A 115343-nucleotide genomic window follows, 5' to 3' on the forward strand; every position below is an offset into this window, starting at 1 on the left:
CAGGCGATGGCCGAGTGCCTGCCCTATTACGTCGACCTCTACGGCCAGATGGAGAACGCGTCGAAGGAACCGGCAGTCAGCATCACCGCGGCGCCGCCCGAGGGCTGAGTTCAGCGGTACAGGTGCACCGGCTGATGCGTGGCCTGCTCGATCCGTGAGGACGCGCGCTGCAGCAAGTCCGCGCCGAGCGCGATCAGCCCTCTCGCCGCAGCGATCTCCTCACCCACCAGCGGCTGTACGGAATCCGCGGGGTTGCGGTAGGCGTCGCCCAACGCAGTGACCGTTTCACCGTCATCACGGGTGGCCCGCACCGTCGCGTGGGTGTGCGTCTCGTCCTCGGCGAACTCGACGTCGATGTGCCAGATGTTGTCCATGACCTTGTCGTACATTGCCATCACCCTCCACTACCAGGGTCCTCCCTAGGCGGGTGCTTCGCACGCAATTCGCGCACGGTGCGGCACGCGATTCGGCATGGTGGTGGCGATGGTCGAATCACGCTTCACCACCAACGGCGACGTGCGCCTTCACTACCTCGACTCCGGCGGGGAGGGTCGCGGCGCGCCGGTCGTCTTCGTTCCGGGCATGACCGACCTCGCCGCCGACTACGCCGACATCCTCACGCTGTTCGGCCGGCGGACCCTCGTCGTCGAGCTGCGGGGACACGGGCGTAGCGCCGCACCGAAAAGTGGTTACGACTCAAGCACACTCGGCAGTGATGTCGGCGCGGTGATCGACACGGTCACCGACGGACCGGTGCACCTGGTGACGTTCTCGCGCGGCACGGCATATGCGTTGACGTGGGCGCTGGCGCATCGCGACCGGGTGCGGTCGATCTCGATCGGCGACTACATCCCCGAGGAGATCACGCTGCCAGAGCACATCTTCGTCCGACTGTTGGACGGACGCTGGCGGGGCACTCCCGTGCGCGAGCGTCTCGACCGCAGCGCCGGCGTCGCCACGTTCCGCTCCGCGCGTTCACAGTCCTTCTGGGAACCGCTGGCGCAGTGGCAGCCGCCGCTGCTGGTGGTACGAAGTCCCACCAGCCCGTTGATCGACGACGCCGCGTGGGACCGCTATCGACGTCTGTTTCCCGCGGCGCGGCTGCATGTCTTCCCCGACTCCCCGCACGACATCTTCCGGCCCGACCGAGGCCGCTTTCCAGCACTGGTGCGTGCGCACGTGGACGCGGTCGACGAAACCGTCAGGGCAACGTCGCCAGCTCAGTGACTTCGCCTGTGCCGCTGTTGATCAGCGCCGCATGATCCACCCGCGCGCGCAGCGGCAGGACGTCCATTACCGTCGCCGCCACGGTCGGCAGCTGCGACAGCGTCGCGCGCGGTGCAAGCGAACAGTGCGGCAGCCAGCTCCCCGGACGATAGTGCTTGTGCAGATCTGCGCCGGTCGCCGCGATGGCCTCGACCACCCGCTGCTGGCGGGTGACCAGGTCCGCGCTGACGCCTGCCACGAGCCACACCCGGCCCCGCCGGAACACGCCTATCCCGTCGAAGTGCAAATCGACCGGTTCTCCATTGTCGAGCCCTGCGAGGGCAGCGCCGACGGCCGCGTCGTCCCACCGGCGCAGCACCGCATAGCTCACATGAGGCAAGTGCTTGCCGTGGGTGTGCGAACGCAGGCTCGGCACGCCGATGTCTTCCAGCCGGTCCCACAACGCGCGGACCGCACGCTCGGAGCGCCGATCGAAAAGCAGGCAGACCGCCAGCGCCATGGCTCAGCGTACGGCGGCTACGGCGTCACGATGTTGAACCAGAACGGGAAGGTGTCCAGCAGGCCGATGAACTCGTTGAACGAGTTCTGGTTTCCGTCGATTGTCACCTGGTTATCCGACCTCGCCTGATCCAGTGTGGTCTTGCCGAGCTGGATGTCGTCCAGCGTGGCCTTGCTCAGCGAGACCCTGGCGTTGGCGTTAGGCACCGGCGTCGCCGCGTAGTTGAGCACACCGTTCTCCACGGTGAGCCCGTACTCCTTCCTCAGATCGGTGAAGTTGATGTTGAGCGTGATGACCTTGCCGGCGGCCTTCGGCCCGTTCAGTCGAACGCCCATGTAGTCGAACAGCATCTCGGGCGGCATCGCTTTGATGGTGTCCGGGCTCACCGTGTCGGTGCCGCCGGCCGTCGGCACGCCGTTGCGAAGCTCATATGCCCCTTGCAGGTACACCGACCGCCACGGCCCCGACTCTGCTTGGTAGCCCATCTGCTCGTAGCTGTCGGCGAGCAAGTTCTTGCCGTTGACGCTGTCAGGGTTTGCGAAGACCACGTGCTTGAGCACCATCGCCGTCCAGCGGTAGTTGCCGTTGTCGAAATCGGACTTGGCCTTCTGCAGAACCGCGTCCTCGCCGCCCATGTACTCGACGTACTTCTTGGCCGCCTCCGCCGGAGGCAGATCGTCGAGATCGGACGGGTTGCCGTCGTACCACCCCATGTAGCGCTGGTACACGGCGCGCGAGTTGTGCTTGAGCGTGCCGTAATAGCCGCGGTCGGGCCAGAAATTGTTGAGCTCCGGCGGAAGCTGAATTTCCTCGGCGATCTCCGATCCGACGAGGCCGTGGTTCATCATCCGGACCGACTGATCGTGCATGTACTTGTACATGTCACGCTGTCGCTTCCAGTAATCAATGATCTTGGCGTTCCCCCACATCGGCCAATGATGACTCTGGAACTTGACCTCGGTCTGCGGTCCATACAAGCGGATCGTCTCGTCGAGGAAACTCGCCCACTTCAACGCGTCGCGGACCTGCGCACCGCGCAGCGTCAGCAGGTTGTGCATGGTGTTGGTCGTGTTCTCCGCCATCCACATGGCTTTGAACTGAGGGAAGAACGTGTTCATCTCGGTCGGCGCTTCGGTGCCCGGAGTCATCTGGAACACCATGTCGACGCCGTCCACGGTCATCTGCGTGCCAGTGGTGCTGATGATGTCGGTCGGGATGATCAACGTCGGCAGGCCGGTCGAAACGGTCATGCCCAAGCCGCCGTTGACGCCGCCCTGCGGGTTGCGTGGCAGCAACGCGCCGTACATGTAGACCGCGCGGCGACCCATGGCGTTGCCGGCGATGACGTTCTCACTGACCGAGTCTTCGACGAACGCCTGTGGCGCAATGATCTTGACCCTGCCCGAGTCGACGTCCTGTTGGGACACCACGCCTCTGACACCGCCGTAGTGGTCGACGTGGGAGTGGCTGTGCACCACCGCGAGGACGGGCCTGGGCCCGAGTTCCTGGTTCGCCAGATCCAGAGCCGCCTTAGCCGTCTCGGGCGAGATCAGCGTGTCCATCACGATCCAACCCGTATCGCCTTGGATCAAGGTCAAATTCGATAAGTCGTAGCCGCGCACCTGGTAGATACGGTCGGCCACCTTGAACAATCCGTATTCCATACACAGTTGCGCATTGCGCCAGAGGCTGGGATTGACGGTGTCGGGTGCAGGCTTGTCGGCACCGATGTAGGTCTTGTACTCCTCCAGGTCCCATACGACGTCGCCGTTGGCGTTCTTGATCGTCAGGGTGTCCGGCCGGGCGAGCAGGTCGCGCTTCGCATCGTCGAAGTCGCTGCGGTCGTTGAACGGCAGCGAGTCGCGCACCTTCTGGTTCGCTGCCTTGGTGGCGTCGGTGGCGCCCTTGGGTTTGTTGTCGGTCGTGAGTTCGCCGTTCCCCGATGGTCCGGACTCTCCAGAATCGTTGCTACAGGCCGACAGCACGCTCGTCGCGGCGACTGTGCCGAGACCGGCGATTCCCAGGCGACTCAGTGCCGTGCGGCGGGAAAGCGTTGCGCCCGGAACAGCGGCGCGGGTATTGGCTTTGTGCGACGTGTCTTCACTCGGATCCATGCGAACGAATTATTGCCGTGTGTGAGCGACGCGATGCGCAGAACGCTGAGTCCTGATCAACTTCACATGGGGCCTCGTCTGACGAATAAGTGAAAGTTTCCCCAAGCCAGCGCATGCCACGACGCTGCGGCATAACGTCGACTTCAGGAAATTGACGTTCAAAAAGGCGAGGAGCCGACATGCCGAACGGCAAACCCAACATCTTGGTCATCTGGGGAGACGACATCGGCATCAGCAACCTGAGTTGTTACAGCGACGGCCTCATGGGCTACCGCACTCCGAACATCGATCGCCTCGCGGACGAAGGCATGCGCTTCACCGACTCCTACGGCGAGCAAAGCTGCACAGCCGGGCGGGCCGCCTTCATCAGTGGGCAAAGCGTATATCGAACTGGAATGAGCAAGGTTGGCATCCCCGGCGCGGACATCGGTTGGGCCGCTGAGGATCCGACCATCGCCGAATTGCTCAAGCCACTCGGCTACGCCACCGGCCAGTTCGGCAAAAACCACTTCGGCGACCTCAACAAGTACCTACCGACCGTGCACGGGTTCGACGAGTTCTTCGGAAACCTGTATCACCTCAACGCCGAGGAGGAGCCGGAGAGCTTCGACTATCCGCACGAGGATCGGTACCCCCGGCTCTACAAGCTGGCCAAGCCGCGCGGGGTGCTCAAGTGCACGTCCACCGAGGAGGTGTCGACCGAGCCCGACGACCCGACGTACGGACCGGTCGGCAAGCAGACGATCGAAGACACGGGGCCGCTGACCACCGAACGCATGAAGACCATCGACGACGACGTGGCCGATGCGACTGTCGACTACATCAGACGCCAGAACGCGGCAGGCAATCCGTTCTTCGTCTGGTGCAACTTCACCCACATGCACCTCTACACCCACACCAAGCCGGAAAGCGCCGGCCAGGCCGGTCTGTGGCAGTCGCGCTATCACGACACGATGATCGATCATGACCGCAACGTCGGCACGGTGCTCGATGTGCTCGACGAACTCGGCATCGCCGAGGACACCATCGTCATCTACTCCACCGACAACGGCCCGCACCGCAACACCTGGCCCGACGCCGGCACCACCCCGTTCCGCAGCGAGAAGGACACCAACTGGGAAGGCGCCTTCCGGGTGCCCGAGCTGGTTCGCTGGCCGGGCAAGATCCCCGCCGGCGTGGTCTCCAACGAGATCATCCAACACCACGACTGGCTGCCCACCCTGCTGGCCGCCGCAGGGGAACCCGACATCACCGAAAAGCTGAAGAAGGGCCACAAGGCGGGGAACAAGGACTTCAAAGTTCATATCGATGGCTACAACCTGCTGCCCTACCTGACGGGCGAGGTTGAGGAGAGCCCGCGTCGTGGGTTCTTCTACTTCTCCGACGACGGTGATCTGGTCGCCATGCGCTTCGAGAACTGGAAGATCGTCTTCGCTGAACAGCGCTGCCAGGGCACGTTGCGGATCTGGGCAGAGCCGTTCACGCCGCTGCGCGTGCCCAAGTTGTTCAACCTGCGCACCGACCCGTTCGAATATGCCGACGTCACGTCCAACACCTATTACGAATGGCTGTTGCGCCACGACTATTTCGTCTTCTACGCGACCGCGATGGCGACCAAGTTCCTCGAGACGTTCAAGGAGTTCAAACCGCGACACGCGCCTGCCAGTTTCAGCGTCGATCAAGCCGTGGAAAAGCTCCACGCGTTTCTGGCAAAGGACTGACACCTGATCACCTGCAGCAGAACACAATAAAGAGGAGTGAATATGCCCGACGCAAAGCCGAACATTCTCGTGATCTGGGGCGATGACATCGGTATCTCGAATTTGAGCTGCTACAGCATGGGTTTGATGGGCTACCAGACGCCCAACATCGACCGCATCGCCAGAGAGGGCATGATCTTCACGGATTCGTATGGCGAACAGAGTTGCACTGCAGGACGTTCGTCGTTCATCACCGGGCAGAGCGTGTACCGAACCGGGCTGTCCAAGGTCGGCATGCCCGGCGTGGACATGGGCATGTCGCCGGAGGACCCGACCATCGCGTCACTGCTCAAGCCGCTCGGTTACGCCACCGGCCAATTCGGCAAGAACCACCTCGGCGACCTGAACAAGTACCTTCCCACCGCGCACGGTTTCGACGAATTCTTCGGCAACCTGTATCACCTCAACGCTGAAGAGGAACCCGAACACCCCGACTATCCGACCGAGGAGGAAGCCCCGGTACTGCGGGCAAAGATGCTGCCGCGCGGCGTCATCCACTCCTGGGCCACCGACGAGGACTCCGGCGAGGTCGACGAACGGTTCGGGCCCGTCGGCAAGCAGCGCATCGAGGACACCGGGCCGCTGACCAAGAAGCGGATGGAGACCATCGACGACGAAACCACCGAAGCCTGCATCGACTTCATCAAGCGCCAGAAGGAGTCTGACACACCGTTCTTCGTGTGGATGAACACCACCCACATGCACTTCCGGACCCACACCAAGCCGGAAAGTATCGGACAGGCGGGCCGCTGGCAGTCGCCCTACCACGACACCATGGTCGACCATGACCGCAACGTGGGCCAGCTGCTCGACGCCCTCGACGAACTGGGCCTCACCGAGGACACCATCGTCATCTACTCGACGGATAACGGTCCTCATGCCAACACGTGGCCCGACGGCGCCACCACTCCGTTCCGCAGTGAGAAGAACTCCAACTGGGAGGGCGCCTTCCGGATTCCGGAGATCGTCCGGTGGCCCGGCAGGATTGCCGCCGGCGCAATCTCCAACGAGATCATCCAGCACCACGACTGGTTGCCGACATTCCTGGCCGCCGCCGGCGAGCCCGACATCGTCGAGAAGCTCAAGAAGGGTTATGACGCCGGTGGCACGAAGTACAAGGTGCACATCGACGGCTACAACCTGCTGCCATATCTGACCGGCGAGGTCGACAAGAGCCCCCGCCGCGGCCTGATCTACTTCTCCGACGATTGCGATGTGCTGGGCATCCGGTTCGACAACTGGAAAGTCATCTTCATGGAGCAACGCTGCCAGGGCACGCTTCAGATCTGGTTCGAACCCTTCACGGTGTTGCGGGCGCCGAAGATGTACAACCTGCGCACCGACCCCTACGAACGCGCCGACATCACGTCCAATACCTACTGGGACTGGTGGTTCGACCGCGACTACATCGCGTTGATGGCGAATGTTGTTGTCACGCAGTTCCTGGAGACGTTCAAGGAGTTCCCGCCGCGGCGTGAGCCGGCCTCGTTCACCGTCACCAATGCGGTCGAGAAACTGCACCATTTCCTCGAGTCGGTCGGCGGCTGAGGTTGGGCATCCTGGATAGCTGGTGCGACGGCACAGGGTCCTCGGCGAAGGCGGCGATCGTCGACTTCGTGGGCCGCGCAGCCAACGACATAGCGCCAGAGGAACGGGTCGCGGTGTTCGACAACGACGGCACGCTGTGGTGCGAGAAACCGGCCTACATCCAGCTCGACTTCCTGGTGCGCCGGATGGCCGATCAGGCCGCCGCCGATCCGGCGCTGGCCGAGAACCAACCCTACAAGGCGGCCGCCGCCGGCGATCTCGAATGGTTCGGGGATGCGGTCACCAAGCATTACAACGGTGACGACTCCGAGCTGAAAGTTCTTGCCGGCGGGATACTCTCGGCCTTCGCCGGGCTGACGGTCGAGGAACACGCGGAACGGGTGAAGACGTTCTTCGGCACCGCAGAACACCCGACGCTGAAGCGGCCGTACACCGCGTGCGGCTATACCCCGATGATCGAATTGCTGCGCTATCTGGAGGACAACGGGTTCACCAACTACATCGCATCGGGTGGCGGTCGCGACTTCATGCGCCCGGTCACCACGCAGATGTACGGAATACCGCCGGAACGCGTCATCGGCAGTTCGGTCGGACTGGACTTCGCCGATGGCGACCTGCGCACCACGAATCGTCCGGAGTTCCTCGACGACGGGCCGGTCAAGCCGGTACGCATCTGGGGCCGAACCGGGAGACGACCGATCTTCGCCGCAGGCAATTCGAACGGTGACATCGAGATGCTGGAGTTCACCCGGGGGCTACGGCTGTTGGTGCTGCACGACGATGCCGAGCGCGAATTCGACTACACCGCAGGCGCCGAGAAGGCGCTGGAGCAAGCGTCGAGGGAAGGGTGGTCGGTGGTGAGCATGCGCAACGACTGGGCGACCGTCTTCAGTGGCTGACCAATCCCCGTCGAAACTGCGCACAGATCGCGTTTTCGGGCGAATCGACGATCTCTGCGCAGTTTCGGCGGAGCATAGGAGCATGAGCGACGACCTTGTCTGGATTCCGGCGCAGACCGCGGTCCTGGGGTCGGACGTTCACTACCCCGAGGAGGCACCAGCCCGGCAGGTCACCATCGAGAGCTTCTGGATGCAGACGCACCAGGTGACCAACGCACAGTTCGCCGAGTTCGTCGACGCCACAGGCTATCTCACTGTCGCCGAGCGGCCCGTCGATCCCGTCGACTTTCCCGACGCGCCCGCCGAGAACCTGCAACCCGGCTCGATGGTGTTTCACCGGACCCAGGGCCCGGTGGATCTGCGGCACCTGAATCTGTGGTGGACGTGGACACCCGGCGCCTCGTGGCGTCATCCCGTCGGTCCGCTGTCGTCGATCGACAAACGCGCCGAGCACCCCGTCGTCCATATCGCCTACGAAGACGCCGACGCCTATGCGGCATGGGCGGGCATGGCGCTGCCCACCGAAGCCGAATGGGAGACCGCCGCCCGCGGTGGCCTTGCCGGCGCCGAGTTCACCTGGGGGGACGACCCCGAACAACCGGGCGAGCGCCTGGCGAATTATTGGCACGGCGAGTTCCCATGGCGACCCGAGAAGGGCTACGGCCGTACCACTCCCGTGGGGACCTTCCCGCCCAACGGCTACGGCCTGTACGACATGGCGGGAAACGTCTGGGAATGGACGACGGACTGGTACGCCGACACCCGGCTCGATGACTCGTGTTGCGAGGCGGCCAGTTACGACCCGCAACAGCCGCAGTTCCAGGTGCCGCGACGAGTCGTCAAGGGCGGGTCGTTTCTGTGCGCCGACTCGTACTGCCGGCGCTACCGACCGGCCGCGCGCCGGCCTCAACCCATCGACACCGGCATGAGCCACATCGGTTTTCGCTGCGTGAAACGCTAACCGCGGCCGTCACCCTCGCCCGAGATCCACTGTTCGCCCCGCCGCGCCGCCTCCTCGACGGGCCCGAACACCCGGTCGGTCGCGGGCACGATGCCGTCGTCGCCCAAGACGTCGCCCAGGCCGCCCGCCTCCAGTACCTTCTTGGTGGCAGGGCTGGCACCGGCGACGATCAGACGTCCACCGTTGTCGCGGAGGTCTTGCGCCCAACGCCGCAGCGATTTGATCACCTTCGTCGAGGGGACATCCGGCAAAGTCCTCATGGCGAGCACGACGACGGCCCGATGCGAATCCGCCACCTGAGGCCACTCCTCGTCGATGCGAGGCACCTCGGCGAACAGGCCCACACCCGAGTACTGCAACACCGTCACCGCGTCGCTTTCGACCTTCTCCGGTACGGGCGCAATCAGCCAGCCGCCGTCGTCGGCACGGACAAGTGCCTCCAGACCCGCTGCCTGCGAAGCCTTTACGCAGTAGAGCACCAGCGAAGTGACCGCGCCGATCAGGATCGCGGTGTGCAGTGGCAATTGGGTGGTCGCCAGAAAGGTCACCACCATGGCCACCGCCGACAGCGGTGCGGTGCGCAGCACCAGCCTGATGTCCGCCCACCGGCCGGCGACGAGTTCCGCGCCGATGACCAGGATCAGCCCCCCGATCACCGGCATCGGGATGAGTTCGGCCAACGAACCCGCGACGACCACCAGAGCGGCCAGCCACACACCGGCGAAGACGCCCGCCCACCGCGTCTGCGCACCCGCCGAAACCGCCACCCCGGTCCGCGACAGCGACCCGCCTGTCGGCAGGGCGCCGAAGAACCCGCCGGCGAGGTTCGCCGCGCCCTGCGCGACGAAATCGCCGTTAGTGCTGGGACGCGAGCGGTCCGGATTCGGTACCGCCGCCGAAATACCGGCCGCCTGCGCCAGGCCGACCAGTGCCACCGCCAGCCCACCGGCAAGCAGTTCCGGCATCGCCGCGAAGTTCGGCATCAGGAAGGGCGGCAGCGCATTCGGGATGGAGGCGATGTCCCCCACGGTCTCGACTTCGACGTCGATCACCGCGACCACGGCGGTCACCACGACGAGCGCGATCAAGGTGGCGAAGGCTTCCAGCGGTTTGATGAAGTGAAAAACCGCCCACACCGCGACGGTCCCGAGCGCGACGAGGCACGGGGCAAGCTGCCAGGATCCAACGTGGGCGAACGCGTCGACAAACTTGCCGAGCGTGTTGTGGCTGTCGGGCCGATACCCGGTGGAGTCGTGGATGACCCCGGCGATGATCTGTAGCGCTATGCCGGTGGTGAAGCCCGTCATCACCGCGTTGGAGACGAAGTTCATCATCGCCCCGAACCGAAGCAGGCCGAACAGCAGCATGATCGCACCGGCGACGATCACCAGCGCAGCGATGTTCGACGGGTTCGTGGGGTCGAGTCCCGCTGCGCTCAAGACACTTTGCGACGTCAACGCCAGCGCACTGGTCAGCGTCGTGACCATCAATACGGTGCGGGCGAACAGCGACCCGACGATCGTCGACACCACACCGGAGTAGAGGCCGGCGACCGGGTTGAACCCGCCGATGCTGGCGTAGGCCATACCCTCGGGGATGGAGAACAGGCCCGTTACAAGTCCGGCGATCACATCGCGGAAGCGCGGTCGTCCCAGCGACGCCGCGGTTCGCCGCAGAGATGGGGCCACGGGTCAACCTTGGCATTGCTCAGCGGCGCGCGACCCGTTTCGGCGACATCGACGGCCACCACCTGCGCGCGGGCCGTGTGCCGAAGCGCTACGTTGTAACGCGTTCTACTTCGCCGTCGAAGGGCCAACCGTATGAGCAACGGGCAAACCGCCAGGAAAGCACTGGTGATCGGCGCGGCATCGGGGATCGGCTGGGCGACGGCCAAGGCGCTGGCGGCCGAGGGCGACGTGGTCACGCTCGCCGACCGCAACCTCGACGGCGCGCGGGCGCGGGCCGCCGAACTCGGCGATCCGCACACCGCAGCGCACGTCGACGTCACCGACGAAGCCTCGGTACAGGCGTTGTTCGACGCGACCGGTCCCCTCGAAATCGTGGTCAACTGTGCGGGTTTCGGCAGCCTCGGGCTGATCACCGATCTGGCGGTCACCGAATTCCGGTCGGTGGTCGACGTCTGCCTGAACGGCGCGTTCATCGTCGCGAAATACGCGGGTCAGAAGTTGCGGGAAGGCGGATCGCTCGTCTCGATCAGCTCGCTGAATGGGCGACAACCGGCGGTGGGCATGAGCGCGTACTGCTCGGCCAAGGCAGGCCTGTCGATGCTCACCCAGGTGGCCGCACTCGAGATGGGCCCTCGGGGTATCCGGGTCAACGCCGTGTCGCCCGGCTTCGTCGAGACGCCGCTCACGGAGGGCTCCTCGCTCATTCCGGGCCTCGTCGAGGACTACGTCGACAACACCGCGCTCGGCCGCGCGGGGCAACCGGAGGAGATCGCCGACGCGGTCGTGTTCCTGTGCAGCCCGAAGGCGTCCTGGTTGACCGGCGAGGTGCTCGACCTCAACGGGGGTGCGCACCTCAAGAAGTACCCCGACATACTCGGTCATGTCATGAACCTTGCGGAGAACTCATGACTTTCGCCGGTAAGACAGCACTGGTCACCGGCGCGGGCTCGGGCATCGGCGCCGCGCTATGCCGAGCGCTGACAGCCGCGGGTGCCGACGTGGTGTGCACCGACATCGACGGCGATGCGGCCGAGCGCACCGCGGCCGTCCTGGGATCGCGGGCCCGCGCGGCACGTCTCGACGTCACCGATGCAGGTGCCGTGCAGGCCGCCGTCGACGAGGTGGTGAACCGCGCGGGCCGGCTGGACCTGATGTTCAACAACGCCGGGATCGTCTGGGGCGGCGACACGGAACTGCTCACGCTGGAGCAGTGGAACGCGATCATCGACGTCAACATCCGCGGCGTGGTGCACGGCGTCGCCGCCGCCTACCCGCTGATGGTGCGCCAGGGCCACGGTCACATCGTCAACACCGCGTCGATGGCCGGGCTGACCGCCGCCGGACAGGTCACCAGTTACGTGATGACCAAGCACGCCGTCGTCGGGCTGTCGCTGGCGCTGCGGTCGGAGGCAGCCGCCCGCGGCGTCGGGGTGCTCGTCGTCTGCCCGGCCGCCGTCGAAACCCCGATCCTCGACAAGGGCGCGATCGGCGGGTTCGTCGGCCGCGACTACTTCCTGCCCGCTCAGGGCGGCAAGCCCTACGACGCCGACCGGCTGGCCATCGACATCCTGCGCGCCATCGAGAAGAACAAGCCGATCCTGGTCAAACCGCGCATCGCGCACGCCCAATGGTTGTTCGCCCGGCTCGCGCCGAGGCTGATGAACCGGGTCTCCATGCGGTTCATCGCCGACCAGCGCGCCAAACAAGCGCAAGCCAGGGCCGACACGCTGTAGACATAGCGGCGTGGATACCGAATTCACGCACACGCAGAAGCGTTCGCTTGCCGTCGCCACCGTGGTCGCGATCGTGTTCGGCGCGTACTTCCTGCGGGGCTACTTCATCCTCGTGGTGGTCGCCGCAGTGGCCGCATACCTGTTCTCGCCGCTCTACATTCGGCTCAACAAACGGATCGGCACCGGGCTGGCGGCGACCGTGACGTTGCTGGCCGCGACCGCGGCGGTGATCGTGCCGTTGAGCCTGTTCGTGTTCCTCGCGGTCGTGCAGATCAGCACCATGGTGGAACGGGTGGCCGAATGGGTCGCCCGCACCGATCTGTCGACGCTGGGCGACCGTGCGCTGCAGTTCGTCAACGACCTGCTGGACCGGGTGCCCTATGTCGACACCACCGTCACCCCGCAGTCGCTGCAAGGGTCGATGACGAGGGTGGCTCAGGATGCCGGCCAGTGGCTGCTCGGCTTGCTACAGGGCGCGGCGGGCGGCGTTTTCGGCGCCGTGACCGCACTGATTCTGTTCGTGTACGTGTTCATCTCACTGCTCGTCAACCGCGACCGGGTGGTGACGATCATCCGCCAGCTCAACCCGCTCGGCGAGGAGACCACCGACCTCTATATGGCGAAGATGGGCGCGATGGTCAAGGGCACCGTGATGGGCCAGTTCGTCATCGCGGTGTGCCAGGGCGTCGCGGGCGCACTGTCGATCTATCTGGCCGGATTCCATCAGGGCTTCTTCCTGTTCGCGGTGCTGCTGTCCGCGCTGTCGGTCATTCCCCTGGGCAGCGGCATCGTCACCATCCCGTTCGGGATCGGAATGATCCTGTTCGGCAACATCTTCGGCGGCGTGTTCGTGATCCTGTTCCACCTCATCGTGGTGACCAACATCGACAACTTCCTGCGGCCGATCCTGGTACCTCGCGAAGCGCGACTCGACCCCGCGCTGATGCTGCTCGCCGTCTTCTCCGGCATCAGCATGTTCGGCGCGTGGGGCATCGTCATCGGTCCGGTGCTGATGATCGTCATCGTCACGACGATCATCGTCTACCTGTCGGTGTACAAGGGTGTGCCCATCCAGCAGCCTGCCGAGGACGAGAAACCCAAGCGGCGCAACCCATTCGGGTGGTTGGGCCGTCGCATCAAGGAATTCCGCGAGCACAAGGCCGGCAGCGACACTGAAGACGCCGACGAGAAGGACGGCGAGAAGGCGCCAGCCGCCACCGGGGACGCCGACTAGCTTGGCTCAAGCGTTCTCAGTCATTCCAACAGTCACGAGGCTCACACCGAACAACGTTTCGCAGCGAAAGGCCGAGAACTCGTCTGCAAAACGTCGCACGCTGTGACACGCGGAACGCATTTGATAGGTGCGCCACAACCGTTCGGGCCGGCGCGCCCAAAGCGCAAGCGGGCCCAAAGCGCAAGCGCGCCCGAGCCTAAGCCAGCCGCTCCGTGAGGAACGCGGTCACGCGCTTGAGCGCCGCGTCGGTCGGATGGTCGTCCTGCTGGCGCAGTTCCCGCGTCAGCACCGAGTGCGCCATCTTCGTGAACCCGTGTTCGTTGCCCTTGCGTGAGTCGATCTCGATCACCTCGAACGCGTCGCCGAGCCGGTCCTTGAGCGTCTTGAACCGTGCCGCGGGCACCAGCGGGTCCTCGGTGAAACGCAAACCCAGCGCGCACAATCCCTCGGTGGCGGCGCGCCGTTCCACGATCTTGAGCTCGGCATCGGACAGCCCCGGGTCGCGGCGCTGCTTGGGGGTGAGCGGAAGCGGCAGCGACGGCTGGCTGAGCACGGGGGCCAGCACGCTGTCGTCTACCGCCGCGGCGAGCGCGAAACCACCGGTGAAGCACTGCCCGATGACGCCGACGCCCTTGCCCGGCGTCCTCTCGTTCAGGTCGCGGGCCAGCGCGCGCAGGTAATGGGCGACGGGCCTGTCGGCGTTGGTGGCCAGCCCCGCGAATTCCCGTGCCACACAACCACGAAGCATCACCGGCACGGCGCCGGGCCGCATGGCGGGTGCACCCGGCGTGCCGAACAGCGACGGGATCGCGACCGTGAACCCGTTGTCCACCAGATGATTACCGAGCGCCAGCACACCGGGGTGCGCGCCGGGCATCTCCGGGATCAACACGACGCCCGGACCCTCGCCCCTGCGGTAGACGTCATGTGTGTAACCGGCCGCGGAGAACGGCGCGACGGTCCACCCCGTCAGGTCTGCTTCCGGGGCGGTCATGGCGTCTCCGTCCGTTACTTGGCGGGCAGTGGCGATGCGGTCTGCGTCGCCGCCGCCAGCGTACGGTACTCGTCGGTACCCGCGGCGCCGGTCAGCGCGATCTGCGCGGGCCCGGTCGGACCGGCCAGCCGCGTCGTCCACACCGGTTCGGCGGGCTCGCCGTCGCCATCGGTGCCCTCGTAGACCACCCATGTCACGCCGTCGACGTCCTGCACCCCGGTCGGCACCACGTCGGGATTGATCGAGCCGACCAGCTTGGCTTCGTCGGCGTTGCTCTGCGTCAGGCTGAGGTACATCCCGCCCGGTGTCAGGAACCCGACCGTGGAGCTGACCGCGCGCGCCGGCTGGCCCGACGCGGGATCGGTGCGTCCGCCGTCGATGCCCTTGCGGCTACCGGAGTTGGAGTGCCAGCCCTCGGGCAGTTCGGGCAATCGGATGGGGATCTCGAGCGCATCGGCGTCGGCCTGTAGCGCGGCCCGGGCGTCGTAGGACGGCGCTGGACCCTGCCCCGGCCCGGCGGGCTGAAACGAGCACATGCCCAGCAGACCGGCCAGAACGATGCAGGCCAGCACCAGCGGCGCCATCGACCAGAACATGTCGCGGCCGTCCTGCAGCAGCCGCGACTTGGCGGGCCGGGGGTGCGGCGCCGGTTGGGCGGCGGCCGCGGCGCGGGGTTCGGGCTGTTCTTCCATTGCCGCCAGTATCCCAGCTCTCACAGGCCGACCGGCTAATGGGACAATCTGCGCATGAGTCCGGCCCGCGGGGAAGCCCCCGATCGAAATCTCGCCCTCGAACTCGTCCGAGTCACCGAAGCCGGTGCGATGGCCGCCGGCCGCTGGGTAGGCCGCGGCGACAAGGAGGGTGGCGACGGCGCGGCCGTGGACGCCATGCGCGAGTTGGTCAACTCGGTGTCGATGCGCGGGGTCGTGGTGATCGGCGAGGGTGAGAAGGACAACGCGCCGATGCTCTACAACGGCGAGGAGGTCGGCAACGGCGACGGGCCGGAGTGTGACTTCGCCGTCGACCCGATCGACGGCACCACGTTGATGAGCAAGGGCCTGTCCAACGCGATCTCGGTGCTCGCGGTGTCCGAGCGCGGCACCATGTTCGACCCGTCGGCGGTGTTCTACATGAGCAAGATCGCCGTCGGCCCCGAGGCTGTCGACGCGATCGACATCACCGCGCCGATCGGGGAGAACATCCGCAAGGTAGCCAAGGCCAAGAATGTCTCGGTCTCCGACCTGACCGTCTGCATCCTCGACCGGCCCCGCCATCAGCAGCTGATCGCCGACGTGCGCGAGGCCGGCGCGAGGTGCCGGCTGATCACCGACGGCGATGTCGCGGGCGCGATCTCGGCGTGCCGGCCGAACACCAGCACCGACATGCTGGCCGGCATCGGCGGCACACCGGAAGGGATCATCGCCGCGGCCGCCATCCGATGCATGGGCGGCGAGATCCAGGGGCAGCTGGCACCCAGAGACGACGAGGAGCGTCAGAAGGCCCTCGACCGCGGCCACGACCTGGATCGCGTGCTGACGACCGAGGACCTGGTCTCCGGTGACAACGTGTTCTTCTGCGCGACCGGGGTCACCGACGGCGACCTGCTCAAGGGCGTCCACTTCTACAGCGGTGGCTGCACCACCCAGTCGATCGTGATGCGGTCGAAGTCGGGCACCGTGCGGATGATCGAGGCGTACCACCGGTTGTCCAAGCTCAGCGAATACTCTGCGATCGACTTCACCGGCGACAGCAACGCCGTCTACCCGCTGCCGTAACACCCAGACACGAAGGGACCACATGAGCATCCGAAGACAACCGCGAGTGAGGATCGCAGCGAGGAACGAGCGAGGACCGGTGGGCCCACGCCCGCAGGGCAGGGGACGAGCGGGAGGCGAGGCATGAGCATCGACTCGTCTCAGGACGTCGAGTACCGCATCGAGCACGACACCATGGGCGAGGTCCGAGTGCCAGTCAATGCGCTGTGGCGCGCGCAGACGCAGCGCGCCGTGGAGAACTTCCCGATCTCCGGCCGCGGTCTCGAGCGCACCCAGATCCGGGCTCTCGGCCTGCTCAAGGGCGCCTGTGCGCAGGTGAACAAGGACCTCGGCCTGCTGGCAGCGGACAAGGCCGACGCGATCATCGCCGCGGCCGGTGAGATCGCCGACGGCAGGCACGATGACCAGTTCCCGATCGACGTCTTCCAGACCGGTTCGGGCACCAGCTCGAACATGAACACCAACGAGGTGATCGCGGGCATCGCGGCGCGCAACGGTGTGACCGTGCATCCCAACGACGACGTGAACATGTCGCAGTCGTCGAACGACACCTTCCCCACCGCGACGCACATCGCCGCGACGGAAGCCGCTGTGCGCCATCTGATCCCGGCGCTCGAGGTGCTGCACGAGTCGCTGGATTCCAAGGCCCGGCAGTGGCGCACCGTCGTCAAGTCCGGTCGCACTCATCTGATGGACGCCGTCCCGGTGACGCTGGGCCAGGAGTTCGGCGGCTATGCCCGTCAGATCGAGGCGGGCATAGAAAGGGTGCGGGCCACGCTGCCGCGGCTGGGTGAACTGGCCATCGGCGGCACCGCGGTCGGCACCGGGCTCAACGCGCCCGACGATTTCGACGAGCGCGTCGTCGCCGTGCTCAGCGAGCAGACCGGGCTGGCCGAATTGCGGGTGGCGGCCAACCATTTCGAGGCACAGGCCGCCCGCGACGGGCTGGTGGAAGCGTCCGGCGCGCTGCGCACCATCGCCGTGTCGCTGACCAAGATCGCCAACGACATCCGATGGATGGGCTCGGGGCCGCTGACCGGGCTCGGCGAGATCCAGCTGCCGGATCTGCAACCGGGCAGCTCGATCATGCCCGGCAAGGTGAATCCGGTGATTCCCGAGGCGGTCACGCAGGTGGCCGCGCAGGTGATCGGCAATGACGCCGCGATCGCTTTCGGAGGCGCGTCCGGTGCTTTCGAACTCAACGTCTACATCCCGATGATGGCGCGCAACATCCTCGAGTCATTCAAGATCCTGACCAACTCCTCGAAGCTGTTCGCCGAACGCTGCATCGACGGCCTGGTGGCCAACGAGGAGCGGTTGCGCGAGTTGGCGGAGTCGTCGCCCTCGATCGTGACGCCGCTGAACTCGGCCATCGGTTACGAGGAGGCCGCAGCGGTCGCCAAGCAGGCGCTCAAGGAGAAGAAGACCATCCGCCAGACCGTCATCGACCGAGGGCTGATCGGCGACAAGTTGTCCGAGGAAGAACTGGACAAGCGTCTCGACGTCTTGGCGATGGCCAAGGTGAAGGACGACGACCGCTAGGGCATCCGCCGGGCGTCATGGGTGAACCCCGACACCAACGGGTATAGGGACGCTCAGCCGAAGTATCTCGATCGGCTGTGAGCAGCTGCGATCCTGGGGGACATGCCGAGGGACGTCGTGATCGGCCAGTCGACACATCTGCGCGCCGTCGCCACCTTCCTGGAGTCGGCGGATGTCGGCCCGTCGGCGCTGCTGATCGAGGGTGAGGCCGGGATCGGCAAGACCACGTTGTGGTCGGCCGCCGTCGAGCAGGCGCGACAGCGCGGTTTCGGGGTCCTCTCCACGCGCGCGACGGCCGCCGAATCCGTGCTCGCCTACACCGCTCTGGCGGACCTGCTCGACGACGCAGACACCGGCGCCTGGGCCGACTTGCCGACCCCTCAACGCCTCGCGCTCGATCAGGTGCTGCTGCGCGCAGACAACGATGCGGTGACCGACCAACGGGCGGTGGCCGCGGCGTTCCTCTCGGTGCTCGAGCGAATCTCTGACGAGCAGCCCGTCCTGGTGGCCATCGACGACCTGCAGTGGCTCGACCCGTCGAGCGTGCACGTGCTCGCGTTCGCGGCGCGCCGGCTCACCGGGCCCACGGGACTGCTGGCCAGTATCCGGACTGATTCCGGCGATGGCGCGGGCACCGCCTGGCTGCAGCTGCCGCGGCCCGAGGCGGTCCATCGAATCCGGTTGAGCCCGTTGAGCGTTCAAGACCTTCATGCCGCGGTGTCCATGCGGCTGCGACGGCCGTTCTCCCGCCCCACGGTCGGGCGGATCCACCGGGTCTCGGGTGGAAACCCGTTCTACGCAATCGAATTGGCCCGCTCGATCGACGAACGCTCTTCGGGTATCGATCCGTCGCTGCCCCAAACGCTGACCGACGTGGTACGTGCCCGGCTGGACGGCCTCGACACCGACGTCAACGACGCGTTGCTCGCCGCCGCGTGCCTGGCCGTGCCCACGGTGGAACTGGTGTCGCAAGCGACGACGGGCGACGACGACCGGCTCGTCGATCTGTTGGAGACGGCCGAGAGCAAAGGCATTGTCGCGATCGACGGCAACCGGATCCGGTTTGCCCATCCGCTACTGGCGACGGGCGTCTACACCCAGGCCTCGCCCGGTCAGCGCCGGTCGATGCACCGCCGGCTCGCCGAGATCGTCGACGAGCCCGAGCTGCGGGCCAGGCATCTGGCGCTGGCTGCCACCCGCGGCGACGAGATCACGTTGCGGGCGCTGGACACGGCGGCGGATTCGGCGCGGGTGCGCGGAGCGCCAGCGGCGGCGGCCGAATTGATGGACCTGGCGATCAGACTCGGCGGCGACACCCCGCAGCGGCGGCTGCGCTCGGCGCTGCACCACTTCGATGCCGGGAACTCCGAACGGGCGGCTGCGGTCCTCGAGGAGGCGATCGAGCACCTGCCGCCAGGCACGTTGCGCGCCGAAGCGTTGAGCCGCCTGGCCGTGGTGCGGCTCTACGGGGAGGGCTTCATCGAAGGCACACGCTTGCTGTGCGACGCGCTCGACGAAGACCATGACAACCGCGCGCTGCGGGTACAGACGCTGATCACGTTGGCCTACACGCTGTTTCACGGCAACGACTTGCAGAAGGGCGTTGCGACCGCCGAGGAGGCGGTCGCGTGCGCCGCGGGCGTCGACAACCCGCATTTGCTCGGCATGGCGCTCGGGATGCTGGTCATAATGCGGTTCGCCGCGGGCGAGGGCTACGACGACGAGTTGCTGCGGCGGGCGCTGGAGCTGGAGGACCCGGAGGCCTACACACCGCTGGTGTTCCGGCCCGCCGTGCAGCACGCGCTGCTGCTGGAATGGACCGGCCGGCTCGACGAGGCGCGCGAGGAGCTGGACAAGATCCTGGCCCGCTGCCTGGAGAAGGGCGAAGAAGGCGAGCACGTGTTCGTCTCGCAGCATGTGGTGACGAACGCGATCTGGCGGGGCGACTTCGTCTGGGCCAACCTGGTCGCCGAGGACGCGCTGGAGAAGGCGCGGCAGATCGGCGGCGACACCCCGCAGTTCCTGACCCAAAGCCTGCGCGCACAGCTGACCGCGTTCGCCGGCCAGGAGGACGCCGCGCGCCAAGCGATCGACGACGCCCTCGAATGTGCCAGGCGCACCGGGGCATTCCGGCTGGCGCAGCGGGTGCTGGCCGCTTTGGGCTTCCTCGAGGTGTCGCTGGGCAACTACCAGGCCGCGGTGACCGCGCTGCAGCCGATGCTGACGCAATTCGATCCGGAGAAGACGCCGACCGAACTGCCCAATGCCGCCTTTCTGCCGGACGCCGTCGAGGCGCTTGTCCGACTGGACCGCCTCACCGAGGCCGAGCCGCTCATCGCAGCGCTGGAGAACAACGGCCGCCGGCTCAACCGCCAGTGGATGCTCGCGGTGGGCGCACGGTCGCGCGCCATGCTGTTGGCCGCCCGCGGCGACCTCGACGGCGCCCACGACGCGGCGCGGCAGGCGATGACCGCACACGAGGACCTGCCGATGCCCTTCGAGCGCGGGCGGACGCTGCTGACCCTGGGCCGGCTCGAGCGTCGTCAGCGCAGGAAGGAGTCGGCGTCGGCGCACCTGCAGGAAGCAGTGGAGATATTCGAGCGCCTGAACATCCCGCTGTGGGCGGCCCGGGCCCGCGCCGAGCTTTCCCTCTCGAGCGTGGGACGACACGGCACCGGCGACCTGACGCCGTCCGAGCGGCGGGTCGCCGAGCTCGCCGCATCGGGGATGAAGAACCGCGACGTCGCGGCCGCGCTGTTCATCAGCCCGAAGACCGTCGAGGCCAACCTTGCCCGCATCTACCGCAAACTCGGCATCAGGTCGCGGGCGGAGCTGGGCCGGCACCTCGGCAGGCCGCACGCGCCCGAAACATCGACCGGGGCATAGGGAAATTCCCTATTCCCCTGTGGCGGCGAAAGATTTACCGTCAAATGGCTGCCCCGTCACCCCGATCGACAGGAGGACCGGTGCGTCTCGACGAAGCTTCCGCGACCCTGACCGACAAGAACACCGCTCTGGTCACGACGGCCACCAGCCAGCCCGCTCTGCGCACCGGGTTCGCGGTGCTGGGCCTGGTGTCGCTGCTCGACCTGCCGCGCGGCGACCGCGCCGATCGGGTGGTGGCGCTGGGTGGGGCGGCGGCCGCCGGCTGGTACCTGGCCCGCAGTAGCCGCCACCGCCAGGGACTTGGGCGCGCTACCGATCGCTGAGAGCCATCACGGCAGCGCGCCGGGGCTGATCTCCTCCAGCATCTCGGTCACCAGCGCGGCAATCGGCGAGCGTTCGCTGCGCAGCAGCGTGATGTGGGCGAACAACGGATGGCCCTTGAGCTTTTCGATCACCGCCGCGACGCCGTCGTGCCGGCCGACGCGCAGATTGTCGCGCTGGGCGACATCGTGGGTGAGCACGACGCGTGACCCCGCGCCCAGTCGCGACAGCACGGTCAGCAACACGTTGCGCTCCAGCGACTGCGCCTCGTCGACGATCACGAACGAGTCGTGCAACGACCGGCCCCGGATGTGCGTCAGCGGCAACACCTCGAGCATGCCGCGCGCCAGCACCTCCTCGAGCACCGCGGGGCTGGCCAACCCCTCGAGCGTGTCGAAGACCGCCTGCGCCCACGGGCCCATCTTCTCGCTCTCGCTGCCGGGCAGGTAGCCGAGGTCCTGCCCGCCGACCGCGTACAGCGGACGGAACACCACGACCTTGCGCTGGGTGCGGCGCTCCAGCACGGCCTCCAGCCCTGCGCACAGCGCCAGCGCGGATTTGCCGGTACCAGCCTTGCCGCCGAGCGACACGATGCCGACGGACTCGTCGAGCAGCAGGTCCAACGCCACCCGTTGTTCGGCGGAGCGGCCGCGCAGCCCGAACGCCTCCCTGTCCCCGCGCACCAACTGCACCCGCTTCTCCGGCGTCACCCTGCCCAGCGCGTGCGAGGTGCCGCCGAGCAATCGAATCCCGGTGTGGCAGGGCAGGTTTCGAGCAGCCTCCAGATCCGTCTCGCCGTCGGCGAACAGCGCATCGATGTCGTCGGCGCCGACCTCCACCTCGGCCATCCCCGTCCAGCCGGATGTGATGACGTCCTGGGCGTGGTATTCGTCGGCCGACAACCCGACCGCACCGGCCTTCACCCGCAGCGGGATGTCCTTGCTCACCAGCGTGACATGCTTACCTTCGGCTGCCAGGTTGGCCGCGACGGTCAGGATCCGCGCATCGTTGCTGTCGGTGCGAAACCCCGCCGGTAGCACCGACGGATCGCTGTGGTTGAGCTCTACGTGAAGTGAACCGCCTTGTACGCCAACGGGAATCGGCTGATCGAGCCGGCCGTATTCGAGCCGCAGATCGTCGAACATCCGCAGTGCCTGACGCGCGAACCAGCCGAGCTCATGATGGTGACGCTTGGCTTCGAGTTCGCTGATCACCACCAGCGGAACCACGACCTCATGCTCGGCAAAGCGCGTGCCGGCCCAGGGATCTGACAGCAGCACCGAGGTATCGAGCACATAGGTCCGAACGGCCGATTCAGTCACGTGGCGCTCCTCGCGTCTCACTTGGCTTCATGCGGCCCCGCACGAACCTTCGGCGGACACTGCGGCACTGAGACCGGGGCCGGTCCCTTCGTGATCGAAACGATCGGTACCGCCCGGACAGCAAAGCAAGTCGCTAGCCATCGGAAGCGACGCTACTCCCGTTGCGGCACATGCGCCGTGCAGGCGCGCCGTAGTGTTCGCCGCTGCTCGCGAGTGCGGTGACCGGCCGGTTACGCGGAGGCGAACTCGCGCAGCTTCGGCTCGTCGGCCAGTCCCCAGGCGGCGATCCGGTCGGCGGTCACCTGGCGCAACTGCTCGGGCCCGAAGATGCCGGCCTCGGCGACGCGCTGCAGCTTGTCTGCGTAGGCGTCGATGTCGCCGCCGACGACGTCGAGTTCGGCGGCGCGGTGTGCGATCGCATCGACGGTTTCGTCGCGGCTGGTCGACAGCAGATGCGCGACGAGGTTGGCGAAGAACTCCTCATGTCGTTCCTCGTCCTTGGCGATGCGCCCGATGAGGCGCTTGAGCACCGGTTCGGTGATCTTGGCCTCGAGGTTGCGGCAGAAGACGGCGTGCGCCCGTTCGAAGAACGCCATGAACACCAGCCGCTCGACCTGGCTGTAGGTGTCGGCGCGGTAACCCTTCATCACGTGCTCAACGCGCACGTCCTCGTTGGCGGCCGGGTCGATCTCGCGAGTCACGACGAGGTAGTTGCGCAGCGCGATCGCGTGCAGGTGCTCCTCCGCGGTCCACCGGCCGATCCAGCGGCCCCACTTCTCCTCGAGGATGAAGCTGAACACGAACTCGCGGTGAAAGCTCGCGAGGTTGTCCTTGGTGATGAGCAGGATCTCCAGCGCATCGGTGACGTCTTTCGGCAGCGTCACCTGCGACGGGTCCCAGTCCTTCCCGCCGAGAAACGCGAAGTTCTCGCCCTGGTCGAACGGTACGTAGTCGTGCGCGTACCAGAGGTCCTCGGAATCGATGTGACGACGCAGCTCCTGCTGCACGACCGGCTCGAGTTCGAGGATCAGCGCATTCGGTACAGGTTTCTGTGCCATAAAAGTAACTGTAACCCGAGTTCACACGTTCTCTGAAATCGGCTCGCCACTTACAGCTGCAACCCCGGGTACAGCGGGTTTGCGGTCAGCAGCTCGGCGGACGCGGCGTGCACACGCTCGGCGGTGCCGTCGGCGAGGGTGTATTTGGCCTTCGATGTGCCCTGGGGTTCGGTGTTCGACAGCACGTCGACGATCAGCTCGGCCACCCGGTCGAAATCGTCGGCGCCGAACCCGCGCGTGGTCAGCGCCGGCGTGCCGAGACGGATGCCGCTGGTGTACCAGGCGCCGTTCGGATCCGCCGGCACGGAGTTGCGGTTGGTGACGATGCCCGCGTCGAGCAGTGCGGACTCGGCCTGCCGGCCGGTCAGGCCGAACGAGGTGACGTCGAGCAGCACGAGGTGGTTGTCGGTGCCGCCAGTCACCAGCCCTGCGTCGCGCTTGAGGAAGCCGTCCGCCAGTGCCTGCGCGTTGTCGGCGACGCGCTGCGCATACGCCTGGAACGCGGGCTGGCGGGCCTCGGCAAGCGCGACGGCCTTGGCCGCCATCACGTGCGACAGCGGTCCGCCCAGCACCATCGGGCAGCCCTTGTCGACGGCGTCGGAGAACTCCGGCTGGGCCAGCACCATCCCGCCGCGCGGCCCGCGCAGCGACTTGTGGGTCGTCGTGGTGGTGACGTGCGCGTGCGGCACCGGATCCTCGTCGCCGGTGAAGACCTTGCCCGCGACGAGGCCCGCGAAGTGCGCCATGTCGACCATCAACGTCGCACCCACCTCGTCGGCGATCTCGCGCATCGTGGCGAAGTTGACGCGCCGCGGATAGGCCGAGTACCCCGCCACGATGATCAGCGGCTTGAACTCGCGGGCGGCTTCGGCCACCGCGCTGTAGTCCAGAAAACCGGTGCCCGGATCGGTGCCGTAGCTGCGCTGGTGGAACATCTTGCCGGAGATGTTCGGCCGGAAGCCGTGGGTGAGGTGGCCGCCGGCGTCCAGTGACATTCCCAACAGCCGCTGGTTGCCGAGCTTGTTGCGCAACGTCTCCCAGTCCTGTTCGGACAGCTCGTTGACGTGCTTGGCATTGAGTTCGGCAAGGCTGGGTGCTTCTATGCGGGTGGCCAGGATCGCCCAGAACGCAACGAGGTTGGCGTCGATACCGGAGTGCGGTTGCACGTAGGCGTACGGCGCTCCGAATAGTTCACGGGCGTGTTCGGCGGCGAGGCTCTCGACGGTGTCGACGTTCTGGCAGCCCGCATAGAACCGGTGCCCGATCGTGCCCTCGGCGTACTTGTCGGAGAACCACGTGCCCATGGTCAGCAGCACCGCCGGCGAGGCGTAATTCTCGCTGGCGATCAGCTTGAGCGAATCCCGTTGGTCGGCAAGCTCTTTGCGCGTCGCCGCCGCGATGCGCGGCTCGACGGATTCGATGACCTGCAGCGCGGCCCGGTAGGCGGCACTCGCGGTCTCGGCGTACTCCGCGCCGGGAGCGCCAGCGTGTGAGGTCACGGGGTCTGCAGTCATGGGGCTAGCCTACTTTCCGCTGCTCTCGCGAACGGCACCCCGCCTCAGGCAGCCCGCAGCGCCGATGGGATCAGCGGCTCGTCGAGCAGCGTCCCGAACCGTTGGGTCAAGCTGACGTGGTCGGGCCTGGCGTCCAGCCAACTCCGCAGCAGCCGGTAGCCCTCGACGTACGTGCTGGTGTAGGCGCGCCACAGCGGCGAGGACAAGAACCGCAACATCTGGCGGGCGCGCTCGTCGTTGACCAACAGCCACCGCTTGAGGAACTCGACGACCTCATCGACGTCGCGGTGCTCGTCGTGCAGCATCAGCGCGGCGTCCTGCCGCACCTCCGCGAGCGCCGATGCCGCCTCCGACACCGCCTGAGCGCGGTCGCCGTCGAACCGCAGCCCCAGGTCGGCGTAGATCTCGCCGGCCCACGCGCCCCAGTCCGGGCCGATCGCCGCGTAGAGCGCGAGGTCGGCCAGGCCCTCGGCCATCAGGCACTGGGGGGTGTTGACCAGGAAGATCGTCTGCTCCGTCTGGCCCCTGACCTCGACCAGACCCGCCTCCTTACGGCAGTGCTCGGTGTGGTGGCCGGGATAGGACTCGTGGGCGACCAGCCGCGGCAGGTTCGACATCTGCTGTCTGAGGTCCGCATTGACGGCCACGGTCGACTTGTAATCCCCGTGGTAGTAATTGAAGCCCGACCACGGCTTGTCGGTGACCACCTCATAGGTGACGGTCTCGGCGTCGGGCAGCGGATACTCCGCACGCACGCCGTCGCGCAGCGCGCTGGAGAACGCGTGAATGCACTCCTCGAGGCGGGCGGGCGGGATCTCCTCCCCTGCCCGGTAGGCCTGCATCCGGTCGGCGAGCGAACCGGTCCCGCCCAACACTTCGTCGAGTCGCCGATGGGCCTGCCGGTACTGCTCGGGATCGCCCTTGCTGATGCGCACATCGAAGTACGCCTGCACCTCGTCGACGAAGCCGACGTCCTCGCCGGCGAACTTGCGGCCGGCGCAGGCGAGAGCGCGCAAATGGGCGGCGACGTAGTCGGCCCGCTGCTGGTCGAGGCCCGCGGGCAGCTCCGCCAGCAGCCGCTCGGCCTGCCGGGCCAAGTCGGCGGGATCCGGCGGCGGCTCGGCGGCCACCGCGCGCCGCAGCGCCGGATCGCCGGTGAATGAGTCGACGTAGCCCTCCTCCACCCGGTCGAAGCGCAAACCGAGCAGCAGATACTCCCGGACTGCCGAAACTGAGGTGCTGGCGATCATGGTCTCAACGGTAAATGCAAGACTGAGCGCATGGCGCGGCTGAGTGAACCCAGCCCATATGTGGAGTTCGACCGGAGTCAGTGGCGGAATCTACGCATGTCGACTCCGCTGAAGCTCACTGAGGACGAGCTGAAGAAGCTGCGCGGTATCGGCGAAAAGATCGACCTGCTCGAAGTCGAGGAGGTCTATCTCCCGCTGGCGCGGCTGATTCACCTTCAGGTTGCCGCGCGCCAACGGTTGTTCGCGACGACCGCCGAGTTCCTCGGTGAGCCTCAGCAGAATCCGGACCGGCCGGTGCCGTTCGTCATCGGCGTTGCGGGCAGCGTCGCGGTCGGCAAATCCACGACGGCCCGTGTGCTGCAGGCACTTCTGGCCCGTTGGGAACATCATCCGCGGGTCGATCTGGTCACCACCGACGGGTTCCTCTATCCGAATTCCGAGTTGGTGCGCCGGAACTTGATGGGCCGCAAAGGTTTTCCCGAAAGCTACGACCGTCGTGCGCTGATGCGGTTCGTCACGACGGTCAAGTCCGGTTCGGAATACGCGTGTGCGCCCGTGTATTCGCATCTGCTGTATGACATCGTGCCGGGTGAAAAGCAGATCGTCCGTCATCCGGACATCCTGATCCTCGAGGGCCTCAACGTGTTACAGACGGGGCCGACGCTGATGGTGTCCGACCTGTTCGACTTCTCGGTCTATGTCGATGCCCGCATCGACGACATCGAACAGTGGTACATCGACCGGTTTCTGGGCCTGCGGTCGACGTCGTTCGCCGATCCTGCTTCCCACTTTCACCACTACGCGACGCTCACCGACGAGCAGGCGGTGTTCGCCGCCCGCGACATCTGGCATTCCATCAACCGGCCGAACCTGATCGAGAACATCCTGCCGACCCGACCGCGCGCGACGCTGGTGTTGCGCAAGGACGCCGACCACTCGATCAACCGGTTGCGGCTGCGCAAGTTGTAGCTGCCACGCGCGGGCAGACGCGTTCGCCTACCGCTTGATTCGGCGCCAGCCCTGGTATTGCAGCTCGGCGAATGCCAGCGTGTACACACCGGTCGCGAGCGTCAGCACCACGCCGATCGTCGTCAGCGGGAACACGTCGGAGACGACCAGCACCACCGCGGCGACGGCGTACACGACGTTGGCGACGATCACCGCCATGCCTGCCCGCTTCACCGAGGGCAGCGCCGCGAGGCCGAGCACAGCCAACCCGTAGGCGATGAAGAAAGCGCTCATCGCGTACTCGAAGGTGATCGTGGTGCCCGACGTCTCGGCCAGCCAGCCGGCGAGCGGCAGCCCGGCGATCCCGGCCAGGCCGGTCAGGATGGCGTCGGCGCGCATGGCGAAGCGCAACAGTGAGTCGGTCGACTCGTTCAGTCTGAGAGTGCTCAGTGCGGTCATCGGTGCGATTCCTTTCTGGTGGGTTATCTGGTGGGGTAGTGAGGGACCGTTCCGGAGCCGACGCCGCAACCTCTTACGACGGCGGCTCCGGACCAGTCATGAGGGGGTCACGTCAGGCGACGCACCCCGAGGTACTGGGCGTAGGCGAAGGCGAGGGTGACGGCGGTGAATCCGACGGTGCCGGCGACGCCGAGTTCCGTCAGTGGCAGCCAGCCGGCGACCAGCACCCCGCCCATCACCACCGCGAACACGACATTGCCGACGAGCACGCCGAGTCCGACGCGCCGGACGTCGGGCACTCCGGCCGCCAGAAACAGCGCGGCCCCGTAGCCGACGAGCGCGGCGCCGGCGATCCACTCGCTGGTGGCCGACAGACCGGACACTCTCGAGAGCGGGTCGGCGGCCATCGCGACGACCAGTCCGATGCCCGCGCACAGCGTCGCGTCGGCCCGTAGCGCGAAACGCAGCAGGGCGTCGGCGGCGATCTCATCGCCGGGGTCCCGGAGGGGACGGGTAGTTGTGGTGGTGGTCATGTCACCGACGATGCGCGGATACCGCTGCCAGATCGACGCAGAACGCTGCCAGTTACTGCCAACCGCAGGTGGCGGTCAGTCTGGGGCGGCGACCAGGTTGCCGCGCAGGTCGGCGGCGATCAACCGCGCGGCGGCGTTCTGCCAGTTGTGCAGCGACCGCTGCGGCACCTCGGTGACGAACCACTGCCAGGCTTGGCGCGCCACCGGGTCGAGCCCCGCGGGCGTGGCGTTCTGGGCGTAGGCCCGCACCCCGACGACGTACGGGAAATACAGGGAGTTGTAGTGCCGCCACTGCTCGGTGGTGCCGAACTCGCCGCCGTCGCGCGGTTTGAGCCGGGCGATGCGGTCGGCCAGCAGCGCCTTGAGTTCGTTGGCACGCTCCAGCGGTTGATCCGGCGCGCCGCGGGCGGCCAGGCGCTCGTCGATGATCGGCAGGGCGGTCAACGGGCTGGCGACGAGCTTGGACAGGTCGCCGTAATGGCCGAGCGCGCGCCGGGTGAGCCGGGCGAAGGTGTCGTCGTCGATGCCGTCGAGTGGGTTGGTCGACCGCAGCGGCAGCGCCGCCTCGGTGCGGCGCAGGGCGGCGCGATCGGCGCGCAGGGCGGGTGACCGGGAGAACGCCAACCGGTCGAGGACGCCGGCGAGCGGATCGGCGAGCACGTTGATCGCGATCGCGATGCCCAGGCTGGTGAACAGCAGCACCGTCAGCGCGATGTCGTGCCCCGTGACGGCCAGTCCGATCAGCGCCTGGCCGCCGAACAGCACCGCGACCACGGCGGTTGCGGCGAAGGAGCGCAGCATGTCGGCACGCAACGCCTGCCCCTCGTCGAACGCGTCGCCGATGGCGACCGCGATTCCCAGCAGTGCGACGTCGAACCCGGTGGACGCCAACGCCACCCAGCTCGGCACCAGGCCGAGCGGGATGACGAGGATCGCGTTGCCCAACGCGAAGAACAGCGTCGCGATGACGACGAAACCCAACACCGGGCCGGGCTGCCACCGGCGTAGCACCGCGTTGATCATCGCGCCCAACACCGAAAGTGAGATCGCGGCGAACATCACCCAGTGCCCGAGGCGCACCGGACCGTCGACGCTGCCGGCCATTGCGGCGCCGGTGAGGGCCACCGCGGCGACGCCCGCGACGAGCGCGATCTCACCCGCGCGGCTGCGCCACGTGTCGCGGGGCCGGGACAGCTCCAGGAGCACCGCGAACCACGCGACGCCGGGCACGGCGACAAGGTAGATCTCGATGCGGCTGAGCACGTCGGAGCCGCTCGTCGTCCGCACGGCGTCCAGCGCGACGACCGCCGCGAAACTGGTCAGCCCGATCGCGGCCAGGACCAGCTCGGGTTTGCGCGGGTCCCGCGCCAGTAGGTACAGGCCCAACCACCAGCTGAGCGCGAACACCACCGCCGACAGCGCAGCCATGGGTTCAGTGTCCCATCACATCCCACATCGGCTGAGCCGATCACATGCCATAGCGACGATGGCGCGCGGTGTAGTCCCGCAATGCGCGCAGGAAGTCGACCCGCCGGAATGCCGGCCAGTACGCCTCGGTGAACCACATCTCCGAATACGCGCTCTGCCACAACAGAAAGCCCGACAGCCGCTGCTCCCCCGATGTCCGGATGACGAGGTCGGGATCGGGCTGTCCCGAGGTGTAGAGATTCTCCGAGATCGCGTCGATGGTGACTGCTTCGATCAGCTGTTCCCCGGAGACACCGTTGGCCAGTTCCTTGCCGAGCAGTTGCCGGACGGCGTCGACGATCTCCTGGCGCCCGCCGTAGCCGACGGCGAGGTTGACATGGAAAGAACCCGGTCCCGCATCGGTCGACTCGACCGCGTCACGCAGCCGCCGGGCGGGCTCCTCGCCGATCAGCTCGAGGTCACCGACGGTGCGCACGCTCCAATGGTTCGCAGGCGCGCAGATCTCCTCGACGACGTCGGTGATGATCTCGATCAGCGGAGACAGTTCGTCGGGAGCGCGCTGCAGGTTCTCGGTGGACAGCAGATACACGGTGGCCATCTCGATGCCCGCGGCCTGGCACCAGCGCAGCATTTCGGCGATCTTGCGGGCGCCCATCCGGTAACCGACGCTGACGTCATCGTGGCCAAGGTCACGTGCCCATCTACGGTTGCCGTCGCAGAGCACGGCAATATGGCGCGGCAGTTGGGATTTGGCCCGCGCCAGCTCCTGGCGCAACCGCAGCTCATACAGCCGGTAGGCCGGCTCTTTGAGGCGCGGCGGAATGAGCTCCACGAGGATCCAGACTACTGTGAGGTTCACAAACCCCCATGGCATTAGTGGAGGTGACATGACCCGATCCATCGACGCCACCGATTCCGACCGGTCCGCACGGCCGCACGGCCCTGCCGAGGACCTCCCGGAAGCCGTCGTCGACGGTGTCGCCAATTTCATCGGCAAGCCCCGGTTACGCGGGTGGATCCACGTCTACGCCGCGGTGATCGCGGCGATATGCGGCGCCACGCTGGTGTCGGTGTCGTGGTCGGTGCAGTCCACCCGCGCCGGGATCGCGACGTTGATCTACACGCTGACGATCGTGGCGATGTTCACCGTCAGCGGTGCCTACCACCGGGTGCATTGGACGTCGGATACCGCGCGCAAGTGGATGAAGCGCCTCGACCACTCGATGATCTTCGTGTTCATCGCGGGTAGCTACACGCCGTTCGCTCTGCTGGCGCTGCCGTCGGGCGACGGCATGGTGTTGTTCTGGATCGTCTGGGGCGGCGCGATCGCGGGCGTGCTGCTCAAGTGTTTCTGGCCGTCGGCGCCGCGATGGGTGGGCGTGCCGCTCTACATCCTGCTCGGTTGGGTGGCGGCGTGGTTCGTCGGCCCGATCACCCAGGGCGCGGGCGTCGCCGCGCTGGTGTTGCTGATCGTCGGCGGGGCGCTCTACAGCATCGGCGGCGTGCTGTACGCGCTCAAGTGGCCCGACCCGTGGCCGTCGGTGTTCGGCCACCACGAGTTCTTCCACGCGTGCACCGCGGTCGCGGCGATCTGCCACTACATCGCGATGTGGTTCGCCGTCTTCTAGCCCTCACTCAGAGCTGGCTGACGTTCTCCGGCGTCCAGTAGGCCTTCATCGACGCGATCTTGCCGTCCTCGTTGAAGGTCATCACGCTGATGATCTCGATGCGCATCTTGTTCTCGCCCAAATCGATCGTGAGCGCCCAGTAGAACGCGACCTCGTTGCCGAGCGCCCGCAGCGTGACGACGTCGGCCTGGGCGCCCATCGTGGGAAGCGCATCGTAGAAACCGCGAATCGCCTTGCGGCCGATGTGCACTTCACCGCCGACCGGGTCCTCGACGGTCGCGTCGTCGGCGTAGAGCTCGGCGACGTCATCGGCCTTGCCCTGGGCGGCCAGCTCGAGGTAGCGGTTGACGGTCTTGGCGTTGTCCTCCGGCGTCGACATGCGCCGAACGCTACACGGACGCACTCAATGCAGCAGCCAGTTCCGAGGTGGTCGTGACCGGCAGGTCGCAGGCCCGGCCGCGGCAGACGTAGGCGGCGTCGGCCCCGTCGACGCGGTCGCGGCCGATCAGCAGCTCCGACGAGTTCACCGGCCCGCCGACGACGACAGCTCCTCCGGGGGCCAGTCGGCGCGCGGCCGCCAACAGCTCCGAGTGTCCGGGCTCGCACGCGACCGCGATCTGAAGCGGCCCGCGCACGGCCGCTTCGGCGACGGCGAGCCAGTGCCCGCCCGAGCGCGGCAGCCGGGTCAGGATCGGCGTGGCGGCCGCCAGGGCGGCCTCGGCCGCCGCGGCGTAACGGTCGGCCCGCTCGGCGGGAGCGAGGTGGGCGGCCACGAGCAGCGCCTCGGCGATCAGCGACGCGCCCGACGGCGTCGCGCCGTCGAGCGGATCCGCGGGCCGCACCATCAACGCCTCGGCGTCGTCGGCGGTGTCGAACCAGCGCCCTGGGCGGTCGGGGTCGGCAAAGTGCTCGAGCGCGATGTCCAGCAGCGTCAGTCCCGCGTCCAGCCACAGCGTCGCACCGGTCATCTGGTGCAAGGTCAGCAGTCCGGTGGCCAGCGCCGCGTGGTCCTCGAGGATCGCCGCGCTGTCGCCGACCTGGCCGCCGAGACTCGCCCGTCGCAACCTACCGTCGACCATGTGCAGATTCCAGACGGCATGCGCGCATTGCGTTGCGGCGTCGAGGAATTCAGGCTGGTCGAGCGCGACACCCGCTTCGGCGAGGGCGGTGATCGCCAGACCGTTCCACGCGGTGACGACCTTGTCGTCACGACCGGGCTGCGGTCGGGTGAGCCTGGCCGCCAGCAGGGCCGCGCGCACCCTGGCGAACCGTTCCGGTTCGTCGGGGTCGCGGGGTAACTGCAGCACCGAGGCGCCGTGTTCGAATGTCCCCGTCTCGGTGATCTCGAAAAGTTCTGCGGCCCAACGTCCGTCGTCGTCACCAAGCACTTCGGCCAGCTGCGCCGGGGTGAACACGTACGTCAGGCCTTCGACCCCGGCGGCGTCGGCGTCCAGCGACGAGGCGAACATGCCATCGGCACCGAGCTCATCGATCATGAACGCTGCCGTCTCCGCAGCCACCTTGCGCGCCAACGGATTCGCCGTGCGCCGCGCCCAATGGGCGTAGGCGCGCAGCAGCAGTGCGTTGTCGTACAACATCTTCTCGAAATGCGGCACCACCCAGGACGCGTCGACACTGTAGCGGGCGAACCCGCCCGCCAACTGGTCGTAGATGCCGCCGCGGGCCATCGCGGTACAGGTGCGCTCCACGGTCTCCATGGGCATGACGTCGCCGGTGCGTTCGTGGTTGCGCAGCAGCGCCTCGAGCAACGCAGACGGCGGAAACTTCGGTGCGCCGGACGGATTGGTGGCGAAGCCGCCACGTACGACGTCCTCGTCCTGCAGCACCGCGGCCACGGCATGGTCACACAGCGCCGGCTGCATCGGCGGCCCGCCACCCGGAAGGCCGGACGCCATCGACCGCAGCTCGTCGGTGATCTTGTCCGACGCCTCCTCCACTTCGCCGCGACGGTTACGCCAGGTGTCGCTCACCGCGGCCAGCAGTTGCAGGAAGGTGCGTTTGGGGTAGTACGTCCCGCAGAAGAACGGCCTGCCGTCGGGGGTGAGGAAGCACGTCATCGGCCAGCCGCCCTGTCCGGTCAGGGCAACGGTCGCGTTCATGTACACCGCATCGAGGTCGGGGCGCTCCTCGCGGTCGACCTTGATGCACACGAACCCGTCGTTCATCGCCGCAGCCACTTCGGTGTCGGCGAACGACTCGTGCGCCATCACGTGGCACCAGTGGCACGCGGCGTAACCGATCGACAGCAGGATCGGCACGTCGCGACTGGCCGCCTCGGCCAGCGCCTCGGGCGTCCACTGCTGCCAGTGCACCGGGTTGTCGGCGTGCTGGCGCAGATAGGGGCTGGTGGCCCGCGCGAGGCTGTTCGTGATCGTTCAACGCCTTCCCGGTGACGGCTCCTCGATCGTGGGCTCGACACTGTCAGCGCCGCATTGAGCCCTAACGGGTTGATTGCCCGCATCAGGTGCGAGTAATCAACCCCTTGGAGTCCAAAGGACCCTCAGCCGCCGGGCTCACGCTTGGGTTCGTCGGGCGGCGCGTCGGATTCGCTCGGCGCCTTCGACTCAATCGGCGGCTCAACGGTGCTATCCGCCTCCGCGCTGGGCGCCTCGAACGACTTCGGCACCTTGCGCAGGTGCCGGTTCATCGACCGGACCAGCAGGAACGTCCCAATCAGCAGCAGCACCACGACCAGCAGGCCGAGCGGGCTTGCCTTGCCGAAATCCGGACCGGTCTCGCGCGGCTGGTCCTGCGCCAGCAGGACGACGTTGAGCATGAGGTTCATCGGTCCTCGATCCCGGCGAAAAGGTCGTCCTCCGGCAGCGAGACCGGCACCCGGGAGCGGGCCAGCTCGAACTCCTCGGTCGGCCAGAGCCGCTGCTGCCATTCGATCGGCGCGCGGAAGAAGTCCCCGTTGGGATCGATCTGGGTGGCGTGGGCGCGTAGCGCGTCGTCCCGCAGCGCGAAGTACTTGGCGCACTCGATCCGGGTGGTCACCCGCTTGGCGAAGATGTCGTGATCGGGATCCCAGTGCTTGAGCCACTTCTCGAACGGGCCCACCTCACCGTGCTTGGCGAACTCGTCCTGCAGCAGTTGCATTCGTTGCCGCAGGAAACCGTGGGTGTAGTAGAGCTTCTGGACATTCCACGGTTCGCCGGCGTCGGGGAACAGCCGATAGTCACCCGCGGCCTCGTAGGCGGCCATCGAGACCTGATGGCACCTGATGTGATCCGGGTGCGGATAGCCGCCGTTCTCGTCGTAGGTGGTCATGACGTGCGGGCGGAATTCGCGCACTACACGCACCAGCGCCTCGGCCGGCTGCTCGAGCGGCACCACGCCCAGGCAACCGTCGGGCAGCGGCGGGGGAGGGTCGCCTTCGGGCAGTCCCGAGTCGACGAAACCGAGCCAGTGATGCTCCACCCCGAGGATCTCCGCGGCCTTCGCCATTTCATCGCGCCGGATCTCGGCCATCCGGCCATGCACCTCGGGCAGGTCCATGGCGGGGTTGAGGATGTCGCCGCGCTCGCCCCCGGTCAGCGTGACCACGAGCACGCGGACGCCCTCGTCCGCGTATCGGGCCATCATGGCGGCGCCCTTGCTGGACTCGTCGTCCGGATGGGCGTGCACGGCCATCAACCGCAGTTCGCTCAACCTGTTCTGCCTTACTAATCGCGATCCGTCGTCTCCGGGGGATAACAACCCATCGGGACAGCCCTATAGTTCCAGTTCTGTAGATCTATCCGACGGGGAGCCCAGAAAACCAGATGATCGAGCGTCCCGCCGAGCGCTATGGGCGCCAGCGGCTGTCCCGCCGTCACCGCCGATGGGTCGCCGTCGGGTTCACGGTGCTCGCGCTGGCGGCCGGTGTCGCGGTGGCGATCGTTGCGTTCGGCCGGTTCGGCAGCGACGACGTCACGGGTGAGCTGAGCGCGTACCGACTCATCGACGATGAGACCGTTTCGGTGACGATCAGCGTCACCCGCGAGGACCCGTCTCGGCCGGTGGTGTGCATCGTCCGTGCCCGGTCGATCGACGGCGCCGAGACCGGCCGACGCGAGGTGCTGGTGCCCCCGTCGGAGCAAACGACCGTGCAGGTGACTGCGCCCGTGAAGGCCACCCGGCAACCCGTCATCGGCGATATTTACGGCTGCGGCACCGATGTGCCGCCATATCTGGTGAGCCCTTGAGATCACGATGATTCGTGGGGCACAACAAACGGCGAACTGCGAATACGTGACGAACCGCGGTCTTCACGGTGCTATCATGGTTCGAGTACACGGTTCCCGCTGGGGCCGTGTATTGCTGCATTTGGTGCGCTGATCAAGCCTCTTGATTAATACCTGATGAACGCGGCAATACACGTCAAGCTCCCGGCGCCGCACCCACAAGACTTCTTACGCGAGAAGTGCGCGAGAGCAACGACGACAGGAGCGCGACGACATGACCGACACGCAGGTCACCTGGCTGACGCAGGAGGCATACGACCGGTTGAAGGCGGAGCTCGACCAGCTGATCGCCAACCGGCCGATCATCGCCGCCGAGATCAACGACCGCCGTGAAGAGGGCGACCTGCGCGAGAACGGCGGTTACCACGCCGCCCGTGAGGAACAGGGTCAGCAGGAAGCGCGAATCCGACAGCTGCAGGAGCTGCTCAACAACGCCAAGGTCGGCGAGGCACCGAAGCAGTCCGGCGTCGCGCTGCCCGGTTCGGTGGTCAAGGTGCAGTACGGGGACGACGAGACCGACACGGAGACGTTCCTGATCGCCACCCGCCAGGAGGGCATCAGCGACGGCAAACTCGAGGTGTACTCGCCCAAGTCGCCGCTGGGCGAGGCGCTGATCGACGCGAAGGTCGGTGACGTGCGCACGTACACAGTGCCCAGCGGGAGCACGGTCAAGGTGAAGCTGCTCGAGGCCGAGCCTTACCACGCCTGACACAGGCGCCCCAGCTGGATACGCGCCCCAGCGCCCCGGCTGGATACGCGCCCACGCGCCCCGGCTGGATACGCGCCCCGGCGCGGTGCGGTTTAGCATCCGCTCATGGCGCAGATCGCCGAGGACCTGTTCCTCCTGCTGATCGACAACGCGTCCGCGCAGCCGGTTCTGGAGCGTCACCGCCGCGAGCGGGTGTTGTCTGCCGCGGTTCTGCTCGATCTGGCGCACGCCTGCCGGATCCGGCCGTCGGTCGACGGTGAGGCGGTCGAACGCGGCCACCTGATCGCGCTTGCGGTGGCGGGCGCGATAGACCCGGTCGCCGAACCGGCGTTCCAACTGTTGCGGCACCGCCCGCTGCGCCCGAAAACGGCGGTGAAGCGGCTGGCCAAGCACACCGAGAGCCACATCGCCGGCCAGCTGGAGCGCACCGGTCAGATTCGGCGTGTCCCGTTGCCGGACAAGCGATTCGGCCATGAGTTCGCGTGGCCACTGATCAACCGTGACCGCGCCGGGCTGGCCCGTTCGGCACTGTTGTCGGCACTGTTCGACCGTAGGCCACCCAGTCCTACGACGGCGGCGATCATCTCGCTGCTGCATGCGGTCGACGGACTGGGTGCGCTGCTGAGCCTCAACGACCGCGGATGGCGGTGGGTACACGCGCGGGCGGGCGAGATCTCACTGGGCAGTTGGGTCGACGAGTACCCGACCGGGCTGCCCGAGGTGAACCTGGCGATCACCGCGTCGGCGTTGCGCCGGGCGCTGACGTAGTCTCTGCGCGGCTAACTGAGCGCCTGCTCCACATCGGCGAGCAGATCCGCGACGTCCTCGATACCGACCGACAGCCGCACCAGGTCGTCGGGCACCTCCAACTGCGAACCGGCCGTGGAGGCGTGGGTCATCGCACCGGGATGCTCGATCAGCGACTCGACGCCGCCCAGCGACTCGGCGAGGATGAAAACCTCTGTCCGCGAGCAGAATTTACGCGCCGCGTCCGCTCCCCCGCGCAGCCGCACCGAAATCATGCCGCCGAACCCGCTCATCTGCCTGGCCGCTACCTCATGTCCAGGATGGGCGGGCAGCCCCGGGTAGAGCACGGTCTCGATCGCGGGATGACCGTCGAGGAACTCGGCGAGCACCGCCGCGTTGTCGCTGTGCCGCTGCATGCGCAGCACCAGCGTCTTCAACCCCCGCAAGGTCAGGTAGGCGTCGAACGGGCCGGGGACCGCGCCCGCGCCGTTCTGCAGGAAGGCGAACGCCGAGTCGAGTTCCTCGTCGTTGGTCAGCAGCGCACCGCCCACTACGTCGGAATGCCCGCCGATGTACTTGGTGGTGGAGTGCAGCACGATGTCGGCCCCCAGCAGCAGCGGCTGCTGCAGCGCCGGCGAAGCGAATGTGTTGTCTACCAACACTTTCACGTTCGATGTCGCCGCGAGTTGGGCGATCCCGGCGATGTCGGCGATCGACAGCAACGGGTTGGTGGGCGTCTCGACCAGGATCAGCCGGGTGCTGGGCGTGACCGCCGCACGCACGGCGTCGAGGTCGGCGAGCGACACGGCGGTGTAGTCGATGCCCCATTTGGTGAACACCTTGTCGATCAGCCGGAAGGTTCCGCCGTAGGCGTCGTCGGGCATCACGACGTGATCGCCGGGCCGCAGAACAGCGCGCAGCGCGCAGTCGGTGGCGGCCATACCGGACGCGAACGCGCGCCCGTAGGTGGCCGCTTCGACCGCGGCCAGCGACGTCTCCAGCGCCGCCCGGGTGGGATTGCCGGTCCGGGCGTACTCGTACCCGTCGCGCAATCCGCCGACGCCGTCTTGCGCGAACGTCGAACTCGCATAGATCGGCGCGTTGACCGCCCCGGTGGTCAGGTCGGGGCGGACGGCGTGGATGGCCTTGGTGGACAGGCCCTGCCTTCTGTTCTCGGTCATCACCGCTCAGCCTAGCGACGCCGGCGGTGCGCGCGGACCGGTGTAGACATGGACCATGAACCCCCCTACGCGCCTCGACGATCTGCTCGAGTTGGATTCATACCTGTCGCCCGAGGACGTCGAGCTGCGCCAAACGGTGCGCCGGTTCGGCGAACAGCGGCTGCGGCCGTACATCGCAGAGTGGTTCGAGACCGGTCAGGTACCGGTCCGCGAGCTGGCCTCGGGTTTCGGTGAGCTCGGGCTGCTCGGGATGCACCTGAAGGGTTACGGCTGCGGCGGCTCGACGGCGACGGCGTACGGCCTGGTCTGCCAGGAGCTCGAGGCCGTGGACAGTGGTCTGCGCAGCCTGGTCTCGGTGCAGGGCTCGCTGGCGATGTTCGCCATCCACCGCTGGGGCAGCGAGGAGCAGCGCAACCAGTGGCTGCCGGCGATGGCGGCCGGCGAGGCCATCGGATGTTTCGGGTTGACCGAGCCCGATTTCGGGTCGAATCCGGCGGGGATGCGCACGACCGTGAAGCAGGACGGCACGGACTGGATCCTCAACGGGTCGAAGATGTGGATCACCAACGGCTCGGTCGCCGACGTGGCGGTCGTGTGGGCGCGAGCAGATGAAGGCATCGTCGGGTTCCTGGTGCCCGCCGGCACGCCCGGATTCTCCGCCACCGACATGACACACAAGTTGTCGCTGCGGGCCTCGGTCACCTCGGAACTGCACCTGGACGACGTCCGGTTGCCGGCCGACGCGAAACTGCCCGACGCACGCGGGTTGTCGGGACCGCTGAGCTGCCTTTCTGAGGCGCGGTTCGGCATCGTGTTCGGCAGCGTCGGCGCGGCCAGGGACTGTCTACAGACGGCGCTGGACTACGTGGGGAGCCGCGAGGTGTTCGACAAACCGCTGGCGGCCTACCAGCTGACCCAGGCCAAGATCGCCGACATGGCAGTCGAACTCGGCAAGGCGCAGTTGCTGGCCCTTCACCTGGGCCGGCTGAAGGACGAGGGCAGGATCCGGCCCGAGCAGGTGAGCTTCGGCAAGCTCAACAACGTGCGGGAAGCGATCCAGATCGCCCGGCAGTGCCGAACGCTGTTGGGCGCCAACGGGATCACTTTGGAGTACCCGGTGATCCGGCATGCCAACAACCTGGAGTCGGTGTTGACCTACGAGGGCACCTCGGAGGTGCACCAGATGGTCATCGGAGAGGCGCTGACCGGTGTCAGCGCCTTCCGATGAGCCTCTGCTGAACCTATTGCGGGGTGGTCTGCGGCGGCGGCCCCGGCGGCAGGGGCTGCGGGTTGAGCTCGGCGACCTGACCTCCGCTGAGCTTGCGCCACGCATGCACCAAGAACAGCTCGGCCAGGGGGACGGCAACCAGCAGTCCGATGCCGCACAGCAGCGCGCCCACGAACGTGATGACCGCAACCATCAGATACGTGAGAAGCGCGGGTACGAAATTGTCCTTCACGGTTGCGAAACTCGCCTTGAGGCCGTCGATCGGTGAGAGGTTGCGATCGACGATGGCGACGATGGCGAACACCGCGAAGAGTCCTACGACGAGACTGCCAATGATCACGATCTGGCCGATCGCCGTCAGAATGCCGATGATCAGCGTCGCGAGAATGACGCTGACGACGTTGCGCGGCTTGAAGAACGACCCGATCGTCACCCGTCGCCCGTCCGCGATGTCGAGCACACCTGCCAGATACGCCGAGTGAATCGCGGCGATGACCACCAACCCCACCAGCGAGCCGACGATGAGGACCAGGATGCTGGTCCCTCCGAGCGACGAACTCGTCTCGTACTCGAATCCGTACTCGGAGGACTCGTACGTGGTCACCGAGTCCGGTGCGGTGGCGAACATGAGGCCGACGACGATGGCGGAGAGCACCCCGATGATCAGGGCGTAGACCAGCATCGGGACGATCAGCGCCGCAGCGTTCTCCTTGAACTTGCCGAACGCCCAGTTGAAACTGTCGCCCACGTTGGCCTGCTGCCCTGCACCAGATCCCGGACCCCAGGCCGGTGGATAGCCGCCCGTCGGTGGCGGGTATCCGGTGCCCGTCGGCGGTGGCGGGTAACCACCCGTGGGTGGCGGCGGGTAGCCGCCCTGCTGCGGAGGCGGCGGGTAACCCCCCGGCGACGGTGGCGGCGGGTAGCCCCCCGGCGGGGGCGGTGGCGGATATCCTCCCGGCGGCGGCGGGGGGTTGTTGCCCGGCGGAGGGGGCGGTTGATCGGACATGTGGCCTTCCCGGTTGATTACTACAACGGTAAGCAGACGGTGCCGATGATCTTATCGGCGATCGTCTGCCGCTTGGCGTCCCACAACGGGAACAAGAAACCGATATAACAGATCACGGCGTCGATGACGTGGGCCAGTTGCCGGACGATCGACATCGCGAAACCGATTGGTTCGCCGGTCTTTTCGCTGACGACCTTGAATTTCAGGATCGACTTGCCGATGCTGGAGCCCGTGGTGCCCTGGCGGTGGCCGTAGTTCCAGATCACGTAGACCAGCGCAAAAATCGAGGTGATGCCGATCGTCAACAGGCCGACGGTGGACGCGCCCGTCGCGCAGGATTCACTCAGGTCGTACCCGGAAACCTCGGTGAGGCAATCCGTTTCCTGAGTTCCGACCAGCACACCCCACCCGATACCGAGTAGGCAGAGGATCGGAATGTAGTCGATCAGCCACGCCACCACCCGGGTGAACCACTCGGTGTAGGCCTCGGTCGGGAGAACCGTCCCCGGGCCATCGTCGACGAAGGACGCACCTCCCTCTGGCGGTGGCGCTGAGCCACCCCTCGGCGGTGGCGGTGCATCGGTCACGAACGCTTCCAGTCTGTGTCCTAGCTGAAACGAGCGTGCTTACCCTACCTGAGAAGTGATCTTGTGCAGGGTTTTCTGACCGGAACGTGACCCCGTGACCGAACGCCGGTGAGCGGCTAGCGGACGCGGCGTCTACTGCCGTCGGAGAGGAATCCGAGTAGATCGTGGCGAGTCAGTACGCCGACCGGCTTGCCCTCTTCGACCACCATCACTGCGTCGCATTCGCGAAGTTGCTTCGCTGCAGCGCTGACCAGTTCGCCGGCGCCGATCAGCGGCAGCGGTGGACTCATGTGCTCGGCCACCGCGTCGGCGAGCTTGGCCCGTCCCTCGAAAACCGCGGACAACAGTTCGCGTTCCGACACGCTGCCCGCGACCTCCCCGGCCATCACCGGCGGTTCTGCGCCGACGACGGGCATCTGCGAGACTCCGTACTCGCGCAGGATCCCGATGGCGTCGCGCACGGTCTCCGACGGGTGCGTGTGCACCAGGTCCGGTAGCGCCCCCGACTTACCTCGCAGCACCTCGCCCACGGTCGACTCCTCCACCGAACCGTCCAGCCGGCTGCGCAGAAACCCGTACGAAGACATCCAATCGTCGTTGAAAACCTTTGACAGATAACCTCTTCCGCCGTCCGGCAACAGGACGACCACAAGCGAGTCGGGGCCGGCCTGCTCGGCCACCTTGATCGCGGCGACGACGGCCATGCCGCAGGACCCGCCGACCAGCAGCGCCTCTTCGCGGGCGAGTCGCCGCGTCATCTCGAACGAGTCGGCGTCCGAGACCGCGATGATCTCGTCGGGAACCGCGGGGTCGTAAGCGGCGGGCCAGAAGTCCTCGCCCACGCCCTCAACGAGGTACGGCCTGCCGGTGCCGCCGGAGTACACCGAACCCTCCGGGTCGGCGCCGACGATCCGGACTCTTCCGCCGGACACTTCCTTCAGGTACCGTCCCGCGCCCGTGATGGTGCCGCCGGTGCCGACGCCGGCCACGAAATGGGTCACCTTGCCCTCGGTGTCGGCCCAGATTTCCGGGCCGGTGGTCTCGTAGTGCGACTCGGGGCCCATCGGGTTGGAGTACTGGTCGGGTTTCCATGCGCCGTCGACCTCCTCGACGAGCCGGTCGGAGACGCTGTAGTAGCTGTCGGGATGGTCGGGCGGCACCGCCGTCGGGCATACCACCACGTCGGCGCCGTAGGCGCGCAACACGTTCCGCTTGTCCTCGCTGACCTTGTCCGGGCAGACGAAGATGCATTTGTAGCCGCGCTGCTGGGCGACCAGCGCCAGCCCCACCCCGGTGTTGCCCGAGGTCGGCTCGACGATCGTGCCGCCGGGCTTCAGTTCACCGCTCGCCTCGGCGGCGTCGATCATCTTGACTGCGATCCGGTCCTTGGCGCTGCCGCCGGGGTTGAGGTACTCGATCTTGGCCGCGACCGTGCCGGCTCCCTGGGGGACAACAGAGTTCAGCTGAACCAGAGGGGTATTGCCAATGAGCTCACTGACGTGCCGGGCGATGCGCATGACTCCATCGTGTCAGGCGGCGTTTCCCGTTACCAGCTGGGTTACCAGGTGGCCTCTCGGATGTAGTCGCCGATCTGACGCAATGAGCGGGTTGCCTCCGGCACCATGGGCGCCGCAAGTTGGAACACGTGCATCTGTCCCGGCCACACCCGCACCTCGACGGGCACGCCGGCGGCCGCCAGCCGTCGCGCGGCCTTGCGAGCGTCACTGATCAGCACCTCGGACCCCGACACGTGGATCAGCGTGCGGGGCAGCCCGGGTTCGATGTGGTCGAGCGGCTCGTAGACCTCCTCGGGGTTGCCGTCGGTCACATGCCTGCCCGCGGCCTCCTTCACCAGATCGACCAGCGCACAAAACGCCCGCGGCGGGAACATCGCGTCGCTGCGGATGTTCGGGTGGTTGGCCCTGGTCTCGTTGTCGATCTCGAAGAGCGGCGACAGCGTCACCATCGCTGCGGGCACCTCACCCTCTAGGCCGTCCCGCTGCAGTCGTTCGGCAAGGGCGAGCGCCAGGTAACCACCTGCCGAGTCACCGGCCAGCACGATCTGGTCGGCCTCGTAGCCCTTCAGGCGAAGCCACTGGTAGGCGTCATAGCAGTCGTCGATCGCCATGCCGACCGAGTGCTTCGGAATCATCCGGTAGTTGACCACCAGCACGGGACAGTCGGCGTAGCCCGACAGCGCCTGCACCAGCCGGCCGTGCGAGTTCACCCCGCAGGTCAGAAACGCCCCGCCGTGCATATAGAGAATGACGCCGCGCTTGCCGTCAGCCGGCAGCACACCGGGCGCTCGGACGAGCTGCGCGGTGCAGTTAGACAACGAGATCGTCGCGCGCACGGTGCCGGGCGCCGGCCGCGCGATACGCGCCGCGAAATCCACCAAACCCCATGGCCAGGGCAGTCTCGGAGCATAGCTTCCGATAGCTAAAGTGGGCCGAACAGTTAGCAGCGCGGCCAGAGCCGTGAGCCGTCCGGCCAGGCTGGGACCGTCTTCGACAACCTCGACGGGCGCGCCGTCACTGACCGGAAACTTGCGGGGTTTACGTGACTGACCAGGCAATACCCGTGAATGGTGAGCATGGCTCACCTTGCTCGGTGCGGTCATGACAACCACTCCCTCCAACGTACAAGCCGTTGTAGTGCCGAGTACGCCTAATTTTCTGAGCGTGACCCGATAGCTTAGCTTGACACCATCTGTTCAATTCAAACAATCAGCGAGTCATATTCGATACCGGAGTTGATACCGCAATGTGACCCCGCCTCGCCTCTCGCCACGCGGGTGGCCCGGGAAACGGACATAAACTTTCATCCGTGGGCACACCGCGACGGATGACCACCATGGCCCTTGCGGCCGCGGCCACGCTCGGTTCGGTCGGTTCCGCATACATCGGGATGCGGAACCTGCTGATCGGGCAGGCTGACCAGGCCCGCAGCGTCATTCCGCAGGCGTGGGACATCCCGCCGCGCGCGGACGGCGTGTACGCGCCGGGCGGTGGCCCCGTCGAGCGCTGGCGCCGGGACGTGCCCTTCGACCTGCACCTGATGGTCTTCGGCGACTCCACCGCGACCGGCTACGGAGCCACCACCGCGGACGAAGTGCCCGGGGTCCTGCTGGCGCGCGGGTTGGCCGAGATCTCGGGACGACGGATCCGGCTGAGCACCAAGGCGATCGTCGGGGCGACGTCGAAAGGGCTCTCGGGCCAGATCGACGCGATGTTCGTCGCAGGACCACCGCCGGACGCCGCAGTGATCATGATCGGGGCCAACGACATCACCCGCCCCAATGGCATCAGACCGTCGGCGCACCGACTCGGCGAGGGGGTGCGCCGGTTGCGAGCGGCGGGTGCGGTCGTGGTCGTCGGCACCTGCCCCGACTTCGGTGTCATCACCGCGATCCCGCAGCCGTTGCGCTCGGTCGCCCGCAGCCGCGGCTTGCGGCTGGCTCGCGCCCAGGCGGCAGCGGTGCGGTCTGCGGGCGGGATCCCCGTGCCGCTGGCCGACTTGTTGGCACCCCACTTCCGCACCACCCCCGACGCGTTGTTCTCCCCGGACATGTTCCACCCATCCGGTGCGGGCTACGCGCTGGCCGCCAACCAACTGCTACCCGCGCTGTGTAATGCGTTGAGCGAGTGGATCGGTGGCGCGGCGGCGGAATTGCCGTGGCAGTCGCAGTCGGGCGAAGGCTTTACGCTGCTGGCCCGGGTCGGCGGGTTGAGCAGGCTGTGGCGGAGGTCGACAGGGGTCCCCGCACCTGTGCTGGGTGGGGTCCCCGGCCTTGGCCCGGGGAGGGTCCCCGCACCCATCGTCGTGCCCGCCAGCTAGGTTTTCCTCATATCCACCGATGCGAGGAGACACCATGCCTGAAGCCGTCATTGTCGCGACCGCGCGGTCGCCGATCGGGCGCGCCGCCAAGGGTTCGCTGGTCGACATGCGGCCCGACGACCTGGCCGCGCAGATGGTGCGCGCCGCGTTGGACAAGGTGCCCGCGCTCGACCCGCGCGAGCTCGACGACCTGATCATGGGCTGCGGCCAACCGGCGGGCGAGGCCGGATTCAACGTCGGCAGGGCGGTCGCCGTCGAACTCGGCTACGACTTTCTGCCGGGCACCACGGTCAACCGCTACTGTTCGTCGTCGCTGCAGACCACCCGGATGGCGTTCCACGCGATCAAGGCCGGTGAGGGTCACGCGTTCATTTCCGCTGGGGTGGAGACGGTTTCGCGCTTCCCGAAAGGCACTGCGGACGGCTGGCCGGACAGCAAGAACCCGGTGTTCGCCGATGCGATGAGCCGCTCGGATCAGGCCGCCGCCGGTGCCGAGGAATGGCGTGACCCGCGCGAGGACGGCGCGCTGCCGGACGTCTACATCGCGATGGGCCAGACCGCGGAGAACGTCGCATTGCACACCGGGATCAGCCGCGAGGACCAGGACCGCTGGGGCGTGCGGTCGCAGAACCGCGCTGAGGAAGCGATCAACAGCGGCTTCTTCGAGCGCGAGATCACGCCGGTGACACTGCCCGACGGGTCCACGGTGTCCAAGGACGATGGCCCGCGCGCGGGCACCACGTACGAGAAGATCAGCCAACTCAAGCCGGTCTTCCGGCCGAACGGCACCGTGACCGCCGGTAACGCCTGCCCGCTGAACGACGGCGCCGCCGCGCTGGTGATCCTGTCGGACACCAAGGCTCGCGAACTCGGACTGACCCCGTTGGCGCGCGTCGTCTCGACCGGGGTGAGCGGGTTGTCGCCGGAGATCATGGGTCTCGGCCCGATCGAGGCGACGAAGAAGGCGCTCGCGAACGCCGGGATGACGATCGGCGACATCGACCTGTACGAGATCAACGAGGCGTTCGCCGTGCAGGTGCTGGGTTCGGCGCGGGCGCTGGGCATGGACGAGGACAAGCTCAACGTCTCGGGCGGTGCGATCGCGCTGGGCCATCCGTTCGGCATGACCGGCGCCCGGATCACCACCACGCTGTTGAACAACCTGACGACGCACGACAAGACGTTCGGGCTCGAGACGATGTGTGTCGGCGGCGGGCAGGGCATGGCGATGGTGATCGAGCGGCTGTCCTAGCTCCCCTTCTCGCCGAAACTGCACACAGATCGCGAATTCACGAAATTTCGCGATCTGTGTGCAGTTTCGATCGCCAGGCTCGGTCGAGTCGGCGGAGGATGTCGGCTCCGGAGTGCGCCTTGACCGCTCGGATCCGGGTCCAGCCGAGCGCCGCGACGTCCTCTGACCGCCGGATGTCGTAGGCGTACTCGCGCGGGTCGAGTCGATGTTGTTCGCCGTCGTACTCGACTGCCAACGTCATGTCGGGCCAGCCCATGTCGAGGTAGTACTGACGTAAGCCGTCGGGGCTGCGCACCGGTATCTGCGTCTGTGGCCGCGGGTAGCCAGCGCGAATCACCAAGAGCCGCAACCACGTCTCTTTCGGCGACGCGGCACCGGCATCGTAGAGCTTGAGCGCTTCTTCCAAACGTCGAAGACCGCGTGCCCCGCGATGCGACCGAGCGACCGCGAGCACATCGTCGGCACTCAAGCCGGTGGCGTTGCCGAGTGCATCGAGACGGGCGACCGCTTCATCCAGCGGTTGCCGACGCCCGATGTCGAAGCCCGTGCGCGCGAGTGTGGTCATGGGGAACCCCGGCCCAGCCTGGTATTCCGTGGAGGGCACTCTCATGTCGTAGGTCCGCATGCCTTGGGGCGCGCGCGTGTTGCGCCACAGCATTTCGATCGGAGCATCGTCATCGACCCACTTCGCGCCGTGCAACGCCGACGCCGTCAACCCCACCATCACGCCTTCGCGATGCGACCACAACCATGCCGCCTTCGCGCGGTCGTACAGTGACGGCACAACGCCTTTCGACATGTACACATCTGGGAAGACCGTGCGGTAGCGCGACCGCAACTCGTGCTTGCGGATTGCACCGTTGATCACGGCTTCACTGCCGACAAAGGGCTCGTTGAGAATCGCCATGGCTCGACTCTCGCCGAAATCATGCGCCGAAACTGCACACAGATCGCGATCTGTGGATGAATCGCGATCTGTGTGCAGTTTCGGCGGAAATGAAAAAGCCCGGCACATTTCGTGCCGGGCCTTCTCGTCAGGCTGCTAGTCGCTGTTGAAGTAGGACAGCAGCCGCAGGATCTCGATGTACAGCCAGACCAGCGTGACGGTCAGGCCGAGCGCGATGCCCCACGCCGCCTTCTCCGGCGCACCGGCGCGGATCATCTGATCGGCCGCGTCGAAGTCGATCAGGAAGCTGAACGCCGCCAGGCCGATGCAGACGAGCGAGAAGATGATCGCGATCGGGCCGCCGCTGCGCAGGCCGAGGCCCTCGCCGCCGCCGACACCGAACAACGCGAGCACCAGGTTGCCAAGCATCAAAACGACCACGCCGAACAGGCTGGCCACGATGAAGCGGGTGAACTTCGGCGTCACCCGGATGGCGCCGGTCTTGTAGACCACGAGCATGCCGGCGAACACGCCGATCGTGCCCAACACGGCCTGGCTGATCAGCGCACCGGCGCTGACACCCGACACCATCAGGTTGGCCACGACGAACGAGAACGCGCCGAGGAACAGACCCTCGAGCGCGGCGTAGCTCAACACGATCCCGGGATTGTCCTGCTTACGGCCGAACGTGGCGATCAGCACCAGCACCAGCCCGCCGAGGGCACCCACCAGGGTGAACGGCATGGCTAGCCCGATGTTCTGAGCGACCAGGAAGTACGAGACGACGGCGACGGCCGACAGCAGCGCCAGCGTGATGCCGGTGCGGGTGACGACGTCGTCGATGGTCAACGGCCGCGCGACACCGGTCTGCCGCTGATCGGGGTACTGGGTCACATAGGGGTCGGCGTGTACCGCCTGCGTACCGTAGCCCGCGGCTCCGGTACCGAATTGCGCATATCCGCCCTGCGTCTTCGGCAGGGTTCGGAATACGGGGTTGCTGGATTCCCGCACCGTCGGTTCCTCTCCTGTGATGTGGTTCGACGTTCGCGAACACACCGTCAACGTTTCGATCCCCTGGTCGGTTCCCGGCTGCGCCGCCGAACTTTCCAGCGTCTTCAAGCAGAAACCCTACCCGGAGCCGCCGCAGGCCGGGCGACGTTCTACATTGCATACCCGTGGGCGAAAACGAGGATGTCCTAGTAACTGTTGACCGCGGCGTCGGCCTCATCACCCTCAACCGGCCCAAGGCCATCAATTCGCTGAACCATCGGATGGTCACCGCGATGTCGCGCGCGCTCGCCGAGTGGGAGAACGACGACGCCGTCACCGCCGTCGTGGTCGACGGCGCCGGCGAACGCGGCCTGTGCGCCGGCGGCGACATCGTCGCGCTCTATCACAGCGCCAAAGCCGACGGCCCCGAAAAAGGGCGCGAAGCGCGGGCGTTCTGGTACGACGAATACCTGCTCAACGCCCAGATCGGCCGGTTCAGCAAGCCGTACGTCGCGCTGATGGATGGCATCGTCATGGGCGGCGGCGTCGGCGTCAGCGCCCACGGCAGCGTGCGCGTCGTCACCGACACCACCAAGATGGCGATGCCCGAGGTCGGCATCGGCTTCGTCCCCGACGTCGGCGGCACGCTGATCCTGTCGCACGCGCCCGGCCTGCTCGGCCGCCACGCCGCGCTGACTGGCGCGAACTTCGACGGCGCCGACGCGATCGCGATGGGATTCGCCGACCACTTCGTGCCCCACGACCGGCTCGCCGACTTCAAGGCCAAGCTCATCGATGACGGCATCGACGCCGCGCTGGCCGCGCACGCCACCGAGCCGCCGCCGAGCAACCTTGTCGCACAGCGCGACTGGATCGACCAGTGCTACGCGAACGACACGGTGGCCGACATCGTCGCCGCGCTGCGGGGACACGACGCCGGGCCCGCCGTCGACGCTGCCGACCTGATCGAGACCCGCTCGCCGATCTCGGTGTCCGTCGCGTTGGAAGCCCTGCGCCGCGCCGCGAAACTCGACACACTCGAAGACGTGCTGCGGCAGGAATACCGAACCTCGTGCGGTTCATTGCGCTCCCACGACTTCGTCGAGGGCATCCGCGCCCAGGTCGTCGACAAGGACCGCAACCCGAAGTGGTCGCCTGCCTCGCTGGCGGCCGTCACCACCGCCGACGTCGAGGACTACTTCGCGCCGGCCGACCGCGAATTGGAGTTCTGATGAGCTACGAGACCATTCTGGTCACCCGTGACGACCGGGTTGCGACGATCACCTTGAACCGGCCGAAGGCGCTCAACGCCCTCAACAGCCAGGTGATGCACGAAGTCACCTCCGCGGCAGCCGAATTGGACAACGACCCCGCGATCGGCGCCATCATCATCACCGGGAACGAGAAGGCGTTCGCCGCGGGCGCGGACATCAAAGAGATGGCCGGCCTGTCGTTCGCCGACGTGTTCGGAAGCGACTTCTTCGCCGCCTGGAACCGGTTCGCCGCCACCCGAACACCCACGATCGCCGCCGTCGCCGGATACGCCCTCGGCGGTGGTTGCGAATTGGCGATGATGTGCGATCTGCTGATCGCCGCCGACACCGCGAAATTCGGCCAGCCCGAGATCAAACTCGGTGTGCTGCCCGGCATGGGAGGCTCGCAACGGCTCACCCGGGCCGTCGGCAAGGCCAAGGCGATGGACCTGATCCTCACCGGTCGAAACATGGACGCCGAGGAGGCCGAACGCGCCGGCCTGGTGTCGCGCGTGGTGCCCGCCGACAGCCTGCTCGACGAAGCCAACGCGGTCGCCAAGACCATCGCGGGAATGTCGCTGTCGGCCTCGCGGATGGCCAAGGAAGCCGTCGACCGCGCGTTCGAGACGACGCTCGCCGAAGGACTCCTCTACGAGCGCAGGCTGTTCCATTCGGCGTTCGCCACCGAAGACCAGACCGAGGGCATGAACGCGTTCACCGAGAAACGCCCCGCCAACTTCCGCCACCGTTAATCTGCGGGGGTGACCGAAACCCGCGGCGACACAGAGCCGACAGTCGAAGCGCCGCCGCAGGACAGACCCGCCGAGAAGCCAGCTGCCAAGCCCTGGTGGCTGCGCCACTACACGTTCACCGGAACCGCGGTCGGGCTGGTGTTCATCTGGCTCTCGCTGACGCCCTCACTGTTACCGCGTGGCCCGCTGTTCCAGGGTCTGGTCAGCGGTGCCGCCGGCGCTTTCGGCTACGGCCTCGGCGTGTTCGCGGTCTGGCTGGTGCGCTACATGCGGTCGAAGGACAGCAGTCCGCCCGCGCCCCGGCAGGCCTGGATCGCGCTGGTGATCGTCGGCGTCGTCGGCCAGATCCTGATGATCATCTACTTCCACATCTGGCAGGACGAGGTGCGCGACCTCAATGGCGTACCGCGACTGGGCTTCTGGGATCACCCACTGACCGCTGTGCTGTCGATCGTGACGCTGTTCGTGCTCGTCGAGATCGGCCAGTTGATCGGCAGGCTGGTGCGCTTCCTGGTGCGCCAACTCGAACGCTTTGCGCCGCCGCGGGTCTCGGCCGTCGTAGTGGTGGCGTTACTGATCGCGCTCACGGTCGCGCTGCTCAACGGCATTGTGGTGCGCTTCGCGATGAGCACCATCAACCGTACGTTCTCCGCGGTCAACGACGAGACCGACCCGGACTTCGCAGCGCCGACATCGCCGTTGCGGTCGGGCGGGCCACAGTCGCTGGCGAGCTGGGAGTCGCTCGGCCACCAGGGCCGGGTGTTCGTGGCCGCGGGCCCGACGGTCGAGGAGTTGACCGCGTTCAACGGGCGGCCGGCCGTCGAGCCGATCCGTGCCTACGCCGGCCTGCATTCCGCCGACGGGATCAAGGCCACCGCCGAGTTGGCTGCCCGGGAGTTGCAGCGCACCGGCGGTCTGAACCGCCAAGTGGTCGCGGTGGCCACCACCACCGGCACCGGGTGGATCAACGAGGCGGAAGCCTCGGCGCTGGAGTACATGTACAACGGCGACACCGCGATCGTGTCGATGCAGTACTCGTTCCTGCCGAGCTGGTTGTCGTTCCTGGTGGACCGTGAGAACGCGCGACAGGCCGGACAGGCGCTGTTCGAGGCCGTCGACGCGCTGATCCGCGAGATGCCCGAGGAACAGCGGCCACGCCTGGTCGTCTTCGGCGAAAGCCTCGGCTCGTTCGGCGGCGAGGCGCCGTTCCTCGCGCTCAACAACCTCATCGCGCGCACGGACGGCGCGCTGTTCAGCGGCCCGACGTTCAACAACACGATCTGGACGCAGCTCACCCGCGACCGCGACTCGGGTTCGCCGATGTGGCTGCCGATCTTCGACAAGGGTGAGAACGTCCGCTTCGCCGCCCGCGCCGAAGACCTGGGCCGGCCCGACGAGCCATGGGGCAGTCCCCGGGTCGTGTATCTGCAGCACGCTTCGGACCCGATCGCCTGGTTCGATCCGGATCTGCTGTTCGCCGAACCTGATTGGCTCAAAGAGCCTCGGGGATACGACGTATCGGGGCGGATGCAGTGGATCCCGGTGGTGACGTTCCTGCAGGTGTCGGCGGACATGGCGGTCGCCGTCGACGTGCCCGACGGGCACGGCCACGTCTACGTCAAGAATGTGGCCGACGCATGGGCGGCGGTCCTGCAGCCCCCGGGCTGGACGCCGGAGAAAACCGAACGTTTGAGGCCGCTGTTGTCCAACGACGAAAACGCCTAGACGACAACCCCTTCGGCCTTCAGCGCGTGGTACCCGCCGATCACGTCGGTCGCCCGGCGCAGGCCGAGGTCGAGCAGCGATGCGGCGGCCAGGCTCGAGGTGTAACCCTCCGAGCACAGCACCACCCACTCGACATCGTCGTCGACGGCCAGCGGCAGCCGCGCATCGCTCGTCGGATCGCAGCGCCACTCGAGCACATTGCGCTCGATCACCAGCGCTCCGGTGACCTCACCCTCGCGCGCACGTTGCGCCTGTGGCCGGATGTCGACCAGGATGGCGCCCCGGCCCAACGCGCCGGGCACCTCCGAGGCCGGCAACCGGCGCAGCCGCGCGCGAGCGTCGTCCAGGACCCGTTCGATTCGACTGCTCATGTCAACCCTCCGGCGCATCCGTGAGCTCGGTGCGGTTCCGGCGCAACGTTTTCCGTTTCGTCACCTCGTAGTAGGACATCGCGGTGAGCGGCGGCGAATATGCGTGCACGCTCAGCGTCGACACGACCGGAGCCGAGGTATCACGCTCGGGCGCCCGAACCACGTCGTGCACCCATCCCAGCGGAAAGGCGGCCTGATCGCCCGCGGACAGCCGACGATGCCGCAAAGCTCCACCGTCCCAGCGGGTTTCCCGCAGCGCGCCGGACACGACAGTCAGCGCCCCGAGGGACCCGCCGTGGTCGTGCAATTCGGTCGACCGGTCCGGCGCCCAGCTGATCAACCAGATGTCGAGTTCGTCGTCACCGTGAAGGCGGGTGAACCACCGCTCGTCGGTGGGCGGACCGCCGAGGGGCATCAGGTGGTCGTAGCGACCGGCGAGCACATCGTCGGCACCGCGATCGGCGGCGAGCAACAGATCGGGTAACCGCAGCCGTGTCGGCGCGGAGACTGCCGGGACGGCAGCGGGCAGGACTGCAGAGGCGGCCATGACAACTCCAGAAGAAGGGGCGAGACGGGCGGGGCGCTAAGCCCCGCAACACTCCTGGCGTCCGGTCGTCATGCACCCAGTCTCACAGCCACCCCGTGGCATGCAGCCCCGCAGCCGGCGAGCGAACCGGATAACCGCTGGCCACCGGGACCCTGCGGCTCAAAATCACGCTGAGCCGAAGTCGACGGTGCAGGCCTGGCTAGGGGATCTGCTCGACACACTCTAAATTGGCGGGCATGCGCAGGCACTCTGGTCATCTCGTCGTGGCGGCCGTCACGATGGCAGGCGTCATCGCGGGATGCTCGTCGGGCACCGAAACCACGCCCGACGAGCCCTCATCTCCGACCGCCACCGAAACCAGCTCGGAAACGCCCACTGCGGCACCGGGTTCCGTCGCGGTCTCCCCTGGCGGCGTCACCACGGCGGTCGGGGCGCCCGCCGAGTCGACCGAGGAGGAGTACTCCAAGGCCTGCACCACGGCCAGGCAGTGGATGGCCGAGCAGGGCGGCGACCCGAAGGAGCAGATCGAGCCGTACCTCGGCATGCTGCAGACCACGGATTCGGCGGGGCCAGGCACCTACGACACCGCGTGGTCTGCGTTGCCGCCGCCGCGGCAGGCCGCGGTCATCGTCGCCGTGCGGGCGGCCGCCGACGGCCTCTGCGGCTAGCCCGCCGCCCGCGCGCGACAATGGCGGTATGGCTGGCAAGCGGGTGGCGCTGGCGCTGGGCAGCGGCGGCGCCCGCGGGTACGCCCACATCGGGGTGATCGAAGAGCTGCAGGACCGCGGCTACGAGATCGTCGGCATCGCCGGCTCCTCCATGGGGGCGCTGGTCGGTGGGCTGCGGGCGGCGGGAAGGCTCGACCAATTCACGGACTGGGCGCAGTCGCTGACCCAGGGCGCGGTGCTGCGCTTGCTCGACCCCTCGATCACCGCTGCGGGCGTGCTGCGCGCCACCAAGATCCTCGACGCGGTGCGTGACATCCTCGGCGAGGTCAGGATCGAGGACCTACCGATCCCCTACACCGCGGTGTCGACCGACCTGATCGCCGGCAAGTCGGTGTGGCTGCAGCGTGGGCCGGTGGACGCCGCGATCCGGGCCTCGATCGCGATCCCGGGCGTGATCGCACCGCACCTACTCGACGGCCGCCTGCTCGCCGACGGCGGCATCCTCGAACCGCTGCCGATGGCGCCGATCGCGGCCGTCAACGCCGACCTGACCATCGCGGTGTCCCTGGCGGGCAGCGAATCCGGTGGCGCCGAGGAGCCGACCGAACCCGGATCGCGCATGACCAGCGAATGGTTGGCTCGGGTGTGGCGCAGCACCACGTCGCTGTTCGAGTCCAATGCGGTGCTGGGCCGCTTCGGCGCCGGCTCCGACGAAGACCTTGCGCCGACAGACAGCGACGAGGAACTCGTCGACGCGACCAAGGAAGCGGCCGTGGTCCCCAAACTCGGCAGCTTCGAGGTGATGAACCGCACCATCGACATCGCCCAGGCGGCGCTGGCGCGGCACCAGCTGGCCGGCTACCCACCCGATCTACTCATCGAGGTGCCGCGTTCGGCATGCCGGAGCCTGGAGTTTCACCGCGCAGCGGAGGTGATCGATGTCGGTGTCGAGCTGACCGCAGCCGCACTTGATGCGCTCGAGAAGCCGCGGCGTCGCGAAATCCCCTCCGCTACTGAAGATTAGAGCTCGAGGTACTCGGCCACCTGAGCGGCCACTCGCCTGCCCTGCCGCCGACCGGCGTGTGCCGACGGGATCCGGCAGGCGGGGTCCAGCGGGTTGGCCCCGAACGCGGCCAGCGCCTCGTCGTCGGCGAACACGCCGAAGGCGTTGCGCGCGGCGACCTCTTCCCTGGTTCGGCTCCCGAAGGGCGACGGTGAGGAGAGGCCCTGCGGGATCAGCGCGACGGCCACCTCACAGTCATCGGCGAGCGCGAGGTTGACCGTGCTGCCGACGCCGCCGTCCATGAACCGCCGCCCGCCGATGGTGACCGGCGGCCACACGCCCGGCACCGCGCAACTTGCTGCGACCGCGTCGACCAGCGAGACGCCCGACGCGCGGTCGAACGCGACCAGTTCGCCGGTCGCGGTGTCGATCGCCGCGATGCGCAGGTCGCGGTCCGGCCAGTCGTGCGACGGCAGCCGCTGCTCGATCACCGCGCGCCGTACCGGTTCGGCGACGGTCTCGGCGGCCACCGCGATCGCGCCGATCCGCTGCAGTTTCTCGGTTTTCGAACCGGGCTCGGTCATCGCGGCGAGGAACATCTCGGTGATCTCCTCGATGCCCGCGCCCGGGTCGAGCTCCGCGGACCTCGCCGCGGTCTGCCTGTCGAACAGCGCGGACAACCCGAGGCCGCTGCCCAGTTGCGCCGCGACCGTCGAACCCGCCGAGGTGCCGACCAGGCCGTGGGAGGTCAGCAGCGTCTCCGCCATCGCGGGGGACTCGTCGGCGATACCGGTCAGGATGCCGGTCTCCCATGCGATTCCCGCCACCCCGCCGCCGGCGAGAACCAGTGCTCGTCTCCTCACAGTCCCGGCGCCGCCCTGCCGCTGATCAACGGCAGGTCCAGATACGTCGCGATGCCGGGCGCGGCGGCACACACCGCCGGTACCGAGTTCACGCAGTGCGCAGCGGTGCCGACGATGCCGTACTCCGGTCCCTCGCCGCCGACCGCCGACTGGAAGCCCTTGACGACGATGTTGACGTCCGGGTTGCCCCGGACCTCCATCTCGTACCGCTGGCCTTCCGGGCCGAACGTCCAAGCGGGATCGAGATTCTCCTCACCCATCAACCAGTTCACGGTCACCCGCACCACCGGTTCGTCGGCCACGAGCGCTTCCCAGTGGAACTTGCGGCCCGCGACCTGTCCCGGCTCGATGACACCGATCGGTGATTCGATGGGCGCAGTCGCGACGGCGATCTCCTGTGCGGAGCGGATTTTCGGGTCCGCGCGGAAGCCGACCTTGTCGACGATCATGTTCACGGCCTGGATGAAGCCTCCGTCGAGCAACTTCTGCATCGGCCCGCTGAGCGCCTTGTCCGGGACTTCGCCGAACCCCATCACGTGCCGAACGACATCGGGCGCTTCGTAAGTCCGTAGATCCGAAAACTCCTCGGCGCGAACGAAAGTCACGCCCGTTGAGAAGGCGGAGAACAGCAGCGGGAACTTCTCGCTGATGCCGCCCGGAGCGATGCCGGTGCCGTGCAACGTCGCGTTGCCCGCGATTGCGGCCTCCCGCAACGGCGTGCCCTGCCGGTCGCTCGGGTACACCCACCCGACGGGGGTGACGACGTTCTTACCGGACCGCAGCAGCGCCGCCACCACGTCCGGATCCGGCAGCAACGGTGAATAGATCACCGCATCAGCGTCGAGGGCGAGGATCTCATCGAGGCTGTCGGTGGCGGTGACGCCCAGTGGTTCGATGCCGATGATCTCACCGACGTCCTTGCCCGCCTTGTGCGATGAGTGCACCCAGCAGCCGACGAGTTCGAGTTCGGGATGTTCGAGCACGCCCTTGATCGCTGCGACGCCGACACCTCCGGTTGCCCACTGCACGACCCGCAGGCCCATACCGACTCCTTCACCACGAAACTAGAACACGTTCTACTCTTGCAGGTCTACACCACAACCCGGGGCTGCGGGTCACAATCGCAGACCGCGGATCCAGCCGCATCCGGCCCAACTGGGGATTAGGGTGACTTCGTCGGATACCGCACCGCCCGAGGAGCACCCGATGACCGACCCCGAGCAGGGAGAATCACGTGTCGGTTCCCAGATCGGCCCGTATCGGCTGCGCCGGCTGTTGGGCAAGGGCGGCATGGGCGAGGTGTACGAAGCCGAGGACACCGCCAAGGACCGCATCGTCGCGCTGAAGTTGTTGCCGGAGTCGGCCTCCAACGACCCGGTGTTCCGCAAGCGGTTACAGCGCGAGGCACACTCGGCGGGCCGGCTGCAGGAGCCGCATGTGGTCCCGATCCACGACTACGGCGAAATCGATGGCCTGCTCTACGTCGACATGCGCATGATCGACGGCACCGACTTGCGCAAGGTGCTGAAGAACTACGGTCCGATGACGCCCGCGCGGGCGGTGGCCATCGTCAAGCAGATCGCCTCGGCGCTCGATGCCGCACACGAAAGCGGCATCATGCATCGAGACATCAAGCCCGAGAACATCATTCTGACCCGCGACGACTTCGCCTATCTCGTCGACTTCGGTATCGCCAACGCCGCCACCGACGAGAAGCTCACCGAGCTGGGCACCGCGGTGGGCACCTACGCGTACATGGCGCCGGAACGGTTCACCAACGACGAGGTGACCTATCGCGCTGACGTGTACGCGCTGAGCTGCGTTCTGTACGAATGCCTCACCGGCTCACAGCCATACCCCGGCGACAGCGTCAGCGTCGTCATCACCGCGCACCTGATGCAGCCCATCCCGCAGCCCAGCCGGCAGCGGCCCGGCATCCCGGCCGCCTTCGATGCGGTGATCGCGCGCGGCATGGCGAAGAGACCGGAGGACCGCTACGCCAGCGCCGGTGACCTGGCGGCGGCGGCGAACGATGCACTCACACAACGTGATCAGGATCAGGCAGCCACCATCCTGCAGCGCAGCCAGGCCGCGACGCCGTATATTCCGCCACCCCCGCCGGTCCCGCAGGGGCCACCGATCTACCAGACGCCTTCCCCGACACCGCCGCCCACGCAAGCCGCTTTCCACACCGCAGCCGGTCCGCCGAGCGGGCCGATGTGGAGCGCCACGCCTGCGCCGGGTCCACCGAGGCCACCACGCCGCAAGAGCACCGCCTGGATCCCCTTGGCCGCGGCTGCCGCGGTGTTCGTATTGGTCGTCGGCGCAGTCGGGATCTGGTTCCTCCTGGCGCCCGACGAGGACGGGCCCTCGGCGTCGGGCACCACGACCACCGAGCCGACCCAGACCAGCGAGCGCCCCCGGCGGACGCCGCGCAGCGCGACGCCCACGCCGAACGCAGGCTCGCTCGACGCCAAGCTGCTGGGCCTGCTGCCGGCCGGCTACGACGAGGGCGTGTGCCAGCCGGTGCACCCGCCCGCCACCGGCGCATTGGCGACCGTGGACTGCGGCCAGGCCGCACCGCAGGGCGGCCCACGGAACGCGCGCTACTCGCTGTACGCCGATCAGCCGAGCCTCGACAAGGCCTTCGACGACATCATCGCCCTGTACACGCCTATGCTGCGATGCCCCGAAAGCAGCACCGACTCGCCGACCACCTGGCACTTCACCGAGACGCCGGACACGGTGGCCGGCCGTATCGCGTGCGGCACCTACAAGGAGCAGTCCGGCGTGACGTGGACCAGGAACGCCGAGTTGATCCTGGGTGACACGCTGAGCGAAAACCTCGTCGATCTGCACAAGTGGTGGCTGAAGTACGGCTGACGGCGCTGGACAGCTGCCGCGCTGTGTGTTTCTGTCATCGCAGCGCAGCGAAAGGATGCATCACATGCCCACCGTCAACAACAACAGAGTTTTCGTCGTCGGCGTCGGAATGACGAAGTTCGAGAAGCCCGGCCGCCGTGAGGGCTGGGACTACCCGCAGATGGCCAAGGAGTCCGGCACCAAGGCACTCGAGGACGCCGGCATCGACTACTCCGAGGTGCAGCAGGGTTTCGTCGGCTACGTCGCGGGCGACTCGACGTCGGGCAACCGGGCGCTCTACGAACTCGGTATGACCGGCATCCCGATCGTCAACGTCAACAACAACTGCTCGACGGGTTCCACGGCGCTGTTCCTGGCCGCGCAGACGATCCGCGGCGGGCTCGCCGACTGCGCGGTCGCGCTCGGCTTCGAGAAGATGCAACCGGGATCGCTGCAGGGCGGTCACGACGATCGCGAATCGCCGATGGGCAAGCACGTCAAGGCGATGGCCGAGATCGACGAGTTCGGGTTTCCCGTGGCGCCGTGGATGTTCGGCGCCGCTGGGCGCGAGCACATGCGGCAACATGGAAGCACCGCAGAGCATTTCGCGAAGATCGGATACAAGAACCACAAACATTCGGTGAACAACCCGTACGCGCAGTTCCAGGAGGAGTACACCCTCGATGACATCCTGGCGGCCAAGATGATCTCCGATCCGCTGACCAAGCTGCAGTGCTCGCCGACCTCCGACGGCTCCGGTGCGGCGATCGTGGTCAGCGAGGCGTTCGTCGACAGGCACGGACTTGCCGGCCAGGCGGTGGAGATCGTCGGCCAGGCGATGACCACCGATTTCGAGTCCAGCTTCGACGGCAGCGCCAAGAACCTCATCGGCTACGACATGAATGTGCAGGCCGCACAGCAGGTCTACGACCAGTCCGGGCTCGGGCCGGCCGACTTCCAGGTGATCGAGCTGCACGACTGCTTCTCGGCCAACGAACTGCTGCTCTACGAGGCGCTCGGCCTGTGCGGCGAGGGCGAGGCCCCCAAGCTGATCGACAACAACGACACCACGTACGGCGGGCGTTGGGTCGTCAACCCCTCCGGCGGGCTGATCTCCAAGGGCCATCCGCTCGGCGCGACGGGCCTTGCCCAGTGCGCGGAGCTGACCTGGCAGTTGCGCGGCACGGCCGACAAGCGGCAGGTCGACAACGTCACCGCCGCGCTGCAGCACAACATCGGCCTGGGCGGTGCTGCGGTGGTGACCGCATACCAGCGCGCCGAGCGCTGATGGCGCATGATTGACCGAAGACGAGAGGGAGGCCGGTCATGCGGACGATTCGGGTAGCGGCTGCGTCCGCGGGCATCTGCGGGCTGCTGGTCGCGCCCGCCGCGTCGGCCTGGGCTCAGCAGGAGTCGGCGGCCGAGGTGATCGAGAAGCTGCAGAGTGAGGGCTACACGGTCCGCATCGACAAGATCGGCACCGCACCGCTCGACGAGTGCGTCGTCACCAGCGTCCGCAACCCGCAGCAGTTCACTCAGTTGCGGCCGCTGCTCGGCGGCAATCAGGACGGCGTGCTGTTCCCGGTAGTCATCAGCCAGCCCGTCTCGGTCTCGCTGGACTGCAGCGGCCGCTAGCGCACGCTGACGCCGCGAGCATCCGGAGGTGAGGGCGTGACTGCTGAGGTGACCACGCGCGACGGACGTCGGCTCGCCTACGTCGACGTCGGCGACTCGAACGGCCCGCTCGTCATTCACAACCACGGCGGGCCCAGCAGCCGACTGGAGGTACGCCTGTTGGCGGATGCGGCCGCCAAGAACGGCATCCGGCTCATCGGGGTCGACCGCCCGGGTATGGGGCAGTCAAGCGCCCAGAAGGTACGGTCCTACGCCGGCTGGGCCGACGATCTGACGGCCGTCGCAGATGCATTGGGATACCGCAAGTTCGGCGTCACGGGCTGGTCTGAGGGCGGACCGTGGGCACTAGCGGCCGCCGCCCACATCGATCCCACGCGGCTGGGCCACGTCAGCAGCATTGCGCCAGGCAGTTACGGCGCCTTCGGTAACAACTCTGCGGCCCAATATCTTTCGAAAATCGACGCGCTGGGTGGCTTGCTCGCAACACGGTTCAAGCCAGGCTTCCAACTCATGTACGCCGCGCTCGGTTACACCGCCAAAAACCTGCCCAAGGGGTTCATCAAGAGCCTGCGTAAGTCGGTCAACGATTACGACCGAGAGATGCTGCGCCGGCCGGGCGTCGAAGAAACATTCTCGAACGCGGTAGCCGAATGCTTCGCTCACGGATCCGACGGGCTGGTGCGCGACGCCGAACTGCTCTACCGGCGGTGGGATTTCGACGTTTCCCGGATCACCAGGCCGGTACATCTGTGGCAGGGGCTCGATGACCAACTCGTGCCGGATCCAATCAACAAGGCGGTGTCCGACGCGATGCCAGGCTCGGTTTGGCATCCCGTCGACGGCGCCGGCCATTTCGTGGCGATCGGTGCGGGCGAGGACATATTCGCCATCGCTGCGCAGGAACTCGGATCGTCGTGATCCCTGCGCTGCACCCTAGGCGGTAACCGGCTCCAGCTCGCGGAACTCGTCGGCGACGATCGGATCGGTCGCGGCGAACTGCGAATACAGCAGCGGCATCGTCGAATCGGCGGCGAACACCGTCACCGCGCCCGCGTAGTCGGCGACATACACCCGACCAGCGTGCGAGTCGACCGTCACGCAGGACGGCCGGGCGCCGACGGCGATGGTGTCGACGACCTGCAGGGTGAGGGTGCACAACACCACGACGTGGTCGTAGTCGACAACGTAGGCCCTGGTCTTGTCCTCACCGATCGCGAGCAGCGTTGGGGCGCCGCCCAGTTCGACGGTGTCGGAGACGCGTCCGGTCGCGAGCTCGACCACGTGCACCACGCCGCCGCGGGTCCGGTCCGAACTGAGGACGTAGGCGGTGTCGTCGGCCACGGCGATGTCGCGGATGGGCGCGCCGATCCGCACAGCGCGACCGAGCCGCCCGGTTTCGAGGTCGACGGTCACCACCGCGCTGCCGCGGGCGTCGGTGGTCGCGATGTGAAGGTGCGTGCCGCTCGGGTCGATCGCGAGGGCGTCGACGCCGATGCCCGCACCCGTCGCGACGTCGATCGTGTCGACACGGTCGGCGGGGATGTCGATCACCGCGACGTCGATGTGTCCGTCGCCGGTTCTTCCGGCGTAGACCCGCTTGCCGTCGGGGCTGACGACGAGTGCCGTGACATTGTGCGCCAGCGGATACGCGGCGATCACCGTCTTGGTGGCGGTGTCGACGACCGCGACCTCGTCCTTGTGACTCCACGAGGAGGTGCTCACGTAGGCACGGTCGTCGTGGACTGCGACGGCGAACGGCTCGCCGTGGACGGCGATGATCGCTTCGACCGCGAGCGTGCGCGCGTTGAGCACCGCGACGCTGTCGTCACCGGGATGCGTCACCAGCGCCGCACCGGTTCCGGTCGCCGCGATGTCGCCGACCGGTCCGCGGTTCAGCTCGACAGCACCCAATGCGGTGACGCTCGGATCCACCCGCGTTCCGGTTGCACCCGCCGCGGGGCGAGCATGTTCAGGCATCAAAAAGCTAACCATTGTTCTCCGGTACCTCCGCCGGCAATGACGTTCGCCGGCCTAGACTCCAAAAGTCGCAGCGCGCCTGCCGGCGCGGTCTCGCAACGAGTCTAGCGACGGAAACCGACACGCTTGGTCGACGAGAAGCACGGTCTGAGAGGAACCGCGAAAAGCTCTCATACACCGCTTAGAAAAGCGTTCGTTACCCGGTCGCTACCTTCGAAGAGCAACAGACGCTGCACGGCTGACCTGTGTAAACGACGCCGTCGCAACAGCTTCCGAACACTGTGTCCAGCGTCATGCGATAACGATTTCTTAGCTTTCGAGCGCAAAGTGAGCGGTAAATCACACGCGGACACGCCAGCAAACCGACCCCAGGCGCCCCGACCGTCACAACTGCAAGCTATGCGGAGTCCGCGTAGCACTCGTGGGAGACGAGCCGGCAATCGTCGAATTCGAGCTGCACGCGCGTGCCCGATGCAGACCGGTCGATCGTCGCGCGGTCCGACAGCGCGCGCATCAGCTCGATCCCGCGACCGCGGGTACTCGGCTTGCCGTCCGGCGTCTTTTCCAGCCATAACCCCTGGTCGGAAACCATCGCGACCAGGCGGCGGTCCGCGGCATCGTAGCGGGCGGTCACCGACATCGTGCCTGGTTGCTGCGCCTGGACGTAAGCGAACTCGGCCGAGTTGGTCAACGCCTCGTTCACCGCCAGCAGCACGTCACTGAGCCGGTCCGCATCGAGCGCGAAATTGGCTCGCAGCCATTGCGCAAAGGCGTTGCGGAACTCGGCAACGGTCTGCGCGTCTGCCGGGCCGTTGCTCGAAAATCCAAGTTCCGTCGGAGTGTTCATGGTTCGAACTGATTACCCCGCCCAGCCCGGGCTCACGCAGTGAGGTTGCCGAGCGCGTCATCCAACGAGGAGAACAGGTCGATCAGATCGGCGATCCCCGTGATCTTCAGCGGCCGGCTGGTGGCAGGGCCCTCCGCGACGACGGCGAACCGGGTCTGCGCACCGTCGGTCTGGTTGTGGGTCTCCATCAGCACCTGCATGCCCGCAGACCCCAAAAACTCCACGTTGGTCAGGTCGACGATCAAACCCGTCGGATCCTTCGCCAACGCCGCCTGCACGGCATCCCTCAGCTGAGGCGCCGTGAGCATGTCGAGATCCCCGGAGGCCGCGACGACAGCGACACGTCCCACCCAGTTCTCGGTACAAAGTTGTCCGTCCAAGACTCACCTCTTGTTTGGCAACCACCGTAGCGGTCATGGCCGATCACGAGGCTGCGGTCTTAACCCGCGCAACAGGGTAGCGAGTCGGCCGAGCGCGCGCATCGTCGGGACCCATCAGTGCCGGTCAGCCAGCAAATATCCGAAGCATCACGATCAGGGTCGGCCGGCCCCGAGGATGCGCAGCAGATCCGGCTTCATCGCCTGCAGTTGCGAACCCCAGTAACCCCAGCTGTGCGTTCCGTCGGTCGGGAAGTGAAAGACCGCATTGCGTCCGCCTGCCGCGAGGTACTTCTGCTGGAACTCCTTGTTCGTCGACAACGTGATGTTCTCCAGGAACTGCGCGCTGTACTGCGCCCCGAAGTCTGCGCCGGCGTCGAGTTCAGAGGTCGCCCCGTTGCCGCAGTAAATCCACAGCGCAGTGTTGTTGGCCACCAGTGCGTTGATGTTGACCATCGGGTCGTTGCGCCGCCACGCCGGATCCGACGTCGGGCCCCACATGTTCGTCGCGCTGTAGCCGCCCGCATCCTTCATCGAGAGGCCGATCAGCGTGGGCCACAAGCCGCTTGACGGGTTGAGGTAGCCCGACAGTGAGCTGGCGAAGATGAACTGCGTCGGATGCCAGATCGCCAACGTCAACGCCGCGCTGCCCGACATGGACAGCCCCACGACGGCATTGCCGGTCGGCGCCTGTCCGCGGTTGGCCGCCAACCACGCGGGCAATTCCTGCGTCAGGAAGGTCTCCCATTTGTAGGTGACGGTGCCCGCGCTTCCCGTCGCCGGCTGATACCAGTCGGTATAGAAGCTGGCCTGCCCACCGACGGGCATGACGACCGAGATGCCGGACTGGTAAAACCACTCGAAGGCGGCGGTGTTGATGTCCCAGCCGCTGGCGTCTTCCCGGGCCCGCAGCCCGTCGAGCAAGTACACCGAATGGGGCCCGCCGCCCTGAAACTGAACGCGGATGTTGCGACCCATCGACGGGGACGGCACATCAAGGGTTTCCACCGGCAGCCCGTCACGCGAATACGCTGTGGCCGTGGGCGTTTGAACCGCAACACCTGCGAGCATCAGCACCGCGGCCAGCATCGCGTAGACAGACGTCCTCACGCCGGCAAGCTAACAATGCGAGTCTGCAGTTTTCAGTGCGCCACGCGCCGCTTGACCAGCTTGTTACCAAATAGAGCGGCGCGTTCGACGTCAGCAGCCGAGTTCGACGACGGCCAGACTGACGATGTCGCCGGCGGCCGGAACCGAGACCCCCAGATCATTGCGGACCATCATCACGGCGTCCGAAGCAGGCACACCGCTGGCCGTGGCGGCGCAGACCTTGTCGCCCGCGGCGATCAGCTGTTCCGCGGTCAGGAAAACGTACTGCTCCTGCAGCTTGCGGATGAACTCCGACTGGTCGGCCGCTGCAGGCGCGGCGACGACGACCGCGGTGACGGCGGCGGCGACCAGTGATCCGACGATGCGTCGCACGAAATCTCCTCCAATAGGTCGAAAAGTCGTTCGTCCCGCCGCGCTGACTGTCAGGGCCGGGCACGGAGAAGGTGCGAAGAGCGGACCCCCGAACGCTCCGTACGCCACCTTCGTCTGCATTGACGCTCGCGTAACAGACTACCCGTTGTTAGCACATCGAATCATCTTCGCGAGCGAAAGATAACGATTCGATAACAGATCGATCTTGGCGGCGGCTGCCGCCCTTCGCGCATCCGCGCAGGTTATTCCGGCATCCAAGCACCACCACATGCCCGGAATCCGGCCGTCGAAACTTGCTTGCGAATTTTTGCTGGCATACGGTCACGTCGCCGATGACGTAACTGATGAGACTCGATGAATTTGTTCGGTGGTGACAACGCAAGTGACGATTCGTGCACGTCGTGAACGGAGCCCAGTCCTAGACCAATGGACTGCAACTTCGAAAGCGACAGCACCGCAAGCTATTTCCTGGACGCGCTTTCTTCGGCCTCCGACCGAGGGTGACGCCATCGCCATGCACCGTCTGGTCGCAGCGACCGAAGTACTCGATCTGAATTCCACCTATACCTATCTTCTGATGGCCACAGACTTTGCCCGTACCTCGGTTGTGGCGGACAGAGACGGTGAGATCTGCGGATTGATCACCGGATACCACCCGCCGGCCCGGCCGGAGGTGCTGTTCGTCTGGCAGGTGGCCGTGGCCTCTACTGCCCGCGGGACTGGCCTGGCCGGTGCCATGCTCGACCACCTCGTCCACCGCGTCCGCAGCGACCGGCGGGGCCATCCGGTCACGGTGGAAGCCACGGTGGCGCCGAGCAATTCGGCCTCACGTGCGTTCTTCGGCTCCTTCGCCCGGCGGCACGGGGTGCCCCTGATCGAGCAGCCCCGCTTCACCGCAGAACAACTGGACGCCGATCGGGCCCACGAGGACGAACCGACCCTGCGGATCGGACCGATCGCCATGCCACTGGCCGACTGACCCCGGAAAGGACACATGTCAACGCCTGCAACACTCCCCCGTCCCGATGAATCCGACCTACCCGAGATCTACAGCTCGGTCGAATCGGAGGTGCGTAGCTACTGCCGCGGCTGGCCGACCACCATGGCTGTCGCCCAGGGCTCCTGGCTGACCGACGCCTCGGGCAATCGGTACCTCGACTTCTTCGCGGGTGCCGGCGCGCTGAATTACGGCCACAACAACCCCGAGCTCAAGCGCCCGCTGATCGACTATCTGGCCAACGACATGATCGTGCACTCGCTCGACATGGCGACATCGGCCAAGACCGAGTTCCTGCAGAACTTCGAACAACTTATCCTCAAACCACGCGGGCTCGACTACAAGGTGCAGTTCCCCGGTCCGACCGGCGCGAACTCCGTCGAGTCGGCGCTCAAACTCGCCCGTAAGGTGACCGGTCGCGAATCGATCATCAACTTCACCAACGCGTTTCATGGCATGACCCTGGGTGCGCTCTCGGTGACGGGCAATTCGATGAAGCGGGCCGGGGCGGGCATCCCGCTGGTGCACGCGACCCCGATGCCGTACGACAACTACTTCGGCGGCGCCACCGAGGATTTCCAGTGGTTCGAGCGGGTGCTCGACGACTCGGGCGGTGGACTCAACCGTCCCGCCGCGGTGATCGTCGAGACCGTGCAGGGAGAGGGTGGACTCAACGTCGCCCGGATGGAGTGGTTGCAAGCGCTCGCCGAATTGTGCAGTCGGCGTGAGATCCTGCTCATCGTCGACGACGTGCAGATGGGCTGCGGACGAACCGGCCGATTCTTCAGTTTCGAGGAGGCCGGCATCGTTCCCGATATCGTCACGTTGTCCAAGTCGATCAGCGGATACGGGCTGCCGATGGCGCTGACGCTGTTCCGCAGGGAGCTGGACGTGTGGGCGCCCGGTGAGCACAACGGCACCTTCCGTGGCCACAACCCAGCGTTCGTCACGGCCGCCAAAGCCCTCGAAATCTTCTGGCAGACCGAGACATTCGCCGATGACACCATCGCCAAGGGGCAGCAGGTGCGGGCGCGGCTGGAGGACATCGCCGCGCGGTATCCGGGCATCACCGCGCGGGGACGCGGAATGGCCCAAGGGCTCAAGTTCGACGACGAACCGATGGCGTCGGCCGTGTGCCGTGCCGCGTTCGACCGTGGGGTACTCATGGAAACCAGCGGCCCGTCGGACGAGGTCGTCAAGCTGCTTCCGCCGCTGACCACTTCCGAGGCGGATCTCGACGCCGGCATCGACATTCTGGCCGAATCGATCGCCGCGACGCTGTCCTGACCGCCGTCTTCGCAACCTGAAAGGAGCACGACCGTGATCGTGCGCACCACTGACGAGATCACCGGCACCGAACGTGATGTGTCGGCGAAGGATTGGAGATCCAAACGCATCGTCCTGGCCGGCGACGGTGTCGGTTTCTCGTTTCACGAGACCACCATCAACGCGAACTCCGTCAGCGAGTTTCACTACCGCCACCACGTCGAAGCGGTCTGGGTGGTTGAGGGCTCGGGCACGCTCACCAATCTGGAAACCGGTGAGCAGCATCCACTGCGGCCGGGCACCATGTACCTGCTCGACGGCCACGAGCGTCATCGAGTCGCGTGCGACACCCAACTGCGGATGCTGTGTGTGTTCAATCCTCCGGTGACCGGCCAGGAGGTACACGACGAGACCGGCACTTACCCTCCGGCGGTGCAAGCGAGTTGAGCGACAACCGTTTTCCCGACCGCGTGGACAGGTATCCCACCCGACTCGAGAAACCGTCGGCGCCCATCCCGCGCGCCGAGCCCACGGTCTGGGGTGGCGAGCCGGACGGTCCGCTGGGCGAGGCCGACCTGAAAACGATCGCTGCGAACGGCTACCTGGTACGCCGCTCGGCGGTCGGTGACAACTGGTTGTCGACGCTCCGCGATGAGTTGAACCACATTGGGGCTCAAGCCGATCCCGGCGACCCGCGGATCATCCGCGAGCCCGGCGGCAGCATCCGGTCGGTGTTCCAGCCGCACTTGTTCAGCGACGTGATCGCCGAGGTCATAACGCTCGACTCCGTGCTGCCCGTAGCCCGCCAGATACTCGGCAGTGACGTGTACCTGCACCAGGCGCGAGTCAACTTGATGCCGGGATTCACCGGGACCGGCTTCTACTGGCATTCCGACTTCGAGACCTGGCATGCCGAGGACGGGATGCCGATGATGCGGGCCGTCTCCTGCTCGATCTCGTTGACCGAGAACTTCCCCTACAACGGTTCGCTGATGGTGATGCCGGGATCGCATCAGGTCTTCTACCCGTGCGTGGGCACCACACCGCCCGACAACCACACCTCATCGCTGGTCAAACAGGAGATCGGGGTGCCGAACCAGGCCACGCTAACCGAGGCCGCCGCACGCTTCGGCATCGACCAGGTCACCGGACCCGCCGGCACGGCACTGTGGTTCGACTCGAACCTGATGCACGGGTCGGGTTCCAACATCACGCCGTTCGCTCGATCGAACGTCTTCCTGGTGTTCAACTCGATCGAGAACCGACTCGTGGCGCCCTTCCGGGCCGAAGCACCGCGGCCCGAGTACTTGGCCGCCAGGGACGGCCAACCGTTCAGCACCCCATCGCTCGTGCAGTGACCCCTGTGCGCTGCTCTCCGCGATACGGTGGGAAGGCAGCGAATCTCACGAGCGAAGGGTGGCCGATGAGGTCGATCTCCTTGTCCGCGCGACGGTTGATCCTCGCCGGCGGGTTCACGGTCGCGGCGTTGGCGCCGGTTCTCGGGGTAACCGTATCCGTGCCGGCAGTCCCGCCGGCCCACGTCGCCAACTGCCCGACCGGCGAGGATGAGGACCTCTACGCCGGACAGTGTGTTCCATACCTGGTGCCGAACTCGCCTGCGGGCTCGACGGCTCCGGCCAATTCCGCGTGTCCGCCGGGAGTGAGCGGGACCGAATGCGGCGGCTCGAGCGGCAATCTAGTGCCATCCCACTCGCCGCCTCCGCCGTCGCCCGAATTACGGGAACTGGAAGACGTCGTCACACCGGGCTACTGACGCTCACGGCATCCTTACCCGCGTTTGTTGCTCGCGGATGCGGTCACCGGCTCCGTCGGCTTCGCAAATTGGATAGCGGAATGCGTCGACCGTCGCCTGTGGGTGGTCGACCCGGCCTCTACAGATTGCGCGATGCCCTGCCTTGTCGGTCGTTTTGCCGAACTGACGCCAAACGGCGGTCGCGCTCAATTACTTTGGCTGTTGTGGAACCACCCCACACCTTCGTACGGGAGTCATCCGCCTCGGTGGTGCACCACAGCGACTACCTGAACCGCCGCGATGACCACGCGCTCTGCGGCATGGCGCTGGAGCGTCCGACGACGCTGGGCCAGACGGTGGGAGCGGTCGCGATTTGCCCCGGCTGTGAGGCGAAGCTGGCCGAATACCACCTGACGTGGTGGCGAGATAAGGCGCGGGCAGTGGCAGCCGAGCTCGAGGAGCTCCGCGTCAAGTACCGCGAATTGATGGAGCGCAGCGGAGGTTCAGACATCGAGACGGTCCGGCGGACCGAGGCGGGGCCGCGTGGGGACCCAACCGTTGGGCACGACGAAGCAGAGCCGGTGTCCCTGCTCGACCATGCGCGAGTCGAAGTCTTGAGACTCTGTCGGCAATGCCGAGAGGAAGCCGTCCCCTACTGGCGTTTGAAGACCACGATGCAGGCGTTCAGTGACAAGCTGAGCGCCGACGAGAGAGTGCGTCTCGCCCAGGAGATCGGCGCTGACGGATCCCTGATCCGGTGGTGCACAACGGAAGTGGTGAACCTCGGCTGGCAGGTCAGCAACAGCCCCGTCCAGGGCGAACCGGAGGAGATGTGGGACGCCTGGACTCACGACTCGTACCAGACGCCGAAGAAAACCAAGTGGCGTCTGGGCCGGTCTCGCTCGCAAGACGCCAGTTGAGGCCGAGGCATTCGCGCCGAGACGCGCACGTCACGGCAGCTGAGCCAACGCCTCGGTGATCGGTACTTCGCCGTTGTTGAACTCGATGGTGCGGCCGACCGTGGTGTCGTCGGCGAGGCAGGCGGCGGCGACCGACGCCACGTCTTCGCGAGAAACGTCACCGTCGGCGGCGCCGGGGCCGACGGCGATGCGCCCGGTGGCCGGTTCCAGCGTCAGGCGGCCGGGCCCAAGAATCGTCCAGCGCAGCCGGCTGGCCCGCAGATGCTCATCGGCAGCGGCCTTCGCCTCGGCGTACGGAAAGAAGGAATTATCCTTCGGCACACCGTGATTCGGTCCGGCGCCGAAGTAGGACACCATGACGAATCTGAGCACCCCGGCCTGCTCGGCGGCATCGATGACGCGGATGGCGGCGTCGCGGTCCACCGCGTAAGTGCGTGAGGGGTTGCCGCCGCCGGCACCCGCGGAGAACACGACCGCGTCATGCCCCGCAACGATCCCTGCCAGTGCATCGGTGTCCAGGTGCTCGACGTCGGCGACCAGCGGATCGGCGCCGGTCGCCCGAACGTCATCGGAGTGGTCCGGGTTGCGAAACACCGAGGTCACCTCGTCGCCGCGGCCACTAAGAATCCCGGACAACTGCAGGGCCACCTTGCCATGGCCACCGATGATCAGAATGCGCGCCATGACTCCACGGTAGCCCGGGAACATATTCCTTGACAGGAATATGTCGTGGACGTACCTTCGACAGCGTGCAGTCGACGATCTTCGGAGCTCTTGCCGAGCCGAGCCGCCTGAGAATCGTCGAATTGCTGCGCGCAGGACCGCTTTCGGTGGGCGAGATCGCCGAGACACTCGAGATTCGTCAACCGCAGGTGAGCAAACACCTCCGAGTGTTGGGTGATTCGGGGATCGTCGCCGGCCAAGCTCTGGCTCGGCAGCGGATCTATCACCTCGAGGCCGCACCGTTCGAGGAGATCGGTCGCTGGGCGGAGTCTTTCGTCCAGCTGTGGGAGGCGCGGCTCGACTCGTTGGGCAGCTACCTCGAGTCCATCACCGAGAGGACAGATGACCTGACCGACCACTGATCGCACCACCGACGAGACCGCTTCCACCGAGAACCCGAAGGACTCACCATGCTGATGCAAATGTTCAAGAAGACCAAGAACCTGGACCTCGAGCGCTCATACCGCGCCGCGATCGAAACGGTATGGCGGGCATGGACGGAGCCGGACATGCTGCGGCAATGGTGGGGCCCCGAGAAGACCTTCGTGCCGGAATGCGAGATCGACCTGGTGGTGGGCGGCAAGGTCTACGTCGTCATGGAGGCCGGCGAGGCCATGGGCAAGTATCAGGGCACGCGCTGGCCGATGGCGGGCACGTTCACCCGCATCGAGGAGCCCTCCCGGCTCAGCTACGACGCCCGTTCGTGGACCGAAGGCGAGGAAGATGGCTCGACGATCCACCACACCAACGACGTCACGCTCACCGAACGCGACGGTATGACCGTCGTACATCTGCACGTCACGATCACCAACATCGGCCCGAAGGCCAAGATGGCCGCGTTCGGCATGAAGTGGGGTTACAAGGCGCAGCTGGACAAGCTCGAGAAGCTCCTGTCGACACGGTGACGGTGTCCCTCTCTCCTGGTTCAACGACGGCGCACGATTAGCTCGCAAAAATAAATCGGTCGGATTTGGGCCAAGCCGAGCTCGCAGGCGGCGCAGCGGTGGTTTCATGCAAGTAGTGCAGCGCGCGATGTAGGGGGATCTGCGGCATGCCACCGCCTAACGACGGTCGATCTTCGACATCGGTCGTCATCGTTGGCAGCCATCGCGTCGTATACGCCGGCATCGAGGCATGGTTGAACGGCAGCCACCCACCGATAAGGATCGCTGGCCATTTCGTCAGCACAACGGAGTTCGCGGCGGCGTACCGGACTGCAGCTCCGGACCAGGTGGTGTTGTTTGACCTGCCTTGTGCTGGTGGCGAACTGGACCTGGATGCGCTCCGCCGGATCTGCGCTGCGGGCCACCGTGTCATTGTCTATACCTGTTCGGTAACCGACGACGTCTTATCAGCCGCTCTGGACGCGGGCGCCGTCAGTTGCATCGCCAAGTCCGAACCCGAACACGTGCTCGCAGCGGCGATCTACGCTGCGCACAGCGATCGTCCACACGTTGTTCCGAGAATGGCGCAAGCGCTGCCCAATAACGGCCGTAGACCGCGGCCGCAACTGAGCCAACGAGAACAACAAGTCCTCGTCGCCTGGTTCCAGACCGATAACAAGCACGCGGTCGCCGAGAAGCTGTACATCGAGCCCTCCACGGTGGCAACTCACCTGCAAAGGGTGCGGGCGAAGTATGCGGCGGTCGGCAGACCGGCACCGACGAAGGCGGCTCTGGTCGCGAGAGCGATCCAGGACGAGATCCTCAGCGTCGATGACCTGTGATGTTCGAGGTCAGGGCAGGCCAGCGGTTCATCGTCATGTCTCCCCAGCATTCGAAACATAGGGAAACACCCGATTCCTTTGGGCAGGAATCGCATTAGGTTCACAGCCGGCCGATCTGGCGATGGCGGCTGCCTTGCGGATGTCCACCGAACGCACGCGGATGTCATCTGAACAGATGAACTAACCGAATTTCTGATAGTTAGCTGCATAACGCTTGCGTTAATACTTCCGAAGCCGCGGCCGCCGGCCCTACGCCGGAAAGAACCGCGGTGACCGGATCATTTTTCGAAAGGGGCCTGAGCATGATGAGAACAATCGCCGCCGGAGCGCTGGCAGTGGGCGGGTTGCTGACTTTCGCTGTGGGAGTGGCCCACGCGGACGAGGTTCAGGTGGAGGGCGGGTACGCGACGCTCGAGGCTTGTCAGGTAGACGGACCGAACGTCGAGATCACGCAGAACGACGCCAACTACGCGCATTGGGATTGCCGTCAGGACGGCGATGGCCTCTGGTACGTGTGGTTGAGCAGTTGATGTCCTCAACCCCGAAGAACAACATTCGCATTTCGCGTCATTCACGACAGGTTCCGGCGGGGCTCTAGGGGGGCATGTGAACTCGGCAAAGGTGGCGTTGCGTGTTGGGGCTGTTGCCTTTTCGCTCGGCGTAGCGGGATTGGTCGGCACGGCAGGGATGGGGCTGGCCTCCGCTGAGCCGAATGATTCAGGTCCGTCGTCCTCGAGCTCTTCGTCTGGGTCGACGAGCTCTTCGTCTGGGGCGGCGAACTCGTCGTCGAGCACAGGCACGAATTCGGACTCGTCTGGCAGTCCTTCCGGTTCGACCGCATCGGGTACGAAGCCGGCGACATCTTCGGGTGCGGGTTCCTCGGCGACGAAGCCGGGGCGGGGTTCGTCGGTGACACGGCCCTCGCGGAGTTCGACCACCAAGCCCGCCCGCGATTCCGACGCCGAGCGGTCCTCCGCCACGGCCCAGCAGTCCGCAGCCGAAGCGGCGAGCGAGGCGGATGAAGCTCCTGCCGCGTCCGTGCCGGCGACGTCGTCAGACGGCGATGAGGTCGGCAGCCCGTCGACCGACCTGCCTGTGCCAGTTGATGATTCGGTCATCCCGGCTCCCCCGCCGGTATCTGAGACCTCCACAGAGCGAGAACCGAGGAAGCGTCGATCGGATCGACTGGAAACCAAGTCCTCGGTCACCGCGCGGCAGAAGCCCACGGCGGCCGCAACCGGCGCAACGGGCACCTCCCATCCGGACAGCGATGTCGGCGCCCGCTCCCTCGCGCAAGTAACCCGCTCCGGGGCAACGGATATCGTGGTGGCACGCGATGACGCTGGGGTCGAAACCGTCGCCGAGATGAACGTCGGTGCGCTGGGCACGGATATATCGCTGCTGCCACTTTCGGCGAGCCCCGATGCGGACAACAAGAGCGCTGTCGTCGCCCGATCGGGCGATCCGATCCCCTCTCCGAAGTCGATAGACGTGGTGTCCGGCCTACTGTCGGTAGTCGGCCTCGGCATGCCGTTGGCCGCAACTGATGGCCCCGTCGCACCACCTCCGGCCGTAATACTCGCGGGCTCACTCGATTTGGTGCGCCGCGATCTGGAGCGGGCGTTTAATGACCAGCCAGCCGGTGACACGCAGCAGATCACGACAAACGCGCTGATCACCGATGCTCAGGCGGACGAGTTGGTGCCCGTCGCCTTGACCGCAGCGTCGGAATCTGGGTCCGAACCGCCCTCATCTGCAGTACCCCTTGAGCTGACGGTGGATCCCACATCGGCCGAGCGGACCGCGGCATTCGAAAAGGAGCAAGCGGAGCGGACAGAGGCATTCACTGAAGCGCAGGCTGCTCGGACAGAAGCGTTCAACGAGCAGGTAGCCACGCAGTCTCCGCTGGAGGCGCTCGTCGGCAGCGCGGCGTTCGTGGTCTCGGAACTCGCCAACACCGCGGCGTTCGTGGTGACGGAATTCGTCAACTACATCTCGTTCGCCGTCACAGAGTTCATCCACGGAATCTCGGACTGGTTCACCGCACCGGAAGTCTTCACCGGCCTGTACGGCGACCCAACGACGAATGCGCAGTACTGGCAAGCGCAGTCGTCCAAGAACTGCGTTTTGATGTCGACGGCGATGATCATCAACCAACTCAAACAAACCCCTAACGAGCCCGACGAAGAGGACATCGTCAAGGAGGCACAGGAAACCGACAGTGTTGCCAACCCGGGCAAGAAGATGTACCAGGGCCTACAGAGCCAAGACGGCGTCAACGTCAAAGATGCTATGAAACTCCTGGACAACCACGGCATTTCGGCGACCCTCACGGAATATGACAAAACGGAGGGCAACCAGGCGCTGAGAGCGGTGGCATTCGCACTGGAGGAGCAGAAGGCCGTGTCGGTCGGACTTCACGGCGGAATCATCTGGAACTCTGTCGATCCCGAGCATATTCCCGAGGACATCCACCTCCCAGACCACCAGGTGGTCGTCACCGGCGTCGACTTCACCGAACGAGTCGTCTACCTCAACGACAGCGGATTCGCCGAGCAGGGGAGGAACTTGAAGATTCCGCTGGACGCTTTCATGAAGGCGTGGCAGGTCGACAACTACGAGACGATCATTGCGGAGCTCAAGGAGCCGAATACGTCGTCGTCGGGACCGGAATCGGCCAGCCTTACCGGTTCGGGCGTGCTTATCAACGTGGCATAGCGGACGGCACTCAACCAAAGGATCACATGAACGAAGTTTGGAGCGCCTTCTACCGGCGCAGCGCTCTCGCCTTGTCGTCGGTGGCAGTCACGACGGCGCTGTGCCTGGGTGCCGTTCCGCCTGCATGGGCCGATCCGTACGACGACGGCGGCGACTCGTCGGAGGTCAGCGACGATTCCGGGTCCTCCGACCAGTCGGCGGAGGAGCCTGCCGCGCCGGACCCGGGCGAGTCGGCCGGCGACGACGCCCCGGGCGGTGGTGACGGGGATGAACCGGGCCCCGCCGGTGCGCCGGAGGAACCGGGAGATCAGGGCGACCCGGGTGACCCCGGTGACCCGGGCGACCCCGACTCGAACGTCTCAGACCCGGCCGTCGACGCCGATACTGCCGAACCCGACATCGCCGAGGTGCCGCAGGAAGACTTCGATGAGGCGCAGGGCGCCGACGCGGTGGACGTCGACTCGGCGGAAGCTTCGGAGTCCGAGGTCACCGAGCTCACCGAGTCTCTCGAGTCGGTGGTCAGCAGCACGACCAGCACTACGTCCTCGACGTGGAGCAGCCCGGTGACGCAATGGAATTCGTCGTGGACCACTTATGACAACTGGTACCGGCCGGTCTTCACGAATCCGTACAGCACGCCGCTGCAACTCGTCTATGCCTACGACAACGCCACCCGCGTCTTCGAGGTCCCGCCGATGCAGCGGGGGGTCCTCAACGCCCCTAACGCCGGTGTGTACAGCTTCACCGCGGTGAACAAGGACCCCTCGGGTAAGCCGGTGACGGTTTCGGCTGGGAGCTTCACCGGTGGCGGGTACCAGCCGGCCCCGGGTCAGCCGCCACCCGTAAAGCCCAAGCAGCCCACGGCCTTTGAGAATGTGCTCGTGCAACTCAAGTACAACGACGGAGTGTCGAAGCCGTTCCGGGTGAAAACGCTGGCCGATCTCGGCGACGATCCGTCGGTCGGTGGTCACCGCGTCCTGCTCGACGGCGAGACTCCCGCATGGGGTACGTGGACCAAGACCGCAGGCGGCGAGCGCTTGTTCGAGGTCACCAGAACCCAGCAACTGCCCGGACTGAGCAAGCCGTCGCAAGCTCCGCTGCCGGGTTATCAGGTGCAGCTGACCAGCAACGAGGCGGCGCCGGCCCAGAACAAGTGGGTCAAACCGATGGTCATCGTCGCGGCGGTCGCCGTAGTGCTGGCCATCGGTGCGGTTCTGTTCTTCCTGTCGCGCCGGCGACGGCAGCCGACGCCGTAGAGTTGACCCTGGTGCCCTCAGTCGGACTCGAACCGACACTGTGCGGATTTGAGCCGCTTCCTGGGCTCTAAGTCCGGTGCGGTGCAGAGGTCAACCTGCAGAGCCCACATTCGTCAGCAGCACGGCGGCCTCGTTGTAGGGAAACGCTCGGTAGAGAAGCCGAGAGCGCGGTATGACGAAGGCCGCGGCCTCGGCCTTGCTCACAACCCGTGGGTTGGCGAGCGCAACAGTCCGTCCACGCTTGCGCAGCACCGTCGGTCCGCCAGCCAGCACGTTCTTCAACCAGTCCGTCTGTAGGCCGTAGCCGACGAGGATGGCGTAGCCGTCATGGGTCTTGAATACCAGAAGGGGCGTTTGATATCGCTTACCCGACCTCCGCCCGACGTGCTCGAGCGTCCCGAGGCTCGGAAGCCACGGTGTGATCGTGCGAGCCGCCGGATTGGTGAATCGCTTGTTGAAATCTGCGATTCGGCGAGGCACGCGCATTCTCGGAGTCTAGGTATCGGTCGAAGTTCCTCGCTGACGCGGTGCTGACGCAGGGAGCTGCCGACGACAGAGACCGCTCGAATGTTCGAGCCGCAATCGGCCCCTATCTGCAAGAACTCCGGTGCCCCCAGTCGGACTCGAACCGACACTGTGCGGATTTTAAGTCCGCTGCCTCTGCCAATTGGGCTATGGGGGCGTCGCAGCTCAGAACATAGTTCAGGCCGTTTCAGCCTCATTCTGACGTCCTGAATACCGCAGTGATACCGCAGTGCTATCGATGGCCTTGCCCAGCGCATCTGCCACACCGCTCAAATCGTCGTTGAGCAGGTGGCCGTAACGGTCGAGCGTCATCGCGGCGGTTGCGTGCCCCAGGAGTCTCTGCACGACCTTGACGTTAGCGCCTGCGCTGATCGCCAGCGACGCCGTGGTGTGCCTCAGGCCGTGGGGTACCAGCCCGTCGATACCGACGTCTTCGCACGCGTTGTCGAATGCCCAGCGGTACTCACCGAGTGGTAGGAACCCGCCCTTCCGACTGGGAAACACCAGCGCGTTCGGGTCGGCGGGCAACTCAGTCTTTAGTTTCTTCCAGACAGGTTCAGGCACTGGCACGTGGCGATCCCGCTTCGTCTTGGTCGTCGACTCCACGATGCCCTTACCGGTGACTGCGGTTGCGGACGAGCGCACCGTCAGTACCCGATCCCCCACATGCCGGCGCCGCAACGCGACCGCTTCGCCGAACCTCAGCCCGCAGTAGCCCAGGACCAGCGTCAGAGTCTCGAAACGATCAGCGGCTTTGGCGAGCATCAACAGCTCTGCATGAGTCAAGTAGCGCCGCTCGCGCTCGGCTTGCTCGGGAAGGTCCTCGTCCCGCTTGATCTCGAACGCGACGTTCTTCGCCACCTTGCCAGTCCTTTGGGCGTACTTGAGGACAGCACCTACCAGCTGATGCGCTTGGGTGATTCGACTTGCCGATAGACCGGCTCCGCGTTGCCCACCATCGACGGACAGCGACCCCAACCACGTTGAATAGGCCTCGTAGTCAAGCCGTTTCAGCGGAACACCTTCCCACTTCGGCAAGACTACGGTGTCGAGCAACGAGCGATAGCCTGCGACCGTTTTCGGCTTCCGGTGCTGTTTGGTGGCGAACCACTGCTCGGCGACCGACCCGAACGTCTCCGCGCTCTTTCGCGGATCAACGTATTCACCGCGCTGAAGATCAGCGGTCAGTCCGTTGAGGTATGCCTGCGCATCCGGCTTGCGCTGGAAACTCTTGGTGCGCTCAGCGCCCGTGCTGTCGACCCACCTGACACGCCACCGCGAAACCTTGCCGTATACCGCAGACCGCTCCGTGCGCATGGTGCCGTCTAATTCCTTGACGCGCTTGTGCCAGCGGTCATCAATTCCCGCCCGTTCGTTCCGGGTGATCACGAATCGAACATACCGCAGTAATCCGCGTCATCCGTCCGCTTTGCGATCCATCGTTCTTCGACCTTCGGCCAACTCAATCCGAAGCAGCATGACCGGAAATACTTTTCGGTCAATGTGGCTGTGGTGGTGGACACGGCGCCATAGCCGCAGTCACTGTTGGCTCAGCCAAACCAACCGTAATTCAGGAGGAATCTGATGGAATTGCTAGGAGCCAAGGAAGTCTCGGACCTGACCGGTGTCCCGGTTGGGACGCTGAGGTACTGGCGTCATTCGGACATCGGTCCAGCGAGCTTCACCTTGGGCCGCCGGGTCGTTTATCGACGCGATGAGGTTCTGCGATGGATCTCCCAGCGGGAGAGCACAACCCGGCGCGGAGGCGGCGACGCCGCGTGACGCCGACGTATGAGAAAGACCTCGGGGTCTAGCCGAGGCCTTTCGTTCGAACCACCCGATTACCCAAAACGGAAGTTCCCCATGAGACTAACCCGTCATGCCGGCCTGCGGAAGCACCACAGGCTTGATTGCCTATGAGCAGCAACGCAGATAATGACAAGAAATCCGTCGCCGCACGCCTGGTCACTATGGCCCAAGAACGCTATCTCCTCGGAGTTTCCGAAGACGGCAAGCCCTTCGGCGCCGAACGCAGCCGGCCCCATCTGGCGATACTACTGCGCGCAGGAAAAGCTGGCCTGCGCGCCGAGCTCGCCTCCCGGTACTTCAATGACACCGGGACCGTTGCCGGCGGCCAGGCCCTCACCGACGCCACCCTGGTCCTCGAAGGCTTGGCCGCCAACCAGCCCCCGGAGAAACTGCACCTGCGCATCGCCGACCACCACGGCACGAGCTACATCGACACCGGCCGACAAGACGGAAAGGTCATCCGCATCGGCCAGGGTCGATGGACAGTCGCCGACTCAGCTCCGGTTCGGTTCTTGCGGACAGCGCTGACCGCCGAGATGCCTCTCCCACCCGCCAACGGTGACGTCAACAAGCTATGGAACTTCGTTAACGTTGCCGTCGAGGACCAACCCGTGTTGCTTGCAGTGCTCATCGCTGCGCTCGTCCAGTGCGATGTCCCGCACCCTGTGTTGGCGCTGTTCGCCGAGCAAGGCAGCGCCAAAACCACGACGACGCGCATGCTGGTCGATCTCATCGACCCCTCCTCTATTGAAGTGCGCCAGGCGCCCCGCGACGCCGACTCGTGGGTGACCGCTGCCTCCGGTTCCTGGGTAGTGGCCCTGGACAATTTGTCCGCGATCCCACCGTGGTTGTCGGACTCGCTGTGTCGAGCTGCGACAGGCGACGGCAACGTCAAACGCGCGCTCTACACCGATGCGGACCTCGCAGTGATCAAGTTCCGCCGCTGCATCATCGTTAACGGCATCGACGTCGGCGCAATACGTCCCGACCTCGCCGAACGCATGGCAATGGTTGATCTGCGACGCATCGAACGCCACATGCGACAGTCTGAGGCCACTCTGCGACAACAGTGGCGCACGGCTCTACCAGGCATTTTAAGCGGGCTCCTCAACCTGGCCGCCACCGTTCATCAACGCCTCGAAACCATCGTGGTCGATGATGCGCCACGCATGGCGGACTTTGGTCGCGTGCTGGCGGCCGTCGACGAACTTTTGTCGAGTCATGGCTTACGCCGCTACATGTCCCGCGCAGATCAGCTCGCGGAGGACAGCTTGTCCGGCGATCTCTTCATCGAACAGCTGCGCCACCACATATTAGAACCGCTGCGCGGACAGTCCGGTGTCGACCTGCTCGCCCTCTTCACCCCGACAGGCGATCACTGGCGACGCCCCAAGGAATGGCCCAAGAACGGCCGCGATGTGACAAGCCTGCTCCGTAGACACGCGCCGGCGCTGCGAAACCTGGGATGGGCGATCGAGAACGACGGAGCCCGCAACCACCGCAACGTCCTGCTGTGGACCATCTATCCACCACACAAAGATGTGGCTGCCCATCAAGCCTCGCAGCCCTCGCGTCCCTCGCTGCTACGGCCCAGTCCCCCCGCAGCGCCCGCCCGAGAGAACCCGACCCCTTCTAGCGCCGACGAGCGCCGCGACGACCTCTCCGCATAACGGCACCCCGCGGTCCAGATTCGACGAGCTGTCGGTGCCTGCAGGCAGTATCAGGAGCAGCCGAGAGGGAGCAGCTGCGATGAGCCTTGATGACGACCTGGAGAACTTGGCCACTGCCGCGGTCAGCGATTGGCCCGAGATCGTATTCTCCGGCCGGCTTGATGCGGCGATCCGCGACCTATACCGGACGCATCTGCGGTTCCCGCCATCCTGGACCCCGGACGAGCGCGATGAGTTCATCGAGGAACGCGCCGACACCGAAGCCCAACGATTGGCCACCCGGTTCGACGACGCCATCGACGTCATGATCGACGATTTCGGCCGGCAGAACGGGTACTTGCCTCATCATGAGTACGCATCAACGATGATCACCAAAGCACGAAAGGACGCCGTTTACGAGTTGGAGGCCAGCATCGAGTACCTAGCCGATGACCTCGCTCAGACGGTTACGCACACCGCTGGCTGTACCGTCGCGAGCATGACCGGGTGCAGTCCCGCCGCACGACGTTCCCATAGAAATGGCCCTCGCCGAATCAGATGACTTCTCACCAACTACGGCGCGGATGAACGGCATTGGACAGGTCACGGGCAGCCGTCAGCGTGGCACGATCAAGTTTCTTGAGCCGAGCCTGCTCTGCCAAGCGAGTAAGCAACCCGCGTAAAGCCTCGCCATCGTCCAGGACCCTGTTGGCGGCATCCACCGGTGCGACGGGCCGGTGCGGCTCGGGTGTTCCCGCAGATTGCTTCTGCGATGCAGCGGCTTTCGGGACTTCGATCACGCGAATCGGCGCCCCGTATCGCTGTGCGGCGATACGGGCCGCCGATGCGTCCCGACGACACGTATCCGAGCAATACAGCCGGCGTCGGCCACGTCTAGGAGTGGCGTCCTCATCGAGCATCACCGCATCACAGCGGACACACCGAGTCGGATCGTAGGCACCGCCCTCGCTCTCATTTCTTTCAACACCATCACAGATCGGATCATCGTTGACTGCAGCGCCTTCGGGTACGACATCAGCAGCTCTCGAACGTGCTGCCGGGGAGATTGCCGAATCATGTCCACCCTCGCCCCCGGCCCGGCGCAGCTGTGCCTGAATCTCACGGACATCGACACCGACAAGCTCAGCGATCTGCGCGAAGGTCAGACCACGACCACGCATCTGCCCGACCAGCGCCTGCAGACCACGAAAGTGACCGGCCCTGCGCTTTACGGCATCAGCACGGATGTTCTCCGCCGCCTGGTCAAAACGCTTGCGCTCCCATGAATCAACAGCACCGACTCTGTGCAGCATTGCACGGATCGACTCGGCATCAGACGCATTGGCGCGATCCCGCCGAGCCCGCGAAGCATTCTTCTTGCGCTGCAGTTCGACCGCCCGATACCGGGCCTTCAGCTTCTCGTTCGCTCCCATGCCTGCAACCTACGAACCGACGGACGAAATAGTCCACCACCACAGCCACATTCGCCTACAACCCAGATTCGTGTGCGTTCGCCAACAGGCACAGCCCCGAGGCCTATGTAGCCACCGGTCAAGGCGCGTACGACACAGCCAGCCGAAGCTCATCGACTTTCAGGCCCGTTAGGTGGGCGATGTCGGCCAACGATTGTCCGGAATCAACCATCTGCTTCACCTGCTTGCTGTACGTGCACAGAGACATGGTGAGTTCCGCCGAAGCCTCAACGCGCTCATGGTCATCGATGTCATCGCCAGCCGCCGAGAGAGTCTCGAGCTTCCACACTTGCACCTCGGCAACGCCAGCCAGTGCACGTGTGAGGATCACGCCATCGGCCATATTGGCCAACTCCCGTTCGGCGTCGGCATTGTCGGTACGCGTTTTCCTATCCACGGCCGAACGATAGGACCCCGCTCCTGTCGGCGGCCACCACCACAGCCATATTCGCCCAAAGTAAAGCGAGCCACCGACAGGCTCCCCGAGGGCTACTCAACCGCACGTGATCCCGACGTGCCGTTTCCAAGGGCGTGTTGCCGCCTTCACGCACGGCCAAGCGGCAACGGCCAGACAGGCACACACCTCTTGCACTCCGGGGCCAGCACGATCACTTAACGACGGACGATATTCGGGTAAAGATCCGCGGCGCGGACACCCCGCGCCCCAAGCAGTGCGAGACCGCGGATGGGAGGAGTTGCCCGCGAGACACCTCACGGACGTAGGGGGAAGAGTTCTCAACGCGGGAAACGGCGGTCCGAACACTAGGGTGGTGCACTCACTTTGCCGGCACGAATCGTCACGCGGATGCCCATGGAATCTGCGCGCACGGCCTCGCCGATGATGGCGCCGAACGGTCCTTCGATGCCATCGCCGACGCGATTTGCGAGAAGGCGAAAAGAGCCCGAATACCAGCCGGCTGGACGCTGTGATTTCGTTCTGCCTAGCGAGCTAAGCGCGTGGGGCGGCCCGTCTGCTTGGTTGCGATCTTCGACTCTTTGGCGTCGCTGTCGGTCTTGCGGTGTGCGGCTAGAAAGTCATCGACGATGTTCGCGCAGTCATTGTGGGTGATGGTGCGAATCCCAGTCATTCGGGCGAAGGCGAGTGGTCCGATGAGTTGGCAGAGCGCCAGTTCCCGGTCGAAGCCGTCAAGTTCGGCTTGTGCTCTCGGGCTGGTGAGTATGGCGTCAAACGGTTCACGGTACTGGTCAACGACTCGAGCCCGTAACGCCCCCGATGTATGGCGGTCATCAGCTTCGTTATTGGAGCCGGCGGGCCCCAATGAGAGCCACGCGAGTGTCGTGACATGCAGCGGTGCGTCGTTGAAGAGTGCGGCTTGGCGGCTGAGCAGTTCGATCAGCTGCTCACGGAGGGGTCCGCTGGTCGGTGCCGGAGTGGTCACTTGCGGAAGTAGGCGTTCGAACGTGGCTGCGAGCAGATGCGACGAACTGTGGAAGTGGCGGTACAGCGTGGTTCGGGCCACTTTGGATGCTTTGGTGACGGCATCGATAGTGACCGCTTCCACCCCACCGGTGCTCAGTAGCGTTGCCGCAGCATCCAGCAGCCGGGTGCGTGACCGGATGCGCCGCGGGTCCACGTCGTCGTCAGGGACTGGCGCTGACTGACTGTTGCTCACTCACTCACCTCGGGCGATCGATTTTCACGCGATGCTGTCCTGGCAGTCTAGCAGTGTGGTACTAACGGTATCGAAGCGAAACTGACAGTATTGGAGCGTGATGGTGCCCGGAAGCGCATCGCTGCCGGAGCGGTTACCTTCGCACACAACGACGTGCATGGGTTGCGGCCCGGACAATCCCCACGGACTGCGTTTGGTGGTGCACCGCAGCGGCGACGCGGTGTACTCCGATGTGACTTTCGACGAGCGCCACATCGGGGCTCCAGGCCTGGCCCATGGCGGAGCCGTGGCGGCCGCGTGCGATGACGTCTTGGGCTTCACATTGTGGGTCGCCGGCACCCCGGCGGTGACTCGCAGCCTGACGGTGGAGTATCTGCGGCCGGTGCAGCTGCATCAGCCACACCGGATTACTGCCCACATCGCCTCTCGTGAAGGACGGGCGCTGCACGTCACGGCGACAGGCACTGGTGAGCGTGGGATCACCCGCTTCACCGCCAGTGCAGTGTTCATTGTCGTCAGCCGTAAGCACTTCGCCGCACACGGCGATGTCAACGCTTTCGGCGATCTTCTGGAGCAGTTCTCGCGCGGCGGCGGTCTTGACCCGGAGCCGTCATGACTTCCCCTCAGCTGCGCAGCCGCGGCACAACCCGACCTTTGGAAGCGACCTCGGTCGCTGCAGAGAGGCCGGCCGCTAACGCGTCGCGTTCGCGCGCCTCCGCACGGCGCCGGGAAACGATTCTGGATGCAGCTTTGGCCGTGGCCGCGGCGGGTGGTTACGAGGCGGTTCAGATGCGGACGGTTGCCGAGCGGGTCGGCATCGCCGTCGGCACGCTTTACCGCTATTTCCCGGCGAAAACCCACTTGCTGGTAGCAGCGCTGACGCGCGAGTTCCGTCGACTCGACTCGGCCGGCGACTGGGCGGGTGGTGAGGGCACACCGCTGGAACGGCTCGAACGGCTCACCGCACATCTGCATGACCGCTGGCAGCGCGACCCATGGCTGACGACGGCCATGACACGGGCCTTCGCCGTCGCAGACACCCGCGCCGCCGCGGAACTCGACCGCGCGGCCGATGAGATCCAGATCCTGCTAGCCCGCACGCTCAGGGGCGGCGAACCCACCCCCGCCGATCTGCACGTCGCTGGGGTCATCTCCGACATCTGGTTGGCCAACCTCGTGGCCTTCAGCGGCGACCGCGCGACAGCCGCCGACACCCGCGACCGCATTGACCGAGCCACCAGGCGCGTCGTGACCAACGCTGCTCGGCCCACCGCCAACCGATAACGATACTACTGGTATCGCAGCGCTACTTAGCGTACTCTTTGGGGATACGGCTCAACGATGCGTCGAAAAGAGACTGCCATGTACACCCAATGGATCGAAAACCTTGTCGTACAACGCCTCTCGCTGCATGGCGGCCTGGTTCTGGATTTCGATGACTACAACGAAATCGTCATTTCCTGCCCCCTGCTATTGACCCTTCCGGCCGTCGACACCTACCCCATCGAGGCGGTGCGCATTGACCCCCTCAGGATCGCGACCCACGAACGCCCACTGCTGAACCTCGCCGGCGCAGTGTGCACCCAGGCCTGTTCTAGCGACGATGGAGGACTACACCTGAGCTTCTCGCGCGGACATCGCATCGATGTCGATCCCGACACTGAACAGACAGCGTGGGAGCTCTACGGCATGCGCCACGGCTACATGGCCTGCCTACCTCAAGGACGGGTTCGCGTGGTCCGCCATGACCTCCCCGACACCGACGACGCCAACATCGTCAACAGCGCCACGCAATCATCGGCGGGGTCGGCGCGGCAGAGCCACTGATGCGGCCGCGGACGCGGCGACGGGTCGACGTGGGCGGCAATGCGTGGATCAGGTTGAACGTGGACCGGACCGCCCTCGCGACATCGAGGCGGGCGAGCATTCCCCGATGATGCTGTCGACGTTTTGCTGCACGCGTTCCGCAGCGATGCCGACCGATGGTGAATACAGCATGATGTGGTCGAGGACGCCGTCGTAGCGTCTCAGTTGTTCACGGACTTCGTGTGCCGTCCCGGCGACGCCCATGGTGTCGATCATCTTCTCGGACACCGCGGCGAACATCGCCGGGAAATCGCGCTGGGGGAATGCTTCCCGGATGGTTCGGCCTTCGCTGGCGAATCCGTTCACATCGAGTACCGTCTCGTAGGATTTGACCGAGGAGTAGAACGCAATCTGCTGCGCCAGTTCGCGCCTGGCAACCTCGGCGTCGTCGTGGATGGCGCACATCACCATGGAAATGATTTCCACGTCATTGGGGTCGCGGCCGGTGTGCGCGGCACCCCGGGCGATGGCGGGCCGGACGATCTCCTCGACGTAGGTGGTGGTGAACAGGGGATGTCCGGCCAGGCCGTCGGCCACCCGCCCGGCCGCCTCGCACATCCGGGGCCGAACACCGGCAGTGACGATCGGGATCGGCCGGCTGGGTGGTACCACGTCGCCGGTCGGGGTGAGATTCATCCTGTAGAAACGGCCCTCGTGATGGATCGGGCCTTCATGAAGGTTCCATATCCGGCGCAGCAGCATCACGAGTTCTTCCATCCGCAGCGCGGGTGCGGAGGTGTCGGGCACGCCGTGCCAGTCGCTCATCATCCGTTTGGTGCCGTTGCCGATGCCGAGTACCAGTCGTCGGTTGGATAGTTCGTCGAGGTCACGCGCCTCGGTGGCCAGCACCAAGGGGCTTCGGCCGACGCCGTAGAGAATGGAGGAACCGATCCGGCAGTTCTGTGTGCTGTTGGCCATCGCGGCCATGGAGATCGATCCGGACCGGGAGTAGAACTCCGAGGCCCATACGGCGTCGAACCCGGCCGCATCGGCGGCCTGTGCGGTTTGGGCCAGTGACTTCAGATCCGCGCCGAGAACCGACAGGCCGTAGGTGCTCATGACTGGTCTCCTGTGCGCGGGCGCAGGCCGTCGAACATGACGGCGCTGAGCGTGCCGGCGACAACCGTCTCGTCGAGGTGGTTTCCGGTGACCAGGTACATGAGTGCATTGATGGTGACCGCGCCGAACAGCGCAATGGACGTCGATCGTGCATCGGGCTGCGCGACGAGGGATCCGTCGCGGGCCCCTTCGTTGAGCAGAGTTTCGACGGGTTGTTGGTAGGCGGTGTTGATCATCTCGGCGATGGCTGGCATGCGGGCCGCTCGTCCCAGTTCGCCGATGAGTGCACGGCATACCGCTGGCCGCTGCGCTATTGCCCGCAGTTGTGCGCGGATGACGAGTTCGAGGCGTTCGGCACCGGTGCCGTCGGTGTGCACGATCGCGGTCACGGCATCGGAGATGTCCTTGAGGAGGTCTTCGAGCAGGAAGGCAAGGATGTCCTCTTTGCCGGCGAAGTAGTAGTACAGCGTCGCTTTCGGCACACCGGTCACCGCGGCGACGTCTTCGATCTTGGAGTCGTTGAGCCCCTTCTCGGCGAACAAGTCCGCCGCGGCGGGAAGCCGGTCAGAGATCTGACGTGGAATCTTGCGCATTGCCCCCCTGTCCCGTTCGGCCGGTTTAGACTGCGAGTCTAAACCGTCGTTACTTAGGTGGTCGGAGGTCTTGGTGGTCTCGGTGCAGATTCGTTACGACCCGTTCGACGCCTCAATCCTCAACGACCCCTATCCGACGTACCGATCGCTGCGTGACACGGCTCCGGTGTACCGCGCCGAGGAATCCCACACCTGGGTGTTGAGCCGGCACGCCGACGTCCAGGCCGCAGCACTGGATCACAGCACGTGCTCCTCGGTGGACGGCATCTTCCCCACCCCGCCGGGATCAGACTTCATCGGCTCGTTCCTGCCGATGATGATCGTCATGGACCCTCCGCGCCACGACCAGTTGCGTGCCCTGGTCAGCCGGGCGTTCACTCCCCGGCGGGTGGCCGGGCTGCAGGGCGCCATCACACAGATGGCCGCGGAGTTGTTCGAGCGCCTCGAGGAGGGCTCCGGATCGGCGGACTTCGTGACCGACTTCGCCGCGATCCTGCCCGCCGCGGTGATCGCCGATCTGCTAGGCGTCCCCGCCACCGATCGTGATCAGTTCCGATTGTGGTCGAGCCAACTGGTCCAGGTCGACGTCAACCACGGACAAACCACCGACGCACTGACCGCCGCCGCCGCGATCTACGCCTACTTCACCGACTTCCTCGCCGACCGCCGCAAAAACCCCCGCGAGGACCTGATGTCGGCGTTGGCCAACGCCACAGTCGACGGGATCGGACTGACCGACGAGGAAGTCCTCGGCTTCTGCGCGCTGCTGCTCGTCGCGGGCTACGAGACCACCACCAATCTGCTGGGGAACTCCGCGGTCGTGCTGGCCCAGCATCGGCAAACCCGCCGACGCCTGGCCGCCGATCGAACACTGTTGGGGCCGGCAGTCGAGGAGTTGCTGCGCTACGACTCACCGGCACAGGGACTTTCACGAACCCTTACCCGCGACGTCACCCTTCACGACACGACGATGCGTCAAGGTGAGAAGGTGCTGCTGTTGTTCGGGTCGGCCAACCGCGACGAGCGTGCCTTCCCCGATCCGGACGTGTTCGACATCGAGCGCACCAGTGAGCACCAGGTCGCCTTCGGCCGCGGCATCCACTTCTGTCTGGGTGCGGCGCTGGCGCGGATGGAGGCCCGCATCGCTCTGGATGCGTTGTTGGACAAGGTGCCTGACTGGGAGGTCGATCTTGAATCGGCGCGGCGGCTGCGCTCCGGACCGATCCGGGGCTACACATCGCTGCCCATCACTTGGACCACACCGGTCTAGCTCGTGTCCCTCTTCAACGACGCGTCGTGCGCTTCACCGCAACGGCCAGGTTCGTCGCCGTCGAGGTCGAGCCCTCCGCCGCGCACGGCGACGTCGGCGCATTCGGCGACATGCTCAAACGATTCGCGGGCTCGAACGGTGATCGACACATGACCGGACAGGAGAAAGGGGCATGGTGGTGGCAGTGACATTCGCGCACTTCGATGAGCAGATCGCCGACCAGCTGCTCAGATCGGCGAACACAGCCGGTGGACTGTCGACGTTTCTGAGCTTTCGGCACACCGACCTCGCCGCCGGTCGGCTGGTGGCAGAGATGGAAACCCGTGCCGAACTGCTCACACCCTTCGGCACCCTGCACGGCGGATGTCTATCGGCGATGGTCGACCACTGTCTCGGAGTCGTGTTCTACCCCGTCATCCCGGCAGGATCATGGGTCGCCACCACCGAATTCAAGCTGAACCTGCTGCGACCCGTGTCCACCGGGGTGTGTGTCGCAGTCACCGACATCGTGTCACTGGGCAAGCGCAGTGGAGTAGCGCGCATCGACATCAGCAACGGCGACAAAGCCGTCTGCGCAGCCCAGGGCACGGTCACGATCGTGAACGCCGCGGGCAACGCACAATGAAGGTGCTTGTAACCGGTCGCACGCTTCGGGCGGACTCCGATCTTGCCAGGAAGGTGTCATGACCTCCGCCGTGCAGCATCGGGTCCGAACCCAGGACGGGATCACCCTGGCCGCCGACTGCTACGACCACGATGACGCCCGTCCCGTCGTGCTGCTCCTGCACGGCGGCGGCCAGAACCGGTACGCGTGGAGCACTTCAGCGCGTCGCCTCCACGCATGCGGATACACAGTCGTCGCCTTCGACACCCGCGGTCACGGCGACAGCGACTGGGACCCAGCCGGCAGGTACGACCTCGAGCGACTCGCGACCGATCTGCTCGCCGTGCGTGAGCACTTCAGCGCCGATACCGCCCCTGCCGTCGTAGGTGCATCCCTTGGGGGCATGACCGTGCTCGGCACGCATCTGTTGACATCCGGGGCGTCGTGGGCGGCGGTCGTCCTGGTCGACGTCACCCCGCGGCTTGAATTCCAGGGCGCTCGTCGCGTAGTGACGTTCATGGCCGCACATCCCGATGGCTTTGGCACCCTCTCCGACGCCGCCGAGGTGATCGCCGCATACAACCCCCACCGCTCGCGCCCGGCCAACGTCGACGGCCTGCGCAAGGTGCTACGGCGGCGTCACGACGGCCGCTGGATCTGGCGGTGGGACCCGGCATTCATTCACTCCAACTTCGACTTCCTCCGCGACGAATCGACCACGGGAACGGAGCAGTTCGACGCAATCAGCCACCTGCTGATCGACGGAGCCCGACGGGTCAGCGCCCCAACACTTCTCGTAAGGGGCCTGTTATCCGATGTGGTCTCCCAAGCCACCGTCGACGAGTTCCAGCAACTGGTTCCCCACGCCGAGACCGTCGACGTATCCGGCACCGGACACATGATCGCCGGCGACGACAACGACGCCTTCAGCTCCGCCGTCACCGAGTTCCTCGGCCGGAGCTTCCTGTAGGTGGCAACGTGATCGAGCACCATCGAGCGGCCACTAGAAAGAACTGGGCTTGACTTCACTGCGCGCGGAGCGAAGCCCATAGACTTTTATTCGCTTAAGGCCGACTCTGACCGCGACGGGCGCTGGTCGAGCTAGACGCTGCTACGCGCTTGTTGGCCACCATCGGCGTTGAAGAGTTCCTTGGTCCAGCGTTCGAGGATTTCTGCGCTGTCCCAATCGTCGGGATGAAATCCGCCGCGGGTGTAGGAACGAAAGCGCTCAATCGCTGCTGAGCTGAACAGCGGGTTATGCCGGAAGGCTCGAAGGCTGCGCAGCAACCGCACCGGGTTGTAGGCGGCACGGTCACCGGCCAGAGAGCGGGTGGTCTGGATGACCAACTCGCTGAACAAGAGGAGGCTGGCGATCCGCATCCCCCAGACCCTGGTGCGTTCGCTTCCACCGACCGTCTCATAGACATCGAAAGCGACGGCCTTGTGCTCGCATTCTTCCAGTGCATGCCAGAGCAGAATAGGCCGCACCTCGGTGTCGCCGATCAATTCTTGAGCTTCGTCGCTGGTGAGAATGATTTCGGCGAATGTCGCCGTGTAGTGCTCCAGGGCGGCCGTCACAGCCAGGCGCATCTTGGGAGAAAAACGCTTCTCAAGTCGGCCAACCAACTTCTTGATATGCCGATCGATCCCCTCGGTGGGATAGCCCATCGCTTGGAGCCGATCGTTAAGCAGCCGATGCTGGTGTCGGTGCGTGGCCTCTTGTGCAATGAATCCCTTGACCGCCTCCTTGAGGTCAGCGTCGCTGATGTGGTCCCGGTACTCGCGGACTGACCGGATGAAGAAGTCTTCGCCTTCGGGGAACGTGGCCGACAAGGTGGACACAAAGTGGCTCATCACCAAGTCGCCATCGACGAAGTGCTGCCGACTGGTCCCAGCAGGCATGTCGAATCGAACACGGCGGGGCTTCGGGACGACCCGCGTGGTGGGCCGTGTGGACGAATCGTCGCTCATGTGGTTCTCCCGTTCGTCAAAGGCACGCTGGCAATCTGACTCTAAGCCTTGTCAGAATTAGATGGCAAGCTATCCACGTGGTTTCGGCGCGGGTGTATAGCGGGATGTCCGCCGAGGAGCGTCACCGGAACCGGCGCACCCGCCTCATCGAGGCCGCAACCGAGTTGATCGGCACGCGCGGTGTTGCCGCCGCCACTGTGACTGCCGTCTGCGCTGAATCAGGCGTCACGTCACGCTACTTCTACCAGCACTTCTCCGGCCGAGACGCCCTCTTGCGGGCTGTCTACCAGCAGCTCTATGCCACCTTCCAGGAGGTGATAGTCGACGCGATCCCCGATGCCGGCGAGCCACCGGAGGTGCTGGCGTACGCGCCGATCCGCAGGCTGGTCAGCATGATCGACAACGACCCTCGGCTGGGTCGGATCCTGTTCGTGGAATCTGCCACCGAGCCGCTGCTCCGAGAGCTACGCAGCGAACTGATGGCAGGTTTCACCGACCTCGTCTTGCGCGAAGCCAGACTCCACCTCGATATCGCCGACTCCGCCGTGGGGGTGGCCCATTTGGCTTCGACCTTGGGCGTGGGAGGACTGTTCGAAGTCTTGCGCCGCCGACTCGACGGAGAACTCGAGTTCACCACCGATGAACTCGTTCAGCACTGCGCAGGTTTCCTGGGCAGCCTCGGCAATTACGTGCTGCTGCAGAACACGGACCAGTCGGCCACAACCGAAGCCCGACCCCACAGGTAGCGGCCCGCGGCCCCGCTACGCGTGGCCGTCCGTGCATTCGATGTCAACGTCGGGGACCAGCAACAGCAAGACCCTGAACGACATCCAAGGCCAGTGTCGTCGACTGAACAGCGTCGGCCTTGGCTTCCAGAAGCCAACTGAGTGTTCGACCATTCCTCTGCCTACTGTGACCGCGGCCGCGGGCCTACTCGATAGCGGCCGCCACCACGTGCACTACATGCGGTAGCGTAGCGATACCGACAGTATCGCTACGCTACCAGTGGAGGTCTAGTGACCGACGGCACTGCAGATTCCCCAAGCCAGGCCACGCGTTCTGGTCGGCGCGCCAACGGATCCCCCGACCCGGCCGACACCCGCGAGTACAGCGAACGGTTGGCAGCGCTAGCCCGATTCACCCTCCGGCACAAAGCGCTGGTCATCGGGGTATGGCTGGGCGCCGCGGTGGTTCTCGCGCTGCTGTTTCCCCAGCTGGAAACCGTGGTGCGCCAACAGTCGGTGGACCTCATTCCTCGCGATGCGCCGTCCTTGCAGACGGTTGACCGCATGAGCGCCGCGTTCGGCGAAGAAGGCTCGAAAACCATGGTGTTTGTCGCCATGGAAGACCCCAATGGCTTGACTCCGACTGCACGGCAGCGCTACGGCGAACTCGTGAGCCGGTTGCAGACCGAAGGCGACCACGTCCTGCTGGTGCAAGACCTACTGGCCGATCCGATTACCGAAGCCCAGGCGGTCAGCGTCGACCGCAAAGCCTGGTACCTGCCCGTCGGCGTCGCCGGCACCCTCGGAGACCCCACGGCCGCAGAATCCGTCAACGCGGTGCGCGACATCGCCGCGGAGGTGTTCACCGGCTCGACCACGACCGTGCAAGTGACGGGACCACCGGCGACCTTCAGCGACATGATCGCCTCGGCCGAGCACGACCTGCTGCTGATCTCAATCGCTACCGCGGGCGTGATCGCCCTGATCCTGCTGATCGTCTACCGGTCGGTGTTCACCGCGCTGTTACCGCTGCTGGTAATCGGGTTGAGCCTGGCGGTCGGGCGCGGCGTGCTGTCTGCCCTCGGCGAGATGGGCATGCCGGTCTCCCAGTTCACCGTCGCCTTCATGACGGCGATCCTGCTCGGCGCCGGAACCGACTACACCGTGTTCCTGATCAGCCGATACCACGAGCAGCGCCGCGCCCAAGTACCCGCCGATCAGGCCATCATCCACGCCACCGCCAGCATCGGGCGTGTCATCCTCGCCTCCGCCGCCACCGTCGCACTCGCGTTCCTGGCCATGGTCTTCGCGCGGCTCAGCGTCTTCGCCGCCCTGGGCCCCGCGTGTGCCATCGCCGTGCTGTTCGGATTTCTGGCCACCGTCACCCTGCTGCCACCCGTGCTGTCGCTAGCCGCCAAACGCGGCATCGGTGAACCCAAACCCGACCGCACCCGCCGCTACTGGAACAGCGTCGCCGTCGCCGTGGTCCGCCGTCCCGTGCCACTACTGATCGTCAGCCTGGTCATCTTGCTCGCCCTGTCGGCAGCCGCTGCAACCATCAAAATCAGCTACGACGACCGCAAGGGACAACCAGAAACCACGGCCAGCAACCAGGGCTACCACCTGCTGGACCGCCACTTCCGCAAAGACGTCGTCATCAGCGAATTCCTCGTCGTGGAAAACCCGACCGACATGCGGACCGGGAAAGGACTGGCCGACCTCGACGAGATGGCCTCCCGCGTCTCCCAGATCCCCGGCGTCACCAAAGTTTCCGGAGTCACCCGCCCCACCGGAGAGCGCCTCGACCAAGCAGAACTGGCCTGGCAGAACGGCCAGATCGGCGACAAAATGGCCGGCGCGGTCGCCGAGGGCAACTCACGCAAAGACGACCTCGCCAAACTCACCGGCGGCGCCGACCAGCTCGCCGACGGCCTCGCCCAACTCGACAGCACCGTGCGCACCGCCCTCACACCACTGGCCGGAATCCTCACCCAAGCCCAATCCGCAGGAACTCAGGTCAACCAATTCCGGCCACTGCTCCAACAGCTTTCCGCCACTGCCCCCGCCGTCGACCAAGCCATCCAATCCGGCCCAGGACTACGACCGCTGGCCAACCAAGCCCAAAACGCAATCGCCCAGCTCGACCCACTCGTCGGCGCCCTCAACACCTCACCGTGGTGTGCCACCACCCCGCAATGCGCCCAAATCCGCGACCAGGTGAAGATCCTGGTCACTCTGCGCGACAGCGGATTCTTCACCCAGATCGCCGACCTCGGGGACCGCTACGATCCCGCCACCAATGCCACAGTCGGTGGCACCCTCGCCAACGTCCAAAACGCAGTCGCCTCGCTGGACAAGGCATTCGGAGCCCTCGGTGACCCCGCCGACCTCGCCACCAACCTCCGCCGATTGCAGGACGGAATCGGACAGCTGGCCTCCGGCGCCCAAGCACTCGCCACCGGCGTCCGCACCCTCGTCGACAGCAACATCGAAATGCTGTCCGGCATGAGCCAGATCGCCACCCAACTGCAAAACTCTTCACGCGCAGCGGCCGACTCCGACTCCTCGAGCGGCTTCTACCTGCCCGCCAACGCATTCGAGAACCGGCAATTCACCGACGTCGCCGAACAATTCCTCTCACCGGACGGCAAAACAGCGCGGTTCATGATCGAAAGCAGCCACGACCCATACAGCGTTGAAGCGATGGACCTCGCCAGCCGCATCACCGACACCGCCAACACCGCACGACCCAACACGTCACTCGCCGACGCCACCGTGTCCGTCGCCGGCTTCCCCGCCGTCAACTCCGATATCCAACGACTCCTATGGGCCGACTTCGCACAACTGGCCATCGCCACCATAATCATCGTCGGCGTCATCCTGATCCTACTGCTGCGCGCACTCCTGGCACCCCTCTACCTCTTAGGCACCGTCGTGCTGAACTACCTCGCCTCGCTCGGCATCGGCGTTGTGGTCTTCCAATGGGGACTGGGCCATGAAATCGCCTGGCCCGTACCATTACTCGCATTCATTATCCTCGTCGCCGTCGGCGCCGACTACAACATGCTGCTCGTCTCACGGCTCCGCGAAGAATCCGGAACCAACATCCGCGTCGGCGTCCTGCGCACCGTGGCGAACACCGGAGCCGTCATCACATCCGCTGGCCTGATATTCGCCGCCAGCATGTTCGGCCTCATGGTCGGCTCAGTCGCAATCATGATCCAAGCCGGCCTCATCATCGGCTTCGGACTGCTGCTCGACACCTTCCTCGTGCGCACCCTCACCGTGCCCGCGATCGCCACACTCCTACGCGAAGCCAGCTGGTGGCCGACCAAAGCAACAAACCCGCGACGTGGTCAGACCAACGCAGGAGGCATGAAGGACGCACCTCACGTGCTGGTCCAGCAGAGGTGAGAAGCGAACAGAGCAATACCCGGCGCTACATGCCGATCAGCATGAGGGCGTATTCACCCCGAATGAATACGACCCCTGCGCCAGTATTATCGGCGGCTTGTCGCCGGACGAAATTCGCGGGCGCCCGAGTGAGGCCAGGCGTAAGACGGAACTATGCGAGGGTTGCGAGGACTGAGAGCGTCAGAAAACTCCTCCAGCGACACCACTACGGACGTACGCAACGCCCGGGCCTGTCGCGGCTCGCTGGGACCGTCAAGCAGCCACCTCCGATATATACAAGCGGCTCGGCGACCAACGCCCTCGTTCGCTGCTGGCGTGGTGCGGCGCGGCGTTGCGCCTTGGGGAGCCCGCGCCCCTTCCAAGGCGCCGAGCGCTTACGTCGTGGCCCGGACCGCGCCCCTGCGGCCTTCATGTCCGGGCATGCGGCTATCGAGAGCGTGGCGGTCCGACAATTTCTGGCTACACGACCAGAACTTGCGATGGCCAGGCAGCGTACTCGGCGGGCTGGGCCAGCGATTGACGGGTAAGTAGCATTCGGAGGTGCCACACCAACCGTCTCCGATGACGACCGGAGTTCCTGCCTATGCGATGGCGCTTGCCGCGCGGGCCACCTCACGCGACCGTATAGCCATTTACGCCGGGGCCGGCGCTAGCGCAGCACAGCCAACGGGGCTTCCCCTGGGAGCCGCACTGGCCAGGGTCATCCATGCACAACTTCTAACCGCGTTTCCTTCTCTTGATGGCGTGGACCCTGACGACCTCATCGCGATGGCCGATGCAGTGGCTCTCCTACCCGGCGGCGGTGATGCACTGCGTCAGACGGCAGCCAAATCGGCCGAATTCCGATCGGCAACGCCCTCCTACGGGCATCGCGTGATCGCCCAGTTGTTGCTCGAAGGAGTCATCGAAGTTTTGACGACGAATTGGGATGATTGCATTGAACGCGGCGGGGTGCCGGATCGCGTTCAGGCGGTGACCGACGAGCGGTCCCTTCACCGGGTGACGCCTCCTTCCGTGCTGAAGGTTCATGGTTGCGCCTCGGAGCCTTCGTCGCTGCTAGTGACCTCCGAAGATCTCCAGGATCCGCCCACTTGGGCAAGAGAGCAGACACATGCTCGACTGGGCAGCGCGGTCGTGGTCTTCTTGGGGATTGGCGATGTTGCGGGGTACGTGAAGCAACGAATCACGGAAGCAATCGCCGAGGTTGGCGACATTGCGAACATACGTGTCGTATCACCAAGCATCGTCACAAAATGGGAAGCCTCGCAATGGGCGACAGTCGCCCCCGGCCTTTCCGACGATGACCGAATCGCTGCAACCTCCGATGAATTCATGGAGCAGCTCGGTGGCGCTTACATCCATGCGTCCCTGGGTCGGCACGTAACAGCATTGGCGGACGACCCCGAGGTTGCACCACACATCAAGGCTGCTGTCGGCGAGCTCCTCAAGACCGATGCCCTCTCCCTGCTGGAATGGGCAAGGCGTGCAGCAATAGACCCCCAGCAAGGACTATCTGTCGTGAACGTGACCACCATGGCAGAGGCACTGACGGCGTTTGGACGCCTTACCGGAACCGAATCGGTCGTCATGCGCGGTCAGGTGTTCGAAACATGTGAAGGACCCATCGAGATTCTGGTGGCAGCACGCAGTATGTCGGCTCGGCGCGTCGAGCAGGAGGCGGAGAACCGGTTGCACGCACACGCCTCTCGGGGTGAACAGAATCTTCCAGGATTTCTTGTGGCCGGCGGAATCGGCTGGTCGAAGGTGAACGCTGGACTTCCCAGTAATGTTCTGATCGAGACTGACGCTGAGGACATCTTGGATGGTCCAAGCGCACTCGCACCCAATATCCTGCTCGCGCAGGAGGTATTGGCTTCGTGACGTATCCAGAGACGGCACCGACATCGGACGCCGAATTGCTCCATATCGCACGGTCAGTCCTGGCCGAAGAGGGCTACAGTATCGAGTCTTTGACAAGCGGCATCGATCTTGTGCTCGCAGAGAACCCGTATTTTGTTGTTGCAGTGGCAGCGGTGAACACGATCCAGGAGCTACTCCTCATCGGGGGGATAGCAGAAGCGAGCCTTGCAGAGAGACTGAACGTGAGCACGATCGGCCCGAAGAAGTGGGACGCGTATCTTGTGCTACTCACCCAAGAGCGATCTCCTGAGGACGACGCCACGACCCGAGACCTCTACGCAATCAACTACGACACGGCACGCCTGCGGCGAATCGCGCACACGGGGGTTGACGCGACCCCCGAGGCCGTCGCCCACGCGCTGGCCCCATTTGTGGCGCCCATGGAAGCGTCATCTACCGAAATACTGCAAGACCCGTTCGCGGCTTTCGTAGACGCGTTGGCGACCCGTGGTGTACCTCGCGAATTTGCAAACCGAGCTGCAAGCGCCTTTGAGCAAGGAGCCTCACTAGATGACGTCCTTTGAGCCTTCAATTCAACGTGTCCGAGTGGAAGCCTTCCGCGGGTTCCGCGATAGCCGTGAGTTTGATTTGTCGGCCTCCGCCGTCATCATTACCGGCCCGAACGGCACTGGTAAGACCAGCTTTTTTGACGCGCTCCAATGGTGTTTCGTCGGATCTATTGAACGCCTTGAGAATTTGCGTGCACGCCGCTCCGTCGAGCACATTGTCAATCAGTACAGACTCGGCCGCAAAGCGGTAGTTGAAGTCGAGTTGCTGGTCGACTCGAAGGCGATCACGCTACGACGAAGCGGGGACCACAAAGGCAGCACACTTGAACTGCGAAGTCCCGGAAGCGAAGCAATCTTTGGGCTCGACGCTGAGGATCTCCTTCGCCGACTGCTACTACCCGAAACCGACCTCAGCGTCGAATCAGCACTAAAGACATCCGGCCTAATGCAGCAGGACGTCATGCGAGGCGTACTTGAAGCAAAGGGCGCAGATCGATATCACCACCTAAGCACCGTGCTCGGCCTCGGGCAGCTGGAGGAGTTTGAAGAAGCGGCCCGATCCATCGCACGTTTGGCTGCCGAAAGAGAGGCAACGGTCAGGGGCGAACGGGATCGAATTGCGCTGTCACTCAACCAGACGAGGGAAAAACTGGCAGCCGCGCGGAGTCGACTCGAATCCAGGCCACAGGTCGAAGCGATTCGTCAGGAGATCCAATCCCTACTAAGTAGCCCTCCTCTTTCGATTACCGGCCCGCCTTCGAACCTGAGCCTCGAAGCACCAGATGAGATTCGCGAACTGGCAACCCGGTTTGCAACAGCAATCGATATGATCCAACGCCTACGTGCCGTTTCTCGGCGAGCACAGGAGCTTCAATCCTCGCTCGAACAGGAACCGACAGAAGCTGATGTGACAGCGATTCAGGCTGAAGTCGATCGTGCTGAAAACGAAGTGGCAAGCGTCGGCGCTCAGGTCGTCGATACCAATGGACGATTAGCCGCCGGGCGAAGTGCTGCCAACGAGCTTGCGCAGCTTGCTGCATTCGCAATTCCGTTGCTCACGCACGACTGTCCAGTCTGTGGCCAGCCTATAGATCCGGCGCATGTAGAGGCCGAACTTAGACGACGCGCTGAAAGTACCGACACCATCGTGGCACTTCAGAAAGAACTCGTATCGCAGCAGGCGACCCACCTGAAAGCTAGAGACCTAGCCGCCGCCTCTCATGCGGCCCTGTCGGCGACTAAGGCTCGAATCGCCCAATGGGAAGAATTTCGGTTAGCCGCCACCGAGGCGCAATCGATTCTTCAACGGCTGCAAACCGGTGATTTCGTAGTGCATCCAGCTGCGACCGCTTTCGATGAATTCGCGCAGACTTCTGACGAGGTCTTGAACTACCTCCAGTCGAGCCGACGGCGGCTCCTTGAGTTCCTGAATACCGTTGATCAACAAGCTGACAGCGGCGCGGTCGAGCGGTCCGTGGCTGAAGCGAAGAATCTAGAGTTGACGTTGGCAACCAGTGAAGCCTTGCTGGAAGAGGAGTCTGCACGGTCGCAGCGACTTCATTCACTTGCAGAACATTCCGTGACCGCTCGCGTAGAGGTAACCGAAAGGCGTGTCAGGGCAATGCAACCCCTTGTGGCCAACATCTTCCAAAGGTTGGATCCGCATCCGGCCTTCAAGACAATCGAGTTCGAACTAGACACCTACTATCGACGTGGCACAACCAGTCCTCTCGTGCGCGATGTTGTTGAAGGTGTTTCCGCCGATCCGCTCCTTGTCTTCTCAACATCTCAGGCAAACATTGTTGCGCTTTCCTACTTCATCGCGATGAGCCTATCCACGGGCCGGCGTGGGCTGCCGTTCTTGCTTCTCGATGATCCCGTGCAATCAATGGACGACGTGAACGTCCTAGGGTTTGCCGATCTGTGTCGCCACCTTCAATCACGCCGCCAACTTATCGTCTCCACCCATGAACGACGTTTCGCCGGACTCTTGGAGCGGAAGCTCGCACCCCGTTCAACGGATGCCGCGACAAAGCTGATCCGCTTCGTGGGTTGGGATAGAAGCGGTCCTACGATTGACGAGATCTGGGTTGAACCTCAGCTGCTGGAAGACCCCATCAGGGTAGTTCGGCAAGCTGGCTAGCTACCTGTTCGTGGTGACCGACGACTTAATCTCACATGCGGACGTACTTGGTACCGCAGCAGATACCGCAGCAGGTCCGCTCCTCCTATACCTCAACCAACGCAGCCATCCGCGTACCGGCAGCTAAAGCGCACATTCTAGATACGCATCGCTAATGACAAACAGAACAAACGCCCAGTTCAGAGGATTTTAAGTCCGCTGCCTCTGCCAATTGGGCTATGGGGGCGTCCACCGATGAGCACGCTACCCAACGCGTCGAGTGTTGGTTGATGACCGTCGCAGCGACGAAAACGTGCGTCAGCCTGACACTCGGCGAGTGTCCGCGCTACAGCCGTCGGCTCAGACCTCACCGCACCTTCAGTAGGGCATCGTCGCGACGGTGTGGAGGACCGTGCCCGCACCCCACTCGCGATGCTTGACCGCGGTGCCCGCGGCGATGGCAGGTTCCCCGCGGCCGGGCCGGGGAAGGTGCCCGAGAGATCGCTCACCGCGTCATCAACGACAAAATCGCGCGGTTGAGCTGCCGGCGGGGCCAACCCAATCGTCCCCCCTCGGCCAGCGCCGCGCGCGCCGCGTTGCGTCCGCAGGCGCCGTGCACTCCCCCGCCCGGCGATGCGCCTGCGCTGCCGAGATACACGTTCTCCACCGGTGTTTCGGCACCGCCGAAGCCCGGCATCGGCCGGAAAATCAACTGCTGGAACAGCTGTGAGGTGCCGCCGTTGACGGCCCCCGCATACAGGTTGGCGTCGCTGGCCTCGAGGTCGGACGGCCGCTGGATCGACTTGCCGACGACATGGTCACCGAACCCTGGGGCATACTTCTCCAGCACCATGTCCACCGCCGCCGACAGCTGGTCGGCCGATGCGTTATCGGCGACGCCGCGCGGCAGATGCGTATACGCCCAAGCGCTTTCGGTGCCCTCCGGCGATCGGCTGGGATCGGCCGTCGTCATCTGCCCGAACAACATGAACGGATGCAGCGGCACCGTCCCCGTGTTGAGATCGGCCATCCACCGGATCAGGCCATCGTGATCGGCGCCGATGTGAACGGTTCCGGCGTCGCTCAGGCTCTTCGACCGCCACGGGATGGGTGCGTCCAGTGCGTAGTTGATCTTCAACACCGGTGTGTCCCAGACGAAGCGGTCGATGCTCTGCAGCACCGAGTCGGGAAGGGCGTCGGCGGGCAGAAGCCGGCGGTACAGCATCGGCGCCGAGGTGTCGGCGATGACTGCGCGCCGCACCCGCACGGTGTCACCGCCTGTGGTGCGCACGGACACGGCGCGGCGACCGCGGACCTCGATCGCGTCGACCTCGTGCCCACACTCGATGTGGGCGCCGGCCGATCGCGCCCGGCGCACCAGCGCCTCGGCCAGCTGTCCCGCGCCGCCGACCGGAACCGGGAAGCCGCCGTCCTGCGCCATCATGATCAGCATGTAGCCCATGACGCCGCTGCCCGGCGCGTCGATCGGCACGTCGGCATGCATCGCATTGCCCAGCAACAGGAGTCGGGCCGCCTCGCCGTCGAACAGGTGCTCACCCATCACGCCGGCGGGTAGCAGCAGCAGATGCGCCAGTCGCAACGCCTCGGCGGTGCCGAGTTTGCGTAGCAGACCGACCGCCCCGCGTACGGGCGGAAACGGCGCGAACAATGTGTCCAGGAGCGGTTCCTTGATCTGGCACCACTGGTCGAACAGTTCCCGCCACCGCGCTCCGTCACCGGGATCGCGCCGATCCAGATCGTCGGCAGTGCGGTCGATGTCGCGCCAGATCACCGGAGCGTCGTCGTCATCGGCCGAACGCGCGTGGCCGACCACCCCGGGTGAATGCGACCACCGCAGCCCGTGGTCCTCGAGGTGCAGCGCTTTCAACGCCGGCGACACCACGGACAACGGATAGAAGGCGCTGTAGAGGTCGCTGACGAATCCGGGAAACAGTTCGGCACTCTTCACCGCGCCGCCGGGTTGCTGCTGTGCTTCCAGAACGAGCACATCCCATCCCGCGTCGGCGAGCATCGCCGCGGCGACAAGACCGTTGTGGCCCGCTCCGATCACCACGGCGTCGGCGGTGGCAGCGACGCTCACTTCGAGATCAACCTGTTGGAGGCCGCCTTGACCGAATCCGGAAGGACGCGGTTCACCAGTCCCATCGCCTTCGAAAGCGGTGAGGCGGCAACGACTTTGCGCTCGCCGGTCATCAGCGCGTCGTAGCCCTGCTTGGCGACCTTGGCGGCGTCGTCTTTGGGCATCCGGCCGACGAGCGTGTCCAGCATGTCGGCGCGGCGGAAGAAGTTGGTGTCGGTGGGGCCCGGCATGAGGGAGGTGATGGTGACGCCGGTGTCGCGCAGTTCGTCCTGCAGCGCCTCGGCGAACGACTGGACGAACGACTTCGACGCGTTGTAGACGGTTTGGTACGAGCCGGGCATCGTCGAGGCGATAGAAGAGGTGAACAACACCTTGCCCGAACCGCGTTTCGCCATGTCGCGCAGCACGAGTTTGGCCAGGTGCGTCGTCGAGCGCACGTTGAGGTCGACGATGTGAAGGTCGTCGTCGAGCTGCCGGTCGACGAACGGGCCGGCCCCGCCGATGCCGGCGTTCAGCGCGATCGCTTCGAGGCGGCGACCGTTCTCGGTGGCAGTGCGGTAGAGGCGCTCGACTTCGTCGGGGTTGCGAAGATCGACCTGCACCGCGTGGATCTCGGCTCCGCCCGCGGCAAGTTTGTCGGCGCCAGCGTGAATCGCATCGTCATCGGCGGCCACGACGACGTCGTATCCGTCGTCGGCAAACAGCTTCGCCAACTCAAATCCGATACCGCTCGAGGCGCCCGTCACAAGCGCAAGTGGTCGTCCCGCTGCCATGGTGGCGGGCTACCCGACGGGGTCTCCGTCAAACGCGCGCGAAGATACCGCGGCGTCAGCCGGCGTCGTCGTCTCCGTTGTCTTCTCCGTCGGGACTCTCGCCGCCTTCGTCATCGTGTCCGTCGTCGGGGATGAGGTAGCGCTGGGGGTGGTGATAGTTGTTGACGCGGGCTTGGCCGGTGTCCAACTGTGGTGGTGGTAGCCATTCGGTGCGGCCGTCTTTGCGTTTTCGGGTGCGCCACCCACCGGGCTTGACCGCCCGGTTGTCGGTCGGGCACGCCAACGTCAGCTCCGTGATGTCGGTCCGGCCGCCCGCAGCCCAGTCCGCGCCGGCATGGTGCACCTGGGAGTGATACGCCGGCGCCGTGCACCCCGGGCGGGTGCACCCACGCTCGCGAGCAAAGAGCATCAACCGCTGCGCCTTGGACGCCAACCGCCGGCCCCGCCCCAGATACAGCGGTTCTTCGGTGTGCTTGTCGAACACCGCCAGATACGGATAGGCGTGCGCGGCCAGTCGGATCACATCAGCCATCGGCACCAACGTTCCGCCGCCGGTGACAGCGTGCCCGGCCGCTGACTGCAGATCCTGCAGCGTGGCGGTGATGATCATGGTGGCAGGCAAACCGTTATGGCTGCCCATTCGGCCCGAGGCCAAAAGATCGCGGCACATCGCGCCGAGCGCGTCGTGGTTGCGCTGTGCGGCCGTGCGGGTGTCCGAGGACACGGCCTCCTCGGCCGGTTCGCCGTTCACACACGGGTTCCCGTCTGCGGGGTTGTTCATTCCCGGGGCGGCGGCCTTGGCGAAAACGGCCTCCAGCGCCGCACTCGTCGCCGGATCGAGCAGCCCGTGCAGCTCGCGCATCCCGTCGCTATGCTGCGCACCAAGTTTCAGCCACCGCTTGCGGGTCCGCAGCTCATCGGAGAACTCTCCGTCCTGATCGAGCAGATAAGCCAACCGGTCGGCGGCCCTGCGCAACTCCTCGGGGGTGTGCTTGGCCGCCAGCTCGGCCAACTGCGCCTCAGCGGCCTCGCGCACGTCAAAGCCCACCGAACGAGGAATCTTCTTGTCGAAGAACGTGCGGATGATTCGCACGTGCTCGGGTCCGATCACCCCACGTTCCACCGCCGTCGCGGTGTGCGCCAGCACCGGCTCCAACACCTCACCGGACATCGTCTGCCGTGGCGCCAACTCCTTGGCCTCGCCCACCCGCCGATTGGCATCGGTGGCAGAGATGCGCAACAGCACCTCCAACGCCTTGGCCACACTGCCGGCCCCCAGTTCTGCGACCGGTGCCCGCTCGAGTTCGGCGACCAACCGGTGCCCCACCGCCGCCTGCGCCCGCGCCAATGTCTCCCACTGCGCCGCCACTGCAAGCTGCTCCGTGGTGCTCAGCGCGTCGAACGATTCGGCCAGCAATCCGGTCAACTCGCGGCTCATCACCGCGATCCGCTCACCGATCCGCTCCACCGACATACTCGAACACTAGTTCGAACCACCGACAGATCCGCCCCGGCTTGTGACTAATGAAACCACTGTGCCGCAAGGGATTACAGGCTACTGCTGGACAGTCTCCTCGGCCAGGGCGACCAGTGCCGCCCGGACGACCTCCGGTCGCTCGTCGACGACGAAATGACTCGCGTCGACCATCGAGACGGTGTAGTCCTCCGCGTTGGCCGTCTCCTCCGCGACGAGTGACGGATGCACGGCGTCATCGCCCGACCCGAACACGCAGCGGATCGGCACCGTGGCCCGCGGCGGGGCGGGCGCCCTGGCCGCGGCGGGCAATTCGCGAAGCAGGAACGTGCGGTAGGTGTCCCGGCCGGTGCGGGCAACGACGGGATCGCGGAAGCGGTCGACATAGACGCGCGCGGTTTCGGGGTCGAGTTCGGACGCGATCCGGAACACGCGCGCCACGAAGTCGGTGCGCCGCTGCAGCGGGGAACCGATCGTGGCCAGCGGCACCTGGTACCAGAGTCGCCACAGATGCGGCGCGAGCACTTTCGGACTCACCCACGGGTGCGCCATGTTCATCGGCAGATAGCCGTCGAAGCGCTCCGGCGCGCCGAGCACCATGCGGTACCCGACGAACGCGCCCCAGTCATGGCCGACCAGCAGCACCCGGTCGAGCCCGAGCGCATCGAGCAGCGCCAGCACATCGGCGGCGACGTCGTCCTTGGCCCACCGGTGCGGCGCGGGCCCCGACCAGCCGTAGCCCGGCAGGTCCGGCGCGATGATCCGTAGCCCGGCGGGCGGGTCGGCCAGCAGATCCCGATACACCCAATGATGTTGCGGCCAGCCGTGCAACGCCACGACGGGACGCCCGTCGGCGGGACCGGCTTCGGTGACGTGGAAGCGCACACCGCGGGCGTCGACGAACGATCGTCGCGCTCCTTCGATCGGAGGCGGTTCAGCGGTCATAACCGCCGACTATAGGCTGCCGCCGCGCTACCGTGCCGATATGGCCGGATACCGAACTCTGTTCGACGCCAGCATCGCCGATCCAGCAGCATTCTGGGCCGACGCCGCCCGTGCGGTCACGTGGACCCGCGAGCCGAAGCAGGTCCTCGACGACTCCAATCCGCCGTTCTACCGCTGGTTCGCCGACGGCGAGCTGAACACCTGCGCCAACGCACTCGACCGCCACGTCGAACAAGGCCGCGCCGACCAGCCCGCGCTGATCTACGACTCGCCCGTCACCGGTTCGCAGCGAACCTACACATACCGCGAATTACTCGATGCGACAGCACGTTTCGCGGCGGCCCTGCGCCGCCTCGGCGTCGGCAAGGGCGACCGCGTCGTCATCTACATGCCGATGGTGCCCGAGGCGGCGATCGCGATGCTGGCGTGCGCCCGACTCGGTGCGATCCACTCGGTGGTGTTCGGCGGATTCGCCGCACACGAACTCGCGGCCCGCATCGACGACGTCCGCCCGTCTGTGGTCGTCTCGGCATCGTGCGGTGTGGAGCCGACGCGGACCGTCGAATACAAACCGATGCTCGACGCGGCGCTGCAGATCGCCGAGCACAGCAGCGTGAGTTGCGTGATCCTGCAACGCGACCAATGTCGTTGCGAGTTGGTGGAGAACCGCGATCACGACTGGCATGAACTGATGGCCACCGACGACAAAGCCGAACCCGTGCCCGTCGCCGCCACCGATCCGCTGTATGTGCTCTACACCTCCGGAACCACCGGCAAGCCGAAGGGCATCGTCCGCGACAACGGGGGACATGCCGTCGCGCTGCTGTGGAGCATGCGCAACATCTACGACACCCATCCCGGCGACGTGTTCTGGGCCGCTTCCGACGTCGGCTGGGTGGTCGGCCACTCCTACATCGTCTACGGGCCGCTGCTGCTCGGCGCGACAACCGTGCTCTACGAAGGCAAACCCGTTGGCACGCCGGACGCCGGCGCGTTCTGGCGCGTCGCCGCCGAGCACGGCGTGAAGACCATGTTCACCGCGCCGACGGCGATCCGCGCCATCAAGAAGGAGGACCCCGACGGCCTGCATGTCGGCAAGCACGACCTCTCGGCGCTGCGGTATCTGTTCCAGGCCGGTGAACGCCTCGACCCCGGCACCTATTACTGGGCCTCGGAGAAACTCGGGGTTCCGGTGGTCGACCACTGGTGGCAGACCGAGACCGGATGGTCGATCGCCGCCAACCCGATGGGTGTTGAGCCGCAACCCATCAAGCCGGGCTCGGCCGCGCTGGCGATGCCCGGATACGACGTCCGGATCCTGCGCCCGGACGGCTCGGAGTGCGAGCCGAACGAGGAGGGGGCGATCTGTGTCAAGCTGCCGCTGCCGCCGGGGACCCTGCCGACGCTGTGGGGTGCCGACGACCGTTACGTCGCGTCATACCTGTCGGCGTATCCCGGCCACTACCTCACCGGTGACGGCGGATACGTCGACGAGGACGGCTTCCTCTTCGTGATGGGACGGACCGACGACGTGATCAACGTCGCCGGGCACCGGATGTCGACGGGGTCGGTCGAGGCCGTCCTGGCCGCCCATCCTGCGGTCGCCGAGTGTGCAGTCATCGGCGTGAGCGACGAGATCAAGGGCCAGGTGCCGCGCGGCTTCGTCGTACTCAAGGCCGGCGCCAAGGCCGACCGGTTGGCTGAGGAGCTGGTCGAGGCGGTACGGCAGAACATCGGCGCGGTCGCCAGCTTGAAGGTCGTCGACGTCGTAGCGGCGTTGCCCAAGACCCGCTCCGGCAAGATTTTGCGCAAGACCATGCGGGGCATCGCCGAGGGTCGAGACGAGCCGGTCCCCTCGACGATCGAGGATCCCGCGGTGCTCGACGCGCTGAAGCCGATCTTGCGCGGCGGTGCCGCTTAGCCCGCGCAGACATCGTCATATCGGCATATATTCGTTGTTACGCCCGTGATTTCGCCGTCGCGAACGGGCGTCACAACACGAGGAGTTGATCCGCGATGCCCACCTCTCCTAAGCCTGCGGCCAAGGCCAAGACGGGCTGTACCTGCAACTGCCACAAGTGCGATCAAGGTCATCACTGCGGAAACGCGCCCAACTGCTACGTCAGGAAGTAGCTGCCGAATCCGCGTTTGCCTCGCCTTTCCCCGGGTAGTTCTCGGCTCACCTCGAGGAAAGGAACAACAATGGTCAGCAGTCACCCGCCGGGGCCGACGGCGGCATCCCGGTACGGCTCACCTGCGCAAAAGGCCGCCCTCGCCGTCGGTGCAGTATTCCTGCTCGTCGGCATCTTGGGCTTCATCCCCGGAATCACCACGAACTACGACACCATGACGTTCGCGGGCCATGATTCCGACGCCCATCTGCTCGGCATCTTCAACGTCTCGATCCTGCACAACATCGTGCACCTGCTGTTCGGTGTGGCCGGGGTGCTGATGGCGCGCACGTTTTCAGGCGCGCGCGCTTTCCTGGTCGGCGGCGGCGTCATCTACCTGCTGCTCTTCGTGTACGGCCTGGTCATCGACCATGACAGCGCAGCGAACTTCGTGCCGTTGAACACCGCCGACAACTGGCTGCACCTGGCGCTCGCGGTCGGCATGATCGCGCTCGGTGTGTTGCTGTCGCGCCACGACATCGACGCGAACACACCGATGAGACGCAACCCCCGCTAGCGACGGCGACGCCCGGTTAACGTCCGGGCGGACGGGGTATCACCTGCAGGTCCGTCAATAACGGTCCGGACGGAGGCGAGGGATGGCGAGGGCGCCCAAGTACATGGCTGTGCAGGCGGCAGCGTTGTTCGCGGGCGCCGCGCTGATCATTCTCGGTGTCCTCGGTTTCATTCCGGGCATCACGCACGACTACGACCGTCTGGACTGGTTCGGCCAGGAATCCGGCGCGCGCCTGTTCGGCATGTTCGTGGTGTCGGGAGTGCACAACGCGGTCAACCTGGTGATCGGCGCGCTGGGTTTGGTGATGGCGCGTAGCTACGCCGCGGCCCGGGCGTATTTCCTCGGCGGCGGCCTGGTGTACATCGCACTGTGGGCTTACGCGTTGAGCGTGGCGCACGCGTTCGACTGGTTGTGGTTCAGTCTGGGCGTCGTCATGGTCATCCTCGGGTTGACACTGGCGGGCCAGCGCGACCCGACGAGGCGCCACAGCAGGATTCGCGCCTGAACTGGCCACCGACGAAAACACAAGAGAACGGCCGGGTTTGACCCCGCGCCGATCCCACGCCGCGAAGATGCTGTAGCCGGCTGGCCGGCCGGACTCGACGGTCTCGACTGTGCCGCAGCGCATTTCCTGAAAAGTAACGTGAGCGTTGCATACACATGGTTGTCTGGGTGGGTGAGCACGGCGACCACGCCGGACACCGGCGTTCGACGCACTCTGAACTTGGCCTTGGCCACGTGGGTCTCCGCCATCAACTTCTGGGCCTGGAACATGATCGGCCCGCTGTCGACCACCTACGCTGCCGACCTGACGCTGAGCAGTGCCGAGGCCTCGATGCTGGTCGCGACGCCGATCCTGGTCGGCGCGCTCGGCCGGATCGTCGTCGGGTCGCTCACCGACCGGTTCGGCGGCCGCGCGATGTTCATCGCGATCTCGGTGATCTCGATCGTGCCGGTGCTGGCGGTCGGCGCCGCAGGGTCGGCCGGGTCCTACCCGATGCTGCTGGTGTGCGGGTTCTTCCTGGGCATCGCCGGCACCGTCTTCGCCGTCGGCATCCCGTTCGCCAACAACTGGTATGACGCGTCGCGGCGCGGGTTCGCCACCGGCGTCTTCGGGATGGGCATGGTGGGCACCGCGCTGTCGGCGTTCTTCACCCCCCGGTTCGTCGGCTGGTTCGGGCTGTTCCCCACCCACGTCATCATCGCGGTCGCGTTGGCGCTCACCGCCGTCCTGTGCCTGGTGCTCATGGGCAACTCACCGACATTCGCGCCGAACACCGACCGGGTGCTGCCCAAGCTGAAGGCGGCCGCGAAACTGTCGGTCACCTGGGAGATGTCGTTCCTCTACGCGATCGTGTTCGGCGGGTTCGTGGCGTTCAGCAACTACCTGCCGACCTACATCAAGACGATCTACGGCTTCTCCGCGGTTGACGCGGGCGCGCGCACCGCGGGCTTCGCGCTGGCCGCCGTGCTCGCCCGGCCCGTGGGCGGGGCGCTGGCCGACCGTTTCGCGCCGAAGTACGTGGTGCTGGCGTCGTTCGGCGGCACCGCGCTGATGGCGCTCATCGCCATGCTGCAGCCACCGCCGGACGTGTTGTCGGCGGCCACCTTCATCACACTGGCGGTCTTCCTCGGTATCGGCACCGGCGGCGTGTTCGCGTGGGTCGCGCGTCGCTCGCCGCGGAACTCTGTCGGCTCGGTCACCGGAATCGTCTCGGCCGCAGGCGGTTTGGGCGGCTACTTCCCGCCGTTGGTGATGGGATCGACCTACGACGCCGCCGAGAACGACTATTCGGTCGGGCTGGTCCTGTTGGTGGCGACCGCGCTGATCGCGTTCGGTTACACCGCACTGCGGCTACATGCCCACGAGCCGCAACCCGAGGAGGCGCCAAGGTGACCATCACGCCGCACATCGGCGGTCGGGTCGAGGAACTGCTCGAGCGCAGCGGTCGGTTCTTCACCCCCGGCGAGGCCTCCGCCGACGGGCGCACCGTGCACCGCCGTGGCGGCCGCGAAGGCGACATCTTCTACCGCGACCGGTGGAGCCACGACAAGGTCGTCCGCTCCACCCACGGAGTCAACTGCACCGGGTCGTGCTCGTGGAAGATCTACGTCAAGGACGGCATCATCACCTGGGAGACGCAGGAGACCGACTATCCGTCGGTCGGGCCGGACCGCCCGGAGTACGAACCGCGGGGCTGTCCACGCGGGGCCGCGTTCTCCTGGTACACCTATTCGCCGACGCGGGTGCGCTACCCGTATGCGCGCGGGGAACTGGTGCAGATGTACCGCGAGGCCAAGGCGCGGCTGTCCGACCCGGTGTTCGCGTGGGCCGACATTCAGGCCGACCCGGAGCGTCGCCAGCGCTACCAGCGTGCGCGCGGCAAGGGCGGCCTGGTGCGGGTGAGTTGGGCCGAGGCCACCGAGATGATCGCGGCGGCGCACGTCCACACCATCAAGCAGTACGGGCCCGACCGGGTGGCGGGATTCTCGCCGATTCCGGCGATGTCGATGGTGTCGTTCGCCGCGGGCTCGCGGTTCATCGAACTGCTCGGCGGCGTGATGACGTCGTTCTACGACTGGTACGCCGACCTTCCGGTGGCCTCGCCGCAGGTTTTCGGCGACCAGACCGACGTACCGGAGTCCGGTGACTGGTGGGACGCGTCGTATCTGATGATGTGGGGCTCCAACGTGCCGGTGACCCGAACGCCGGACGCGCACTGGATGACCGAGGTGCGCTACCGCGGCACGAAGGTCGTCAGTGTCAGCCCCGACTACGCCGACAACACCAAGTTCGCCGACGAGTGGATGCCGTGCGCAGCGGGCACCGACGGCGCGTTGGCGATGGCGATGGGCCACGTCGTGCTATCGGAATTCTTTGTTCAGCAAAGGGTTCCGTTCTTCGTCGACTACGTGCGCAAGTTCACCGACCTGCCGTTCCTGGTCAAGCTCGAGGAGCGCGACGGCACGCTGGTCCCAGGCAAGAACCTGACCGCGGCCGACCTCGGCGGCGAGCCGGCGGCGCAGGAGAACGCGGCGTTCAAACCGGTGCTGCTCGACGGGGCGACCGACAGCGTCGCGGTGCCACAGGGCTCATTGGGCTTCCGCTTCGGGGACGACGGAATCACCAAGTGGAACCTGGAACTCGGCGACCTGGTGCCGGCGTTGACGGTGCTGAGGGCCGAAGGCGATGAGGCGGCGGAGGTTTCGTTGCCACGCTTTGACACCTTCGACGGACGCGGCGAGACCCTGACCCGCGGCGTGCCGGTGCGACGGGTCGGTGAACACCTGGTGTGCACGGTGTTCGATCTGATGCTGGCGCAGTACGGCGTGGCCCGGCCCGGGCTGCCCGGCGACTGGCCCACCGGTTACGACGATCCCAGCCGGCCCTACACGCCGGCCTGGCAGGAGCAGATCACCGGAGTGGCTGCGGCTCAAGCGATCCGGATCGCCAAAGAGTTCGCCCGCAACGCCGAGGAGTCCAACGGCCGGTCGATGATCATCATGGGCGCAGGGATCTGCCAGTGGTTCCACGGTGACGCCACCTACCGCGCGGTGCTGGCACTCGTGTTGCTCACCGGTGCGATGGGACGCAACGGCGGCGGCTGGGCGCACTACGTCGGGCAGGAGAAGTGCCGGCCGGTGACGGGCTGGTCGGCGTTGGCGATGGGCACCGACTGGTCGCGACCGCCGCGGCAGGTGCCCGGCACCTCTTACTGGTACGTCCACACCGACCAGTGGCGTTACGACGGTTACCGCGCCGACGCGCTGTCCAGTCCGCTGGGCCGCGGCCGGTTCCGCGACCGGCACACCATGGATGTCCTCGCCTCGTCGGCGGCGATGGGCTGGAGCCCGTTCTATCCGCAGTTCGACCGCTCCAGCCTCGACGTGGCCGACGACGCCCACGCCGCCGGGCAGGACGTCGCGACCTACGTCACCGAGCAACTCGCCGAGGGTCGGCTCAAGCTCGCGGTCACCGACCCCGACAACCCAGTGAACTGGCCGCGGGTGCTGTCCGTCTGGCGGGCGAACCTGCTCGGCTCGTCGAGCAAGGGCAACGAGTACTTCCTGCGTCACCTGCTCGGCACCGACTCCAACCTACAGGCGGAGCCGACGCCGGAATCGGTGCGGCCCAACGACATCGCGTGGACTCCGGACATCCCGGAGGGCAAGCTCGACATGCTGATGTCGATCGACTTCCGGATGACCTCGACCACGTTGCTCTCGGATGTGGTGCTGCCCGCGGCCACCTGGTATGAGAAGCACGACCTGTCGAGCACCGACATGCACCCCTACGTGCACGCGTTCACCCCAGCCGTCGACCCGCCGTGGGAAACGCATTCCGACTTCGAGGCGTTCGGTGCCATCGCGCGGGTGTTCAGCGGGCTGGCGGCCAAGCACCTCGGTGTGCGCAGCGACGTGGTGATCGGCGCGCTTCAACACGACACCGCCGGCGCGATGGCCTATCGCGGTGGGACCGAAAGCGATTGGCGCACCACCGGGGAGACACCGGTGCCCGGTAAGACCATGGGCCCGCTGGCGGTGGTCGAACGCGACTACCCTGCGGTCGCCGAGAAGTGGGCGACGCTCGGACCGCTCGTCGAGCGCCTGGGCCTGACGACCAAGGGGGTCACCGTCCACCCCGACGAGGAAGTCGAGCAGCTCGCGGCCAGGTTCGGGGTGATGAACTCCGGTCGGGCCGAGGGCCGGCCGGCGATCAACACCGCCGAGCGGATGGCCGAGGCGATCCTGACGCTGTCCGGGACAACCAACGGACGCCTGGCCGTGCAGGGGTTCCGCGAGCTGGAGCGCCGGACCGGGCGGCGCCTGGTGCATCTGGCCGAGGGCAGTGAGGAACGCCGAATCACGTTCGCCGACACCCAGGCCCGGCCGGTCCCGGTGATCACCAGCCCGGAGTGGTCGGGCAGTGAGACCGGCGGGCGCCGGTACGCGCCGTTCACCGTCAACATCGAAGAACTCAAACCGTTCCACACGCTGACCGGCCGGATGCACTTCTACCTCGACCACGACTGGTTGGAGGAACTCGGCGAGCAGTTGCCGACCTACCGTCCGCCGCTGGACATGTCGCGGCTGTTCGGCGAGTCGGCGGTGGGTGAGCATGACGGGGTGGCGTTGACGGTCCGCTATCTGACACCGCACTCGAAGTGGTCGATTCACTCCGAGTACCAGGACAACCTGTTCATGCTGTCGTTGTCGCGCGGCGGCCCGACGATGTGGATGAGCCCGGCCGACGCCGCGAAAATCTCGGTGCGCGACAACGACTGGGTCGAGGCGGTCAACCGCAACGGCGTGCTGGTGTGCCGGGCGATCGTGTCGCACCGGATGCCCGAGGGTGTGGTGTTCGTCTATCACGTGCAGGAACGCACCATCGACGTGCCGCTGAGCGAGACCACCGGTAAGCGCGGCGGCATCCACAATTCGCTGACCCGCCTGCTGATCAAGCCCAGCCACCTCGCCGGCGGATACGCCCAGATGGCCTTCGCGTTCAACTATCTCGGCCCGACCGGCAATCAGCGCGACGAGGTGACGGTGGTGCGGCGCCGAAGCCAGGAGGTGGCGTACTGATGCGCCGAGCGAAGAATGAGCGAGGCAGACAGCGAGGCAGGAAATGAAAGTCATGGCGCAGATGGCGATGGTGATGAACCTCGACAAATGCATCGGCTGCCACACCTGCTCGGTGACGTGCAAACAGGCCTGGACCAACCGGCCCGGCACCGAGTACGTCTGGTTCAACAACGTCGAAACCCGCCCCGGCCAAGGATATCCACGCACTTACGAAGATCAGGAGCGCTGGCGTGGCGGATGGATACGCGACGGCAAGGGCCGGCTGCGGCTGCGCGACGGCGGCCGGCTCAGCAAGCTGCTGCGGATCTTCGCCAACCCGAAGATGCCCAGCATCAGCGACTACTACGAGCCGTGGACCTATGACTACGAGAACCTGACCAAGGCGCCGCTGGGCGAACACATGCCGGTGGCGCCACCACGCAGCCTGATCAGCGGCGAACCGATGAAGGTCGAGTGGTCGGCGAACTGGGACGACGACCTCGGCGGTTCACCGGAGATCGTGTCCGGAGATCCGGTGCTGAAACAGGTGAGCGAGCAGGTCCGCCTCGAACTCGAGCAGACGTTCATGTTCTACCTGCCGCGCATCTGCGAGCACTGCCTGAACCCGTCGTGCGTCGCGTCGTGTCCGTCGGGTGCGCTCTATAAGCGCTCCGAGGACGGCATCGTGCTGGTCGATCAGGACCGCTGCCGCGGCTGGCGGATGTGTGTGTCGGGATGCCCTTACAAGAAGGTGTATTTCAACCACAAGACCGGCAAGGCCGAGAAGTGTACGTTCTGCTATCCGCGCATCGAGGTCGGACTGCCGACGGTGTGTTCGGAGACCTGTGTGGGCCGGTTGCGGTACCTGGGTCTGGTTTTCTACGACGTCGACCGCGTGCTCGAGGCGGCGTCGGTGGAGAGCGATGCCGACCTCTACGAGGCGCAGAAGTCGATCATCCTGAACCCGCACGACCCCGAGGTGATCGCCGGGGCCCACGCCGAGGGCATCTCCGAGGAGTGGATCGAGGCCGCGCAGCGCTCACCGGTGTACGCACTGATCCACCGCTACCAGGTGGCGCTGCCGCTGCATCCGGAGTACCGGACCATGCCGATGGTCTGGTACATCCCGCCGCTGTCGCCGGTGGTCGACGCCGTCGCCCGCGACGGCCACGACGGCGAGGAGTTGGGCAATCTGTTCGGCGCGCTGGAGGCGCTGCGCATTCCGATCGAATACCTCGCCGGGCTGTTCACCGCCGGCGACACCGCTGTGGTGCAGGGCGTGCTGCGCCGGCTGGCCGCGATGCGGTCCTACATGCGTGACATCAGCCTGGGTCGGGAGACCCAGCCGCACATCCCGCAGGCGGTCGAAATGACAGAAGAGCAGATCTACGAGATGTACCGTCTGCTCGCGTTGGCGAAATACGAAGAGCGCTACGTCATTCCGACCGCGTACGTCGCCGACGCGCACGCCTTGGAGGCGCAGGCGCTCGAGGAACCCGGCTGCTCGCTGTCGTTCGAGGGCGGGCCGGGTATGTACGATTCGGGGCCGTTCGGAGAGGCCAGCGGCGGCCCGGTGCCGGTGGCGGTGGAGAGCTTCCACGCGCTGCACCACCGGCAGACCAGTGAGGGAATTGCGGTCACCGAGTCGCGCCCGTCGCGGGTGAACCTGCTCAACTGGGACGGCCGCGGCGAGCCCAGCGGAATCTTCCCCGACCGCAGGCCGGAGCAATGAAACTCCGTAGAAGTCAACGAGAGTCGACGCTCGAGCATCGACTCGTGTGGCAGGCCGCCGCCCTGCTGTTGGCCTACCCCGACGATCAGCATGCCGAGCGGTTGACCACCGTCGGAGAGCTGCTGGCACACCTGTCGGGCAGGCCCGCCCAGCTCCTCGGTGACACCGTCGCCGCGGTGCGGGCGATCGAGCCGATGCAGGCGCAGATCGACTATGTCAACACCTTCGACATGCGGCGCCGCGCCACGATGTACCTGACCTACTGGACCGCCGGCGACACCCGCAACCGCGGCAACCACATGCTGGCGTTCACTCGCGCCTATCGGGAAGCCGGAGTCGACCCGCCGCAGCGCGAGGCCCCCGACTATCTCCCGGTGGTGCTCGAGTTCGCCGCGACCGTCGACCCGGCGGCGGGCCGACGGCTCCTCATCGAGCACCGGGTGCCGATCGACCTGCTTCGCGACGCGTTGGAACAGTGGTGCTCGCCCTACCTGCACGCGGTCAGCGCCGTCTGCGAGACGCTTCCGCTGCGAACCGACTCAGAAACCCAGCGGGCGCAGCGGCTGGCCGCCGCGGGTCCGCCGACCGAATCCGTTGGGCTGCAACCGTTCACCCTGACGGTGCCGCCCCGACGCGTCCAAGGAGTTTGACATGTCGGGTTGGGAGATCTTCTGGGACGTCGTGCCGTACGTGACGTTGGCGATCGTCGCGGTGGGCATCTGGTGGCGATACCGCTACGACAAGTTCGGCTGGACCACCCGCTCGTCGCAGCTGTACGAATCTCGGTTGCTGCGCATCGGCAGCCCGATGTTCCACTTCGGCATCCTGGTGGTGATCGTCGGGCACATCATCGGGTTGGTGATCCCTGAATCATGGACCGACGCAATCGGGCTCAGCGATCACGCCTACCACCTGCAGGCGATGGTCCTCGGCGCCATCGCCGGAGTCACCACGCTGACGGGGATCGCGTTGCTGGTTTTCCGCCGCCGCACCACGGGCCCCGTCTTCTTGGCCACCACCGGCAACGACAAGGTCATGTATCTGGTGCTGGTGATGGCGATAATCGCCGGTCTGGCGTGCACCCTGATCGGTGCGACACCCGTCGGCGCCGAACACGACTACCGCCAGACCGTGTCGCCGTGGTTCCGGTCCATCTGGATCCTGCAGCCGCGCGGCGACCTGATGGCGCAGGCGCCGCTGTGGTTCCACAT

Annotated in this window: 111 protein-coding genes, 1 tRNA gene and 1 pseudogene (2 of these 113 running past the window's edge); 65 read left to right on the forward strand and 48 right to left on the reverse strand. The window is 65.9% G+C overall.

Annotation, left to right across the window (positions count from 1 at the left end; translation table 11 throughout):
• Positions 1–108, forward strand: the 3' end of a protein-coding gene (locus tag AU185_RS11520) for a 3-beta-hydroxysteroid dehydrogenase (RefSeq protein ID WP_059098406.1). The gene continues 1002 nt to the left of window position 1, outside the view; 108 of the gene's 1110 nt are visible here — the last part of the coding sequence; the start codon falls outside the window, past its left edge; its stop codon occupies positions 106–108.
• Between the two features lie 2 nt (positions 109–110).
• Here AU185_RS11520 and AU185_RS11525 read toward each other — a convergent pair whose 3' ends face one another.
• Positions 111–389, reverse strand: coding sequence for a DUF1876 domain-containing protein (locus AU185_RS11525; RefSeq protein ID WP_059098407.1), 279 nt, complete (start codon positions 387–389; stop codon positions 111–113).
• A gap of 94 nt (positions 390–483) precedes the next feature.
• On the opposite strand from AU185_RS11525, the gene AU185_RS11530 reads away from it, so the two are divergent.
• Entirely contained in the window at positions 484–1227 is a 744-nt protein-coding gene (locus AU185_RS11530) for an alpha/beta fold hydrolase (protein WP_059098408.1), read from the forward strand.
• Here the strand turns inward: AU185_RS11530 and AU185_RS11535 are convergent.
• Both AU185_RS11535 and AU185_RS11540 read right to left on the reverse strand, forming a co-directional pair.
• The gene (locus AU185_RS11535; RefSeq protein ID WP_059097954.1) at positions 1202–1726 is read right to left on the reverse strand and encodes a 2'-5' RNA ligase family protein; all 525 of its coding nucleotides are present in this window, start codon (positions 1724–1726) and stop codon (positions 1202–1204) included. The genes AU185_RS11530 and AU185_RS11535 overlap by 26 nt on opposite strands.
• A gap of 17 nt (positions 1727–1743) precedes the next feature.
• Entirely contained in the window at positions 1744–3840 is a 2097-nt protein-coding gene (locus tag AU185_RS11540) for an alkyl/aryl-sulfatase (RefSeq protein WP_231740219.1), read from the reverse strand.
• Between the two features lie 179 nt (positions 3841–4019).
• On the opposite strand from AU185_RS11540, the gene AU185_RS11545 reads away from it, so the two are divergent.
• The 4 genes from AU185_RS11545 to AU185_RS11560 are packed head-to-tail and all read left to right on the forward strand — an operon-like array spanning position 4020 to position 9008.
• On the forward strand, positions 4020–5561 hold the full coding sequence (locus AU185_RS11545; protein ID WP_059097955.1) for an arylsulfatase: 1542 nt from the start codon (positions 4020–4022) through the stop codon (positions 5559–5561).
• 42 nt (positions 5562–5603) lie between these two features.
• Positions 5604–7148 (forward strand): arylsulfatase, encoded by a 1545-nt coding sequence (locus tag AU185_RS11550; protein WP_059097956.1) that lies wholly within the window; start codon positions 5604–5606, stop codon positions 7146–7148.
• Positions 7149–7156: 8 nt separating this feature from the next.
• Positions 7157–8047, forward strand: coding sequence for an HAD family hydrolase (locus AU185_RS11555; RefSeq protein WP_059098410.1), 891 nt, complete (start codon positions 7157–7159; stop codon positions 8045–8047).
• Between the two features lie 43 nt (positions 8048–8090).
• A complete protein-coding gene (locus AU185_RS11560) occupies positions 8091–9008 on the forward strand; it encodes a formylglycine-generating enzyme family protein (RefSeq protein ID WP_502687767.1) in 918 nt (305 codons plus the stop codon).
• Here the strand turns inward: AU185_RS11560 and AU185_RS11565 are convergent.
• Positions 9005–10696, reverse strand: coding sequence for a SulP family inorganic anion transporter (locus tag AU185_RS11565; RefSeq protein ID WP_231740220.1), 1692 nt, complete (start codon positions 10694–10696; stop codon positions 9005–9007). The genes AU185_RS11560 and AU185_RS11565 overlap by 4 nt on opposite strands.
• A gap of 132 nt (positions 10697–10828) precedes the next feature.
• On the opposite strand from AU185_RS11565, the gene AU185_RS11570 reads away from it, so the two are divergent.
• From AU185_RS11570 to AU185_RS11580, 3 genes are read left to right on the forward strand one after another with little or no spacing between them, the layout of a single operon-like run.
• A complete protein-coding gene (locus tag AU185_RS11570; protein ID WP_059097958.1) occupies positions 10829–11605 on the forward strand; it encodes an SDR family NAD(P)-dependent oxidoreductase in 777 nt (258 codons plus the stop codon).
• Positions 11602–12429, forward strand: a complete 828-nt coding sequence (locus tag AU185_RS11575) for an SDR family NAD(P)-dependent oxidoreductase (RefSeq protein ID WP_059097959.1) — start codon at positions 11602–11604, stop codon at positions 12427–12429. The genes AU185_RS11570 and AU185_RS11575 overlap by 4 nt, the downstream gene beginning before the upstream one ends.
• 10 nt (positions 12430–12439) lie before the next feature.
• Positions 12440–13663: an AI-2E family transporter gene (locus AU185_RS11580; RefSeq protein ID WP_059097960.1), complete on the forward strand. Its 1224-nt coding sequence runs from the start codon at positions 12440–12442 to the stop codon at positions 13661–13663.
• A gap of 196 nt (positions 13664–13859) precedes the next feature.
• Here the strand turns inward: AU185_RS11580 and AU185_RS11585 are convergent, their stop codons facing one another.
• A complete protein-coding gene (locus tag AU185_RS11585) occupies positions 13860–14657 on the reverse strand; it encodes a dienelactone hydrolase family protein (RefSeq protein ID WP_059097961.1) in 798 nt (265 codons plus the stop codon).
• Positions 14658–14671: 14 nt separating this feature from the next.
• Positions 14672–15349 carry a DUF4245 domain-containing protein gene (locus AU185_RS11590; protein WP_059097962.1) on the reverse strand — a complete coding sequence of 226 codons (678 nt, stop codon included), beginning with the start codon at positions 15347–15349 and terminating at the stop codon, positions 14672–14674.
• A 54-nt stretch (positions 15350–15403) separates the two neighbouring features.
• On the opposite strand from AU185_RS11590, the gene glpX reads away from it, so the two are divergent.
• The 4 genes from glpX to AU185_RS11610 all read left to right on the forward strand — a co-directional run bounded on the left by glpX (position 15404) and on the right by AU185_RS11610 (position 21183).
• On the forward strand, positions 15404–16432 hold the full coding sequence (glpX, locus tag AU185_RS11595) for a class II fructose-bisphosphatase (RefSeq protein WP_059097963.1): 1029 nt from the start codon (positions 15404–15406) through the stop codon (positions 16430–16432).
• A 123-nt stretch (positions 16433–16555) separates the two neighbouring features.
• A complete protein-coding gene (locus AU185_RS11600; RefSeq protein WP_059097964.1) occupies positions 16556–17974 on the forward strand; it encodes a class II fumarate hydratase in 1419 nt (472 codons plus the stop codon).
• Positions 17975–18076: 102 nt separating this feature from the next.
• Positions 18077–20860, forward strand: coding sequence for a helix-turn-helix transcriptional regulator (locus AU185_RS11605; RefSeq protein WP_059097965.1), 2784 nt, complete (start codon positions 18077–18079; stop codon positions 20858–20860).
• An 80-nt stretch (positions 20861–20940) separates the two neighbouring features.
• Entirely contained in the window at positions 20941–21183 is a 243-nt protein-coding gene (locus AU185_RS11610; RefSeq protein WP_059163317.1) for a hypothetical protein, read from the forward strand.
• A gap of 6 nt (positions 21184–21189) precedes the next feature.
• Here AU185_RS11610 and phoH2 read toward each other — a convergent pair whose 3' ends face one another.
• The 4 genes from phoH2 to AU185_RS11630 form a co-directional block, all read right to left on the reverse strand.
• Entirely contained in the window at positions 21190–22503 is a 1314-nt protein-coding gene (gene phoH2, locus AU185_RS11615; RefSeq protein WP_059098413.1) for an RNA 5'-3' helicase PhoH2, read from the reverse strand.
• A gap of 230 nt (positions 22504–22733) precedes the next feature.
• The gene (locus AU185_RS11620; protein WP_059097966.1) at positions 22734–23561 is read right to left on the reverse strand and encodes an acyl-ACP desaturase; all 828 of its coding nucleotides are present in this window, start codon (positions 23559–23561) and stop codon (positions 22734–22736) included.
• A gap of 50 nt (positions 23562–23611) precedes the next feature.
• The gene (locus AU185_RS11625; protein ID WP_059097967.1) at positions 23612–25075 is read right to left on the reverse strand and encodes a glycine hydroxymethyltransferase; all 1464 of its coding nucleotides are present in this window, start codon (positions 25073–25075) and stop codon (positions 23612–23614) included.
• A 44-nt stretch (positions 25076–25119) separates the two neighbouring features.
• A complete protein-coding gene (locus tag AU185_RS11630; protein ID WP_059097968.1) occupies positions 25120–26325 on the reverse strand; it encodes a hypothetical protein in 1206 nt (401 codons plus the stop codon).
• 30 nt (positions 26326–26355) lie between these two features.
• Between AU185_RS11630 and coaA the strand changes: the two genes are divergently transcribed.
• The gene (gene coaA, locus AU185_RS11635; protein WP_059097969.1) at positions 26356–27294 is read left to right on the forward strand and encodes a type I pantothenate kinase; all 939 of its coding nucleotides are present in this window, start codon (positions 26356–26358) and stop codon (positions 27292–27294) included.
• Between the two features lie 27 nt (positions 27295–27321).
• Here the strand turns inward: coaA and AU185_RS11640 are convergent, their stop codons facing one another.
• The 4 genes from AU185_RS11640 to AU185_RS11655 form a co-directional block, all read right to left on the reverse strand.
• Positions 27322–27732, reverse strand: a complete 411-nt coding sequence (locus AU185_RS11640; RefSeq protein ID WP_059097970.1) for a hypothetical protein — start codon at positions 27730–27732, stop codon at positions 27322–27324.
• 107 nt (positions 27733–27839) lie between these two features.
• A complete protein-coding gene (locus AU185_RS11645) occupies positions 27840–28265 on the reverse strand; it encodes a hypothetical protein (RefSeq protein ID WP_059097971.1) in 426 nt (141 codons plus the stop codon).
• 75 nt (positions 28266–28340) lie between these two features.
• Positions 28341–29693 carry a hypothetical protein gene (locus AU185_RS11650; RefSeq protein ID WP_059097972.1) on the reverse strand — a complete coding sequence of 451 codons (1353 nt, stop codon included), beginning with the start codon at positions 29691–29693 and terminating at the stop codon, positions 28341–28343.
• 40 nt (positions 29694–29733) lie between these two features.
• Positions 29734–30525 carry a (2Z,6E)-farnesyl diphosphate synthase gene (locus AU185_RS11655; RefSeq protein WP_059098414.1) on the reverse strand — a complete coding sequence of 264 codons (792 nt, stop codon included), beginning with the start codon at positions 30523–30525 and terminating at the stop codon, positions 29734–29736.
• Positions 30526–30580: 55 nt separating this feature from the next.
• On the opposite strand from AU185_RS11655, the gene trhA reads away from it, so the two are divergent.
• Entirely contained in the window at positions 30581–31321 is a 741-nt protein-coding gene (trhA, locus tag AU185_RS11660) for a PAQR family membrane homeostasis protein TrhA (protein WP_059097973.1), read from the forward strand.
• A 7-nt stretch (positions 31322–31328) separates the two neighbouring features.
• Here trhA and AU185_RS11665 read toward each other — a convergent pair whose 3' ends face one another.
• From AU185_RS11665 to mca, 4 genes are all read right to left on the reverse strand, one after another.
• Positions 31329–31700 carry a nuclear transport factor 2 family protein gene (locus AU185_RS11665; RefSeq protein WP_059097974.1) on the reverse strand — a complete coding sequence of 124 codons (372 nt, stop codon included), beginning with the start codon at positions 31698–31700 and terminating at the stop codon, positions 31329–31331.
• A gap of 10 nt (positions 31701–31710) precedes the next feature.
• Positions 31711–33714 (reverse strand): thioredoxin domain-containing protein, encoded by a 2004-nt coding sequence (locus AU185_RS11670; RefSeq protein ID WP_059097975.1) that lies wholly within the window; start codon positions 33712–33714, stop codon positions 31711–31713.
• Between the two features lie 128 nt (positions 33715–33842).
• The gene (locus AU185_RS11675; RefSeq protein ID WP_082683868.1) at positions 33843–34118 is read right to left on the reverse strand and encodes a hypothetical protein; all 276 of its coding nucleotides are present in this window, start codon (positions 34116–34118) and stop codon (positions 33843–33845) included.
• A gap of 5 nt (positions 34119–34123) precedes the next feature.
• Entirely contained in the window at positions 34124–34993 is an 870-nt protein-coding gene (mca, locus tag AU185_RS11680) for a mycothiol conjugate amidase Mca (RefSeq protein ID WP_059097977.1), read from the reverse strand.
• A gap of 113 nt (positions 34994–35106) precedes the next feature.
• On the opposite strand from mca, the gene AU185_RS11685 reads away from it, so the two are divergent.
• From AU185_RS11685 to AU185_RS11695, 3 genes are all read left to right on the forward strand, one after another.
• Positions 35107–35529, forward strand: a complete 423-nt coding sequence (locus AU185_RS11685; RefSeq protein ID WP_059097978.1) for a DUF4307 domain-containing protein — start codon at positions 35107–35109, stop codon at positions 35527–35529.
• A 253-nt stretch (positions 35530–35782) separates the two neighbouring features.
• Positions 35783–36277, forward strand: coding sequence for a transcription elongation factor GreA (greA, locus tag AU185_RS11690; protein ID WP_059097979.1), 495 nt, complete (start codon positions 35783–35785; stop codon positions 36275–36277).
• A gap of 105 nt (positions 36278–36382) precedes the next feature.
• Complete coding sequence (locus tag AU185_RS11695) at positions 36383–37045, forward strand: GOLPH3/VPS74 family protein (RefSeq protein ID WP_059097980.1); 663 nt, start codon at positions 36383–36385, stop codon at positions 37043–37045.
• A gap of 11 nt (positions 37046–37056) precedes the next feature.
• On the opposite strand, the gene AU185_RS11700 is transcribed toward AU185_RS11695, so the two are convergent.
• A complete protein-coding gene (locus AU185_RS11700; RefSeq protein WP_059098415.1) occupies positions 37057–38205 on the reverse strand; it encodes a cystathionine gamma-synthase in 1149 nt (382 codons plus the stop codon).
• 55 nt (positions 38206–38260) lie between these two features.
• Between AU185_RS11700 and AU185_RS11705 the strand changes: the two genes are divergently transcribed.
• Positions 38261–39433 carry an acyl-CoA dehydrogenase family protein gene (locus tag AU185_RS11705; RefSeq protein ID WP_059097981.1) on the forward strand — a complete coding sequence of 391 codons (1173 nt, stop codon included), beginning with the start codon at positions 38261–38263 and terminating at the stop codon, positions 39431–39433.
• 13 nt (positions 39434–39446) lie between these two features.
• Here AU185_RS11705 and AU185_RS25340 read toward each other — a convergent pair whose 3' ends face one another.
• From AU185_RS25340 to AU185_RS11725, 4 genes are all read right to left on the reverse strand, one after another.
• Complete coding sequence (locus AU185_RS25340) at positions 39447–40439, reverse strand: DUF2189 domain-containing protein (protein WP_059097982.1); 993 nt, start codon at positions 40437–40439, stop codon at positions 39447–39449.
• A 20-nt stretch (positions 40440–40459) separates the two neighbouring features.
• The gene (locus AU185_RS11715; protein WP_082683848.1) at positions 40460–41038 is read right to left on the reverse strand and encodes an RDD family protein; all 579 of its coding nucleotides are present in this window, start codon (positions 41036–41038) and stop codon (positions 40460–40462) included.
• A 104-nt stretch (positions 41039–41142) separates the two neighbouring features.
• Positions 41143–42543 (reverse strand): cystathionine beta-synthase, encoded by a 1401-nt coding sequence (locus tag AU185_RS11720; protein ID WP_059097984.1) that lies wholly within the window; start codon positions 42541–42543, stop codon positions 41143–41145.
• Between the two features lie 41 nt (positions 42544–42584).
• A complete protein-coding gene (locus AU185_RS11725; RefSeq protein ID WP_059097985.1) occupies positions 42585–43646 on the reverse strand; it encodes an alpha/beta hydrolase fold domain-containing protein in 1062 nt (353 codons plus the stop codon).
• Between the two features lie 224 nt (positions 43647–43870).
• On the opposite strand from AU185_RS11725, the gene AU185_RS11730 reads away from it, so the two are divergent.
• Together AU185_RS11730 and AU185_RS11735 are read left to right on the forward strand one after the other, a co-directional pair.
• Entirely contained in the window at positions 43871–44863 is a 993-nt protein-coding gene (locus tag AU185_RS11730) for an SGNH/GDSL hydrolase family protein (RefSeq protein WP_059097986.1), read from the forward strand.
• A 34-nt stretch (positions 44864–44897) separates the two neighbouring features.
• A complete protein-coding gene (locus tag AU185_RS11735; protein WP_059098416.1) occupies positions 44898–46115 on the forward strand; it encodes an acetyl-CoA C-acetyltransferase in 1218 nt (405 codons plus the stop codon).
• Positions 46116–46152: 37 nt separating this feature from the next.
• On the opposite strand, the gene AU185_RS11740 is transcribed toward AU185_RS11735, so the two are convergent.
• Together AU185_RS11740 and AU185_RS11745 are read right to left on the reverse strand one after the other, a co-directional pair.
• Complete coding sequence (locus AU185_RS11740; protein WP_082683849.1) at positions 46153–47022, reverse strand: putative endonuclease domain-containing protein; 870 nt, start codon at positions 47020–47022, stop codon at positions 46153–46155.
• Positions 47023–47157: 135 nt separating this feature from the next.
• Complete coding sequence (locus AU185_RS11745) at positions 47158–48012, reverse strand: Bax inhibitor-1/YccA family protein (RefSeq protein ID WP_059098418.1); 855 nt, start codon at positions 48010–48012, stop codon at positions 47158–47160.
• Positions 48013–48176: 164 nt separating this feature from the next.
• On the opposite strand from AU185_RS11745, the gene AU185_RS11750 reads away from it, so the two are divergent.
• From AU185_RS11750 to AU185_RS11760, 3 genes are read left to right on the forward strand one after another with little or no spacing between them, the layout of a single operon-like run.
• Positions 48177–49223, forward strand: coding sequence for an enoyl-CoA hydratase/isomerase family protein (locus AU185_RS11750; protein WP_059097987.1), 1047 nt, complete (start codon positions 48177–48179; stop codon positions 49221–49223).
• The gene (locus AU185_RS11755) at positions 49223–49996 is read left to right on the forward strand and encodes an enoyl-CoA hydratase (RefSeq protein ID WP_059097988.1); all 774 of its coding nucleotides are present in this window, start codon (positions 49223–49225) and stop codon (positions 49994–49996) included. The genes AU185_RS11750 and AU185_RS11755 overlap by 1 nt, the downstream gene beginning before the upstream one ends.
• Before the next feature lie 9 nt (positions 49997–50005).
• On the forward strand, positions 50006–51721 hold the full coding sequence (locus AU185_RS11760; protein WP_059097989.1) for an alpha/beta hydrolase: 1716 nt from the start codon (positions 50006–50008) through the stop codon (positions 51719–51721).
• On the opposite strand, the gene AU185_RS11765 is transcribed toward AU185_RS11760, so the two are convergent.
• A complete protein-coding gene (locus AU185_RS11765; protein WP_059097990.1) occupies positions 51718–52092 on the reverse strand; it encodes a rhodanese-like domain-containing protein in 375 nt (124 codons plus the stop codon). The genes AU185_RS11760 and AU185_RS11765 overlap by 4 nt on opposite strands.
• A gap of 1 nt (position 52093) precedes the next feature.
• Positions 52094–52639: a cysteine dioxygenase gene (locus AU185_RS11770; protein ID WP_059097991.1), complete on the reverse strand. Its 546-nt coding sequence runs from the start codon at positions 52637–52639 to the stop codon at positions 52094–52096.
• Positions 52640–52875: 236 nt separating this feature from the next.
• Here AU185_RS11770 and lpqV point away from each other — a divergent pair, with 236 nt between their 5' ends.
• Positions 52876–53307, forward strand: a complete 432-nt coding sequence (gene lpqV, locus AU185_RS11775; RefSeq protein ID WP_059097992.1) for a lipoprotein LpqV — start codon at positions 52876–52878, stop codon at positions 53305–53307.
• A 28-nt stretch (positions 53308–53335) separates the two neighbouring features.
• Positions 53336–54331, forward strand: a complete 996-nt coding sequence (locus AU185_RS11780) for a patatin-like phospholipase family protein (protein WP_082683850.1) — start codon at positions 53336–53338, stop codon at positions 54329–54331.
• On the opposite strand, the gene AU185_RS11785 is transcribed toward AU185_RS11780, so the two are convergent.
• Both AU185_RS11785 and AU185_RS11790 read right to left on the reverse strand, forming a co-directional pair.
• On the reverse strand, positions 54328–55173 hold the full coding sequence (locus AU185_RS11785) for a patatin-like phospholipase family protein (protein WP_059097993.1): 846 nt from the start codon (positions 55171–55173) through the stop codon (positions 54328–54330). The two genes, AU185_RS11780 and AU185_RS11785, sit on opposite strands and share 4 nt — an antisense overlap.
• Positions 55170–56216 (reverse strand): NAD(P)H-dependent amine dehydrogenase family protein, encoded by a 1047-nt coding sequence (locus AU185_RS11790; RefSeq protein WP_059097994.1) that lies wholly within the window; start codon positions 56214–56216, stop codon positions 55170–55172. The genes AU185_RS11785 and AU185_RS11790 overlap by 4 nt, the downstream gene beginning before the upstream one ends.
• A gap of 163 nt (positions 56217–56379) precedes the next feature.
• Here AU185_RS11790 and AU185_RS11795 point away from each other — a divergent pair, with 163 nt between their 5' ends.
• The 4 genes from AU185_RS11795 to AU185_RS11810 all read left to right on the forward strand — a co-directional run bounded on the left by AU185_RS11795 (position 56380) and on the right by AU185_RS11810 (position 60588).
• Positions 56380–58056 carry a serine/threonine-protein kinase gene (locus tag AU185_RS11795; protein ID WP_059097995.1) on the forward strand — a complete coding sequence of 559 codons (1677 nt, stop codon included), beginning with the start codon at positions 56380–56382 and terminating at the stop codon, positions 58054–58056.
• Positions 58057–58120: 64 nt separating this feature from the next.
• Complete coding sequence (locus AU185_RS11800; protein WP_059097996.1) at positions 58121–59323, forward strand: lipid-transfer protein; 1203 nt, start codon at positions 58121–58123, stop codon at positions 59321–59323.
• Between the two features lie 38 nt (positions 59324–59361).
• Positions 59362–59670 carry a hypothetical protein gene (locus AU185_RS11805; RefSeq protein ID WP_059097997.1) on the forward strand — a complete coding sequence of 103 codons (309 nt, stop codon included), beginning with the start codon at positions 59362–59364 and terminating at the stop codon, positions 59668–59670.
• Between the two features lie 36 nt (positions 59671–59706).
• On the forward strand, positions 59707–60588 hold the full coding sequence (locus AU185_RS11810; protein ID WP_059097998.1) for an alpha/beta fold hydrolase: 882 nt from the start codon (positions 59707–59709) through the stop codon (positions 60586–60588).
• A gap of 15 nt (positions 60589–60603) precedes the next feature.
• Here the strand turns inward: AU185_RS11810 and AU185_RS11815 are convergent, their stop codons facing one another.
• The 5 genes from AU185_RS11815 to AU185_RS24670 form a co-directional block, all read right to left on the reverse strand.
• On the reverse strand, positions 60604–61662 hold the full coding sequence (locus tag AU185_RS11815; protein WP_059097999.1) for an MmpL3/TtfA transport complex stabilizer: 1059 nt from the start codon (positions 61660–61662) through the stop codon (positions 60604–60606).
• 382 nt (positions 61663–62044) lie between these two features.
• Entirely contained in the window at positions 62045–62494 is a 450-nt protein-coding gene (locus AU185_RS11820) for an ATP-binding protein (protein ID WP_059098000.1), read from the reverse strand.
• 32 nt (positions 62495–62526) lie between these two features.
• Positions 62527–62874, reverse strand: a complete 348-nt coding sequence (locus AU185_RS11825; RefSeq protein WP_059098001.1) for an STAS domain-containing protein — start codon at positions 62872–62874, stop codon at positions 62527–62529.
• A gap of 153 nt (positions 62875–63027) precedes the next feature.
• Complete coding sequence (locus AU185_RS11830; RefSeq protein ID WP_059098002.1) at positions 63028–63960, reverse strand: esterase family protein; 933 nt, start codon at positions 63958–63960, stop codon at positions 63028–63030.
• 111 nt (positions 63961–64071) lie between these two features.
• On the reverse strand, positions 64072–64353 hold the full coding sequence (locus AU185_RS24670; RefSeq protein WP_231740222.1) for a DUF732 domain-containing protein: 282 nt from the start codon (positions 64351–64353) through the stop codon (positions 64072–64074).
• A gap of 463 nt (positions 64354–64816) precedes the next feature.
• On the opposite strand from AU185_RS24670, the gene ectA reads away from it, so the two are divergent.
• From ectA to AU185_RS11860, 6 genes are all read left to right on the forward strand, one after another.
• On the forward strand, positions 64817–65332 hold the full coding sequence (gene ectA / locus AU185_RS11840; protein WP_286131981.1) for a diaminobutyrate acetyltransferase: 516 nt from the start codon (positions 64817–64819) through the stop codon (positions 65330–65332).
• Between the two features lie 15 nt (positions 65333–65347).
• The gene (ectB, locus tag AU185_RS11845; protein ID WP_059098003.1) at positions 65348–66637 is read left to right on the forward strand and encodes a diaminobutyrate--2-oxoglutarate transaminase; all 1290 of its coding nucleotides are present in this window, start codon (positions 65348–65350) and stop codon (positions 66635–66637) included.
• A 33-nt stretch (positions 66638–66670) separates the two neighbouring features.
• Positions 66671–67063 (forward strand): ectoine synthase, encoded by a 393-nt coding sequence (locus AU185_RS11850; RefSeq protein WP_059098004.1) that lies wholly within the window; start codon positions 66671–66673, stop codon positions 67061–67063.
• On the forward strand, positions 67060–67974 hold the full coding sequence (gene thpD / locus AU185_RS11855; protein ID WP_059098005.1) for an ectoine hydroxylase: 915 nt from the start codon (positions 67060–67062) through the stop codon (positions 67972–67974). Before AU185_RS11850 ends, thpD begins: the two co-directional genes overlap by 4 nt.
• Before the next feature lie 65 nt (positions 67975–68039).
• On the forward strand, positions 68040–68390 hold the full coding sequence (locus tag AU185_RS25120; RefSeq protein ID WP_156425485.1) for a hypothetical protein: 351 nt from the start codon (positions 68040–68042) through the stop codon (positions 68388–68390).
• Positions 68391–68593: 203 nt separating this feature from the next.
• Positions 68594–69289, forward strand: a complete 696-nt coding sequence (locus AU185_RS11860) for a hypothetical protein (protein WP_231740224.1) — start codon at positions 68594–68596, stop codon at positions 69287–69289.
• A gap of 30 nt (positions 69290–69319) precedes the next feature.
• On the opposite strand, the gene AU185_RS11865 is transcribed toward AU185_RS11860, so the two are convergent.
• Entirely contained in the window at positions 69320–69973 is a 654-nt protein-coding gene (locus AU185_RS11865; protein ID WP_059098422.1) for an SDR family oxidoreductase, read from the reverse strand.
• Positions 69974–70038: 65 nt separating this feature from the next.
• Between AU185_RS11865 and AU185_RS11870 the strand changes: the two genes are divergently transcribed.
• The 6 genes from AU185_RS11870 (at position 70039) to AU185_RS11895 (ending at position 75712) form a co-directional block, all read left to right on the forward strand.
• Positions 70039–70374, forward strand: coding sequence for an ArsR/SmtB family transcription factor (locus AU185_RS11870; protein ID WP_059098007.1), 336 nt, complete (start codon positions 70039–70041; stop codon positions 70372–70374).
• A gap of 48 nt (positions 70375–70422) precedes the next feature.
• Positions 70423–70917: an SRPBCC family protein gene (locus tag AU185_RS11875; RefSeq protein ID WP_059098008.1), complete on the forward strand. Its 495-nt coding sequence runs from the start codon at positions 70423–70425 to the stop codon at positions 70915–70917.
• A gap of 146 nt (positions 70918–71063) precedes the next feature.
• Positions 71064–71738 carry a LuxR C-terminal-related transcriptional regulator gene (locus tag AU185_RS11880; protein ID WP_059098009.1) on the forward strand — a complete coding sequence of 225 codons (675 nt, stop codon included), beginning with the start codon at positions 71064–71066 and terminating at the stop codon, positions 71736–71738.
• A 302-nt stretch (positions 71739–72040) separates the two neighbouring features.
• Positions 72041–72268 carry a hypothetical protein gene (locus AU185_RS11885; RefSeq protein WP_059098010.1) on the forward strand — a complete coding sequence of 76 codons (228 nt, stop codon included), beginning with the start codon at positions 72041–72043 and terminating at the stop codon, positions 72266–72268.
• 508 nt (positions 72269–72776) lie between these two features.
• Positions 72777–74456, forward strand: a complete 1680-nt coding sequence (locus AU185_RS11890; protein WP_156425486.1) for a C39 family peptidase — start codon at positions 72777–72779, stop codon at positions 74454–74456.
• 26 nt (positions 74457–74482) lie between these two features.
• Complete coding sequence (locus AU185_RS11895) at positions 74483–75712, forward strand: hypothetical protein (RefSeq protein WP_059098012.1); 1230 nt, start codon at positions 74483–74485, stop codon at positions 75710–75712.
• Positions 75713–75802: 90 nt separating this feature from the next.
• Here AU185_RS11895 and AU185_RS11900 read toward each other — a convergent pair whose 3' ends face one another.
• From AU185_RS11900 to AU185_RS11910, 3 genes are all read right to left on the reverse strand, one after another.
• A complete protein-coding gene (locus AU185_RS11900) occupies positions 75803–76198 on the reverse strand; it encodes a nitroreductase family deazaflavin-dependent oxidoreductase (RefSeq protein ID WP_059098013.1) in 396 nt (131 codons plus the stop codon).
• Positions 76199–76320: 122 nt separating this feature from the next.
• Positions 76321–76394, reverse strand: a tRNA-Leu gene (locus tag AU185_RS11905).
• Between the two features lie 20 nt (positions 76395–76414).
• The gene (locus AU185_RS11910; protein WP_064927108.1) at positions 76415–77626 is read right to left on the reverse strand and encodes a tyrosine-type recombinase/integrase; all 1212 of its coding nucleotides are present in this window, start codon (positions 77624–77626) and stop codon (positions 76415–76417) included.
• Between the two features lie 195 nt (positions 77627–77821).
• Here AU185_RS11910 and AU185_RS24675 point away from each other — a divergent pair, with 195 nt between their 5' ends.
• From AU185_RS24675 to AU185_RS11920, 3 genes are all read left to right on the forward strand, one after another.
• Entirely contained in the window at positions 77822–78019 is a 198-nt protein-coding gene (locus AU185_RS24675) for a helix-turn-helix transcriptional regulator (RefSeq protein WP_013471006.1), read from the forward strand.
• Positions 78020–78153: 134 nt separating this feature from the next.
• The gene (locus tag AU185_RS11915; protein WP_059098014.1) at positions 78154–79716 is read left to right on the forward strand and encodes an AICE element replication initiation protein; all 1563 of its coding nucleotides are present in this window, start codon (positions 78154–78156) and stop codon (positions 79714–79716) included.
• Between the two features lie 34 nt (positions 79717–79750).
• The gene (locus AU185_RS11920) at positions 79751–80257 is read left to right on the forward strand and encodes a transposase (RefSeq protein WP_231740225.1); all 507 of its coding nucleotides are present in this window, start codon (positions 79751–79753) and stop codon (positions 80255–80257) included.
• A 4-nt stretch (positions 80258–80261) separates the two neighbouring features.
• Here the strand turns inward: AU185_RS11920 and AU185_RS24680 are convergent, their stop codons facing one another.
• The 3 genes from AU185_RS24680 to AU185_RS11935 form a co-directional block, all read right to left on the reverse strand.
• The gene (locus AU185_RS24680) at positions 80262–81128 is read right to left on the reverse strand and encodes a hypothetical protein (RefSeq protein ID WP_013471003.1); all 867 of its coding nucleotides are present in this window, start codon (positions 81126–81128) and stop codon (positions 80262–80264) included.
• A 118-nt stretch (positions 81129–81246) separates the two neighbouring features.
• The gene (locus tag AU185_RS11930) at positions 81247–81564 is read right to left on the reverse strand and encodes a hypothetical protein (RefSeq protein ID WP_059098016.1); all 318 of its coding nucleotides are present in this window, start codon (positions 81562–81564) and stop codon (positions 81247–81249) included.
• A gap of 544 nt (positions 81565–82108) precedes the next feature.
• Positions 82109–82801, reverse strand: a complete 693-nt coding sequence (locus tag AU185_RS11935) for a TetR/AcrR family transcriptional regulator (protein WP_059098017.1) — start codon at positions 82799–82801, stop codon at positions 82109–82111.
• Positions 82802–82901: 100 nt separating this feature from the next.
• On the opposite strand from AU185_RS11935, the gene AU185_RS11940 reads away from it, so the two are divergent.
• From AU185_RS11940 to AU185_RS11950, 3 genes are all read left to right on the forward strand, one after another.
• Positions 82902–83417, forward strand: coding sequence for a PaaI family thioesterase (locus AU185_RS11940; protein ID WP_156425501.1), 516 nt, complete (start codon positions 82902–82904; stop codon positions 83415–83417).
• Positions 83414–84085 carry a TetR family transcriptional regulator gene (locus tag AU185_RS11945; RefSeq protein WP_059098018.1) on the forward strand — a complete coding sequence of 224 codons (672 nt, stop codon included), beginning with the start codon at positions 83414–83416 and terminating at the stop codon, positions 84083–84085. Before AU185_RS11940 ends, AU185_RS11945 begins: the two co-directional genes overlap by 4 nt.
• Positions 84086–84163: 78 nt before the next feature.
• The gene (locus tag AU185_RS11950; RefSeq protein ID WP_059098019.1) at positions 84164–84628 is read left to right on the forward strand and encodes a DUF6188 family protein; all 465 of its coding nucleotides are present in this window, start codon (positions 84164–84166) and stop codon (positions 84626–84628) included.
• Between the two features lie 48 nt (positions 84629–84676).
• On the opposite strand, the gene AU185_RS11955 is transcribed toward AU185_RS11950, so the two are convergent.
• Together AU185_RS11955 and AU185_RS11960 are read right to left on the reverse strand one after the other, a co-directional pair.
• The gene (locus AU185_RS11955; protein WP_059098020.1) at positions 84677–85726 is read right to left on the reverse strand and encodes an LLM class flavin-dependent oxidoreductase; all 1050 of its coding nucleotides are present in this window, start codon (positions 85724–85726) and stop codon (positions 84677–84679) included.
• Positions 85723–86319: a TetR/AcrR family transcriptional regulator gene (locus AU185_RS11960; RefSeq protein WP_059098021.1), complete on the reverse strand. Its 597-nt coding sequence runs from the start codon at positions 86317–86319 to the stop codon at positions 85723–85725. Before AU185_RS11960 ends, AU185_RS11955 begins: the two co-directional genes overlap by 4 nt.
• A gap of 73 nt (positions 86320–86392) precedes the next feature.
• Between AU185_RS11960 and AU185_RS11965 the strand changes: the two genes are divergently transcribed.
• The 4 genes from AU185_RS11965 to AU185_RS11975 are packed head-to-tail and all read left to right on the forward strand — an operon-like array spanning position 86393 to position 89163.
• Positions 86393–87589 carry a cytochrome P450 gene (locus AU185_RS11965; protein ID WP_059098022.1) on the forward strand — a complete coding sequence of 399 codons (1197 nt, stop codon included), beginning with the start codon at positions 86393–86395 and terminating at the stop codon, positions 87587–87589.
• Between the two features lie 26 nt (positions 87590–87615).
• Positions 87616–87777 carry a hypothetical protein gene (locus AU185_RS25125; protein ID WP_156425487.1) on the forward strand — a complete coding sequence of 54 codons (162 nt, stop codon included), beginning with the start codon at positions 87616–87618 and terminating at the stop codon, positions 87775–87777.
• Positions 87762–88214 (forward strand): PaaI family thioesterase, encoded by a 453-nt coding sequence (locus AU185_RS11970; protein ID WP_059098023.1) that lies wholly within the window; start codon positions 87762–87764, stop codon positions 88212–88214. Before AU185_RS25125 ends, AU185_RS11970 begins: the two co-directional genes overlap by 16 nt.
• A 58-nt stretch (positions 88215–88272) precedes the next feature.
• Positions 88273–89163 (forward strand): alpha/beta fold hydrolase, encoded by an 891-nt coding sequence (locus tag AU185_RS11975; RefSeq protein WP_059098024.1) that lies wholly within the window; start codon positions 88273–88275, stop codon positions 89161–89163.
• 131 nt (positions 89164–89294) lie between these two features.
• Here the strand turns inward: AU185_RS11975 and AU185_RS11980 are convergent, their stop codons facing one another.
• Positions 89295–90164 carry a metal-dependent hydrolase gene (locus AU185_RS11980; protein WP_059098025.1) on the reverse strand — a complete coding sequence of 290 codons (870 nt, stop codon included), beginning with the start codon at positions 90162–90164 and terminating at the stop codon, positions 89295–89297.
• 104 nt (positions 90165–90268) lie between these two features.
• Here AU185_RS11980 and AU185_RS11985 point away from each other — a divergent pair, with 104 nt between their 5' ends.
• From AU185_RS11985 to AU185_RS24685, 5 genes are all read left to right on the forward strand, one after another.
• Complete coding sequence (locus tag AU185_RS11985) at positions 90269–90910, forward strand: TetR/AcrR family transcriptional regulator (RefSeq protein ID WP_011777634.1); 642 nt, start codon at positions 90269–90271, stop codon at positions 90908–90910.
• Positions 90911–91180: 270 nt separating this feature from the next.
• Positions 91181–94303, forward strand: a complete 3123-nt coding sequence (locus AU185_RS11990) for an MMPL/RND family transporter (RefSeq protein ID WP_059098026.1) — start codon at positions 91181–91183, stop codon at positions 94301–94303.
• Positions 94304–95047: 744 nt separating this feature from the next.
• On the forward strand, positions 95048–96184 hold the full coding sequence (locus AU185_RS11995; protein ID WP_059098027.1) for an SIR2 family protein: 1137 nt from the start codon (positions 95048–95050) through the stop codon (positions 96182–96184).
• Positions 96181–96747 (forward strand): hypothetical protein, encoded by a 567-nt coding sequence (locus AU185_RS12000; RefSeq protein ID WP_059098028.1) that lies wholly within the window; start codon positions 96181–96183, stop codon positions 96745–96747. Before AU185_RS11995 ends, AU185_RS12000 begins: the two co-directional genes overlap by 4 nt.
• Positions 96734–98875 (forward strand): AAA family ATPase, encoded by a 2142-nt coding sequence (locus tag AU185_RS24685; RefSeq protein ID WP_082683854.1) that lies wholly within the window; start codon positions 96734–96736, stop codon positions 98873–98875. The genes AU185_RS12000 and AU185_RS24685 overlap by 14 nt, the downstream gene beginning before the upstream one ends.
• A 484-nt stretch (positions 98876–99359) precedes the next feature.
• Here AU185_RS24685 and AU185_RS12010 read toward each other — a convergent pair whose 3' ends face one another.
• The 4 genes from AU185_RS12010 to AU185_RS12025 form a co-directional block, all read right to left on the reverse strand.
• Positions 99360–100955 (reverse strand): phytoene desaturase family protein, encoded by a 1596-nt coding sequence (locus tag AU185_RS12010; protein ID WP_059098030.1) that lies wholly within the window; start codon positions 100953–100955, stop codon positions 99360–99362.
• Entirely contained in the window at positions 100952–101728 is a 777-nt protein-coding gene (locus AU185_RS12015; RefSeq protein ID WP_059098031.1) for an SDR family NAD(P)-dependent oxidoreductase, read from the reverse strand. Before AU185_RS12015 ends, AU185_RS12010 begins: the two co-directional genes overlap by 4 nt.
• Before the next feature lie 55 nt (positions 101729–101783).
• The gene (locus AU185_RS12020; RefSeq protein ID WP_059098032.1) at positions 101784–103202 is read right to left on the reverse strand and encodes an HNH endonuclease signature motif containing protein; all 1419 of its coding nucleotides are present in this window, start codon (positions 103200–103202) and stop codon (positions 101784–101786) included.
• An 81-nt stretch (positions 103203–103283) separates the two neighbouring features.
• Entirely contained in the window at positions 103284–104147 is an 864-nt protein-coding gene (locus AU185_RS12025; RefSeq protein ID WP_059098033.1) for an alpha/beta fold hydrolase, read from the reverse strand.
• 40 nt (positions 104148–104187) lie between these two features.
• On the opposite strand from AU185_RS12025, the gene AU185_RS12030 reads away from it, so the two are divergent.
• From AU185_RS12030 to narI, 8 genes and pseudogenes are all read left to right on the forward strand, one after another.
• Complete coding sequence (locus tag AU185_RS12030) at positions 104188–106068, forward strand: propionyl-CoA synthetase (protein WP_059098034.1); 1881 nt, start codon at positions 104188–104190, stop codon at positions 106066–106068.
• A gap of 281 nt (positions 106069–106349) precedes the next feature.
• Complete coding sequence (locus AU185_RS12035; protein WP_059098035.1) at positions 106350–106835, forward strand: DUF4383 domain-containing protein; 486 nt, start codon at positions 106350–106352, stop codon at positions 106833–106835.
• 82 nt (positions 106836–106917) lie between these two features.
• A complete protein-coding gene (locus AU185_RS12040; RefSeq protein WP_059098036.1) occupies positions 106918–107340 on the forward strand; it encodes a DUF4383 domain-containing protein in 423 nt (140 codons plus the stop codon).
• Between the two features lie 213 nt (positions 107341–107553).
• The gene (locus AU185_RS12045; protein WP_502687766.1) at positions 107554–108732 is read left to right on the forward strand and encodes a nitrate/nitrite transporter; all 1179 of its coding nucleotides are present in this window, start codon (positions 107554–107556) and stop codon (positions 108730–108732) included.
• Positions 108729–112421, forward strand: coding sequence for a nitrate reductase subunit alpha (locus tag AU185_RS12050; RefSeq protein WP_059098038.1), 3693 nt, complete (start codon positions 108729–108731; stop codon positions 112419–112421). The genes AU185_RS12045 and AU185_RS12050 overlap by 4 nt, the downstream gene beginning before the upstream one ends.
• 43 nt (positions 112422–112464) lie before the next feature.
• Positions 112465–114132, forward strand: coding sequence for a nitrate reductase subunit beta (narH, locus tag AU185_RS12055; RefSeq protein WP_059098039.1), 1668 nt, complete (start codon positions 112465–112467; stop codon positions 114130–114132).
• Positions 114129–114782 carry a nitrate reductase molybdenum cofactor assembly chaperone gene (gene narJ / locus AU185_RS12060; RefSeq protein ID WP_059098040.1) on the forward strand — a complete coding sequence of 218 codons (654 nt, stop codon included), beginning with the start codon at positions 114129–114131 and terminating at the stop codon, positions 114780–114782. Before narH ends, narJ begins: the two co-directional genes overlap by 4 nt.
• Positions 114781–115343: pseudogene (gene narI / locus AU185_RS12065) on the forward strand (respiratory nitrate reductase subunit gamma); its annotated part runs 172 nt beyond the window's last position; the annotation flags it as partial. The gene narJ and the pseudogene narI, both read left to right, overlap by 2 nt.

Origin of the sequence: Mycobacterium sp. GA-0227b (genome assembly GCF_001499855.1) — a bacterium.
Classification (GTDB): Bacteria; Actinomycetota; Actinomycetes; order Mycobacteriales; family Mycobacteriaceae; genus Mycobacterium.

Bases quoted from the DNA above. Each gene is read 5' to 3' on its own strand.
- AU185_RS11545 (WP_059097955.1), top strand. From the start codon at position 4,020: ATGCCGAACGGCAAACCCAACATCTTGGTCATCTGGGGAGACGACATC.
- AU185_RS11685 (WP_059097978.1), top strand. From the start codon at position 35,107: ATGATCGAGCGTCCCGCCGAGCGCTATGGGCGCCAGCGGCTGTCCCGC.
- AU185_RS11970 (WP_059098023.1), top strand. From the start codon at position 87,762: ATGGTGGTGGCAGTGACATTCGCGCACTTCGATGAGCAGATCGCCGAC.
- AU185_RS12030 (WP_059098034.1), top strand. From the start codon at position 104,188: ATGGCCGGATACCGAACTCTGTTCGACGCCAGCATCGCCGATCCAGCA.
- AU185_RS11740 (WP_082683849.1), bottom strand. From the start codon at position 47,022: ATGGCGATTCTCAACGAGCCCTTTGTCGGCAGTGAAGCCGTGATCAAC.
- AU185_RS11665 (WP_059097974.1), bottom strand. From the start codon at position 31,700: ATGTCGACGCCGGAGGACAACGCCAAGACCGTCAACCGCTACCTCGAG.
- AU185_RS11960 (WP_059098021.1), bottom strand. From the start codon at position 86,319: ATGCGCAAGATTCCACGTCAGATCTCTGACCGGCTTCCCGCCGCGGCG.
- AU185_RS11985 (WP_011777634.1), top strand. From the start codon at position 90,269: ATGTCCGCCGAGGAGCGTCACCGGAACCGGCGCACCCGCCTCATCGAG.
- AU185_RS11730 (WP_059097986.1), top strand. From the start codon at position 43,871: ATGACCACCATGGCCCTTGCGGCCGCGGCCACGCTCGGTTCGGTCGGT.
- AU185_RS11805 (WP_059097997.1), top strand. From the start codon at position 59,362: ATGCGGACGATTCGGGTAGCGGCTGCGTCCGCGGGCATCTGCGGGCTG.
- AU185_RS11530 (WP_059098408.1), top strand. From the start codon at position 484: ATGGTCGAATCACGCTTCACCACCAACGGCGACGTGCGCCTTCACTAC.
- AU185_RS11650 (WP_059097972.1), bottom strand. From the start codon at position 29,693: ATGGCTGCGCTGTCGGCGGTGGTGTTCGCGCTCAGCTGGTGGTTGGGC.
- AU185_RS11695 (WP_059097980.1), top strand. From the start codon at position 36,383: ATGGCGCAGATCGCCGAGGACCTGTTCCTCCTGCTGATCGACAACGCG.
- AU185_RS11880 (WP_059098009.1), top strand. From the start codon at position 71,064: ATGCCACCGCCTAACGACGGTCGATCTTCGACATCGGTCGTCATCGTT.
- AU185_RS24685 (WP_082683854.1), top strand. From the start codon at position 96,734: ATGACGTCCTTTGAGCCTTCAATTCAACGTGTCCGAGTGGAAGCCTTC.
- AU185_RS11605 (WP_059097965.1), top strand. From the start codon at position 18,077: ATGCCGAGGGACGTCGTGATCGGCCAGTCGACACATCTGCGCGCCGTC.
- AU185_RS12035 (WP_059098035.1), top strand. From the start codon at position 106,350: ATGGTCAGCAGTCACCCGCCGGGGCCGACGGCGGCATCCCGGTACGGC.
- coaA (WP_059097969.1), top strand. From the start codon at position 26,356: ATGGCGCGGCTGAGTGAACCCAGCCCATATGTGGAGTTCGACCGGAGT.
- AU185_RS11620 (WP_059097966.1), bottom strand. From the start codon at position 23,561: ATGGCACAGAAACCTGTACCGAATGCGCTGATCCTCGAACTCGAGCCG.
- AU185_RS11755 (WP_059097988.1), top strand. From the start codon at position 49,223: ATGAGCTACGAGACCATTCTGGTCACCCGTGACGACCGGGTTGCGACG.
- AU185_RS11765 (WP_059097990.1), bottom strand. From the start codon at position 52,092: ATGAGCAGTCGAATCGAACGGGTCCTGGACGACGCTCGCGCGCGGCTG.
- AU185_RS11945 (WP_059098018.1), top strand. From the start codon at position 83,414: ATGACTTCCCCTCAGCTGCGCAGCCGCGGCACAACCCGACCTTTGGAA.
- AU185_RS11830 (WP_059098002.1), bottom strand. From the start codon at position 63,960: ATGCTGGCCGCGGTGCTGATGCTCGCAGGTGTTGCGGTTCAAACGCCC.
- AU185_RS11540 (WP_231740219.1), bottom strand. From the start codon at position 3,840: ATGGATCCGAGTGAAGACACGTCGCACAAAGCCAATACCCGCGCCGCT.
- AU185_RS11585 (WP_059097961.1), bottom strand. From the start codon at position 14,657: ATGACCGCCCCGGAAGCAGACCTGACGGGGTGGACCGTCGCGCCGTTC.
- AU185_RS25340 (WP_059097982.1), bottom strand. From the start codon at position 40,439: ATGTCCGATCAACCGCCCCCTCCGCCGGGCAACAACCCCCCGCCGCCG.
- narJ (WP_059098040.1), top strand. From the start codon at position 114,129: ATGAAACTCCGTAGAAGTCAACGAGAGTCGACGCTCGAGCATCGACTC.
- AU185_RS24680 (WP_013471003.1), bottom strand. From the start codon at position 81,128: ATGGGAGCGAACGAGAAGCTGAAGGCCCGGTATCGGGCGGTCGAACTG.
- AU185_RS11820 (WP_059098000.1), bottom strand. From the start codon at position 62,494: ATGAACACTCCGACGGAACTTGGATTTTCGAGCAACGGCCCGGCAGAC.
- AU185_RS12040 (WP_059098036.1), top strand. From the start codon at position 106,918: ATGGCGAGGGCGCCCAAGTACATGGCTGTGCAGGCGGCAGCGTTGTTC.
- AU185_RS11950 (WP_059098019.1), top strand. From the start codon at position 84,164: ATGTACACCCAATGGATCGAAAACCTTGTCGTACAACGCCTCTCGCTG.
- trhA (WP_059097973.1), top strand. From the start codon at position 30,581: ATGACCCGATCCATCGACGCCACCGATTCCGACCGGTCCGCACGGCCG.
- AU185_RS11980 (WP_059098025.1), bottom strand. From the start codon at position 90,164: ATGAGCGACGATTCGTCCACACGGCCCACCACGCGGGTCGTCCCGAAG.
- lpqV (WP_059097992.1), top strand. From the start codon at position 52,876: ATGCGCAGGCACTCTGGTCATCTCGTCGTGGCGGCCGTCACGATGGCA.
- AU185_RS11955 (WP_059098020.1), bottom strand. From the start codon at position 85,726: ATGAGCACCTACGGCCTGTCGGTTCTCGGCGCGGATCTGAAGTCACTG.
- AU185_RS11885 (WP_059098010.1), top strand. From the start codon at position 72,041: ATGATGAGAACAATCGCCGCCGGAGCGCTGGCAGTGGGCGGGTTGCTG.
- AU185_RS12025 (WP_059098033.1), bottom strand. From the start codon at position 104,147: ATGACCGCTGAACCGCCTCCGATCGAAGGAGCGCGACGATCGTTCGTC.
- AU185_RS11875 (WP_059098008.1), top strand. From the start codon at position 70,423: ATGCTGATGCAAATGTTCAAGAAGACCAAGAACCTGGACCTCGAGCGC.
- AU185_RS11720 (WP_059097984.1), bottom strand. From the start codon at position 42,543: ATGCGCATCGCCCGGCACGTCAGTGAGCTCATTGGCAATACCCCTCTG.
- AU185_RS11940 (WP_156425501.1), top strand. From the start codon at position 82,902: ATGGTGCCCGGAAGCGCATCGCTGCCGGAGCGGTTACCTTCGCACACA.
- AU185_RS11795 (WP_059097995.1), top strand. From the start codon at position 56,380: ATGACCGACCCCGAGCAGGGAGAATCACGTGTCGGTTCCCAGATCGGC.
- AU185_RS11640 (WP_059097970.1), bottom strand. From the start codon at position 27,732: ATGACCGCACTGAGCACTCTCAGACTGAACGAGTCGACCGACTCACTG.
- AU185_RS11700 (WP_059098415.1), bottom strand. From the start codon at position 38,205: ATGACCGAGAACAGAAGGCAGGGCCTGTCCACCAAGGCCATCCACGCC.
- AU185_RS11790 (WP_059097994.1), bottom strand. From the start codon at position 56,216: ATGGGCCTGCGGGTCGTGCAGTGGGCAACCGGAGGTGTCGGCGTCGCA.
- AU185_RS11725 (WP_059097985.1), bottom strand. From the start codon at position 43,646: ATGACCGCACCGAGCAAGGTGAGCCATGCTCACCATTCACGGGTATTG.
- AU185_RS12020 (WP_059098032.1), bottom strand. From the start codon at position 103,202: ATGTCGGTGGAGCGGATCGGTGAGCGGATCGCGGTGATGAGCCGCGAG.
- AU185_RS25120 (WP_156425485.1), top strand. From the start codon at position 68,040: ATGAGGTCGATCTCCTTGTCCGCGCGACGGTTGATCCTCGCCGGCGGG.
- AU185_RS11575 (WP_059097959.1), top strand. From the start codon at position 11,602: ATGACTTTCGCCGGTAAGACAGCACTGGTCACCGGCGCGGGCTCGGGC.
- narH (WP_059098039.1), top strand. From the start codon at position 112,465: ATGAAAGTCATGGCGCAGATGGCGATGGTGATGAACCTCGACAAATGC.
- AU185_RS11535 (WP_059097954.1), bottom strand. From the start codon at position 1,726: ATGGCGCTGGCGGTCTGCCTGCTTTTCGATCGGCGCTCCGAGCGTGCG.
- AU185_RS11625 (WP_059097967.1), bottom strand. From the start codon at position 25,075: ATGACTGCAGACCCCGTGACCTCACACGCTGGCGCTCCCGGCGCGGAG.
- ectB (WP_059098003.1), top strand. From the start codon at position 65,348: ATGTCAACGCCTGCAACACTCCCCCGTCCCGATGAATCCGACCTACCC.
- AU185_RS11975 (WP_059098024.1), top strand. From the start codon at position 88,273: ATGACCTCCGCCGTGCAGCATCGGGTCCGAACCCAGGACGGGATCACC.
- AU185_RS11645 (WP_059097971.1), bottom strand. From the start codon at position 28,265: ATGACCACCACCACAACTACCCGTCCCCTCCGGGACCCCGGCGATGAG.
- AU185_RS11900 (WP_059098013.1), bottom strand. From the start codon at position 76,198: ATGCGCGTGCCTCGCCGAATCGCAGATTTCAACAAGCGATTCACCAAT.
- AU185_RS11705 (WP_059097981.1), top strand. From the start codon at position 38,261: ATGAACCCCCCTACGCGCCTCGACGATCTGCTCGAGTTGGATTCATAC.
- AU185_RS11735 (WP_059098416.1), top strand. From the start codon at position 44,898: ATGCCTGAAGCCGTCATTGTCGCGACCGCGCGGTCGCCGATCGGGCGC.
- AU185_RS11600 (WP_059097964.1), top strand. From the start codon at position 16,556: ATGAGCATCGACTCGTCTCAGGACGTCGAGTACCGCATCGAGCACGAC.
- AU185_RS11570 (WP_059097958.1), top strand. From the start codon at position 10,829: ATGAGCAACGGGCAAACCGCCAGGAAAGCACTGGTGATCGGCGCGGCA.
- AU185_RS11915 (WP_059098014.1), top strand. From the start codon at position 78,154: ATGAGCAGCAACGCAGATAATGACAAGAAATCCGTCGCCGCACGCCTG.
- AU185_RS11800 (WP_059097996.1), top strand. From the start codon at position 58,121: ATGCCCACCGTCAACAACAACAGAGTTTTCGTCGTCGGCGTCGGAATG.
- AU185_RS12015 (WP_059098031.1), bottom strand. From the start codon at position 101,728: ATGGCAGCGGGACGACCACTTGCGCTTGTGACGGGCGCCTCGAGCGGT.
- AU185_RS11630 (WP_059097968.1), bottom strand. From the start codon at position 26,325: ATGATCGCCAGCACCTCAGTTTCGGCAGTCCGGGAGTATCTGCTGCTC.
- AU185_RS11590 (WP_059097962.1), bottom strand. From the start codon at position 15,349: ATGGAAGAACAGCCCGAACCCCGCGCCGCGGCCGCCGCCCAACCGGCG.
- AU185_RS11815 (WP_059097999.1), bottom strand. From the start codon at position 61,662: ATGGTTAGCTTTTTGATGCCTGAACATGCTCGCCCCGCGGCGGGTGCA.
- AU185_RS11675 (WP_082683868.1), bottom strand. From the start codon at position 34,118: ATGCTCAACGTCGTCCTGCTGGCGCAGGACCAGCCGCGCGAGACCGGT.
- AU185_RS11525 (WP_059098407.1), bottom strand. From the start codon at position 389: ATGTACGACAAGGTCATGGACAACATCTGGCACATCGACGTCGAGTTC.
- AU185_RS11770 (WP_059097991.1), bottom strand. From the start codon at position 52,639: ATGGCCGCCTCTGCAGTCCTGCCCGCTGCCGTCCCGGCAGTCTCCGCG.
- AU185_RS24675 (WP_013471006.1), top strand. From the start codon at position 77,822: ATGGAATTGCTAGGAGCCAAGGAAGTCTCGGACCTGACCGGTGTCCCG.
- AU185_RS11550 (WP_059097956.1), top strand. From the start codon at position 5,604: ATGCCCGACGCAAAGCCGAACATTCTCGTGATCTGGGGCGATGACATC.
- AU185_RS11895 (WP_059098012.1), top strand. From the start codon at position 74,483: ATGAACGAAGTTTGGAGCGCCTTCTACCGGCGCAGCGCTCTCGCCTTG.
- greA (WP_059097979.1), top strand. From the start codon at position 35,783: ATGACCGACACGCAGGTCACCTGGCTGACGCAGGAGGCATACGACCGG.
- AU185_RS11865 (WP_059098422.1), bottom strand. From the start codon at position 69,973: ATGGCGCGCATTCTGATCATCGGTGGCCATGGCAAGGTGGCCCTGCAG.
- glpX (WP_059097963.1), top strand. From the start codon at position 15,404: ATGAGTCCGGCCCGCGGGGAAGCCCCCGATCGAAATCTCGCCCTCGAA.
- AU185_RS11780 (WP_082683850.1), top strand. From the start codon at position 53,336: ATGGCTGGCAAGCGGGTGGCGCTGGCGCTGGGCAGCGGCGGCGCCCGC.